At 42.2% G+C, this 115,343-nt stretch carries 85 protein-coding genes, 1 tRNA gene and 1 riboswitch (2 of these 87 running past the window's edge); of the genes, 59 read left to right on the plus strand and 27 right to left on the minus strand.

The features are described 5' to 3' along the window. The 21 genes from ACP26M_RS06020 to ACP26M_RS06120 form a co-directional block, all read left to right on the plus strand. Nucleotides 1-315, plus strand: the 3' portion of a protein-coding gene (locus ACP26M_RS06020) for an ArsR/SmtB family transcription factor (protein WP_090527244.1). It extends 6 nt beyond the left edge of the window; the window shows 315 of its 321 coding nt (coding positions 7-321); the start codon falls outside the window, past its left edge; the stop codon is at nucleotides 313-315. After that, nucleotides 312-815 (plus strand): SRPBCC family protein, encoded by a 504-nt coding sequence (locus tag ACP26M_RS06025; protein ID WP_426587053.1) that lies wholly within the window; start codon nucleotides 312-314, stop codon nucleotides 813-815. Before ACP26M_RS06020 ends, ACP26M_RS06025 begins: the two co-directional genes overlap by 4 nt. A 3-nt stretch (nucleotides 816-818) precedes the next feature. Beyond that, nucleotides 819-1,232, plus strand: a complete 414-nt coding sequence (locus ACP26M_RS06030; RefSeq protein ID WP_426587055.1) for an SRPBCC family protein — start codon at nucleotides 819-821, stop codon at nucleotides 1,230-1,232. Nucleotides 1,233-1,376: 144 nt separating this feature from the next. Continuing rightward, entirely contained in the window at nucleotides 1,377-2,435 is a 1,059-nt protein-coding gene (locus ACP26M_RS06035; RefSeq protein WP_426587057.1) for an alpha/beta hydrolase family protein, read from the plus strand. 402 nt (nucleotides 2,436-2,837) lie between these two features. Then, nucleotides 2,838-5,177: a GH92 family glycosyl hydrolase gene (locus ACP26M_RS06040; protein ID WP_426587059.1), complete on the plus strand. Its 2,340-nt coding sequence runs from the start codon at nucleotides 2,838-2,840 to the stop codon at nucleotides 5,175-5,177. A 130-nt stretch (nucleotides 5,178-5,307) separates the two neighbouring features. After that, on the plus strand, nucleotides 5,308-7,002 hold the full coding sequence (locus tag ACP26M_RS06045; protein WP_426587061.1) for an RICIN domain-containing protein: 1,695 nt from the start codon (nucleotides 5,308-5,310) through the stop codon (nucleotides 7,000-7,002). A gap of 42 nt (nucleotides 7,003-7,044) precedes the next feature. Next, complete coding sequence (locus ACP26M_RS06050; protein WP_426587063.1) at nucleotides 7,045-8,430, plus strand: SGNH/GDSL hydrolase family protein; 1,386 nt, start codon at nucleotides 7,045-7,047, stop codon at nucleotides 8,428-8,430. Nucleotides 8,431-8,445: 15 nt separating this feature from the next. Next, on the plus strand, nucleotides 8,446-9,276 hold the full coding sequence (locus tag ACP26M_RS06055; RefSeq protein WP_426587065.1) for an alpha/beta hydrolase: 831 nt from the start codon (nucleotides 8,446-8,448) through the stop codon (nucleotides 9,274-9,276). A gap of 286 nt (nucleotides 9,277-9,562) precedes the next feature. Next, on the plus strand, nucleotides 9,563-11,314 hold the full coding sequence (locus tag ACP26M_RS06060) for a RagB/SusD family nutrient uptake outer membrane protein (protein WP_426587067.1): 1,752 nt from the start codon (nucleotides 9,563-9,565) through the stop codon (nucleotides 11,312-11,314). A gap of 25 nt (nucleotides 11,315-11,339) precedes the next feature. Next, entirely contained in the window at nucleotides 11,340-11,780 is a 441-nt protein-coding gene (locus ACP26M_RS06065; RefSeq protein ID WP_354483650.1) for a DUF5004 domain-containing protein, read from the plus strand. 24 nt (nucleotides 11,781-11,804) lie between these two features. Further along, the gene (locus ACP26M_RS06070) at nucleotides 11,805-12,809 is read left to right on the plus strand and encodes a DUF4961 domain-containing protein (protein ID WP_426587070.1); all 1,005 of its coding nucleotides are present in this window, start codon (nucleotides 11,805-11,807) and stop codon (nucleotides 12,807-12,809) included. A gap of 96 nt (nucleotides 12,810-12,905) precedes the next feature. Beyond that, a complete protein-coding gene (locus ACP26M_RS06075) occupies nucleotides 12,906-16,004 on the plus strand; it encodes a SusC/RagA family TonB-linked outer membrane protein (protein ID WP_426587072.1) in 3,099 nt (1,032 codons plus the stop codon). A 28-nt stretch (nucleotides 16,005-16,032) separates the two neighbouring features. Then, nucleotides 16,033-17,739, plus strand: a complete 1,707-nt coding sequence (locus ACP26M_RS06080; protein WP_426587074.1) for a RagB/SusD family nutrient uptake outer membrane protein — start codon at nucleotides 16,033-16,035, stop codon at nucleotides 17,737-17,739. A 41-nt stretch (nucleotides 17,740-17,780) separates the two neighbouring features. Continuing rightward, nucleotides 17,781-20,873 carry a SusC/RagA family TonB-linked outer membrane protein gene (locus tag ACP26M_RS06085; RefSeq protein ID WP_426587076.1) on the plus strand — a complete coding sequence of 1,031 codons (3,093 nt, stop codon included), beginning with the start codon at nucleotides 17,781-17,783 and terminating at the stop codon, nucleotides 20,871-20,873. An 83-nt stretch (nucleotides 20,874-20,956) separates the two neighbouring features. Continuing rightward, complete coding sequence (locus tag ACP26M_RS06090) at nucleotides 20,957-22,129, plus strand: prolipoprotein diacylglyceryl transferase (protein WP_426587078.1); 1,173 nt, start codon at nucleotides 20,957-20,959, stop codon at nucleotides 22,127-22,129. Nucleotides 22,130-22,139: 10 nt separating this feature from the next. Continuing rightward, nucleotides 22,140-23,339 carry a DUF4185 domain-containing protein gene (locus tag ACP26M_RS06095; RefSeq protein WP_426587080.1) on the plus strand — a complete coding sequence of 400 codons (1,200 nt, stop codon included), beginning with the start codon at nucleotides 22,140-22,142 and terminating at the stop codon, nucleotides 23,337-23,339. Between the two features lie 46 nt (nucleotides 23,340-23,385). After that, nucleotides 23,386-25,662 (plus strand): GH92 family glycosyl hydrolase, encoded by a 2,277-nt coding sequence (locus ACP26M_RS06100; protein ID WP_426587081.1) that lies wholly within the window; start codon nucleotides 23,386-23,388, stop codon nucleotides 25,660-25,662. A 310-nt stretch (nucleotides 25,663-25,972) separates the two neighbouring features. Beyond that, nucleotides 25,973-28,939 carry a discoidin domain-containing protein gene (locus tag ACP26M_RS06105; RefSeq protein ID WP_426587083.1) on the plus strand — a complete coding sequence of 989 codons (2,967 nt, stop codon included), beginning with the start codon at nucleotides 25,973-25,975 and terminating at the stop codon, nucleotides 28,937-28,939. Nucleotides 28,940-29,007: 68 nt separating this feature from the next. Next, complete coding sequence (fucP, locus tag ACP26M_RS06110; protein ID WP_426587085.1) at nucleotides 29,008-30,252, plus strand: L-fucose:H+ symporter permease; 1,245 nt, start codon at nucleotides 29,008-29,010, stop codon at nucleotides 30,250-30,252. A 100-nt stretch (nucleotides 30,253-30,352) separates the two neighbouring features. Beyond that, nucleotides 30,353-31,375 (plus strand): LacI family DNA-binding transcriptional regulator, encoded by a 1,023-nt coding sequence (locus tag ACP26M_RS06115; protein ID WP_176627381.1) that lies wholly within the window; start codon nucleotides 30,353-30,355, stop codon nucleotides 31,373-31,375. A gap of 108 nt (nucleotides 31,376-31,483) precedes the next feature. Further along, entirely contained in the window at nucleotides 31,484-32,092 is a 609-nt protein-coding gene (locus ACP26M_RS06120; protein ID WP_426587088.1) for an MCP four helix bundle domain-containing protein, read from the plus strand. 64 nt (nucleotides 32,093-32,156) lie between these two features. Here the strand turns inward: ACP26M_RS06120 and ACP26M_RS06125 are convergent, their stop codons facing one another. Beyond that, complete coding sequence (locus tag ACP26M_RS06125; RefSeq protein ID WP_426587090.1) at nucleotides 32,157-34,523, minus strand: alpha-L-rhamnosidase C-terminal domain-containing protein; 2,367 nt, start codon at nucleotides 34,521-34,523, stop codon at nucleotides 32,157-32,159. Nucleotides 34,524-34,802: 279 nt separating this feature from the next. Between ACP26M_RS06125 and ACP26M_RS06130 the strand changes: the two genes are divergently transcribed. Next, entirely contained in the window at nucleotides 34,803-36,248 is a 1,446-nt protein-coding gene (locus ACP26M_RS06130; protein WP_426587092.1) for a TlpA family protein disulfide reductase, read from the plus strand. Nucleotides 36,249-36,253: 5 nt separating this feature from the next. On the opposite strand, the gene ACP26M_RS06135 is transcribed toward ACP26M_RS06130, so the two are convergent. Further along, the gene (locus tag ACP26M_RS06135) at nucleotides 36,254-36,850 is read right to left on the minus strand and encodes a TetR/AcrR family transcriptional regulator (RefSeq protein WP_426587094.1); all 597 of its coding nucleotides are present in this window, start codon (nucleotides 36,848-36,850) and stop codon (nucleotides 36,254-36,256) included. Nucleotides 36,851-37,199: 349 nt separating this feature from the next. Here ACP26M_RS06135 and ACP26M_RS06140 point away from each other — a divergent pair, with 349 nt between their 5' ends. Next, entirely contained in the window at nucleotides 37,200-38,441 is a 1,242-nt protein-coding gene (locus ACP26M_RS06140) for an MFS transporter (RefSeq protein ID WP_426587096.1), read from the plus strand. Between the two features lie 97 nt (nucleotides 38,442-38,538). Here the strand turns inward: ACP26M_RS06140 and ACP26M_RS06145 are convergent, their stop codons facing one another. Next, on the minus strand, nucleotides 38,539-39,903 hold the full coding sequence (locus ACP26M_RS06145; RefSeq protein WP_426587098.1) for an MFS transporter: 1,365 nt from the start codon (nucleotides 39,901-39,903) through the stop codon (nucleotides 38,539-38,541). A 168-nt stretch (nucleotides 39,904-40,071) separates the two neighbouring features. Next, a riboswitch (cobalamin riboswitch) is annotated at nucleotides 40,072-40,263 on the plus strand. A 173-nt stretch (nucleotides 40,264-40,436) separates the two neighbouring features. On the opposite strand from ACP26M_RS06145, the gene metE reads away from it, so the two are divergent. After that, complete coding sequence (metE, locus tag ACP26M_RS06150; protein WP_426587100.1) at nucleotides 40,437-42,734, plus strand: 5-methyltetrahydropteroyltriglutamate--homocysteine S-methyltransferase; 2,298 nt, start codon at nucleotides 40,437-40,439, stop codon at nucleotides 42,732-42,734. Nucleotides 42,735-42,952: 218 nt separating this feature from the next. Continuing rightward, a complete protein-coding gene (locus tag ACP26M_RS06155; protein WP_426587102.1) occupies nucleotides 42,953-43,198 on the plus strand; it encodes a cysteine-rich CWC family protein in 246 nt (81 codons plus the stop codon). Between the two features lie 61 nt (nucleotides 43,199-43,259). Here ACP26M_RS06155 and ACP26M_RS06160 read toward each other — a convergent pair whose 3' ends face one another. The 4 genes from ACP26M_RS06160 to ACP26M_RS06175 all read right to left on the minus strand — a co-directional run bounded on the left by ACP26M_RS06160 (nucleotide 43,260) and on the right by ACP26M_RS06175 (nucleotide 45,153). After that, nucleotides 43,260-43,760, minus strand: a complete 501-nt coding sequence (locus ACP26M_RS06160) for an SRPBCC family protein (RefSeq protein WP_426587104.1) — start codon at nucleotides 43,758-43,760, stop codon at nucleotides 43,260-43,262. A 23-nt stretch (nucleotides 43,761-43,783) separates the two neighbouring features. Continuing rightward, nucleotides 43,784-44,272: a VOC family protein gene (locus ACP26M_RS06165; RefSeq protein WP_090527310.1), complete on the minus strand. Its 489-nt coding sequence runs from the start codon at nucleotides 44,270-44,272 to the stop codon at nucleotides 43,784-43,786. Between the two features lie 125 nt (nucleotides 44,273-44,397). Then, on the minus strand, nucleotides 44,398-44,817 hold the full coding sequence (locus tag ACP26M_RS06170) for a VOC family protein (RefSeq protein ID WP_426587107.1): 420 nt from the start codon (nucleotides 44,815-44,817) through the stop codon (nucleotides 44,398-44,400). A gap of 6 nt (nucleotides 44,818-44,823) precedes the next feature. After that, a complete protein-coding gene (locus ACP26M_RS06175; protein ID WP_321559459.1) occupies nucleotides 44,824-45,153 on the minus strand; it encodes an ArsR/SmtB family transcription factor in 330 nt (109 codons plus the stop codon). A 336-nt stretch (nucleotides 45,154-45,489) separates the two neighbouring features. Here ACP26M_RS06175 and kdsA point away from each other — a divergent pair, with 336 nt between their 5' ends. From kdsA to ACP26M_RS06215, 8 genes are all read left to right on the plus strand, one after another. After that, the gene (gene kdsA, locus ACP26M_RS06180) at nucleotides 45,490-46,266 is read left to right on the plus strand and encodes a 3-deoxy-8-phosphooctulonate synthase (protein ID WP_090527319.1); all 777 of its coding nucleotides are present in this window, start codon (nucleotides 45,490-45,492) and stop codon (nucleotides 46,264-46,266) included. Nucleotides 46,267-46,292: 26 nt separating this feature from the next. Beyond that, nucleotides 46,293-47,228 carry a KpsF/GutQ family sugar-phosphate isomerase gene (locus ACP26M_RS06185; RefSeq protein ID WP_426587110.1) on the plus strand — a complete coding sequence of 312 codons (936 nt, stop codon included), beginning with the start codon at nucleotides 46,293-46,295 and terminating at the stop codon, nucleotides 47,226-47,228. Nucleotides 47,229-47,857: 629 nt separating this feature from the next. Beyond that, complete coding sequence (locus ACP26M_RS06190; protein ID WP_426587112.1) at nucleotides 47,858-49,189, plus strand: nucleotide sugar dehydrogenase; 1,332 nt, start codon at nucleotides 47,858-47,860, stop codon at nucleotides 49,187-49,189. Nucleotides 49,190-49,400: 211 nt separating this feature from the next. Next, the gene (locus ACP26M_RS06195) at nucleotides 49,401-50,804 is read left to right on the plus strand and encodes an undecaprenyl-phosphate glucose phosphotransferase (RefSeq protein WP_426587114.1); all 1,404 of its coding nucleotides are present in this window, start codon (nucleotides 49,401-49,403) and stop codon (nucleotides 50,802-50,804) included. Nucleotide 50,805: 1 nt separating this feature from the next. Then, entirely contained in the window at nucleotides 50,806-51,594 is a 789-nt protein-coding gene (locus ACP26M_RS06200; RefSeq protein ID WP_426587116.1) for a helical backbone metal receptor, read from the plus strand. Nucleotides 51,595-51,687: 93 nt separating this feature from the next. Then, a tRNA-Leu gene (locus ACP26M_RS06205) sits at nucleotides 51,688-51,769 on the plus strand. A 299-nt stretch (nucleotides 51,770-52,068) separates the two neighbouring features. Next, nucleotides 52,069-53,106, plus strand: a complete 1,038-nt coding sequence (locus tag ACP26M_RS06210) for an SDR family NAD(P)-dependent oxidoreductase (protein ID WP_426587118.1) — start codon at nucleotides 52,069-52,071, stop codon at nucleotides 53,104-53,106. Nucleotides 53,107-53,158: 52 nt separating this feature from the next. After that, nucleotides 53,159-53,974 (plus strand): helix-turn-helix domain-containing protein, encoded by an 816-nt coding sequence (locus ACP26M_RS06215; RefSeq protein WP_426587120.1) that lies wholly within the window; start codon nucleotides 53,159-53,161, stop codon nucleotides 53,972-53,974. Between the two features lie 229 nt (nucleotides 53,975-54,203). On the opposite strand, the gene ACP26M_RS06220 is transcribed toward ACP26M_RS06215, so the two are convergent. The 15 genes from ACP26M_RS06220 to ACP26M_RS06290 all read right to left on the minus strand — a co-directional run bounded on the left by ACP26M_RS06220 (nucleotide 54,204) and on the right by ACP26M_RS06290 (nucleotide 75,581). Beyond that, nucleotides 54,204-54,842 (minus strand): MgtC/SapB family protein, encoded by a 639-nt coding sequence (locus ACP26M_RS06220; protein ID WP_426587122.1) that lies wholly within the window; start codon nucleotides 54,840-54,842, stop codon nucleotides 54,204-54,206. Between the two features lie 112 nt (nucleotides 54,843-54,954). Continuing rightward, the gene (locus ACP26M_RS06225) at nucleotides 54,955-57,609 is read right to left on the minus strand and encodes a family 78 glycoside hydrolase catalytic domain (RefSeq protein ID WP_426587124.1); all 2,655 of its coding nucleotides are present in this window, start codon (nucleotides 57,607-57,609) and stop codon (nucleotides 54,955-54,957) included. Between the two features lie 134 nt (nucleotides 57,610-57,743). Further along, a complete protein-coding gene (locus ACP26M_RS06230; protein WP_426587126.1) occupies nucleotides 57,744-59,087 on the minus strand; it encodes a sugar transferase in 1,344 nt (447 codons plus the stop codon). A gap of 121 nt (nucleotides 59,088-59,208) precedes the next feature. Continuing rightward, on the minus strand, nucleotides 59,209-60,327 hold the full coding sequence (locus ACP26M_RS06235; protein ID WP_426587128.1) for a glycosyltransferase family 4 protein: 1,119 nt from the start codon (nucleotides 60,325-60,327) through the stop codon (nucleotides 59,209-59,211). Continuing rightward, nucleotides 60,324-61,382 (minus strand): glycosyltransferase family 4 protein, encoded by a 1,059-nt coding sequence (locus tag ACP26M_RS06240; protein ID WP_426587130.1) that lies wholly within the window; start codon nucleotides 61,380-61,382, stop codon nucleotides 60,324-60,326. The genes ACP26M_RS06235 and ACP26M_RS06240 overlap by 4 nt, the downstream gene beginning before the upstream one ends. A 78-nt stretch (nucleotides 61,383-61,460) precedes the next feature. After that, nucleotides 61,461-62,540, minus strand: coding sequence for an acyltransferase family protein (locus tag ACP26M_RS06245; RefSeq protein ID WP_426587132.1), 1,080 nt, complete (start codon nucleotides 62,538-62,540; stop codon nucleotides 61,461-61,463). Nucleotides 62,541-62,751: 211 nt separating this feature from the next. Beyond that, nucleotides 62,752-64,002 (minus strand): hypothetical protein, encoded by a 1,251-nt coding sequence (locus ACP26M_RS06250; RefSeq protein ID WP_426587134.1) that lies wholly within the window; start codon nucleotides 64,000-64,002, stop codon nucleotides 62,752-62,754. Further along, on the minus strand, nucleotides 63,996-65,102 hold the full coding sequence (locus ACP26M_RS06255) for a glycosyltransferase family 4 protein (protein WP_426587136.1): 1,107 nt from the start codon (nucleotides 65,100-65,102) through the stop codon (nucleotides 63,996-63,998). Before ACP26M_RS06255 ends, ACP26M_RS06250 begins: the two co-directional genes overlap by 7 nt. Nucleotides 65,103-65,104: 2 nt before the next feature. After that, nucleotides 65,105-66,400: a glycosyltransferase gene (locus tag ACP26M_RS06260; protein WP_426587138.1), complete on the minus strand. Its 1,296-nt coding sequence runs from the start codon at nucleotides 66,398-66,400 to the stop codon at nucleotides 65,105-65,107. Then, complete coding sequence (locus ACP26M_RS06265; RefSeq protein WP_426587140.1) at nucleotides 66,400-67,212, minus strand: glycosyltransferase; 813 nt, start codon at nucleotides 67,210-67,212, stop codon at nucleotides 66,400-66,402. The genes ACP26M_RS06260 and ACP26M_RS06265 overlap by 1 nt, the downstream gene beginning before the upstream one ends. Nucleotides 67,213-67,244: 32 nt before the next feature. After that, the gene (locus ACP26M_RS06270) at nucleotides 67,245-68,693 is read right to left on the minus strand and encodes a flippase (RefSeq protein ID WP_426587142.1); all 1,449 of its coding nucleotides are present in this window, start codon (nucleotides 68,691-68,693) and stop codon (nucleotides 67,245-67,247) included. A 12-nt stretch (nucleotides 68,694-68,705) separates the two neighbouring features. Beyond that, the gene (locus ACP26M_RS06275) at nucleotides 68,706-69,773 is read right to left on the minus strand and encodes a Wzz/FepE/Etk N-terminal domain-containing protein (RefSeq protein ID WP_426587144.1); all 1,068 of its coding nucleotides are present in this window, start codon (nucleotides 69,771-69,773) and stop codon (nucleotides 68,706-68,708) included. Between the two features lie 36 nt (nucleotides 69,774-69,809). After that, the gene (locus tag ACP26M_RS06280; RefSeq protein WP_426587146.1) at nucleotides 69,810-72,293 is read right to left on the minus strand and encodes an SLBB domain-containing protein; all 2,484 of its coding nucleotides are present in this window, start codon (nucleotides 72,291-72,293) and stop codon (nucleotides 69,810-69,812) included. Nucleotides 72,294-72,454: 161 nt separating this feature from the next. Next, the gene (locus ACP26M_RS06285) at nucleotides 72,455-74,128 is read right to left on the minus strand and encodes a capsule assembly Wzi family protein (protein WP_426587148.1); all 1,674 of its coding nucleotides are present in this window, start codon (nucleotides 74,126-74,128) and stop codon (nucleotides 72,455-72,457) included. A 376-nt stretch (nucleotides 74,129-74,504) separates the two neighbouring features. Next, entirely contained in the window at nucleotides 74,505-75,581 is a 1,077-nt protein-coding gene (locus ACP26M_RS06290; RefSeq protein ID WP_426587150.1) for a tellurite resistance/C4-dicarboxylate transporter family protein, read from the minus strand. A gap of 269 nt (nucleotides 75,582-75,850) precedes the next feature. Here ACP26M_RS06290 and ACP26M_RS06295 point away from each other — a divergent pair, with 269 nt between their 5' ends. From ACP26M_RS06295 to ACP26M_RS06390, 20 genes are all read left to right on the plus strand, one after another. After that, nucleotides 75,851-76,912 (plus strand): MFS transporter, encoded by a 1,062-nt coding sequence (locus tag ACP26M_RS06295; RefSeq protein ID WP_229701554.1) that lies wholly within the window; start codon nucleotides 75,851-75,853, stop codon nucleotides 76,910-76,912. A gap of 36 nt (nucleotides 76,913-76,948) precedes the next feature. Continuing rightward, complete coding sequence (locus tag ACP26M_RS06300) at nucleotides 76,949-79,165, plus strand: molybdopterin oxidoreductase family protein (protein ID WP_426587153.1); 2,217 nt, start codon at nucleotides 76,949-76,951, stop codon at nucleotides 79,163-79,165. A gap of 104 nt (nucleotides 79,166-79,269) precedes the next feature. Continuing rightward, nucleotides 79,270-79,761 (plus strand): 4Fe-4S dicluster domain-containing protein, encoded by a 492-nt coding sequence (locus ACP26M_RS06305; RefSeq protein WP_354437211.1) that lies wholly within the window; start codon nucleotides 79,270-79,272, stop codon nucleotides 79,759-79,761. 8 nt (nucleotides 79,762-79,769) lie between these two features. After that, nucleotides 79,770-80,306: a Rieske (2Fe-2S) protein gene (locus ACP26M_RS06310; RefSeq protein WP_426587155.1), complete on the plus strand. Its 537-nt coding sequence runs from the start codon at nucleotides 79,770-79,772 to the stop codon at nucleotides 80,304-80,306. 34 nt (nucleotides 80,307-80,340) lie between these two features. Then, complete coding sequence (locus ACP26M_RS06315) at nucleotides 80,341-80,592, plus strand: DUF6755 family protein (RefSeq protein ID WP_426587157.1); 252 nt, start codon at nucleotides 80,341-80,343, stop codon at nucleotides 80,590-80,592. 1,043 nt (nucleotides 80,593-81,635) lie between these two features. After that, complete coding sequence (locus ACP26M_RS06320) at nucleotides 81,636-84,644, plus strand: SusC/RagA family TonB-linked outer membrane protein (RefSeq protein ID WP_426587159.1); 3,009 nt, start codon at nucleotides 81,636-81,638, stop codon at nucleotides 84,642-84,644. A gap of 34 nt (nucleotides 84,645-84,678) precedes the next feature. Continuing rightward, nucleotides 84,679-86,187 (plus strand): RagB/SusD family nutrient uptake outer membrane protein, encoded by a 1,509-nt coding sequence (locus tag ACP26M_RS06325; RefSeq protein ID WP_426587161.1) that lies wholly within the window; start codon nucleotides 84,679-84,681, stop codon nucleotides 86,185-86,187. A gap of 11 nt (nucleotides 86,188-86,198) precedes the next feature. Next, nucleotides 86,199-87,308, plus strand: a complete 1,110-nt coding sequence (locus ACP26M_RS06330) for a discoidin domain-containing protein (RefSeq protein WP_426587163.1) — start codon at nucleotides 86,199-86,201, stop codon at nucleotides 87,306-87,308. Between the two features lie 45 nt (nucleotides 87,309-87,353). Then, on the plus strand, nucleotides 87,354-88,442 hold the full coding sequence (locus ACP26M_RS06335) for a DUF5007 domain-containing protein (RefSeq protein ID WP_426587165.1): 1,089 nt from the start codon (nucleotides 87,354-87,356) through the stop codon (nucleotides 88,440-88,442). 20 nt (nucleotides 88,443-88,462) lie between these two features. Further along, the gene (locus ACP26M_RS06340; protein WP_426587167.1) at nucleotides 88,463-91,609 is read left to right on the plus strand and encodes a SusC/RagA family TonB-linked outer membrane protein; all 3,147 of its coding nucleotides are present in this window, start codon (nucleotides 88,463-88,465) and stop codon (nucleotides 91,607-91,609) included. A gap of 11 nt (nucleotides 91,610-91,620) precedes the next feature. Then, nucleotides 91,621-93,144 (plus strand): RagB/SusD family nutrient uptake outer membrane protein, encoded by a 1,524-nt coding sequence (locus ACP26M_RS06345; RefSeq protein WP_426587169.1) that lies wholly within the window; start codon nucleotides 91,621-91,623, stop codon nucleotides 93,142-93,144. Between the two features lie 29 nt (nucleotides 93,145-93,173). After that, a complete protein-coding gene (locus ACP26M_RS06350) occupies nucleotides 93,174-93,896 on the plus strand; it encodes a hypothetical protein (protein WP_426587171.1) in 723 nt (240 codons plus the stop codon). 41 nt (nucleotides 93,897-93,937) lie between these two features. Then, a complete protein-coding gene (locus ACP26M_RS06355; protein WP_426587173.1) occupies nucleotides 93,938-95,548 on the plus strand; it encodes a DUF5008 domain-containing protein in 1,611 nt (536 codons plus the stop codon). A gap of 31 nt (nucleotides 95,549-95,579) precedes the next feature. After that, nucleotides 95,580-97,280, plus strand: coding sequence for an alkaline phosphatase family protein (locus tag ACP26M_RS06360; RefSeq protein WP_426587175.1), 1,701 nt, complete (start codon nucleotides 95,580-95,582; stop codon nucleotides 97,278-97,280). Between the two features lie 31 nt (nucleotides 97,281-97,311). Then, nucleotides 97,312-98,745 carry a PA14 domain-containing protein gene (locus ACP26M_RS06365; RefSeq protein WP_426587177.1) on the plus strand — a complete coding sequence of 478 codons (1,434 nt, stop codon included), beginning with the start codon at nucleotides 97,312-97,314 and terminating at the stop codon, nucleotides 98,743-98,745. A gap of 36 nt (nucleotides 98,746-98,781) precedes the next feature. Continuing rightward, the gene (locus tag ACP26M_RS06370) at nucleotides 98,782-99,594 is read left to right on the plus strand and encodes a PKD domain-containing protein (RefSeq protein ID WP_426587179.1); all 813 of its coding nucleotides are present in this window, start codon (nucleotides 98,782-98,784) and stop codon (nucleotides 99,592-99,594) included. A gap of 341 nt (nucleotides 99,595-99,935) precedes the next feature. Next, nucleotides 99,936-100,754 (plus strand): CPBP family intramembrane glutamic endopeptidase, encoded by an 819-nt coding sequence (locus tag ACP26M_RS06375; protein ID WP_426587181.1) that lies wholly within the window; start codon nucleotides 99,936-99,938, stop codon nucleotides 100,752-100,754. Between the two features lie 4 nt (nucleotides 100,755-100,758). Continuing rightward, a complete protein-coding gene (locus ACP26M_RS06380; RefSeq protein ID WP_426587183.1) occupies nucleotides 100,759-101,526 on the plus strand; it encodes a CPBP family intramembrane glutamic endopeptidase in 768 nt (255 codons plus the stop codon). Between the two features lie 110 nt (nucleotides 101,527-101,636). Further along, the gene (locus tag ACP26M_RS06385) at nucleotides 101,637-102,740 is read left to right on the plus strand and encodes a sensor histidine kinase (protein ID WP_426587185.1); all 1,104 of its coding nucleotides are present in this window, start codon (nucleotides 101,637-101,639) and stop codon (nucleotides 102,738-102,740) included. Continuing rightward, nucleotides 102,737-103,435: a LytR/AlgR family response regulator transcription factor gene (locus ACP26M_RS06390; RefSeq protein ID WP_426587187.1), complete on the plus strand. Its 699-nt coding sequence runs from the start codon at nucleotides 102,737-102,739 to the stop codon at nucleotides 103,433-103,435. The genes ACP26M_RS06385 and ACP26M_RS06390 overlap by 4 nt, the downstream gene beginning before the upstream one ends. Nucleotides 103,436-103,522: 87 nt before the next feature. Here ACP26M_RS06390 and ACP26M_RS06395 read toward each other — a convergent pair whose 3' ends face one another. Together ACP26M_RS06395 and ACP26M_RS06400 are read right to left on the minus strand one after the other, a co-directional pair. Further along, nucleotides 103,523-103,927, minus strand: coding sequence for a VOC family protein (locus tag ACP26M_RS06395; protein WP_426587189.1), 405 nt, complete (start codon nucleotides 103,925-103,927; stop codon nucleotides 103,523-103,525). Between the two features lie 92 nt (nucleotides 103,928-104,019). Beyond that, nucleotides 104,020-104,598, minus strand: coding sequence for a Crp/Fnr family transcriptional regulator (locus tag ACP26M_RS06400; protein ID WP_426587191.1), 579 nt, complete (start codon nucleotides 104,596-104,598; stop codon nucleotides 104,020-104,022). Nucleotides 104,599-105,057: 459 nt separating this feature from the next. Between ACP26M_RS06400 and ACP26M_RS06405 the strand changes: the two genes are divergently transcribed. Beyond that, entirely contained in the window at nucleotides 105,058-105,261 is a 204-nt protein-coding gene (locus ACP26M_RS06405; RefSeq protein ID WP_426587193.1) for a KTSC domain-containing protein, read from the plus strand. Here the strand turns inward: ACP26M_RS06405 and ACP26M_RS06410 are convergent. Together ACP26M_RS06410 and ACP26M_RS06415 are read right to left on the minus strand one after the other, a co-directional pair. Beyond that, nucleotides 105,258-105,845, minus strand: a complete 588-nt coding sequence (locus ACP26M_RS06410; protein ID WP_426587195.1) for an alpha-ketoglutarate-dependent dioxygenase AlkB family protein — start codon at nucleotides 105,843-105,845, stop codon at nucleotides 105,258-105,260. The genes ACP26M_RS06405 and ACP26M_RS06410 overlap by 4 nt on opposite strands. 2 nt (nucleotides 105,846-105,847) lie before the next feature. Further along, nucleotides 105,848-106,129 (minus strand): hypothetical protein, encoded by a 282-nt coding sequence (locus ACP26M_RS06415; RefSeq protein WP_426587197.1) that lies wholly within the window; start codon nucleotides 106,127-106,129, stop codon nucleotides 105,848-105,850. A gap of 79 nt (nucleotides 106,130-106,208) precedes the next feature. Here ACP26M_RS06415 and ACP26M_RS06420 point away from each other — a divergent pair, with 79 nt between their 5' ends. From ACP26M_RS06420 to ACP26M_RS06430, 3 genes are read left to right on the plus strand one after another with little or no spacing between them, the layout of a single operon-like run. Further along, nucleotides 106,209-106,943, plus strand: coding sequence for an ImuA family protein (locus ACP26M_RS06420; protein WP_426587199.1), 735 nt, complete (start codon nucleotides 106,209-106,211; stop codon nucleotides 106,941-106,943). Between the two features lie 3 nt (nucleotides 106,944-106,946). Beyond that, on the plus strand, nucleotides 106,947-108,446 hold the full coding sequence (locus ACP26M_RS06425) for a Y-family DNA polymerase (RefSeq protein WP_426587201.1): 1,500 nt from the start codon (nucleotides 106,947-106,949) through the stop codon (nucleotides 108,444-108,446). Next, a complete protein-coding gene (locus tag ACP26M_RS06430; protein ID WP_426587203.1) occupies nucleotides 108,446-111,637 on the plus strand; it encodes an error-prone DNA polymerase in 3,192 nt (1,063 codons plus the stop codon). The genes ACP26M_RS06425 and ACP26M_RS06430 overlap by 1 nt, the downstream gene beginning before the upstream one ends. A gap of 103 nt (nucleotides 111,638-111,740) precedes the next feature. Here the strand turns inward: ACP26M_RS06430 and ACP26M_RS06435 are convergent, their stop codons facing one another. Then, complete coding sequence (locus ACP26M_RS06435) at nucleotides 111,741-112,028, minus strand: hypothetical protein (RefSeq protein ID WP_413318709.1); 288 nt, start codon at nucleotides 112,026-112,028, stop codon at nucleotides 111,741-111,743. A gap of 298 nt (nucleotides 112,029-112,326) precedes the next feature. On the opposite strand from ACP26M_RS06435, the gene ACP26M_RS06440 reads away from it, so the two are divergent. Beyond that, nucleotides 112,327-114,693, plus strand: a complete 2,367-nt coding sequence (locus tag ACP26M_RS06440) for an ABC transporter permease (RefSeq protein WP_426587205.1) — start codon at nucleotides 112,327-112,329, stop codon at nucleotides 114,691-114,693. Between the two features lie 489 nt (nucleotides 114,694-115,182). Continuing rightward, on the plus strand, nucleotides 115,183-115,343 hold the 5' portion of the coding sequence (locus ACP26M_RS06445) for a TonB-dependent receptor domain-containing protein (protein WP_426587207.1). The gene runs 2,278 nt beyond the window's last position; 161 of the gene's 2,439 nt are visible here — the first part of the coding sequence; it begins with the start codon at nucleotides 115,183-115,185; the stop codon falls past the right edge of the window.

A 115,343-nucleotide genomic window follows, 5' to 3' on the forward strand; every position in this document is an offset into this window, starting at 1 on the left:
AGAGATATTTTTCAGGCTGTTGCCGACCCTACACGGCGGGCTATCATCGCCTTAATCGCCTTACAGGCAATGACACCTAATGCCATCGCCGAGCATTTTGACACTACGCGGCAGGCAATTTCAAAACACCTGAAGGTTTTGACCGAATGCGAACTGGTGAAACAGGAACACCAGGGGCGTGAGATCTACTATCAACTGGAAATTGACAAAATGAAAGAAATAGACAAATGGCTGGAGCAATTCCGTAAGATTTGGGAAACTCGGTTCCTGCAACTCGATAACCTTTTAGCTACCTTAAAAAAACAACAAAAATGAAAAACAACATGCACTTTGATTTTATTGCAGATAAGGAAAAAAATACGCTGACCATCAGGCGTGAATTTTTAGCCGACAGGCAACTGGTTTGGGATTGTTACACCCGGCAGGAATTGCTCGACCAATGGTTTGCGCCGGCACCCTTAACCACCAAAACCAAGTCAATGGATTTTAGCGAAGGTGGCCACTGGCACTATGCCATGGTAGAGCCCAACGGTACAGAATACTGGGGCTGGACAGATTATCTGAAAATAAAACCTATTGATTACTATACATCATTGGATGCTTTCTGTAATGCAGAAGGTGAAATAAATAAGGATCTTCCCCGCGCGGAGTGGCTTGTGAATTTTACCGACAAAGGAGAAAACGCTTTGGTAGAAACCATTGTAACTTACAAATCGCTTTCAGATTTGGAAACCGTTATCCAGATGGGTATGGAACAGGGAATGATGGCAACCCTCGAAAAGCTCGACCAATTATTATTAACCTTAAAAAAGTAAAAAATGAGCAACAAGATCACAGTTACCGCTACGGTAAATGCAGATGCTAAAAAAGCTTGGGATTATTACACCAATCCCGAACACATTACAAAATGGAACTTTGCAGATCCTTCATGGCAATGTCCTTCTGCATCAAATGATATGCGGGTAGGCGGAAAATACTCGGCAAGAATGGAAGCGAAAGACGGAAGCTTCGGTTTTGACTTTGAAGCTACTTATGACGAAATTGTTGATGGCGAAAAGTTTACCTATACTATGCCAAACGGCAGGCAGGCCTCTGTTGCTTTCAAAGCCAATGGCGATCAAACCGAAGTTGAGGTAGCTTTCGATCCTGAAGATCAAAATCCCCTTGAAATGCAAAAAAACGGCTGGCAGGCCATACTTAACAACTTTAAGAAATATACCGAAGAAAATTAACGTGCTCAGGAAAGTTGTCGTTAATGATAGTTTTACAAAAGCTGGATGGAAACATTCAGCTTTTGTGCTTTTTATTACATGTTAGTATTGTTACACTCATTAAGCTGTATATTTTATACATTGTACAGGTAAATCAATCATGTTATGTTGTTTAAGATCAAAGTGCTTTGTGTCGGCATTACATTATCGTTATGCTCTTTGCTTTCATTTGCGCAGCAAATAAATTATCCTCCTGTTGATAAGGTTGTTGCTGATTTTAAAAAACTGCTGGAAAGGCCTCGTGTTCCGTTAAGTCCATCTTTTACTATCACTCGTACAGATTCAGTTATTATAGAACACGGTTTTATCTATAGCGAAAAGAATGAGCGGGTACCTATCCTGATTTACAAACCTGTTGCCGGCACGAAATTATACCCCGCTGTAATTTTTTTGCACGGTACAGGCGGTAAAAAGGAGGACAACAAAAAGATGTTGTACCAATTGGTTAAAAGAGGGATCATGGGCGTAGCCATTGATGCCCGCTTTCATGGCGAACGCATTGCCGGAGGCGCACATGGCTCAAAAGAATACGTTGCTGCTGCCACCGCTGCCTGGGAAAATAAGGATAAAGCACATCAAGCCCATCCATTTTTGTTTGATACTGCTTTTGACCTTTGGCGGGTAACCGATTACCTGGCAAGCAGGCCTGATGTAGATACTAACCGCATCGGTATGGGCGGCATATCCATGGGAGGGATGGAAACGTGGCTTGCGGCATCAGTAGATAAGCGGATAAAAGTAATTGTGCTGGATATTGCAGTGCAGAGTTTCAAATGGTCGTTAGATAATGATAAATGGCAGGGGCGTGCAGGTACTATCCGGGAGGCGCATTTGCAGGCAGCTAAAGAACTTGGCGATTCGGTCTTAAACAGGCGTAATGTACAGGCTGTATGGGATAAACTGCTCCCTGATATCACCGGCGAGTTTGATTGCCCTTCGATGCTGCGATTGATAGCGCCCCGTGCGATGTTGATTGTAGGCACAGAAAACGATCCCAATTGCCCGCTTCCCGGAGCAAACATAGCTTACGCTTCGGCCATGCAAGTATATAGATCGAAAGGGGCAACCGATAAGATTATGCGCGATGTAACGCCAAAGCTATTCCATACATCTACGCCTGAACATTTTAAAATGACGTTGGATTGGTTTAGCAAATGGTTGTAATACAGCATTGTAATATTAAGGGAAGCCATTAAGTATTTCTAAGAAGCTGTTTAAAGAGTGATTTATTCATTGCCGTTGGCTTCAGCCAACGGTAAAATAGCCAATGAGGAGAGGGCTTTAGCCAAATTCAGATGGTATTTTGGCTAAAGCCCCTTAAATTTACGGCATTATTCCGTTGGCTGAAGCCAACGGCAATGAATTTTATTGAATAATTAATAAGTCGCTAATTTAAACGCAGCTAAGTCTTAAAAATAAAATTAACAAAAATTTGCTAAATCGATTTTATTATATAATTTGGTCGTGCAATAACCAATTAATAAATACCGGTCAATTTTAGTTCTGAAGGTTTATCTGTCATAAAAAACTTACGGTAAACGAAGCTTTCTATCCGGTACCACTATTATGAACATAACTACACTACCAGCCTTAAAAAAATGTTTAATAACCGTATTTGCCGCGGGTATGTTGTTTATTCCGGCAACAATGCTGAAAGCGCAAAATGCGGCTTCCTATGTTAATCCTTTTATAGGGGCCAGCACCAGTGCCGATGGAGCAGGGGTTTACCATGGCTTAGGTAAAACGTTTCCGGGCGCTGCCTCACCTTACGGGCTTGTACAGTTAAGCCCAAACACCATAACCGGAGGCGACAATGGCTCGGGCTATAGCTATGAACATACAAGTATTGAAGGCTTTGCCTTTACTCAAATGAGTGGCATTGGCTGGTATGGCGATCTGGGGAATTTTTTGGTAATGCCTACAGCGGGGCCAATTAAAACCAGTGCCGGTAAACCAGGCACTACAGGGGTTGGATATCGTTCTGCTTACGATAAAAGCACTGAAAAAGCATCAGCGGGCTATTACAGTGTTCTGCTAACTGATAATCATATCAAGGCCGAAGCCACTGCCGCCCCTCATAGCGGCATGTTGCGCTTTACCTTTTCACAAAATAAACAATCGCGTATCCAGATTGATCTGGCCCGGAGGGTAGGGGGAACCTCAACGCTGCAATATGTAAAAGTAGTTGATGACCACACTATTGAGGGCTTTATGAAATGCAGCCCAGACGGTGGCGGCTGGGGCAATGGTGATGGACATGCAGATTATACAGTGTATTTTTATGCACAATTCAGCAAGCCGCTTAAAAACTATGGCATCTGGAGTGCCAATATTCCAAGCGATTGGAGCCGTAAGCTGGACGACGTTACCGGCGATAAATACCAGGAACGCGTAGCTAATGCTGAGATCCTTAAAGGATTGAAGGAAAAGCAGGGAAAGCACCTTGGTTTTTATAGCGAATTTGCTACCAAAGCCGGTGAACAGGTATTGCTTAAATCAGGTATCTCATTTGTAAGCATAGCCGGTGCCAAAGCCAATTTACAAGCCGAAATAAAAGACTGGAATTTCGATGCTGTTCATCAGCATACCGTTAACCTGTGGAATAACGCCTTATCAAAAGTAAGTATCCAGGGTGGCACCACAGAGCAAAAAACGGTGTTTTATACAGCATTGTACCATACCATGATCGATCCCCGCATTGTAAGCGATGTTACAGGGCAATATATGGGCGGCGATGGCAAGGTGCATCATACTACAACATTTAAAAAACGCACCATATTTAGCGGGTGGGATGTTTTCAGGAGCCAGATGCCTTTACAAACTATTATTAATCCGTCGCTGGTTAATGACCTGGTTAATTCGCTGGTTACCCTTGCCAATGAAAAGAAGAAAGATTACCTGGAACGCTGGGAACTGTTGAATGCCTATAGCGGTTGTATGCTTGGCAACCCGGCTGTAGCTGTAATGGCCGATGCTTATGCCAAAGGCATCCGTAATTATAATATACCAGATGCCTATAAATTAGCGGTGAGCACTGTTGAAAAATTTGGCAATGGCGATAAGGGTTTTACTCCGGGTGGTGGCGGCATAAGCTATACGCTTGAATACGCCTATAACGATTGGTGCGTTGCACAGCTTGCAAAAGCGCTTAACAAAACACAAGACCTAAAAAAATACGACGAAAGGGGAGAAGCCTTTAAAAACATCTTTGACGCGGATAAAGGTTGGTTCCGGCCTAAGGATAGTACCGGCAACTGGCTTCCGTGGCCTGCAGAGGGACGCATTAAACAATGGTATGGCTGTATTGAGAGTAACCCTTATCAGCAGGGATGGTTTGTACCGCAGGATGTAAATGGTATGGCAAAACTAATGGGCGGCCGCGAAAGAGTGATAGCTGATTTGAACAATCTTTTTGAAAAAACGCCCGATAACATGATGTGGAACGATTACTACAATCATTCCAATGAGCCTGTACACCATGTTCCATTTTTATATAACAGGTTGGGCGCTCCATGGCTTACCCAGAAATGGACCCGTGAGATCTGCCGCCGGGCTTATAAAAACTCCGTAGAGGGTTTGGTGGGCAACGAAGATGTCGGGCAGATGTCGGCCTGGTATGTATTGGCAGCGAGTGGCTTGCATCCCGTTTGTCCCGGCGATACCAGGCAGGAGATCACCAGTCCGGTATTTAATAAAGTAACGTTAAAGCTTGATCCTAAATACGCAAAGGGTAAAACCTTTACCATCATCGCCAATAATAATTCGGCAAAAAATATTTATATACAGGGGGCAAAGCTTAACGGCAAAACCTATAATAAATGCTATATCGATTATAAGGATATTGCGGCAGGCGGCGCCCTTGAACTAAGTATGGGCGCAACACCAAATAAAAACTGGGGGATCTGATAATTTAGGATATACGGGAAGGAAAGATGAAAGGTGATTTTTTATATAGAATTGCTAAATCGATTTTATAAATTGAATGATTTTACAGCGCCGACCAAACATCAAACCAAATTATAAACCAAACCAAATTATGAAAACAAACCTGTTTACCTGTACCATAACGGCTATGGCCTTGCTGGCCTCGTGCAATAAACAAGCTGCCGTTAAGTACCCCAAACCTTTTGTACGCACAGATTCTGTACAACTAACCAGCGGATCGCCGGTAAGCTCATACGGAACCTTTTTCATCACCAACGTGTTAAGCGGTAAAGCTATTGAAATTAATAGCAGCGGTATGCTTAATGATGGCACTGGTGCGCAGCAAAACCAATACTCGGGCAGTGGTACGGCCACGGCTCCCAACCAAAAATGGATAATTGTACAACAGGGTAGCGGCGCTATAACCAGCACTACCAAATTTAAGATCATGAACGTAGCCAGCGGTAAATATCTAGAAGTACCCTTGGCCACCACGAATCCCGGTACAGGCCTATGGCAGGATAAAGCCAACACTAACAATGCCCAGCAATGGTATATTCAGGCAGTAAGTACCGGCGTTTATAAAATTATTAATGTGGGTAATGGGCTTGCGGTCACCAATCATGGATCATCTGCCACTAATGGTACGCCTATTACCCAGGAAGTATTTGTTGCCGGGAATACGGCGCAAACCTGGCTGCTTAACGGGCTTACAGCCGAGGCTTACCGCGACGATGATGTCGTGAACTTTTTTCACCGTACCAATGGCACCGTGGCTTTTGATGAGGGAAAAAGTATCCCGCTTACCTATGGGGCCAACAACGGAAAAGTGCTTTGGATAACCGAAGATGCCTATGAATCGTCACAGCTTCAAAGTAACGGACAGTTATATTGCCAGTTTTTTAAATATCATAATTCGGCCCTGCTGCAGCCGGCCAGTCACAGCTGGGATCAATCACTTACGCCAAATATCACTACCAATAATTCGCCGGTAAACAGCATGGAGATCATTGAAAGCCCGGGCGATCATAACTCAACCTATCGCTGGCCCGGCGCAGGAATTGAGGCCGGTAGCCACGTTTATCTTTACACATTTGAATCGGCCAACGGATCTACACCCGAAAATCAGGTGCTTTATGACTTAACTCAAAACACATCCGGACTTAACTGGGGCACAGCCGCGCGGTTAACACCTGCCGGTATGTCGGGCCAAACAGAAACCGGGTTTTCAAACGGGATGGTTAAAAACGCTACTAACGACTCGGTATATGTATATGGAAGCAAAAGCGTTTTCTTTAATACGTCCAATGTATTCCTGGCCCGCTTCCCGGTTAGTAATCCATCTAACTGGTCGTTCTGGACAGGCTCTTCATGGTCATCAACCCGTACAACCGCTGCGGCGGCAGCTATATCTGTAGGTGCGGGCAATACCACGCAGCAAAATGTGACCATATCAAAAGTGAATAATAAATATGTAATGATGCAAATGGACCTGGGCTATTTTTGTGATCCGGCGAGCCATAACATTTATATTTCAACGGCCGACAGTCCTAAGGGGCCTTTCACTGCGCCTAAAATGGTTTTCACCATCAATGATGTTTACCAGGGCCATTTGGCAAAGTACTATACCCCGGCCATTCACGCTGAGTTTATAAACGGGCATAACGAACTGCTTGTTACCTATTGCCTTAATTATAATGGTGATGGCGGCAGCTGCAGCACAACCACCTGCGTAAATAATAACCAGGATCCTAACTTTTACCAGGTAAAAGCAGTAAGGGTCCCGTACAGCCTGGTGGGTTTATAGTTTGAATTTATTTTTTGCTGAACATATTATAATTAACAGTTAATGAAAAAGTTGATTTTATTATTAGTACTGATAGCAGCCCGGGGAGCAGTAACTGCCCAAAACATAGCGCCATTTCGCGCGGGCGACCGGGTGGCTTTTGTTGGCAACAGCATTACAGATGGGGGCCATTACCACTCGTACATCTGGCTATATTATATGACCCGTTTCCCTAACATGCGGATAACCTGCTATAACGCCGGCATTGGCGGCGATGTTGTAGGGCAGATCAACGACCGTTTCGAAGATGATGTGTTCAGCAAAAAACCAAATGTGTTAACCCTTACCTGGGGCATGAACGACACCGGTTATTTTGAATGGTACCGTCCCGATGCACAGGATGTTATGGATAAAAGGATCCAGGGCTCATACGATAACTATGCACTGCTGGAAAACAAACTAAAGCAACACCCCGAGATCCGTAAAATTTTTATTCTTGGTTCGCCTTATGACGAAACCAGCAAGTTTACTACCAAAAACATCTATCCTAAAAAAAGTGCGGCTTTTTCAAAAGTGATCGATTTTCAGCAAGCAGCAGCGAAAAGAAATAACTGGGGTTATGTTGATTTCTACCATCCCATGACAGAGATCAATCTGCGTGAGCAAGCCAAAGATTCCACCTTCAGCTTAACGCCCAATGACAGGGTACATCCTGACAATGACGGTCACCTGGTGATGGCCTACCTTTTTCTAAAGGCACAGGGCTTCAGCAATAAAGTAGTGGCTGATGTGGCTGTTGACGCTAAAAGTAAAAAGACCATTAAGGCGGTGAATTGTAAAGTAACTAACGTGGTTTCTTCGGTAGATTCCGTATCGTTCAATTACCTCGCAAATTCATTGCCGTATCCCATTGATACTATTCCGCGTGGTTGGGGAAACCGAAAAAAACAAGCCGATGCGCTTAAGGTTGTGCCGTTTACCAAAGAAATGAACCGGGAGTTGCTTGCCGTTAAAGGGTTAAAAACAGCCAATTATGATGTCTTTATCGATGGAGAAAAAATGGGTAGCTGGTCGGCTGAGCAATTGGGCGCTGGTATCAACCTCGCCGAGATCACTATAACACCGCAATATCAGCAGGCCATCCAGATCAGGGAGCTGAACGAAGAGCGCTGGGACATTGAAAGGCGTATCCGCATGTATACTTGGATGCAGTTTGACTTTTTAAAAGGAAAAGGCTTGTTATTCCATGATACCAACGCCGCTATGGATACCATAAGCAAGTATGCCAAAAAAGACATTTTTGTTAACGGAAATAAAGATAATTATACCCGTGCCCGCTACAAAAGCCTGCGCGATGCCTGGCAAAAAGAAATGGATGTACTTACCGACCAGATCTATGCTATCAATAAACCGCAAAACCATCACATCACCATCATCGCCTCAAAATAAAATCACTATATACTGATGAATATTAAAAAGTTACTATCTATTCCATTGTTTATTGGCCTTGCGGTTTACAGTTTGAAAGCTGCCGCCGCAACGGTTGATACGGTGCTGACCCACAGTGCCATAATGAACAAAGACATTAAGGCGGTAGTGATCAAGCCGACCGATTACGCAAACACCAAAAAGTACCCGGTATTATACCTGCTGCATGGCTTTAGCGGCAATTACAGCGATTGGATTAAAAAAGTCCCTGCTGTTGCCGGTTTGGCCGATACTTATCATTTTATTATAGTTTGTGCCGACGGCGATTTTGCGGGCTGGTATTTTGATAGCCCAACCATTAAGGATTCGCAATACGAAACCTATGTAGGTACCGAACTGGTGAACTGGGTTGATAAGCATTATTCAACCATAACCGACCGAAAGGGGAGGGCCATAACCGGTTTGAGTATGGGCGGGCATGGCGCGTTGTATATAGCGTTTAAGCATTTAGATAAATTTGGTGCTGCCGGGAGCATGAGTGGCGCGGTTGATATCAGGCCTTTTCCGGATAGTTTCGGCATCGAACGCGTATTGGGTAAATACAGCGAACACCCCGACAGGTGGGAACAAAACAGCGTGGTAAACCTCATTTACCTGTTAAAACCCAACTCACTTGCTATTACTTTTGATGTTGGTTATGATGATTTCCTTTACCAGGCTAACCAGGAACTGCACGAAAAGTTGCTTGAACGTAAAGTCCCCCATGATTATACTGTAAGGCCGGGAGGCCATACCTGGGAATTTTGGGGCAATTCCATCAACTACCAGGCACTGTTTTTTAGTCGTTTTTTTGAAGGAATAAAATAGATAGCGCTTTTATAATAATAATTACAACATTTTCAACCGATTGCAAATGTTGTAATTGTTAAAATTATGGTGTAGAAATTGTGATTTTAAAAATTATAAAAAAATAGTATGAAAAATTTGCTAAATCGTTTTTATAAACTATATTAGTATCAGATTTTAACATCTGAATTATAAACCAATTAACAAACAGCTTTTAAAACGTTTGCTCCGCGGGTTAAAAATGTGAAATTGCTAAAACGATTTTATGTTTTCTCTGGGGAAGCATGATGTTAACTAACCCTATAGTATGAAAAAACTTTACTTCAAGGTTCTTGCTTATTCGGTTTTCGGGGGCTTCCTTGTTTTTACTTCATGTAAAAAGGAAGGTTTCCTGGGGCAAACACAAACATCAAACCTAACCGGGGAGACAGTGTTTACCGATAGTGCCAATACCGTATCGTTTTTAGCCGGCATTTACAGCAATGTTGGTTTTAGTGCGGCGGCAGGAAGGTTTACCTACGGGCCAATACTTTCGCCTACGCCTAACGGCGGTATCGACGCTGCCTCCGACGAAGCGGAAGTATCGGCATCTGCCGGATCAACAGCCCTGGCATTTGAAACAGGCACCATCAATGCCGCCGTGGTTACCGATGATGCATATAAAACCTGTTATACCAATATCCGGTCGGTAAACCAGTTGCTTAAAAATTTGCCTAAGGCACCCATCAATAATTTCGTCAAAACACAAATGAAAGCCGAGGCGCGGTTTTTACGGGCCTGGTATTATGCGATATTACTGAAACATTACGGCGGTGTGCATTTACTTGGCGATAGTGTTTACACGTATACGGATAAGATCCCAGCTGCCCGAAATACCTATGCCGATTGCGTGAATTATATCCTTGCCGAGTGTGACGCGGCAGCGCAGGACCTGCCGACTGCGCAATCGGGGGTAAATTATGGAAGGGCATCAAAAGGGGCTTGCCTCGCTTTAAAATCGAGGGTGCTGCTTTATGCCGCAAGCCCTTTGTTCAATGGGCAATCTATTGGTGAGGGTAAAACGCTTGAATTGGTGGGATACCCGGCTTACGATAAAGAGCGCTGGAGACTTGCCGAACAAGCGGCTGCTGCCGTTATCTCAACTGGCGTTTATAGCCTCAACGTTGACAATGCCACCGCCCCGGGTTTTGGCTTTCAAAAGCTGTTTACCAAGCGTGTAAATACCGAATATATTTTTCAGTTGATGCGCCCGACCGGCAACGTGGATTTAGAGAATTTATGGCAACCACCAACCCGTACGGGCAAAAACGGTGCTTTCCCCCTACAGGGATTGGTTGATGCTTTCCCGATGAGCAACGGTAAAAGTATAACAGACCCTACATCAAACTATAATCCGAATAATCCATATGCTAACCGCGATCCGCGTTTGGATTATAGCATCATCCATGACCAAACGCCATTGCAAATCAGGCTTTCGTCGGGTACCTCACCCATAAATATTTTTGTTGGCAAATACAACGGAAATACAACAGGGCCTGATGCCGTACATGTTGGCACTACCACCGGATACTATACCAATAAAATGCTTGACCCGGCTGCCGTGGCCAACGATTTTATGCACCGGACAGATCGTTGCCTGCCATTGATCCGCTATGCCGAAATCTTGCTGAACTATGCCGAAGCTGCTAATGAATATGAAGGGCCAACCGCATTAGTTTATTCGGCAGTTGAGGCTATCCGTCAAAGGGCGGGCTTAAACCCATACCAGTTGCCCGCGGGTTTGAGCCAGGCTGATATGCGTACAGCCATTCAAAATGAACGCCGTATTGAGCTGGCTTTTGAAGAGCACCGCTTTTGGGATGTGCGCCGCTGGAAAATTGCCGACCAAACTGACAACATCACTACCAAAGGCATGGAAGTTGACCGCGATGGTGCTGCGGTGGCTTACAAACAATTTGATGTGCGCAAACGCAATTTCCGTAAAGCGATGTACCTGTGGCCTTTCCCGCAAAGCGAGGTAGCCAAATCGCCCGAACTGATCCAGAACCCGGGCTATTAATCACCGACAGTATAATAGTATTGATATGAAATATAATTACAAAGCAAAATGGTTTTACATGCTGATAGTTGTCTTCATGATGGCGGCATCATCATGTAAAACCGAAAAGATAGTTCCCGGAAGCGAGGCCCCCAAAGATATCGCCGGCAACTGGCGGGTGATCAAAGCTACCCGTAATGGCACCGATTTAACCTCCATTATTGATTTTAGCCAGTTCAGGATCAGCTTTACCGATAAGGGATACACACTGGTAAATAAGCTGCCCTTCCTGGTAAGCAAGGATGGTGCTTTTGCACTTGATGATCCGCAGTATCCGTTTAAGATCACCTTTACTGCTACAGGCGATAAGCCGGTTTCAACAGCTTTTACTTATCCTATAGTAAACGGCAAAAGGCAGCTTAGCATAACATTCAGTCCGGGCTGTACCAATAATACTTATGTGTACGTGCTTGAAAAAGCCAATTGATAAACTAAAAGCAACCAATAAATTATGAGATCATATTTACATATAAAAGGTAAAAATTTATGGAAGCTGTGTGCTTTGGTGGTGCTGGGTATTGCTTTAGCCTGCTGCGGCGAACAAATTACCAGCGTCGATCAGCCGGCAACAGCTACCGTAGGCTCAGTTGTTCCGATAACGGTACACTGTGATATTCCTACCGTGGGAGATGGAGGCCCCGACTACCTCATTTTTGGTTTTTTGGTGCCTAAAGGCTGGAAGGCGGCGCAGAATACCACTATAACTTACACCAGCAAACAAGGTAATGGAACCATGTCCCTGATACCCGACGGTACTTTACCTAAAAAGGGCGACGGCCTTACCTGGTCGGCATACATGAAAAAAACTTTCGGTAACGGTGGTAACCTTATTGATGATATGGAATGGGTGGCTTACCAAACTGATAAAGCCTACAGCCATACCGGTGGGGTAGAGTTTATTGTCGACCTGAATATCAAAACAAAAGTAGGCACCGATAATAATAACATGTTGGTTAAACTGGGCTATACCATAACCGACAGCGGTAACGGTTTTACCAGCGATGGCAATGGTACTTATTACAGTGTGCTGCTTGGTAATACCTGTTTTGAAGTAACCGGCGGCAGCGGTGACCTGGTTGACTTTTGTAACCCGCAACTTACCACTATCGATCCGCCAAAATCATTGGATAACGATTTTGTAACCCTGACTTTTGATGGTACAGTTACCGATACACAGTTAAGCGGCGCAAGTGAAGTTTACCTGTGCGCAAAGGCCTACACCAGCGATGGCAAAACCATAAACGTTTGTGAGCAAACCTCTAAAACATTATTGAAACAAACTACTGCCACCAGTAAAAAGTACCAGCTTACGTTTTGGCCGAGATCATTCTTTAATGCAGGGGATACGCAAACCATCACAAGAATGGAGTACTTCCTTACCGATAAAACGGGCAAGGTAAAGGTAGGCTATGGTAATACTGATGCCCCGTTCACCTATACATTTAAATGCGGTTGATCTGTAGATGAAATAAACGAGCAGATGCACCTAATTGTACAGGATCTGCTAAAACGATATTTAAACCTTTTGCCAACAATTTTAAACCTGAAAAATATGGCTTATTGCTACATAAATAAATGTTTAACAGGCATCACGCTGTTGATGCTGCTACTGGTTAAAACCAGCTATGCAGCCATGCAGCAGGATACAGCTTCCGTGGCGCCTGCACGGCCCGGTCAGGTAAGCGGTATTGTACTTGATGAGTATGGTAACCCACTACAGGGTGTTAAAGTAATTAATAAAGGAAAAAATAGTACCCTAACTACCGGTAAAGACGGCATGTTCGCCATCAACGCCATAAAGGGAGATGCGCTGGTATTTACCGCCGCGAATTATAACGCCCGGCAAGTTACTGTTAAAAACACTGCTAAATTAACGGTGAGGCTCATAGATACCTATATTCAGGCACCTAAAACCATTAATGTGCTTTATGATACCATCAGCACATCAAAAAATGTGGGTGCCATATCAACTATCTATACCAATCAGCTTACCAGCACACCAGCAACTTTGTATACCTATGCTTTACCCGGGCAACTCCCCGGTTTATATACCCAGCAGTATAGCGGTTTCGCCGCACCTCAAACCGGTGTGCAGACTGTAAATGATTTTATCGGGGCGGTAGTGCAGCACAATAATTATTCGGCCAATGACAATACCGAGTTCGGCCTTTCATTAAGAGGGCAGGGGCCGATAACGATTATCGATGGTGTTCAGCGTGAGATAGCGTCGCTTGATCCGGAAAGTATCGAATCGGTTTCGGTATTAAAGGATGCGCTTTCAAATATGATGCTGGGCATCAACAGTTCGCGCGGTACTTTACTTATTACTACCAAACGCGGTCAGGTGGGTACGCCGCATATTTCATTCACTGCACAAACAGGCACCCAGCAGCCTTTAGGCTTGCCAAACCCGCTGCCTGCTTATCAATATGCGTATTTATATAATGAAGCGTTACAAAACGATGGTAAGCCGGCCCTTTACAGCAGTGCCGATTTTAACGCCTACCGCAACCACACCGACCCTTTAAGACATCCGGATGTTAACTGGTTTAAAACCATATTGCGCGATAATTCGCCGATGACCAGCTACAAGCTTAATGTTAACGGCGGTACCCAGGTAGCGCGGTACAGCGTGTCATTAAACTACCTTGACCAGGCCGGGATGTTCCGCACCACATCAGCTGTACCCTACAATACCAATAATGATCTTAACCGCTATATCATTAACTCCGATCTCGCAGTTAACGTAACCAAAAAATTTACTGTCGATCTTCAGTTATTCGGCCGTATCCAGCAAAGCACGCAGCCAGGGGCAGGGTATGGAAACATATTGGGCGCTCTTTACAGCACGCCAAACAATGCATATCCGCTTTATAATCCAAATAACACATTTGGCGGTACAACAACATATACCAACAACCTGCTTTCGCAAACCGAGTTTTCAGGTTATCAGCGCACCAGCAGCAATGATGTACTGGCCAACCTCGATCTGAATTATAACCTCAGCAGCATAACACCAGGCTTGTCGGCAAAGGCAAAAGGCAACCTTGCTTTTTCATCGCAAAGTTTTTTAAATCGCTCATTGCAAAATAATGCCTATTCTTTTAACGCCGACAGTTCTTATTCGGCAGTGGGCTCATCAGTTGCGCAAAACAATTCGTTCAGTACGGTTTCAAGCGCCCGCTACTCGTTTGCCCAGGCATCAGTTAATTACGACAGGACTTTTGGTAAAAGCAATATAACCGGTATGGCACTGTATGATGTACGCTCGGTTGTATTAAACTATGACCTTTCGCAGGTAACAACAAACCGTGCATTAAAAGCGGGTTATAATTATGACGGTAAATACTTTATTGAAGCGGCTGTCAACAGTAGCGGTTATAACCGTTATCCTCCGGGCAATCAATATGGCTTGTTTTACGCCGGCGGTATTGGCTGGCAAATGGGTAAAGAGGATTTTATTAAAGATAATTTCAGCTGGATAAACTTATGGAAGTGGCGCGCCACCTATGGTAAAACCGGAAACAACAACGTAGATAATTACGGGTACTATAACTTTTTACAAACCTACGGCCCTTCGCAGGGCTATTCATACAGCACAGGTACCAGCAAAAGCCCGGTACAGGGTTATTTTGAAAACACATTGGCCAATCCATACATCCGTTGGGAAAAAGCCCGCAAGCTGGATATAGGGGCCGATATCTCCCTGTTTAATAATCATTTCAATATTACTGCCGATTATTACCACGACAGGTATTACGATCTGTTGCAGGTTAGAGGAAACAGTATTGCTTTGTTGGGTACCTCATATCCTTATGAAAATTTAGGTATTAATCTTTACAAAGGCGCTGAACTTACTTTAACTTATCAAAATCACATCCAAAATTTCAATTACTTCATTTCGGGTAATGCCTCTATCCAATCGTCTAAAATTATTTTTAGCGACGAAGAGCCATATCCTTACCCATGGCTCAGGCACACCGGTCGCTCCACCAACGCTATTTATGGTTACACGGCTATCGGTTATTTCAAGGATGCCCAGGATGCTGCCACCAGTGCAACAACTACCGGTTACACCGCGCAGGCAGGAGATGTAAAATACAAAGACCTTAACGGCGATCATATTATCAACCAGTTTGATGTTTCGGCTATAGGCGGTAACCGGCCGCTGGTTTATTATGGCTTTTCAGCGGGTTTCAATTACAAAGGTTTTAGCCTGAGTTTCCTGTTACAGGGCGTAGCGAACCGAGAGCTGATGTTCAATAACTCGCAGGTGAACGGCTTTGCAGGTGTGGGGTTCCTCGGGCTTACCTACAGCGGGCAGGCGTACGAAACCATTTTAGGCCGGTGGACACCCGAAACCGCTGCTACGGCTACTGCGCCAAGGTTATCAATAGGTAACGCCAATAATACCGCCAACTCAACCTTGTACCTGCGCAAAGGCAATTATGTAAGGCTAAAAAATGCCGAAGTAGGTTACAATCTGCCTTATGAGTGGGCACATAAGCTCAGGCTATCGGGCTTGCGACTGTTTGTGAACGGCGAAAACCTGTATACACTGTATGGCTACAAAGATTTTGATCCGGAGGTATACGGTACTGCTTACCCCATTCAAAGGGTAATAAATGCCGGCGTTAACATTAAGCTTTGATTTTGGCCATCATAAAAATATTACGATCATGAAGAGTTTCAACAAAATAATTTTAGCGGCCGCCGGCATCTTAACCATAATGGCCGGCTGTAAAAAATATGAGCAGTTCCCGGTTGATAAGGTGACTATCAATTACGTGTTTGACAAAAAGGACTCCTTAGGCACCAATGCCCAAATGTTCCTGTATGGGATTTATGCAACGCTCCAAAACGGGCACAACAGGGTAGGGAACGACTACCTTGACGCGGCCAGTGATGATGCCATGTCATCGGCTTCGGTATCATCAAATGTAGTAACCATACTTTCAACAGCATCTTATAATTCATATACTATCCCCGCAGGTGAAAACCTTTGGGCTTATTATTACGCAGGCATCCGCAAGGCAAATGAGTTTGTGAACAATATTGATGTAGTGCCGGTACTTGCACAATACCATGGTTACTCCATGAAATATGTATGGAAAAGCGAGGCACGTTTTTTAAGGGCGCTATATTACTTTGAACTGGTTAAACGTTACGGTGGCGTTCCCTTATTGGGCAACAAGGTGTTTACTATAACAGATAATGTAGCCTTGCCCCGTAATTCCTTTGCCGATTGTATCAAGTATATTGTAAGCGAATGCGATGCCATTAAGGATACCCTGATGAGCGCGCCGCTAAGCAACCCTAATGCTGATTACCACCGCCCTACCAAAGGCGCCGCCATGGCTTTAAAGGCCAAAGTACTGCTATATGCGGCAAGCCCATTATTTAACGGGCAGAATATCGATGCCTCAAATCCACTAACCGGTTATACCGATTTTAGCGCCGACAGGTGGGCACAGGCCGCTGCTGCAGAAAAAGCGGTAATGGACCTGAATGTTTATTCGTTATTGCCCAGCTTTAAAGATGTATTTCTGACTCAAAACAGCTCTGAAAATATATTTATCCGCCAAACAGATAATTCATCCTCGATAGAAACCACTAATGGTCCGATAGGCTTTACCGGGGCGGTAGGCAAGGGGCAAACCAGTCCGACACAACAATTGGTTGATGCCTTCCCTATGAAAAACGGTTTGGCTATTACTGATCCGGCATCAGGTTATAATCCGGATAACCCTTACCAGACCCGCGACCCGCGCTTAACCTATACCGTGCTCTGTAATGGGGCAAGATGGCTTAACTCAGATCTGCAATTGTACGAAGGCGGGGCCAGCAAACCCAACGGCTCATTACAACAAACCAAAACAGGCTATTACATGCGCAAGTTCATGGGCAATTTTGAAAACACCAATGCCTACGCTGCTCATGTCATAGACTGGCAGATCCTGCGCTATGCTGATGTGGTTTTAGGCTATGCCGAATCACTCAATGAATCGGCCGGAGCAACTCCCGAGGTTTATAATGCTGTTATCAGCATCAGGAGAAGGGCAGGGATAGATGCGGGCACCGGCAATTACGGACTTAAAGCCGGTATGAGCAAAGCGGAGATGCGCGCCATCATCCAAAATGAGCGGCGCCTGGAAATGGCTTTTGAAGAGAACCGCTACTGGGACATCCGCCGCTGGAAAATTGCTGAAACGGTAATGAACCAGCCGCAAAAAGGGATCAGCATTGTGAAGATAGGCTCCAGCCTTACCTATAACGTGGTGAATGCGCTCACTACCAAATTCGAAGCGCCTAAGATGTACCTGTACCCGATACCTTATGACGAGGTTTTGAAGAACCCGAATATGAAACAAAATCCAGGATGGTAATCTCAAAACTTCAGCCAGTTAAACCAAAAAAATTAAGCTTTATGAGAAAAATAATACTTCTCTTCCAGATATTAATGATCCTGCTCCCGGCGGTGTCATTTGCGCAAAGCAGGACCGTAACAGGTACTGTACGCGATATTACCGGGGTATTGCCAGGGGTATCGGTAATTGAAAAAGGTGTTCCTAATAACGGTGCTATTACAGATCAGGGTGGTAAGTTCAGGCTTGTTCTTAAAGGGCAGTCAAATACCATCATTGTGCGTTTCATCGGTTATATCCCGCGTGAGCTCCGTGTATCTGAATCGGGCAGGATGGATATTATCCTGCAAACCAATACCAACGGCTTGGATGAAGTAGCCGTAGTAGCTTACGGAACCAAAAAAAGGATCACTAATACCGGTGCTGTGAGTTCCATTTCGGCCAGTGAGATCCGCACCGTGCCAACGGCCAACGTGCAAAATGCTTTAACCGGTAAATTGCCGGGCTTTTTTTCGCAGCAGGGTTCGGGTCAGCCGGGTAAGGATGCTTCAGATTTTTATATCCGCGGGGTAAGCTCGTTAAACCCATCGGGTAACCAGCCGCTCATTATTGTAGATGACATCGAGTACAGCTATGATCAGCTGCAGCAGATCAATGTGAATGAGATAGAGAGCATCTCGATTCTGAAGGATGCATCAACTACCGCCATTTACGGTATTAAAGGCGCTAATGGCGTATTAGTGGTAACAACCCGTCGTGGCAAAGCCGGCACACCTAAAGTGAACCTGCGTGTTGAAAGCGGAATCCAGCAGCCTACTAAAACGCCGCAGTTTTTAGATTCATATAATACAGCGATATTGATTAATGAGGCCCAGCATAATGACGGCATCCCGCTTAGCTTTACCCAGCAGGACCTTGATCTGTTTAAAAATGGATCCGATCCATACGGTCACCCCAATGTTGATTGGTATAACAAGATCTTCAAGAAATACACCTATCAAACCAATGCCAACCTGGATATTTCGGGTGGTACAACCGGGGTGAAATATTTCATCTCGGGTGGCGCGCTAAACCAGAATGGCCTGGTACGTGATTTTGCCGATCCGCAAAGTTTGGTGAATACTAACTATTACTTTAAGCGTTACAACTTTCGTTCAAACCTCGATCTGAAAGCCAATAAAACGCTTGATCTGCGATTGGATATTACCACCCGTTTCTCTGATTTGAACCAACCTTATAACCAGAACGCCGTGAGCGAGGTATATAATTTTACCAAGGAAACGCCTTTTACGGCGCCATATCTTAATCCTAACGGAAGTTATTCATACGCCTATTCGTCGTTTAATCCCGATCACCTGCCAACGCTTAACGCGAGGCTGGCAACAGGAGGCTATCAACACTCCCGCCGTACCGATTTTAACGTACTTTTTGGTGCTACGCAAAGGCTCGATGCTTTAACCAATGGCCTTTCGGTAACGGGCAGGGTGGCTTATTCAAGCATTGAACAATTTACCAAGCAAATTTTTAACGGTGGTATCCCTGCCTATCATTATGATCCGGCTACTAATCAATATTCTTTAAGGCCGGGTGCTACTTATGTGTACCAAACTTATGCGTTAACGGGCAGCACCGATATCAATACCAATAACTACAACCTGCAGCTTTATGCCAACTACGACAGGACATTCCGTGGTTCGCACCATTTTTCGGGATTGTTGTTGTTCAATCAAACTTCGCAAACGTATTTCACCTACCCGCTGCTTGACGGCGCGCAAGTTGGTGTACCGCAGAAGTTCCGCGGTATATCGGGCAAGGTGGGATATGACTTTAAACAGAAATTTCTGTTCGACTTTAACGTAGCCTATAACGGCACCGACCGCTTTGCCGCTAATCATCGCTTTGGGATTTTTCCGGCTGTGAGCTTTGGTTATAACATCGCTAAAGAGTCGTTCTTTGAAAAGGCTCTCCCTATGTTCAGTCTTTTGAAAATAAGGGGCAGTTATGGTTTGGTTGGTTCGGATGCAGCACCGGGTAACCGTTATGTATATAACCAGGTTTACAATCAGGGCGGTGGTTACAATTTTGGCGAAACAGCTCAAAATTACAACACTATATATGAAGGTTCTTTGGGCAATCCGAACGTAGTTTGGGAACGTGCCAAAAAGATCGACATAGGCCTGGATGCCAACTTGTTTAATGATAAAATATCCATCACAGCCGATTATTTCCACGATATCCGTTACAATCAGCTGATTACACCGGGGAGTATACCGGAGATTTTGGGTGTTGGTTTGCCTGCCGTAAACATCGGTAAAACCCGTAACCAGGGCCTTGACGGGCAGATCAGCTATCATAGCACGCTTGGCAAAGTACAATACAACGTTGGTTTCGTGTTCTCGTACGCTAAAAACAAGATCCTATATGAAGATGAGGCTACCCCGGCATATCCATGGCTGGCGCAAACCGGTCATTCAATCGGGCAGCAATATGGTTTTCACTTTTTGGGATACTATACTGCTGCCGATATTGCCGCCATCAATTCGGGAAGTAAATCGGTACCCGTACCTGATAACGGTATCCCACTACAGCCCGGCGATCTGAAATACCAGGACCTGAACGGTGACGGCATTATTAACGTTTTTGACAAAAGGCCGATAGGAAACCCAAATCTGCCAAATACCATACTCGGCCTTTCATTGCAGGCAGTTTACAAAGGTTTTAGTGTAAGTGTGCTTTTGCAGGGATCGTTTAACTACAGTTTCGCGGTGATTGGTACCGGTATCGAACCATTTCAAAGCCAGTTTCAACCTATACACCAGGAACGCTGGACACCCGAAAACCCGGTTAATGCCGCCTTCCCAAGGTTAACTACCAATCCAACTTCGGTAAACAGCCCTACGGCTTATTTTTCTGATTACTGGTTATTAAACGCGCATTACGTGCGGTTAAAAACGGTTGATATCGGTTATCAATTGCCAACCAAGCTGTTACCATTTAAGATTAACAACGCCCGCATTTATATGAGCGCATATAACCTGCTCACTTTTGATAACTACAAAAAATATCAGCAGGACCCGGAAATTGCTACCAATACCGCGGGTGATGCGTACATTAACCAGCGGGTGATTAACCTGGGCATCCAGGCCGGGTTTTAAAAACCAATAGATAAACCAAAAGGAGCTGGCACTGCGGTGCCGGCTTCCTTTTTTGATTTGGCAGATAAACTTTAAATTAGGATATGTTTCCAACCATCGGCGATCTGATATATTATCTCTTCCATATTAGGATTGGATTTCCTATCCAAACGCTTGGTTTTTTTATAGCACTTGCCTTTCTATTTGCCTACATAGTGTTTACTTCAGAATTTAAAAGATATGAAGCCATTGGAAAGATCAGTGCATTTAAGCGGAAGGTAATCATCGGAAAACCCGCTTCGGCAGCTGAAATGATCATTAATTTTTTGCCCGGTTTTTTATTTGGCTTTAAATTTTTTGGAGCCGTTTTTAACTACCAGGTTTTTGCTGCAAACCCGCGGGCGTATATCCTTTCATTGCAGGGAAATTTAACAGCCGGCGTACTTATTGGAGGTGCATTTGCCTTCTGGATTTACCGCGATCGAAAGAAATTTGCATTGCCTAAACCGCAAACAACTGAATATACTGTACACCCTTATCTATTAATGGGGCTGATTGTTTTCAGTGTTGGATTTTTTGGTTTCATTGGCGCCAAGCTTTTTGATATCGTTGAGCATTTTGGCAGGTTGAGATATGATCCGCTGGGTACTATATTTTCGGCCAATGGGTTTGCTTATTACGGCGGCCTGATCTTTGGCGCATTGACTTATTTGTATATCGGCCACCGGCATAACATGAAACTGGTGCACCTTGCCGATATCGGTTCGCCGGGCATGATGCTGGCGTATGGCATTGGCCGTATTGGTTGCCAACTGGCGGGTGATGGTGATTGGGGTAAGGTTAACCCACATCTAAAACCCGGTTTTTTAAGCTGGCTGCCCGATTGGATGTGGGCGTTCAATTATCCGCATAATGCTATCAATGCCGGTACACTGCTACCCGGTTGCCTGGGTAACTATTGCAATCAACTGGCTAACCCGGTATACCCCACGCCGTTTTATGAGGCCGCACTTTGCATTGGTATGTTTTTGCTGATGTGGGTTTTTCGTAAACGGATAGTTACACCCGGTTTTATGTTTTTCCTGTACCTTGTGTTAAACGGTACCGAGCGTTTTTTGATAGAGAAGATCCGAATAAACACGGTTTATCATTTTTTAGGTTTACCATTTACCCAGGCCGGCTTCATCGGTTTTTTAATGCTGATGGGAGGATTAACCGGCTTTATTGCGCTGTTTGTTAAACACAAAAGCCATCATCATAAACATTTACCAGTATAAATATTATTTAATGAAGAAAATTACCCTTGTTTGTTTAGCTTGTTTGGGCCTGGTTTTAACCAATAGAGCCTTTGCGCAAAAAGCTGACACTGTTAATCTTACCGATATTAAATTTAAGGCAGAGGCCGCACCGGAATGGTCGGCCCTGTTAAAGCGTGATTCGGGCTGGTTCGGGGGCGATGGTATTTATACTATCCCTTTGAATGGGAAGGAGACCGGCCAGGCAAAACATAACGATAAAGTGCTTTTTATTTTCAGCGATAGCATGATAGGCGCGGTGCGTGATAACACTATGGCTCCGGGGGCCACCATGATCCACAATGCCGTAGCTGAACTAAAAGGCAATGAGCCTTTGGATAAACAGATGAAGTTTTACTGGGATAAAAATGCTAAAGGAAAACCGGAGTCGATTTTTATCCCCCATACACCTAAAACAGGAGCTACAGATTACTACTGGCTTGGCGATGGCTTTGTAAATCAGGCATTGAATAACAACATCTATATTTTTGGGTACAGGGTGCATAACGTAAGCAACGAAGCATTTGGTTTCAGGGAAGTTGGCAATACGCTCATCAAGATCCCGGCAAACAGTAAACCTCCTTATAAAGACCTTAAACAAATGGATACGCCGTTTTACCTGGTAGATCAGAAAGGGGAAAGCGGATCGTTTGGTGCCGGGATCTACGTAAACACTAAAGAAGCCGGTGCGCCAAAGCCCGATGGTTATATTTACGTTTATGGGGTACGTGGCATGGCCAAGAACCTGATGGTTGCCCGTGTACTGCCCGGGGATTTTGAAAATTATAGTAAGTGGACTTTCTATAATGGCAAAGCCTGGGTAAGCGATATGGAACAGGTTGCCAATATAACCAGCAGCGTATCAAATGAGTTAAGTTTTAGCCCGCTGCCGGATGGGCGTTACGCGCTGATATTCCAGGTAGGCGGGATGACCACATCCGTAGGGATGCGGATAGGTGCAAGCCCGGTAGGTCCGTTTGGTCCGATCATTAAATTATGGGATTGCAAGCCTGATCTTATTGCCAAAACGTTTGTGGTTTATAATGCCAAGGCGCATCCAAGCTTATCAAAGCCCGGTGAACTGCTGATCAGTTATAACATTAACTCGGTTGATTTTTTAAACGATCTGAAGAAATACCCTAATCTGTACAGGCCAAGATTTATCAGGGTAAAGTTTAATGAACACGAATAGGCTCGAATTGAGGAGCACGAATGGAATTAGTGTTTAATATAACCCAATGAAAATACGTTCGCTTATTTGCGCAGTTGCGCTTATGTATGCCGGAAACCTGTTTGCGCAGGAGGCTAACCTTGTTAAGTATGTGAATACCCGACAGGGCACCAATACCAAATATGAGTTCTCGTACGGTAACACCTATCCGGCTACTTCGCTGCCTTTCGGCATGAACACCTGGACACCGCAAACCGGCAAAAACGGCGATGGATGGAAATACCAGTACTTTGAACATACTATCCGCGGCTTTCAGCAATCGCACCAGTGCAGTTCGTGGGTTAACGATTATGCGGTGTTTTCGCTGATGCCGGTTACCGGTAAACTGGTTGTTAATGAAGATGAACGGGCGGCATCATTTAGCCACGATAACGAGATCGCTCAACCAGGTTACTATAAAGTAAAACTTGATAATAATATTACAACCGAAATGTCGCCGACCGAACGGGGAGCGCACTTGCGGTTTTCGTTCCCGGAAGGTAAAGCTTCCTATCTTGTTTTAGATGGCTACACTAAAATGAGCGGGGTAAAAATCATCCCGGCCGAGCGGAAAATAACAGGCTATGTGAACAACAGCCGCTGGGCCCCTAAAGATTTCCGGAACTACTTTGTCATTATTTTTGATAAACCCTTTACCGATTATGGAACCTGGGAAAATAAAAAGAATATCCTTTCTGAAAAGAACGGATCGGCAGAGGGCGAAGGTATCGGGGCCTATATCAAATTTAAAGATGGCGAAACGGTACAAGTCAAAGTAGCTTCGTCCTATATCAGTCCGGAGCAGGCCGAACTTACTTTGACAACTGAACTGGGTAAATACAAATCATTTGATGACACCCGTAAAGCTGCTGATAAAGTATGGAACGAGTTGCTTGGCCGTATGGCCATTGAGGGGGCTACGGAAGATCAGAAGGCGACTTTTTATTCGTGCATGTATCACGCCAATCTATTCTCACACCAGTTTTTTGAATATAATAAAGACGGAAAGCCATACTATTATAGCTCTTACGATGGCAAGGTGCATGATGGTTATATGTATACCGATAATGGTTTTTGGGACACTTTCCGTGCCCAATTCCCGCTGAATACGGTGTTGCACCCCAAAATGGAAGGCAGGCTTGTAAATGCGCTGCTTGATGCGCAGCAGCAATGCGGTTGGTTGCCGGCCTGGTCGTTCCCGGGTGAAACGGGAGGAATGCTGGGTAACCATGCCATATCCCTATTAACCGATGCATGGGTAAAAGGGATCCGCACCTTCGACCCCAAAAAGGCACTGGAGGCTTACTATCATGAAGCTACCAATAAAGGCCCGTGGGGCAGTGCCAATGGTCGCCCGGGCTGGAAGGAATATTATGCCAACGGTTATGTGCCTTTTACGCCGCAAACCCTTGGTTCAACTGCCTGGACGCTGGAGTTTGCATACGATGATTTCTGCGGATATCAACTGGCTAAACTCACCGGCAATAAATTTTATGAAGATGTTTTTGCCCGGCAGATGTACAATTATAAAAACCTGTTTGATACCAAAACCCGTTTCATGCGCGCGAAAGATGCGCAAGGTAATTGGATTGAACCTTTTGACCCCATGGATTGGGGTGGCCCCTATACCGAAGGTAATGCCTGGCACTGGACCTGGTCTGTTTTTCAGGACACGCAGGGTTTGATCAACCTGATGGGCGGAGAGAAGAATTTTACTGCTAAGATTGATTCGGTATTTACTGAGCCTGGAACTATCAAAGTAGGAGGGTACGGACAGGTGATCCACGAAATGACGGAGATGGCCGAATTTAAAATGGGGCAGTACGCGCAGGGCAACGAGCCTATCCATCACTTGCTTTATATGTACAACTATGCCGGCCAGCCATGGAAGGCGCAGCAACATTTGCGCAGTGTGATGGATAAGATGTATAACGCCGGCGAAAACGGTTACCCCGGCGATGAGGATGAAGGCCAGATGTCATCTTGGTTTGTACTGAGCGCTGCCGGTTTTTACAGTGTATGTCCCGGTACTGATCAGTATGTAATTGGCAGTCCGCTATTTAAAAAGATGACCATCGCCTTGGAAAATGGCAAAAAGTTCGTGATAGAAGCTAACAATAACAACAAGGAGAACGTGTATATCCAGTCGGCGACGCTTAATGGCCGACCTTATACCCATAACTGGATCACCCAGGCCGATATTATGAACGGCGGTGTACTGCATTTTGAAATGGGCGACAAACCGGCTGTGACCCGAGGCGTAGCGCTTGAAGACAGACCGTTCTCGCTTTCAAAAGCTCAATAACAAAATTAAGAAGAATATGGAAAACGTCATTGCGAATGTTTAAATCCGGAGGCCTCTGAAGGTGAAATGACATTTACACTACCCGTCATCCCGAATTTATTTCGGGATCCCACGCGCTGAGCGGCTATGCAAGCGGCCTTGCATGTGGGGTGCTGAAACAAGTTCAGCATGACTGTATTTTTTATTATGTCATTGTGAGGAACGAAGCAATCCCAAACTATACAGAGCCGATCTGCAAATCAGGGATTGCGTCGTTCCTCACAATGACGGTTACTTTAAGAATTATTAGAATATCCGCTAAAACGATTTTATGATCAATATTTACAAAATAAAAAAGTCAATTCTATTACTTACTTCGGTGATACTGCTGTTCAACCCGGCATCAGCACAGGAAATCTTTTACCTCAACAACACCAATAAACAAATCACATGGAAAGTAAAAGCCCAGACCGACCTGGGAGCCGATAGTCTTGACATCCACAAAAGCGGTTACGCCGCTACTGATTGGGTAAAGGCTATTGTACCTGGTACTGTATTTTCATCATACGTAGCGGCCGGTTTGGAAAAGGATCCCAATTTTGGCGATAATATTTATAAGGTTGATAAAAAGAAGTACGACCGCAATTTCTGGTACCGTACGCAGTTCAGCGTACCTGCAGGTTTCACCAAACAAAAAATCTGGCTTAATTTCAAAGGCATTAACCGCAAAGCTGAGATCTACCTGAACGGGAAGAAGATAGGCAGCCTGGATGGTTTTATGCAGCGGGGAGTGTATGACGTAACGAAACTCGTAAATAAAACAGAGGCAAACACACTGGCTGTTTTGGTTTATTGTCCGCTGAACCCATTGGTAAATTATGCCAGTCCAACATATATACCCAGCGCCAGTTGGGATTGGATGCCTTATGTACCGGGTCTCAACAGCGGCATTACTGATGATGTTTACCTGAGCAACACAGGTAGCCTTACCATTAATGATCCCTGGATTCGTACAGATGTGCCTACTACCGCCCGGGCTGAAGTATCGGTTTCGGTTGGGGTGAAAAACAGCACAGATACTTTTCAAACAGGGACCTTAACCGGTGTTATTAATCCTGGAAATATCCGGTTTACCCAAAAAGTATTTGTGGGTGCTAACGGCAATGCAGAGGTAAAAATCGACCCAAAACATTTTTCGCAGCTGGTGATCAACGGCCCAAAACTGTGGTGGCCCAATGGCTATGGCGATGCCAACCTGTACACCTGTAACTTAAGCCTGAAGCTGGGCGATGAAGTATCTGACAGCAAACAGATCCGGTTCGGCATTAAAAAATACAGCTATGATACCGTAGGCCACGTATTGCATTTGTATGTAAATGGCACCAAAGTATTTTTAAAGGGCGGCAACTGGGGGATGGCCGAGTATATGTTACGTTGCCGGGGAGACGAGTATGATACCAAAGTGCGTTTGCACAAAGAGATGAATTTTAATATCATCCGTAACTGGATAGGCTCAACCACGGATGAAGAATTTTATGATGCCTGCGATAAATACGGCATCATGATCTGGGATGATTTCTGGCTTAATTCTATCCCTAATCTGCCTAATGACGTAAATACTTTCAATGCCAACGCCATCGAAAAAATAAAACGGTTCAGGAACCATCCTTCCGTTGCCATTTGGTGCGGTGATAATGAGGGGGAGCCTTTACCCCCGCTCAACAATTGGCTTCGTGAGGATATCAGCGCCTATGACGGTAACGACAGGTATTATCAGCCCAACTCACACGCCGGTAACCTAACAGGCAGCGGTCCGTGGACTAACTTTGATCCGCGTTGGTACTTCAGCCGTTTTCCTAATGGCTTTGGCGGTAACCAGGGCTGGGGGCTTCGCAGCGAGATAGGAACGGCGGTATTTACCAATTTTGACAGCTTTAAGAAATTTATGCCGAAGGATAAATGGTGGCCCCGCAATGAGATGTGGAACCTGCATTTCTTTGGTCCGTCCGCAGGCAATGCCGGGCCCGACAGGTACGACGATGGTATAAAAAACCGGTACGGTGCGCCTTCGGGTATCGAGGATTATTGCCGCAAAGCTCAGTTGCTAAACATCGAAACCAATAAAGCCATGTATGAGGGCTGGGAAGATAACATTTGGGAAGATGCCTCGGGTATTATGACCTGGATGAGCCAGTCGGCCTATCCTTCATTGGTGTGGCAAACCTATGATTACTATTATGACTTCACCGGTGCCTACTGGGGAGCTAAAAAAGCCTGCGAACCGGTGCATATTCAATGGAACCCGGTAAATAATGCTATTAAAGTGATCAACACCACCCGTACTGACGAAAACAGCCTCACCGCTTATGCCGATGTTTATAACAGTGATGGACAAATAGTAAAACAATACAGCCTGTCAAAAACTATTGATGCCCCATCAAATACAGCTTTGAATTGCTTTGCCATGGCTTTTGCCGATAACCGCGAAAACCTGGCACTAAACAAACCTGCATTTGCATCATCAACCACCATGGGTGAGGCCGGTTCTGTAACGGATGGTAATCCGGGAAGCAGGTGGGCCAGTAATTCCAGCGATGCTGAATGGATCTACGTTGATCTTGGCAGGGAGCAAGAGATAAACGGTGTTAAATTAAACTGGGAGGAGGCATATGGTAAAGCTTTCAAGATCCAGGTATCTGACGATGCTAAAAGCTGGAAAGATGTTTATGAAAGCGGCGATGGGCATGTCGGCGTGCAACAAATCACTTTTGATGAGGTAAAAGGCCGCTACGTGCGTATGTACGGGTTACAGCGTGGTTCGGGCTGGGGCTACTCGCTTTGGGATTTTGAGGTGTACGGCGGCGTGCCGAAAAGCAGCGGTCTTACGGATGTTCATTTCATCAAACTAAGATTGATTGATAAAAACGGAAAACTGGTATCAGATAATTTTTACTGGCGGGGTAATAAACGCACAGATTTTACCGCCCTTAATCAACTGCCAAAGGTTAACCTGAAGGTATCATCAGCCATAAAACAAATTAACGGCAAGTATTATGTGGATGCAAAGATCAGCAACCCGTCCTCATCAAAGGCGGCTGCATTCGCCATTCGTGTACAGGCAACGAAAGCCGCCACGGGTGAACAGATACTGCCGGCAATAATGAATGATAACTATTTTTCGCTGATGAAGGGTGAATCAAAAGATATCAGGATTGAATTTGATGCAGCGTTGCTGGGCAAGGATAAGATGAAGCTATTGGTACAGCCTTCTAACGATCCGGTAATAACGGAAAAGTAATAATAAGCCTTTGGTACCTTGAAGTTTTAAACTAATTTACCGGTCCAATTAACAAACAAACCTGCACAATGGATACCAAACCCAAATTCACCGAACGCAAGTTCCTTGTCGTACTCATTTTTGTAACCTCATTATTTATGCTCTGGGGCATAGCCATGACCCTCGGCGATACATTAAACAAGCATTTTCAAAATGTTTTGCATGTTTCAAAGTCGCGTTCGGCTTATGTACAGTTATCATTATTTGGCGCTTACGCGGTGATGGGCATCCCGGCAGGTATGTTCATGAAAAAATTTGGTTATAAAAACGGTGTGCTTTTAGGCCTGGGGCTGTATGCTGCGGGTGCATTCCTGTTTGTTCCGGCGGCTGATGCTAAATCGTTTGACTTCTTCAGGATAGCCTTGTTTATCCTGGCTTGCGGCCTGGCTACGCTCGAAACTGTTGCTCATCCATTTGTTGCCTCTCTCGGCGATCAGCGTACCAGCGACCAGCGCATTAACTTTTCGCAGGCCTTTAACGGTGTCGGCGGCGTTATTGGTCCGCTGTTGGGCGGCTATTTTGTTTTAAAAGGGGGGCAGGAGCATTCTAACGACCTGATATCTGTTAAACACCTATATATTGTTATAGGAGCGGTGATAGCATTGGTTGGCGTAGCATTTTCATTTTTAAAAGTGCCGTCATTGCAGGATCCGCATGTTGTAGCAACAGATTCATATGCGGTTGCCGGTGAAGGACATATTCCGGAAAGCCTGTTCAAAAAAAAGCATTTCGTTTTTGCAGCCATAGCTCAACTGTTTAACGTGGCAGCACAAGGCGGCACCTGGGCGTTTTTCATTAACTACGGACACGAAATTATGCACCTGACTGATGAACACGCGGGCTATTATTTTTCATTAAGCATGGTGATGATGATGGCCGGGCGTTTTATTGGCACCTTCCTGATGCGTTACATAGCGCCAAACAAACTGCTGGCGATATTTGCCCTGGGCAATATCCTGATGTGTGTTATTGTAGCACAGGGCTTTGGCGTGGTGTCCTTTGTGGCATTGCTGTTCATCAACTTCTTCTTCAGTATTATGTTCCCAACCATATTTAGCCTGGGGTTGAAAAATTTAGGTTCACAAACGCAAAACGCGTCATCATTTATAGTAATGGGAGTTGTAGGCGGGGGATTGTTTCCGCCGGTTATGGGCCTCATTGCTAATCACAATGTTGCTACAGCTTATTACCTGCCTATCATTTGTTATATGGTGATATTTTTATTTGGGATCAGTTATCCTAAACTGAATAAAAAAGGAATAAGATCAAATTAGCTTAATCGATTTATTTTTATATTTTGGCCAATAATCGCTTAATAAATCATGGTTATTAAGCGATTATATTTTATATTTGATTTTAGCCAATTATAAGCCATTGAAAAAACTATCGATTGTTGATATCGCCAATGAATTAAAGGTTTCTAAAACCACCGTTTCGTTTATACTGAACGGGCGTGCAAAGGAAAAACGGATAGGTGAGGACCTGGTAGAGCGCGTTACTAAATACGTGGAAGAAGTGGGCTATAAACCCAATTCCCTGGCTAAAAGCCTGCGTACCGGTAAATCAAATACCATTGGTTTAATGGTTGAAGATATTTCAAACCCCTTTTTTGCCAGCATAGCCCGGCTTATTGAGGATAGAGCTTATAAAAATGGCTACAAAATAATTTATTGCAGTACCGATAATGATACCCAAAAAACCAGGGAACTGATTAGTATGTTTCGTGACAGGCATGTGGATGGCTATATTATTGCTCCGCCCGAAGGTATTGAAGACGATGTAGAGCAACTGCTTAAGGATGGCTTGCCGGTGGTAATGTTCGACAGGCATTTACCCAAAGTAAATACCGATTATGTAGAGGTTGATAATCTTTTCAGCACCTATAATGCTACCAGGCACTTAATACAACAGGGTTACAAAAATATAGGCTTCGTTACTTTCGCTTCGTCACAAACACAAATGCTGGCCCGGATGCAGGGCTATAAGGATGCGCTGAAGGAAAGCCGTTTTGCTCCAGTGGTTAAAGAGATTGTTTTTAACCAGGACGAAGAAATGATCATTAAACCTATGACTGCGTTTTTTAAAAAGCATCAGGATCTCGACGCGGTAGTTTTTGGCACCAACCACGTAGGTACCTGCGGGTTAAAAGTATTTAACACATTGGGTATTAAAGTGCCCGGGGATATGGCCGTTATATCGTTTGATGATTATGACGTTTTTAAATTGTACTCGCCTCCGGTAACCGCCATAGCTCAGCCGGTTGAAGAAATTGCGGATAATGTGATCACCGTGTTACTTAAAAAATTGAACTCTAAAGGGCTTAGTACAGCCTCACATTCTATTATTCTTAAAACCAACCTCCAGATCAGGGGTTCATCGTCCGGATTAAAAGGGTGATTTAATTTAGAAGGGCCTTATATTAGCAGGTAAAAGTGAAGTATTTATAAAGATGGATATTTCGTAAATATTCAGTTTGTATCTTACCTTTAATAAAAATTTACTGTTATGACACGGGCTTTTATCATAAAAAATAAAGCGAGAATGGTTTTGGCTTTAGCTGTGCTTACCGCTATGCTTTTATTAGCCAACTGGAATGGCCGGGACAATGTTAAAGAATTGGATAAAACGCTGACATCCATTATGAAGGACCGCTTATTGCCAGCTACTTTTGTGCATGAAATAAGCAGTCGGCTTTATGAAAATAAACTGGCAGCTGTTTCTGGTGCAGATGTCCAGGTAAAAATTAATGGTAATTATGCAGCTATAGAAGCCTTAGCAAAGAAATATGAGGCCACTCAATTAACACGCGAAGAATCAGCAAAATGGAAGACCTTTCGTGTGCAATTGCGTGATCTGCAGCAGCAGGAAGCTGGCCTGAATAATGCAGAGTATGTTTTTAATCAGGCCCTTAAATCGCTTGATCAACTGATAGCGATACAGGTTGGCGAGAGCAACCGCCTGCTGCAAAGCGGACAAAGAAATGTAAGTTCAAGTATACTTACAGCCAATTTTGGTGTGGTTGTTTGTATTTTACTTGGATTATTTATTATGGTGCTGCTAAGCGGCAGGGAACAAATGATTTTAAGGCAGGACGAAAGGCATTTGCTTAATTAAAGTAGTTTTAATAATGAAATCCAGACTTACGAAGTTTTTAAAACTTCGTAAGTCTTAGGGCTCTTTAAACAATCATCACATTTTCGCCGCTCTTAAGTAAGTAAGTTTTTGCCCTCCATACCAATATGCCGGATGTGTGCTGCGGTAAACTGACCTTTATTTTCCACCTGTTATTTTCTAAAACATAAGCTACTGCAACCTTACCGTTAGGGTGTGGGATCTCGCCGCTCACATTGGTCATTGTTCCCAAATGAGGTTCGATCTTGATCTTGCTGAATCCGGGCGAATAGCTGTCAATACCCAAAACTGTCCTGAAGAATTCAATATTGGGGCTGCTTCCCCAGGCATGGCAATCTGAACGGCTATATTTAAGGTCGGAATATTCGGCCCAGGTGGTTAAGCCCATTTTAATATTCTCGCGCCAGATACCCAGCCAGTTCATATAATCGTTACCTAAACCACCTTTTACCAATGCCTGGTGCAGGTAATATTTAAAATAAATGGTGCATTGGGTCAATGAGGTATCGCTTAATAATCGTTTGGATAACATAGGCAGATCTGTGTTTTTCACCATGCCTGTAAGTATGGCTAATGAATTGGCATGCTGCGAAAATTGTTTCTTGTCCCATGTATCGGCATACAGCATTTTTGCCTGGTCCCAATATTTGCGTTGAATAGTTTGCTTAAGCTTAGCAGCTTCTTTGTGGTATAAAGTGGCATAACCGGGCATGCCAATTTTTGTTTCCATAGCGGCAGCCCACTCATAAGCCCAAAGTAATTGCAAATCAATAATGGCCGAACTGCCGTCGGTGCCTTTTGGCGGCGAGCCTATATCCCAGTTTTTGCCGCTGGCCCAATCCACAAAAGTCCAGTAAGGGGTGTTTTTTAATGAGCCATCAGCTTGTTGGTATTGGCTGAAAAACTTTAATACTGCCCGTTCGCCATCCAGCTTATCCTTAATAAAATTACTGTCATTGCGGTACATCCAGTAATCATACAGCATGCCTATGTACCATAATGAAAAAGTTGAAATAATTTGGGTATCATGCGTAGGGTAACGGCTTTGGGTAACGCCCTCTGTTAAACGGGAATGGTCCATCAGGTTAATGGCATTGCGGGCCAGCCGGTCATCGCCGCTATAGTAATAGGATATCATGGCCTGGATACGGGTATCGCCGATGTATTGCAGTTGCTCATAATAAGGGCAATCTGTATAGGTTTCAAATGCATTAAGACGGGCCGTACGCCAGCCAATATCGAGCATCTGTTTTATTTCCTTATTATCGGTATTGAAAACGGCACGTTGCTTAAATGGATAACCGGTAAAGGTGCCATACAGGTCATCAATAACCAAAGGCTCGTTTTGTGTATGCACAATTAAGCGGATGTACCTAAAAGTACGGAAGTTGAGCGTAGTATATGATTGTCCTTTGCTGCCATTGGAGATCAAACTATCATTTCTGCCCGAAAAATCCTTGCCCTCCACATCGTTACGGTTGCCTTTGCGCATTCCATATTTGCTTAAATTATCAAAAAGCGATTCGGCATAACTTAAGGAGATCCCGGCATCTTTCCCACCGCTGAAATTAATGGTAGGATAGGCGTTGGTGAGATGCGTTTGATCAAGCAGCATGGTAACTGTAGTATTTGCAGGAATAGTAAGCGGTGTTTTAGTGCCCGGAAAAGCCGGGGGAACATCTATCCCGGAGGCTTTACGTACAACGGGGATCCGCTCATAAATTAATTCCTGGTGCGGAATTGAGGATGGTACCAATTGCCATCCGAACCCATCCCACCGGCCCTTTAATTGCCCGCCGAAGAGGTTAGCTGCCTTTGGCCAGCTGCTATCATCAAAGTTAGGCGAGTACCAGTTCATAATGCTTTTATTCAGATCCACCATTTCGCCGGTGCTGGCTGCAAAATAGCCCCAGATGGGCTGATAGCCTTTGTCCTGAATGCTTTTCCAGGTGTTATTGGTATTAAGGATCTCTTCGGCTACTGAATTGCCTTGTATAATAAAGGCTGTGCGGACACTGATCTGCGCTTCAGGGCGGTATTGAGCCTCGTTCCACACTAAAGCAGCTACGGTATTTTTACCGGCTACGAGATAGGGCGCAAGGTCGACGGTTTCATAGTTCCAGTAAAAAGTATCGCCCCTTGCAGGGCCTAAAGATACCAATGTGCCGTTTACGTACAATTTGTAACGGTTATCGGCCGATACATGAATAACAAAGCTGGCCGGTTTGTTGGTCAGCTCAATGCTTTTACGGAAATAATAAATACCGTATTCATTTCCCGTGATGTTAGGCACGGAGATCCATTGTGCATTCCATGTCTTTTCCTCTGCGGCTTTATGAACAGGCTGGGCATTACTGTTTTGTGATGAGAGAATGATAGTTAGAGATAAAGTTAGAATCAGAAGGTGTTTCATGAAGATTTCATTGATTAATTGGTGAGGGGCAGGTTGGTTTTTCCTGGTTGCATTAAGTAGATAAATTGGTTCGACTAATATAATTAAATCGATTTAGCATTTTATCAAATTTTTTTGTTTTTTTATGATTGGCAAAGCTGATGGGACTATGTTTTTCATTTTTGAACCATCGTTAGTTCGGCCTGCCTCAGGGTTGGGATAACATGCAAACTAAATCCAAAAGTTATATTGAAATCGGTCGCTGAACTTTATATTTGTTTAAACCTACCAGTTACATCTATGAAAAAAATGATCCTGTTCCTGCTTTCATTTTATTTTATCGGCAGGGGAGTAGCTCAAAACCCGGTTCAACCACTTGTTATCCAGGGAAAGCTCAGCAATTCGGCCGAAAAAATGTTGAAGGTCTTTTTTGAAGATGCCAACGGTAAACTTCTTATGGATACCATCAGGCTTAATGATTCGGGTGAGTTTTATTTAAAAACGTACAAGATAGTAAAGCCTCAACGCACCAGCATCCAACAAAACAATACCCAAATCAACCGGATCTATGTAGCACCAGGCTATGATCTCCATATAACCGGTGATGCCATTAATTACGTCAACCTGTCGAAAACTAAAAAGATAAACGGTATAGGTGCCCAAACCAATCAATACCGTGTAAAATTAGATTCAATCCTGGTAGCCCGGAACGACAAAACAGCGTGGTATGAACTAAAGACCGATGAGTTAATCCAATTCCTTAAAAAAAGTAAAACGTTGGAAGATTCGTTACTAAATGTTGTGTTCAACAAGCCGGCAAAGCAGGATCAATATTTCAATACGTTTAAGGAAATGATTGATTTAGATAATCAAAGCTTAAATTTTTACATGCTGCTTCAGCACCTTGATTTGAGTAAATACAATGCAGCGCGGATGCGGGAGCTGGTATCAAAAAACACCCCCTCAGCATTTTCAAAAGGTATATCGCATGACGAATATTTAGTATCAGAAGATTATAAATCATGGGTTTTGCCACTTTATTATGCCTATGAACAGCGGCTGGATCTGCTGCGCGATTCGGCATCGGTGAAGCAGCCCGGGTACACACTTGGCAAAATCAAACAGCTTTTTACCGGTAAGGTTAGGGACTATTATCTGAACCGACACGTTGAAAAAAGAATTGGTAGTGCTAACTCTCTTGAAAAATTGAATATAGCCCAAAAGGAGATGCGTGTATTCATTGACGCAATAAGTAACCCGGCTTTAAAAAATAACATCGCCGGTAATTTTACCGAAAAAAAGTTACAGCTGATGCACGTGCAAATTGGGAAGCCGGCCCCGGCTTTTACTTTGCCCAGCGACCGTGGCAAGGTTTTTAACCTGGCCGATTTTAAAGGAAAAGTTATTTATATTGACCTTTGGGCCAGCTGGTGCGGGCCATGCCGCCAGGAGATGCCTGCATATAAAAAACTAAGGGACAAGTTCAAAGCTAATCCGCAGGTTGCTTTTGTTAGTATCGCCGTACATGATGGAGAAAAGGAGTGGCGAAATGCACTCAAAGAAGAAAAGCCGGACTGGCTGCAGCTTTATGACAAAGACGGTACAGTTGCACAATCATACATAGCTTATGCAATTCCAAAATATATACTGATTGATAAAGAAGGCAAGATGCTCAGCTTTGATGCTCCGGGCCCGGGGAGTGTGCAGGCCGAACAATTGATCAATGAAGCTATCGCGAAGCCTTAGTGTGTTTATGCTTTTTCCAGGGCATATGATGCCAGTTCAGTTTTCAGGCTTTTGATCATGATCTGCATTGGTTTTGTGCTGTTTAATACCCTGCAGATCGCGTTGCCGCCTTCTATCGAAAGCATCATCCGGGTTGCAAATTCAACGGGGTTTATGGCATTTGAGAGTTCTCCATTATCAATTCCGTCCTGAATAATATTGGCGTAGGTTGTTATAGCGGTATCAACCATGTCTTTTAATTTTTTTTTGATGGCCGGGTTAGTATCATCCGTCTCTGTCGAAAAATTAACTATCGGGCAGCCGCCTTCAATATAACTTTTCAGTGGATTTTTGCTGTTGTCTAAAGCGGCATTGATCTTGGCAATGGCAGTTTTATGCTTGCTTACAGTGTTGTTCCTCCTGTCGTTTAGTTTTCCTAAAAGGTAGTCAACAGCGGCTTGTGCCAGCTCGTCTTTGCTTTCAAAATGACCATAAAAACATCCCTTACTGGTATTGGCAACTTCAAGTACCTCATCAACAGAAGTGCCGGCAATTCCCCTCTCATTAAATAAAATCGCTGCCTGCTCAATAATGAATTGCCTTTTTTGCTCGCCTTTGTTCATCTTCAGTTATTTACTATGCAAATATAGACTAAATGGTTTAAAAAAATAAAATCGGTTGATTGCTGTTGAAATTAATTGTGTGTTTTGTTATTTGTAAATGTCTGTTAATTAGTATTTTATTTTCATATCCGTTTTGTAATTGTATAACTTTAAGGTGATTTTTTTTACACTGATCTTATGAATACGTGTATTTATAAAGCCGATTAAACAGCGATTGACACAGTAATGTAAATATGGCTAAAATCAGACTGAATGGTTTTATTTAATAAACCAATTAGTCTACTTTTGTTTTAATAAAAAACGGATCACAATACTGTTTTTACGATCTGTTAAATTTTAACATTAAGCTATGAAACTTATAAAAGAACACCACAGGGGCATCAGCACAGTTTTAGCGTTCGCGCTGATCCCGCTTTCGGGTTTTGCAACTGATATTTATATACCTTCCCTGCCCTCCATGGCCAGGGAATTAGCTGTTAATAATTCGGCTGTTCAGCTTTCGCTCATCGCGTTTATGATCAGTTCGGGCGTTAGTCAATTGTTTGTTGGCAGCTTGCTCGATAGCTTTGGCCGGTACCGTATCGGTACTGTCTCTTTACTGGTGTTTGCATTTGCAAGTTTTGTCATAGCTATCTGTCATAATATCGAGCTTATTTATGCAATGCGTATTTTGCAGGGCATCACGGTAGCGCTTATTGTAGTAGGGAAGAGGGCATACTTTGTAGATATGTACTCGGGCGAGCAACTTAAACATTATACCAGCCTTTTTTCTATCATTTGGGCAACCGCGCCTATTGTAGCACCCTTTATTGGAGGTTACCTTGAAGCTGCCTTTGGCTGGGAATCCAACTTCCTTTTCCTGGGGATAGCCACTCTTTCACTACTTGTTTTAGAGCTGGTATACGGTGGCGAATCATTAAAAAATTATCACCCATTCAAAGCCAAAAGTATTCTGCAGGTTTACCTGGCTACAATTAAAACCCGTGATTTTTCCCTGGGCCTCATCCTGATCTCCCTGAGCTATGCCATGCTGGTGGTGTATGGTATGAGCAGCCCTTTTATAATTGAGCATGTATTTCATTTGTCGCCTGTGGTAACCGGTTATTGTTCGCTGCTTTCGGGGGTATCATTGATGGCGGGCGGTATTATTTCAAAAACCCTCATCAGGAAGCCGCTTATCAAAAAAGTATCTATAGCGCTTGCACTGCAATTAGGCTTTGCCGCTTTAATGGTGTTCACAGCAGGGATTAAAACAAATTTATTTACGCTGATGGCATTTACAGCATTGGTTCACCTGTTATCTGGCTTTATATTCAATAATATATTTGCTTACTGTTTAGGCCGGTTTTCAAAAAATGCGGGTATTGCAAGCGGCGTGACCGGCGGCTCACTTTATATTATCACTTCATTTTTTAGCTATGGAATTGTAAATATTATGGCTATCAAAAATCAGCAGTTATTAGGAACCGCTTATTTATCGTTCGCGATACTGGCGGTTGTTACACTGGTGCTTTTCATCAAAGCGAGGGCTTCGCACCAAAAACAAGAAGAAGCGGCTGTTATTTTAGCTGCTGAGGTAGCTGTTGTATAAGGAATAAGATTCCCTGGTTTCATATAACTTTATGATGGAATAATGGAGGCCGGTAAGGAATTATCGGCTTCCATTTTGTTATGCGATATCAGCAGTTTTATCTTTTTAGTCCTTTTACAATTAATAACATGGCGAAAGCGGTTAAGCCGATGGATATGGCTGCGCTTTTGGATACGGCGCCTAAAATGGCCAGTGTGCCTCCTGCAGCCATTGCACCAAAAACGGCTACACCTATGGCACCCGCTGTTTGCCTTGCCGTGTTTAATATAGCCGAGGCAGTTCCTGATAATGTTTTATCTACACTTGATAAAATACCATTGGTCATGGCTGGTACAGCAAGGCCCATACCCATCGGGATGACCAGGAAAGGCGGGAATAGTTCAAGATATGGGGTATGCTCGTGAGCTATGAATAAACCCGCAAAGCCGGCGGCAAACATGATGAGGCCAACAATGATAGGTTTACGGATGCCGTAGCGGTTAATGATGCGGCCGCTAATCACATTGGAGATCACAAAGCCTACAGTAAGCGGAAGAAATGCCAGCCCGGCCATAATGGATGGATAGTTTAGTACTTTTTGCAGATAAAGGCTTAAAATAAAAACGCTGCCATAGTAAGATCCGTTTAAAACCGCTCCGAGTATTAAAAGTGCATTAAACCTCGCTGACTTGAACAGATGGAATGGCAGCATTGGATGTGCTGTTTTGCCTTCAATCCATAAAAAAAGACCGAAAATCAATAAACTCAAAATAAGCCCTCCCCAGATTAGTACATGGCTTAATCCAAGCCGGGGTATTTCAATAATTACACTAATGAGCGTGGTGACTGATAGCATCCAGGTGAGTTGTCCGGGCAAATCAAAACTCCTCTTGCTTGTTTTTGTCATTTGCGCCATTTTAAAACTCAGGATATAACCAATTATGCAGATTGGGATGTTAACAATAAAAATGAAACGCCAACTGCTGAATGCTATCAGGAAGCCACCAATAGTGGGGCCTGCAGCCATGGCAGCGCTTCCGGCAGCTGTCCACAAGCCTACGGCCCGCGTGCGTGTTTGTGGTGTATGTGCAAACTGGTGATTGAGCAATGCAAGCGAGCTTGGGATCATCATAGCAGCCCCAATTCCCTGGGCCACACGGCAAATGATAAGCGTAATTGCATCAGGGGCCAAACCGCATCCTGCTGATGCAATACCGAAAATGATCATGCCAATCTGGAAGATCTTTTTTGATCCTAATAGGTCGCCGAGGCTACCTGCCGACAGCATGAGTACTGCAAATGCAAGCGTGTATGCGTCAATTACCCATTGCAGGGTGCTGATACCCGCATGATATGCTTTTGCAATTTCAGGTAGTGCAATATTAACGATAGAAACATCAAGTTGTGCTACTACAAAGGCCAAACTGGTAGTTAATACCGCCCAGCCAAAGCCCGGAAGGTTTGAATGTGTTTTCTGATCCATATAGAAGCTGCCAAAGGTAAGGATCAGTTTGCATCTGGCATGGTACAATTCAACGCTTTATAGGTTTACGCGTTTATTGGCCATGGTATAACCTACAATTTAACCAAGAAATAACCTGAATATTCAGCCGGCAGATCATTATATTTGCCCCGATAAGTTCTTTACTTTACTTCATCAACCGGTATAGGTTTTACTTAATTGTAGATTAATAGGGAATCGTGTGTAAATCACGAACTGTCGCGCAACTGTAAGTAACACAAAGGTTTTTGCCAGTAATGTCCACTGTCCTGATAAACAGGGATGGGAAGGACGGCAAAAATGTTACAAGTCAGGAGACCTGCCTAATACTGAATTGACAATGCTTTCGCGGTATGAAGCTTGGTCTGGGTTATGATTACTTGCCTGTTTGGGTCCATGGCCCGTTATGACAGACTGTGACCATATATTCTCTCCATATTTTACATATCACAAAACATTACGAAGCTTAGCTGAAAGGGCTTTTAACCGATTTATTCATTTAATCAATTAAAAGAATGCTAACGCAAAATTTAGGTTACCCGCGTATTGGTAGCCGGCGCGAATTAAAAAAAGTCTGCGAAAATTACTGGGCAGGCAAAACGGGCTTAAAAAATGTGCTTACCGTGGGTAAATACATCAGGGAAGAAAACTGGCTGCTGCAAAAAGAAGCCGGAATTGACATGATCCCATCAAATGATTTTTCATTTTATGACCAGGTGCTTGATCATTCACTGATGTTTGGTGCTATTCCTAAACGCTATCACGAGGTGATCCAACAAAAGGGCAATACTGAGCTCGATCTGTATTTTGCTATGGCGCGCGGCTATCAAAAAGATGGATTGGATGTGGTAGCGATGGAAATGACCAAATGGTTTGATACCAATTACCATTACATCGTACCCGAGTTTTATAAAGATCAGCAGTTTAAACTTTTCTCCACCAAGGTTATCGACGAGTTTTATGAGGCTAAACAATTGGGCATCGTTAGCAAGCCGGTATTGCTTGGCCCTGTATCGTACCTGTTGTTGGGCAAGGAGAAAGAGGCTGGTTTCGATAAGACAGACCTGATCAAAAATCTGCTGCCTGTTTATTTTGACATCCTGAATAAGCTTAAAGCTTTAGGTGCCGAATGGGTTCAGTTTGATGAGCCGTTTTTAGCGCTTGATTTAAGCGAAAAACAACAGGAGGTATTTAAAGATACCTATAAGCAATTGAGGAAGGAGTTTCCTTTCCTGAAGATAGTTTTGGCAACTTATTTTGAACGCCTGGGTGATAACACTCAATTAGCGGCAACTTTACCCGTTGATGTTTTACATGTCGATTTGGTGCGGGCGCCTCAGCAATTAAACGAAGTAATGGAGCATCTGCCCCAAAAAACTATCCTTTCTTTAGGTGTTGTTGACGGGCGCAATATCTGGAAAAATGATTTTGTTAACTCGCTGGTCATTATAAAGAATGCGAAGGATAAATTAGGTGCCGACCGCGTTTGGATAGCTCCTTCATGCTCATTGATCCATTCGCCATGCGATCTGCAAAATGAAACCAACGATGAAGTGCTTACTCCCGAAATTAAGCAGTGGCTGGCTTTTGCGCGGCAGAAAATAAACGAAGTGGTATTGCTCAGCAAATTATCGGAAGATGTGGTGAGCGATAGCAGCCTGCATCAGCTGGCAAAAAACCGGCAGGCAAACGAGGCCCGCCGAACATCTGCACTGATCCATAACCCAGCGGTTAAACAACGGGTAAGCGCCATCACCGAAAATGACGCAAAGCGTATAAGCGCTTTTCCTGCACGGAAAGAACAGCAGCAGCAACTGCTTGACCTGCCACTTTTTGCTACCACAACTATTGGTTCGTTCCCGCAAACAACCGAAGTACGAAGCTGGCGTGCCCAATTAAAAAAAGGCGCGATAACCCTGGGGGAGTATAATAAACTGATAGCTACCGAAACTGAAAAGGCTATAAAATGGCAGGAAGAAATAGGGTTGGATGTGCTGGTACATGGCGAGTTTGAACGTAATGATATGGTTGAGTACTTTGGCGAACAACTGGCCGGTTTTACCTTTACACAAAATGGCTGGGTGCAAAGCTATGGCAGCCGCTGTGTTAAGCCACCGGTTATTTATGGCGATGTATCAAGGCCACAGCCTATGACGGTAAAATGGTCGGCTTATGCGCAATCACTAACCTCAAAATGGATGAAGGGTATGTTAACCGGCCCGGTAACTATTTTGCAATGGTCGTTTGTGCGCAATGACCAGCCCCGTTCCGAAACCTGTACGCAGATAGCATTGGCCATTCGTGATGAAGTTTGTGACCTGGAAAGCGCCGGTATCAAGATCATCCAGATAGATGAACCGGCCATTCGCGAAGGATTACCGCTTCGCAGGGATGATAGGGCAAATTACCTTGACTGGGCAGTTAAAGCATTCAGGATTTCGGCAAGCGGCGTTCAGGACAGTACACAGATCCACACGCACATGTGCTATTCGGAGTTTAATGATATCATTAAAAGCATAGCCGATATGGATGCCGATGTGATCACGATAGAAACATCGCGCTCACAAATGGAGCTGCTGGATGTTTTTGCTGATTTTAAGTATCCTAATGAAATTGGCCCCGGTGTATATGATATCCATTCGCCCCGCGTGCCCAACAGGGAGGAAATGATCCGTTTGCTTAAACGCGCCCAGGCCGTAATACCCGATGCCCAGCTTTGGGTAAATCCCGATTGTGGTTTAAAAACGCGGGGATGGGATGAAACCCAAAAAGCCTTAACAGAGATGGTTGAAGCCGCGAAAGCTGTCCGCTAAAATGTTATCAGCAATGTAACTGCTTAAATAAAAAAAACTACTGTGTATCCTTACGGGTACACAATAGTTTTATAGGTATAATTAAAAAAAGGGTGTCATGTTGAGCCTATCGAAGCATGGTGGGAAGGGCCTCTGCGCGCGAGTCTTCGACGGGCTCAGACTGACAGGCCCTCTTTTGTCATTTCACCTTCAGAGGCCTCCGGATTTAAATACTTAATATGACAAAGCATGAAAATAAATACTGCCCCCGGTGTAAAGAGCCGTTTGAATGCAAAGTAGGCAGCATCCTGTTGTGTCAGTGCCAGGGCATCAGCTTCACCGATCAGGAGCGTGATTATATCCGCTTAACCTACCCGGATTGCCTTTGCCGTAAATGCCTGATGGTTATGAAGCATGAGATCAGCTTAACCGCAGCTCAGGAAAAAATGAAAACGATACTTGAAGCAATCAAGAAAGGTAAGTAATAGTACAAGCCCGGTGCTGATAATCAAAAGCTTTTGGCTTTCTGCGTTCAGCCTTTTGCATCTATTTTATTTCTCCTGCTTCAAAAAGCTCATCCAAACGCCAGTGTGAATCATTTACCCCGCGTTCCATGCCCGATTGCAGCATGCCGTCACGATCGGCTGCCGATTGGAAAACAGATTGTACAGTCACTTTTGTACGGTTGCCTGGTAGTGCTTCAAACCTGGTGGTTTCAAGCGTTACATGACCACTTTCGGGCAATCCTTCAAACTCAAATGTTTGGATGATACGTTCAGGCGCGGTTACATCATGGATCACACCATGAAAGCCATAATCATTACCGGCAGGGTCGGTATGGATATAACGGTAAGCGCCTCCGCTACGGCAGTCAAATTGATCTATGCGCATTTTAAGTTCGCGCGGGCCCAGCCATCTAACAATCAGTTCGGGATCGGTAAAAGCTCTGAAAACAAGCTCACGCGGTGCTTCAAATTCGCGGGTTATAAAAAGCTCCTGTTTGCCGGGTTCGGCCTTAATTTCTGTTTGATTTTTTGTGGTGATCATGGTGTTTTTATTTAGGTGATTGATTAATCGTTATCGTTAGCTTCCTGCAAAAGCTTGATATCCATTTTGGTCATCTTCATCATGGCAGCCATAACTTTTTTGGCTTTTTCAGGATTTTCGTTGTTATAAAGTAATTCGCTCATAACTTCAGGAACAATTTGCCAGGTAACACCGAATTTATCATCAAGCCAGCCGCACTGACTGGTTTTGCCGCCGCCTGCAGGTAGTGCTTCCCACAGGTAATCAATTTCCTCCTGGGTTTTGCAGTTTATATAAAAGGAAGTAGCCGGCGAAAAATTAAACATTGGTCCTCCATCCAGCGCTAAAAACTGCTGGTCTTCGATACGAAATGTTCCAACTAACATTTTGCGGCCATTGCCGGGATCGGTAAGTGAGCTTACTTCGCTTTCGGAGTTTTTAAATACCGAAGTATAAAATTTCAACGCTTCTTCAAGGTTGCCGTTAAACCATAAAAAAGGGGTTACTTTCTGGGTTGCTTTAAATGTTGCCATTGGTTTCTGTTTTTTTTAATGTTTAAAATTTGTTGCTTTTGATATCTCAAAGTTACCTGCCCTGGCAAGGGCTAATAGTGTCCAAAAACGACGAGATAAGGGGGCATTAGCGACAAAATGATTTTTTATCTCCCTGGCATTTTGCTCATATCCATGTGCAGCACATTCCAGCTATGGCCATCAGGATCGGTAAACAGGCAGCCGTACATCCAGCCATCCATTTCCCGGAGCTTGTGATTGCTTTTTCCACCGGCTTCGATAGCTTTTTGAGCCAGTTCATCAACTTCTTCCTTGCTTTCCGCGTCGATAGACAGCAGAACTTCAACTCCCTTGGCCGTATCCGCAAGACCGCAGTTTTCAACAAAGCCTTTAAAGGTGCTTTCGTCAAAAAGCATTACGGTAACATCCTTTTCGCCAACCTGCATGGCTGCAGAATTTGGGCCGTTACCAAATTGCGAATTAAACCGGAAGCCGAGTTTGCTGAAAAACTCCTTTGATACATTTACATTTTTTACAGGCAGATTGATCCAGAATTGCTTCGTCATAATTGATTATTTTAAAGGTTTATCATTGTTTTTTAATTCTTCGAGCAGATTGTCGAGCGCGTCAAATTTTTCTTCCCAAACCTTGCGGTAGCGCTCAACCCATTGAGCTACCTCATCAAGCTGTTTCAGCCGGGGTTCGCAATACCGTTCCCGGCCCTGTTTCTTAATGGCTATAAGGCCGCATTCGGTTAAAATTTTTATATGCTGGGATATAGCGGGGCGGCTCACATCAAAGTTATCCGCTATGGCATTCAGGTTCATGGGTTTAAAGGCTATCAGGTTAATGATATCCCTGCGGGTTGGATCGGCAATGGCCTGGAAAACATCTCGTCTCATCTAAATCAAATATAACATGTAAGTGATTGCTTACAAATATAATATGTAAGCAGTCGCTTACGCAAATTTTTTAATATTTTTATTTTAAAAAAAAAGGGGAGAAGTACAGGGCCAACATTTAAATATTCGGACTTGCCTAAGCACTCAAAAACATTAGCGTAGTGTAACCCCTTAAAAAATAAATATTTGATTATGAATATCTTGTAAGTAATATTTTAAAAAAGTGTTAACCCTGTTAACCCTATTTATGTGCGTTTGCCCGGGAGTGAAATGGCCCTTCTGTACGATTCTCAAAAAAATCATCATCTTTGTGGCTGATAAATATATCCTAACAATATGCTGTTTGAACAAATAAGCCAAAAGCCGTTCTTTATTCTTGGCCCCTGTGTAATGGAAAGCCAGGAGTTATTATATACTGTTGCCGAAAAAGTAGCCGAAGCCGGGCAGAAATACAACGTGCCGGTAATCTTTAAATCGTCATTTGATAAAGCCAACCGCACATCTATTCATTCATACCGCGGCCCTGGATTAGAGAAAGGCATGGAAATGCTGATGAATGTTAAGCAGCGTTTTGGTTTACCGGTTACTACTGATATTCATGAGCCATTCCAGGCAGCTATTGTAGCCGAGGTTGCCGATATATTGCAGATCCCTGCGTTTTTATGCCGGCAAACAGATCTGCTGGTTGCGGCTGCTCAAACCGGTAAAATTGTCAACGTAAAAAAAGCCCAGTTCCTTTCGGGGCATGATATGTTTTATCCGGCTCAAAAAGTTATTGAAGCCGGCAATAACCAGGTAATATTAACCGAGCGGGGCAATATGTATGGTTATAATAATTTAGCTGTCGATTTCAGGAATATTTACGACATGAAAGCTTTTGGCCACCCGGTTTGTATGGATTGTACCCATTCGGTTCAGCGCCCGGGCGGCGCAGGAGGAAAAACCGGCGGCGACCGTACTTTTGTGCCCATGATGGCGCTGGCAGCAAAGGCTTTTGGAGCCGATGGCTATTTTTTAGAAACGCATCCCGACCCTGATAATGCCCTGAGCGATGGCCCTAACATGGTTAAGCTGCACGAACTGGATAAGGTTTTAGCGCCATTAGTAGGATAAGTTTTTTGTTCTGAATGTCCGGATCCATGAAAGATATTGCAAAAAGGGTTTTTGATATTGAAATAGAGTCGCTGCAGCAAGTAGCCGGCTCAATTGATGATGAGTTTGCAAGGGTTGTTGATGCCATATTAAAATCAACAGGAAAGCTGGTTGTTATTGGTATTGGCAAATCGGGGCTTATCGGTAAAAAGATAGCTGCCACATTGGCGAGTACGGGTACACCGAGCTTTTTTTTACATCCGGGAGAGGCTTTTCACGGCGATTTAGGCATGGTAGGCCCTAATGATATTGTTTTATTGATATCCTATTCGGGCGAAACCGACGAGGTGCTGAAACTTATTCCTTATTTAAAATGGAATAAAAATGTGATGATTGGTATAACAGGTAATCCTATATCAACCGTTGCCAAAAACTGCAGTTATCACCTTAATATAAAAGTTGAAAGGGAGGCTTGCCCGCTCGAGCTGGCGCCTACATCATCAACTACCGCGGCGCTGGTTATGGGCGATGCCCTGGCGATAGCGTTAATGGAGTCGCGAAACTTTCAGCAGCATGATTTTGCACGTTTTCATCCGGGCGGTAGCCTTGGGCGCAAACTGCTGGTAAAGGTTAAAGACCTGATGCGGACTGATAAGCTTCCTTTTATTAATGAGGAAGCTTCATTTATGGACCTGTTACTGCGCATGTCCGAAGGTAGGTTAGGTATGGTTATAGTAGGTGACGCGTCCCGGATTAAGGGGGTGGTTACAGATGGCGACCTTCGCCGGGCCTTGCTTAAACACCCTGATACATCAACCTTAACCATCGCCGAAATCATGACCGTTAACCCGGTTATTATTGATGAGCATGAATTTGTGGGCTATGCCGAGCAGTTAATGCTTGAAAAAAAAATCACCACCTTACTGGTAGGTTCTGCACAAAGCCGATCAATAACAGGTGTTTACCAGATATATACGGCCTGAAAATAGCCTTCAAGAATTTGAATTGCTTATTTTTAGATTGTTAAATATTGTTACTATAAGTTACTTTCACGATTGATAAACCGACAAGATCTATTTTAATGGTCGTTCTCTTGGTTATATATAAATCGTTAAAGTAAACATACGAGAAAATGGATATAAACTTTGGGCCGGTTTTGAATAGGGCGAAACTCAATTGTTCATTTTTAAAATCACCTGTATCCCAAAAACCCGCCCATTTGTAATTAACCAAAGTATAGCCTTTACTATTTAAATATGGCTCAACGCATCGTTTTACTGCTATTCGAATAAATAAGTAGAAAAACAAAATATTCAAGATTATCAATAAAAGAATGACTACTGGTATTACAACAAGAAAAAACTGGACTCTCATTTTATTGGAAATCGTTATTAAAAAGCCTTACATAGGCCGTAATTTACTTATTCTACCTGTATTTAGGTCAATTTCGTTTCTTCCAAGACATTTTTTTATTTTCCGGATTTATAAATGATGAACATTTTAGTGATCCTTTAGGCAGTGAATTCAGTAATGCTATGGTTTTGAATTGCCTATTTCGGTAATATTTGATTATCTTTACCGGTATCTATCATATTCTACCGTGTTAAATTAAATGTCTGATCAATCAAATTCGATCACTAATAAATTTCAGGCTCCTGCAAATATTCATATTGCAATAATAGGTCTTGGCTATGTGGGATTGCCCCTTGCTGTGGAATTCGCCAAAAAATGTCCTGTAAAAGGTTTCGATATTAAACAAAGCCGGGTTGACGAGCTAAATAACGCGTTTGACCGTACCCTTGAAACCAGTAGCGACGAACTATCCGCAGTTTTAAATTTAAAGGATGAAAGCAAGGGACTTACTTTCACATCGCAGATAACAGACATTGCTTCCTGTAATGTTTATATTGTTTCCGTACCAACACCTACCGACCAGCACAACCGGCCCGATCTAAGCCTGCTTATCAAAGCAAGTAAATCAATAGCAGGTGTATTGAAGAGGGGGGATGTGGTTATTTATGAATCAACAGTTTATCCCGGTGTAACTGAGGATGTTTGTGTGCCTGTTTTACAAAGAGAATCAGGTTTGCAGTATAACAGTGATTTTTTTGCAGGATACTCACCCGAGCGTATAAATCCGGGGGATAAAGTTCATACGTTGACCAATATTTTAAAAGTAACATCGGGCTCAACGCCTGAGGCTGCGGATTTTATTGACAGCCTATACCAGTCAATAGTAAAAGCAGGAACACATAAAGCCCCCGCCATTAAAGTTGCAGAAGCTTGTAAGGTGATCGAAAATTCGCAGCGCGATATCAATATCGCTTTTGTAAACGAACTCGCCAAAATATTCAACATTATGGATATTGATACCTATGCGGTTTTGGCGGCGGCAGGTACCAAGTGGAATTTCCTGAATTTTAAACCAGGCCTTGTAGGCGGGCACTGCACAGGAGTCGATCCGTATTATCTTGCAGCAAAAGCCCAGCAAATAGGTTATCATCCCGAAATTATCCTGGCTGGGCGAAGGCTTAATGATGGTATGGGTTCGTACGTTGCCCTTGAAGTTATTAAACTGATGGTAAAGAATGATATTTCGGTAAAAAACTCAAAGATCCTTGTGCTCGGTTTTACGTTCAAGGAAAATTGCCCGGATGTTCGTAACACCAGGGTAATTGATATTATTAAGGGATTTGATGGTTTTGACGCAACCTGTGAAATATATGATCCATGGGCTGACCCGGATGAGGTAAAAAGAGAATATGGCATCTCTACATTGAAAAATTACCGACAGCTAAGCGGCGCTTACGATGCCATTGTTATGGCTGTGGCACATCGCGAGTTTTATGATTTAGACTATGCAAGCTTAAAACATAAACCATCATCGGTAATTTATGATATAAAAGGCATTTTAAACAAGGATGTTGTAAGCGGACGGTTGTAAGTGTTGTTTTTACAGTTGTTTTTTCACATAGAAAATCATTTTTTTCTTACTGTTAACAGAGAATTCATTTTGAATAAATTTCTTAATTTCTAATTTTGTGGCTGTGGAAATAATACATTCGTAACCGTGTCTTCATTTAATTATGACATTGTTATTAGTAAATAATTTATAGTAATTTTAGCAGGGTTGCATACTACATAAGCACATATACATGATTCACAGATACGCTACTTTTATTAAAGCAGTGAACCTTACCATTGATTATATTATACTTAATATGAGCATGGTAATTTCTTACTTCATCGAAGACCGCTCATATATTTTTTGGATTAACAACAGGCAGTACCTGCCTATTGTGTTAGTTTTTAATTTAATTTGGCTGCTATCAGCTAATATCACCGGGCTTTATGAACATGTTCTGAATAAAGATTCAATTAAAACTTATCGCGGCGTAATTAAAACTTACCTGCTGTTTGTAAGCTTTATTTGCTTTACTATCATTATATTGATAGGCACCAAAGCGTATTTTATAACACGTGAATACCTTTTTTATTCGTTGGCATTATTCGGCTTCCTGCTTGGTTTATGGAAGTTAATATTCCTGAGTATCCGTAAAAGCGATCGCGCAACGCTTATTGATACACGTACTGTGATCATTATAGGCGGGGGCCGCATCGGGTCAGACCTGCATAGCTTTTTTAAACAAAACCCCGAACGTGGATATAGGCTTATTGGCTTTTTTGATGATGCATCAGAGAGCGTACTTGATCAAAGCCTTTATTTAGGCGGCACTAATGATTGTATAAGCTATGTACTCAATAATAAAGTTGATGAAATATTTTGTACCCTACCGAACTCTGAAGCCGAGAAAATAGAGCAGTTGATGCTGGATGCGGATAAAAACCTGATCAGGTTTAAATTTGTGCCGGAATATTACGACTACGCTAAAAAGCCAACTTTTATACAAAGCTTCGGTCATATTCCGGTTATATCCGTAAGGCCCGAACCTTTGGAAAACATGCTGAACCGCTCCATCAAACGCTTGTTTGATATCTGTTTTTCAATATTTGTGATCCTGTTTATTTTTAGCTGGTTATTCCCCATTTTAGCCATCATTATAAAGCTTGAGTCAAAAGGGCCGATATTCTTTGTACAGGAGCGCTCGGGCAGGGACAATAAGCCATTTAAATGCTATAAATTCCGTAGCATGCGGGTAAATCACGATTCGGATAAAAAACAAGCTACACGCGGTGATTCACGTATAACCAAATCCGGGGCATTTATCCGTAAAACAAGTATCGACGAATTGCCACAGTTCTTTAACGTAATATTAGGCAATATGTCTGTAGTAGGCCCAAGGCCGCACATGATTAGCCATACGCAGCAATATTCGCAGCTTATTGATACTTTCATGGTAAGGCATTTTCTTAAACCCGGTATTACAGGTTGGGCGCAGGTGTCAGGCCTGAGGGGCGAAACTCAAACCACACAGGCTATGCTTGAACGTGTGGAGGCCGACGTTTGGTATCTTGAAAATTGGTCGTTCCTGCTGGACATGAAGATTATCTTCCTGACCGTATGGAACGTGTTTAAAGGCGAAAAGAACGCGTTTTAACATGCCGGTATTCCGGGACCAGCTAAGCCGAAAGATTGAACTTTCCGGAATCCCTAAGCGGATCATATCCGTTGTCCCTTCACAAACAGAATTGCTTTTTTACCTTGGCTTAAACGCTGAGGTGATAGGCATTACTAAATTTTGTATCCATCCGGCTGATAGGTTTAATTCAACAACGAAAGTAGGAGGGACTAAACAGCTTGATGTCGAAAAAATCCGATTGCTGAACCCGGATTTAATTATCGCCAATAAAGAGGAGAACGACCGTCTCCAGGTAGAAGAGTTAATGAATATATGCCCGGTTTGGATCAGTGATATTTTTGATCTGGATTCGGCTTTGCAAATGATTGTTTGCATTGGTGATATGATAGGCAAGCCCGAGCAGGCAAACGTGCTTTGCACGGAAATCAATGGTCGTTTTAACGGTATAAAGCTTCCGGTAACAGGGCTGAGAGTTGCCTATCTCATCTGGCGTAAACCCTATATGCTTGCCGGCAGGAGAACTTTCATTGATAGTATGCTGCAAATATGTGGGTTAAACAATGTAACAGAGATGGAGCGTTACCCGGAGAGTGATGCAGATGCTTTAGTCGCGGCTAATCCTGCTGTTGTTTTTTTATCATCAGAGCCATACCCATTCGCTCAAAAACATATAGAGGAGTTTAGGATGCTTTTACCAAATGCTAAAGTTGTTTTGGTAGACGGTGAAATGTTTTCATGGTATGGCAGCAGGCTTTTATATGCACCGGTATACTTCAAACAACTGGTAAATGGGCTTGTGAAAAATTAATTCCTACTAAATGAGCATGATAGCAAAAAAATGAAAATTATGTTTTTAAGTATAATTTAAAACGCTATCTTTGCAGCCTGTTAAATCAGAAACGCGGAAGTGGCGTAATTGGTAGCCGCACCAGACTTAGGATCTGGCGCTTCACGGCGTGGGGGTTCGAGTCCCTTCTTCCGCACTAAAAGTGTAAAGCCTTCAAAGTCATTGATTTTGAAGGCTTTTTTGGTTCGATAAATAGGCTATTAATGTACTTCCTCTTTTAAGTATTTGTATTTTAGTGATTTAGCAGTTCGAGTCCAGGCATCAATCCAACTGCTGAAAGTTCAAAAAATCTTTGTTATACATGCTAATTCATTGCCTGGCTGACCTAAAAATCGCATTAGATTCTATGGCCTTATAAATAAAGTTTTTCGGCCTTTAAAACAAAACATCTGAATAGGCTACCTTCTAATTTTGCTTTCATAAATTTCAAATAAAATGGAACAAAATAATCTTAATGGAGCTTTGCAAAAACCGGTAGGTTCAGGCTTCAACGCAGCATCCACAACATCTGATGTTATAAAGGGAGTGGATCTTAATGGAAAAATTGCTATTGTAACAGGCGGCGACGGAGGTCTTGGCCTGGAAGTCACCAAAACGTTGTCTAAGGCAGGTGCAACAGTAATTGTACCTGCCAGGGATATTGAAAAAGCAAAATTAAATCTTCAAGGAATTGCCAATGTAGAAGTGGAACCGATGAACCTAACGGAACCTGCCTCTATTACTTTGTTTGCTGAAAAATTCCTGGCATCAGGTAGGCCATTGCATATGTTAATCAATAATGCAGGCATCATGTGGACGCCTTTACAACGTGACAGCCGGGGTTATGAGGCACAGTTTTCTACTAACCACTTAGGACATTTTCAACTGACAGCAAAACTTTGGGAAGCGCTTAAGAAGACAGAAGGGGCAAGGGTGGTGACGGTTTCCTCTTCGGCACACCATTATTCTTCTGTACTTTTTGATGATGTTAATTATCATACGAGAGAATACAACAAATTTGAGGCGTACGGCCAGTCTAAAACAGCTAACGTGTTATTTACTGTAGAACTCGATAAAAAGGCACGTCCGTTAGGTGTCCGCGCTTATTCACTGCATCCAGGTCTAATATTGGATACCAATTTGGGCAGGCACCTAACCTTTGAAGATTTTATTACTTTGGGTGCTGTAAATGCTGACGGTACACCCAATGAAGAAGCCCAGGCAGCGATGCAGAAAATGTCTAAGACTAAAGAGCAAGGTGCCGCCACAACAGTATGGGCCGCTACAAGTCCGCAATTGCAAAATATAGGCGGTGTTTATCTGCAAGATGTCGAAGTTGCCAGTTACAATCCCGATGCCTACGATAGTAACGCAGGAAAGAGCAACCCTGGCGGGACATTCGGTGTGGCACCATTTGCCCTGGAGCCGAATGCGGCACAAAGGCTTTGGGTTTTGAGCGAGGAACTTACTGATACAAAATTTGATGTTCAATAAGCAAAACAAATAGGGCCCAAGCTGTTGGGCTTTATTTGCTTATTTTTGTATTATGGCAATACGGCAAATAAATAATTATGCAGAGATTGTATTTACCTGCAGTGAAGCGGTTCACCAAAATAGTGAACTGGTTGCTGAGGAGCATTCTGTAGTCCGGGTATTGTCAGGCAAATTGAAAGTTATTGAATCTAATAAAGCTTATTTTTTTGAGGCTGGGGAAACTTTTTTATTTCCTAAGAACCGGTTAGCCCGGCTCATAAAAACGGGAAAAGACGATTTGCCCTACAGAGCGATTATTGTAAAGCTAACCCAAGATGTGCTGAAAGCATTTTACGAGCATAAAAAAAATGAAGTCTTTACGGTATTTAAAACTGATGCCATAATTCCTTTATCTAAAGGGCCGTTACTGGACAGTTTTTTTGCTTCAATGCTTCCTTATTTCGATCTGGAATACAAATTACCGCGCGAACTTTCGGAGTTGAAAATACAGGAAGCGATAGCCATATTGCGATCTATAAATGACAGTATGGACCATATTTTATCCGATTTTTCAGAGCCGCATAAAATTAACCTTGTCGAGTTTATGGAGCGTAACTATATGTTTAACATGCCCATAGAAAAATTCGGTTATCTGACAGGCCGAAGTTTAACAACCTTTAAGCGTGATTTTAAGAAAGTGTATGGTACAACGCCTCAGAAATGGCTCACGAAAAAAAGGCTTGAACTCGCCCGATACCAATTGGCTGAAAAGAATCGCAAACCTTCTGAAATTTATTTGGAAACGGGTTTTGAAAATCTCTCGCACTTTTCATATGCCTTTAAAAAACAATTTGGTTTTACGCCGAGTGAATTGTCAAAAGCTAAATAAATTGAAACAACTGTTCTTAGGATACTTTGTGTTATTAAAAGTTCTTAAATGGCAGATAACTCGCATAGGATAGCTAAATCCTTTAAAAAATGGTTCGAATTCTGTACCGTTAGGTGCACCATACAAGAACTTTGTCTAAGTTGTGAAAGGGGTCACTTTAAAAGGGTGGCCCTTTTTAATTCTAAAACCCGCTATTTTTTTCCAAACTGAACGACAGCTTCAATTGGTATCATGAAAACTCAAAATGTTCGATAACTGAAATATCGCTAATTGAGTTGATGAACAGATCCATTTTAATGGAAGGCCCATGGAGCTGCCATGTTAAAAGCATATAGTCACCATCTTTCACTCTCTTAATCATCCTGAATTTCAGTTTATGAGCTTTCATCATATCTTCGCACAAAATGATACCATTTACCGAGACCGGACATTTAATATAAAATGTTTTGGATTGGTTATAATAATCTATTTTCTTTTGAAAGAAAGGAAGTACAGAAAGTATAAACAGGATCATTATACTGGCGAACCCGGCAGCTAAGTAGTAACCGGCTCCAATACCCATGCCTACTGCCGCCACGGCCCAGATGGTAGCTGCGGTAGTGACGCCATTAACCCGGTTTTCGCCTCTGAAAATAACGCCGGCACCAAGGAACCCAATCCCCGTAACCACGTTCGAAGCGATCCTGTCTGCATTACCGGGCGCTCCAATAGCTGTTGACATAAGGGTAAAAAAACAGGCTCCAAAAGATATCATGATGGTGGTACGGAAGCCAGCCGCCTTACCATGATATTCTCTTTCGGCACCCACAAGTCCGCCCCACAAAAGGGCCAGTAAAAACCTGATCAGGATTTCTATATCGAAAGCCATAAATTCAATTTATTTGATTGTAATCGAATATATGATTTTTATAGATACCTGAACCTGCCGGGTTTCATCATTTATGTAGCGGGAGTACCCGGTTTTCAGAGACAGATCGCTGTCATCTGCTGTAATGATAATTACCGGGGCCCACAGTGAATTTTTTGTAATTATTTCCTGAAAAATCAGGAACAAAAATATCAGCTGTTGTATTTTGCGGAACAGTTACCATCATATCTAATTTCTTATCTGTGATTTGCCATTTACTATAGATGGTTCCGTACGGGCAGTCGTATTTTCCTTCGGCCCATGATAGCCCGCCGCCAATTACCGGTTTGATTGTTATTTTTTTATAGGCTGGTGCGGCAGGCGTAATACCTGCAATATACCGATACATCCAATCGCCGATAGCCCCGTAAGCGTAATGATTATAAGAATTCATAGATGACTCTTCAAAACTGCCGTCGGTCCTGATACCATCCCATCTTTCCCAAATAGTAGTAGCCCCCTGTTTAATTGGGTATAGCCAGGAAGGATAAGTATCCTGCAATAATAACTTGTACGCCATGTCGGCGTAGCCGAACCTGGTGAGGGCATCACAAAGATAAGGAGTGCCTAAAAAACCCGTTGTTAGGTGATCCCGGTATAGCCGAATGTTGTTAACAAGCCGGGCCGCAGCCTGCTCTCTCAAGTTTACCGGCAGCATATCAAATTCCAAAGCTAATACATATGCTGTTTGGGTATCTGATGAGATCAGGCCATTAGCGGTGACATATTCGTTCACAAATGCCCGTTTTATTTTGAGCAACAGCTTTGAATAATATTGCTCGTCCGTTGTTTTGTTTAAAACTTTGGCGCTGTTGATCAGTATTTGGGTTGAATATGCATAGAAGCATTGTGCGATAAGATATTTATTGGTTATCGCAGATGTACCATCCCTGTCGTTATTCACACTATAAAACAACCAATCGCCAAAATGATTACCTGTCACCCATAAATTGTTCCTGGTTTGCTTTTGGATATAATTAACCCAGGCTTTCATGCTCTGAAACTGGTTTTCTAAAATCTTTTTGTCTCCATATGCAAAATACATATTCCATGGGATGATGGTTGACACATCTCCCCATCCTGAACTGCCGCCAACCTCATTTGTGCCATTTGTAAACACATCAGGGACCACAAAGGGGATACTACCGCCTGGATACTGGTCGGCAGCTACATCCTTGAGCCATTTGGTAAAGAAATTGTGAACATCCATATTAAATGCCGCTGTACGTGAAAATACCTGCGCGTCGCCTGTCCAGCCTAAGCGCTCATCGCGTTGCGGGCAATCTGTTGGTACATCAAGAAAGTTACCTTTCTGTCCCCATTGGATATTGTGTTGCAATTGATTAAGCAAGGGGTTGGAGCATAAAAAGCTCCCGGTAGCTTTCATATCCGAATAGACAGCTACAGCGGTAAAGTCATCTGGATTTAATGCGCCTTTTATACCGCTAACCTTAATGTACCTGAAACCCTGCCAGCTAAATTGTGGCTCAAATGTACGTTTTAAGGTATCTTTTATTATATAAGTGTTTTCGGCCTTTGCCGCCCGTAAGTTCTCTGTATAAAATTCGCCTGCTTTATCCAGCACTTCTGCGTGAGCAATTTTAATTGAGTCTCCCGGATGGCCTTTCAGTGTAACTTTTACCCAACCCACCAGATTTTGACCAAAATCAATCACCTTTACACCGCGTGGCGTAGTTATGACCTTTATTGGCTTAAATGTTTCATGTTGCTTAACGGGTTCGTTATAAGTAGCAATAAGGGTGTTTTTAGCGTATGGCATTATGATTACAGGATGCCAGTCATGGTCATCAAAGGCGGGCTTTGCCCATCCTGATTTTTCTAACCTCGTATCAATAATACAGCCGTTGTAGATCTCAGCAAATTGTAAAGCTCCTGGAGATGATCTCCAGCTTTGATCTGACGATATGATTTTCTCTGAGCCATCGGTAAAGATGATCCTCATCTCCATTAAAACCGCTGTTTTATCGCCATAAAAATTAGCCCTGGGTGTATACGGGCCCAGCGGGCTGCGATACCAACCGCTGCCAAGTGTAATACCCATGGCATTTTCTCCCTGGGCTAACAGAGCTGTAACATCATAGGCCTGATATTGTAACCTTTTATTATAACTTGTCCATCCTGGTGTAAGGAAGCTGTCGCCTACTTTATGCCCGTTTAGTTGTGCTTCATAAAAGCCATGCGAAGTTATATAAGCTGTGGCCTCCCGTATTTTTTTGTTTAATGAAAAATTAGTTCTCAGCAAATGAGCGGGAGCATTAACTGTATCATTTAAGGCTGGCCTAATCCATTGGGCATGCCAATCAGAAGCCGATAGCAGGCCCATTCTCCAAAATGCCTGATCACTCCAACCTGAACGTATCCCGTTATTATCCCAAATCCTTACCCGCCAAAAATATTTATGGCATGATAGCAGCGTTTTGCCGCGATAAGGTATGTACAACGATTGATTTGATGTTATTTTTCCGCTCGACCATAACGGAGTTGCATTATTTTCGCTGAACGAGGCTGAGTCTACTTGTATTTCATAAGCTTGTTGGCCGACGGGTCTGTTATCTTTTTCTGCAAGTTGCCAGCTAAAGCGCGGATTGTGTGCATCAATACAAATTGGGTTTTTCAGGTTTTCGGTTAAAAGATTTTTTACAACCACTTGTGCCGAGGTAGTGAGCCATGAAAATAAAAAACATCCAATAAGAAATGGTGTTCTCATAATTTAATGTGTAGGGTAATCGGTAAATTGGTTTATAAAAATAAAGCAGGATGGTTTCATTACCATCCTGCTCTGTCTTTTGAATACTTATTATATTTTTGAGAAGATCGTTATTCCGGGTTTTTGAATAATGTTTACTTTCCCTTAAGTTGAACCATCACTTTTATAGTTTGGAAAATTATGCTTAAGTCGTTATTAAAGTTGATGTTTTTTAAATATATAAGATCATAACGAACCCGGTGACGCATTTCCTGAACATTTTCGGCATAGCCATAATTTACTTGTCCTATAGAGGTGAGACCTGGCTTGAGTTTAAATAACTTTTTGTAGTTAGGTGATTCTTCTATGAGTTGTTCAATAAAATACTGCCGCTCTGGTCTGGGACCAACGATAGACATGTCGCCCTTTAAAACGTTCCAAAACTGAGGTAATTCATCCAGTCTGGATTTGCGTAAAAATACACCCCATTTCGTAATTCGGGGATCTTTATCTTTTGATAGCATCGGCACGGCTTGCTCTGAATTTACGTACATGCTCCTGAACTTGTACATCCTGAAAGGTTTATGATTTCTGCCAATTCTTTCCTGACGATAAAAAACCGGGCCTTTTGAAGTTAATTTAGTTATTATGGCTAATGCAATAAACACAGGGAGCCCCGGGATCATTACAAAAAGGGAAAACATAATATCGAAACAGCGCTTGAAAAAAATAATCTTCAGGCTGAGCTCAATAGAAGAAGAGAGCTGTATTACAGGAAGATTTTCATAATTAACGATACTGGCATAGCTGTTATCAAGCACAAGGTCAGAAACCAGTTTAATTTTAATGGAATGCTGATCGCCCAGGTCAACCAGCTTATTCAATAAAAGCTGATCCATAAATTTGTAGCATATAAATGCTTCATCTGGCCTGGCTTCAAGGATTTTGTCAAATAGTATTTCATGGGGCAGGCTTTCAATCATTTCTTCGGGTATGGTGGTAATAAAATTATACCCGTACTCCGGATGCCTTGAAAATGATTTTTTTACCCGGTTAACGATATCCGCATTGCCAATTATGATAACATGTTTAATATTATAGCCTTTTTTACGAATGTAATCAAGTGTGAAAAAGATTAGGGAGCGCTGAACAACTATGAAGATGAAAAACAAAAAATATGTGCAAAACATCACCATTCTGCTTACCTCGTAAAGCTTAAAGAAATATACTATCCCCAGAACCATTACCAGGTGGTATATGATAGAGGACATGAATTTGCTTAAATTGTCACTTAATATCAGGGGCCTCTTTATTATATAGTTTTTAGTTACCGAAGCGATAGTAATCCAGGTTAAGTTAACTAATAATAAAAAATCAGTTGACTGTATTTCTGACGAATAGAATGTAAATATAAACAGGTGGGCACACTGCAATGCAATATTTAATAAGATTAAATCACTAAAAAATGTGAATGGTTGAAGTAATTTAGAGTAGCGCATTTGCGATCAGGGTTAAGTTGTGCAAATATAATAATTTTACTAAAACGAATCGTTTTTAAATAAAATCAATGTTTGTTAAACTTAATTACGGGGTATTCGTAGGGAACGCTACAATTAAAAACTAATTATTCTTTATTTTATTTTGTGTTTTATTATTAATTTGGATAAATAGCTCATTTTTAAATATATCTGTTGAAAAAGAAGAAGCGTGCCGGGTAATTTCTTTATAATTAAATAACGATTCGTTAACCTCGAAACGCTCCACTGCCTCTTTAATGGCTTCAACAGACTGTTCATAGAAGAATAAGCCTGTTTTATTTTCCACAACACTTTCCAACGCGCCCCCTTTACCAAAGGCAATCACAGGAGTGCCACAGGCCTGGGCTTCAACGGGTAAAATACCAAAGTCCTCTTCGGCTGCAAACACAAAGGCCTTAGCTTCGGCCAGGTATTTTTTGAGTACATCAAATGATTGATATCCAAGTAAGGATGTATTTGAGGTAGCTAATTTGCTTATCTTTTTAAAATCAGGCCCCTCACCAATAACAAATAATTTTTTATCAGGCATTTGGGCAAAGGCCTGCACAATCAGATCAATTTTTTTATAAGGAACAAACCGGGAACAGGTAACATAGTAATCCTTTTTTTCATAAACAGGTAAAAAATCTTCTGTCGCTACGTTGGGGTATATAACCGTACTTTCACGGCCGTAGATCTTTTTAATTCGTTTGGCTATGTAATTTGAATTAGCTATAAAATGATCGACCCGGTTGGTGCTTATAATATCCCACTGCCGGATGCGGTGTAGCAAATATTTTGCTATGAAACCTTTCAAGCCCTTGTCCAACCCAGATTCTTTTAAATATTGATGATGCAAGTCCCAGGCATAGCGTATTGGCGAATGACAATAACAAATATGCATTTGGTTTGAATTGGTTAAAGCTCCCTTTGCAACAGCATGTGAGGATGATATAACCAGATCATAGCTTGATAAATCAAACTGCTCAATGGCCAAAGGAAATAAAGGCAGGTAGGCCCGGTATTTAGTTTTTGCAAATGGCAGTTTTTGAATAAATGAAGTGTTTATCTTATGCCCGGAAAGGTCAAGCTTAACAATGGTTTCCTCGCGGGCTACAAGCGTATAAATATCCGCATCTGGATATAATGCGGCAATTTCTTTAAAAACATTTTCAGAGCCCCCAATTACGGTAAGCCATTCGTGTACTAATGCGACTTTCAAGGTTGTGTAATTAAATCAGTAATGGAATTGACAATTTGCCTGGCGGAAGTTTCCCAGCTAAACCGCTTTATATTTTGTTTTCCGTTTTCAACAAGACGCCTGCATAATGCCACATCTTCAATAAGTAAATCGATACTTTTCGAAATCTCCGCAACATCGAGCGGATTTACATAAACACTGGCATCACCGCAAACTTCACGTAAGCTGTCTATGTCAGATACTAATGTTGGGCAGCCTTGAGCCATTGCCTCAAGCGGCGGAATTCCGAAACCTTCGTATAAACTTGGATAGACAAATAAACTTGCTTTGCTATATAAACCTGCAAGTTCGTGGTCGTTAACACGCCCGGTGAATATAATATCAGGATGTGCATCAAGATGCGCATTATCTTCGTTATTGAAAATCGGGTTGCTGTCTCCGACTATTATAAGTCTAATACCTCTGTGTTTTATTGATCCGAAGGCCTGCACAAGGTTCTGTATGTTTTTCCTTTTATCTATTGATCCTACAGCCAATATATACTTGCCGTGATCTGCTTTAACAGGTGTAGGAGAGGGGAGTTCAGATATGCCATTATATATCACTTTTATTTTTGCGGTTTCGACATGGAGGTACTTTACAATTTCAGTTTTTGAAAAATCACTTACGGTGAATATGAGCTTAGCTTTCCTGCTTATCTTTGGTATCAGGAATTTGTAAAACCTTACAAAGTTTTTGCTAAACCACTGTGGATTAACTAAAAAGGCAACATCATGTATGGTTATTACCTGATTGTTGTAAAATAGCGGCGCAACATTGCACATGTTGATAAGTAAGGAGCTGCTGTTCTTTTTTAAATATAATGGTAAATCAATCTGCTCCCATATAACCCCTTTATTTTTTCCTATGACGATTACACCAAGCTGCTGAGCCAGATCCTGGTGAATGATGTTAGACGGAGCCACAAATATAATCCCCGGAATCATCACTTTTAATTGTTTTGCTATCTCAATAGCAAAACGCTGTACTCCTGTGAGCTTTTGGGTGAGAAATCTGGAATTAATAATTATATCCATTTTAACTCTATAATTGACATGTACAAATAATTATCACATTCATCCTTTAGCATCCATGTAAATTATTTTCAGAATAAACTATATTGTAGAAACTACCTTTTCTGTAATATTTAACCCGGATAATCTTTTGCCTAATCGAATACATGGCTTTTCAATTAAATAATAACAAATAGAAGATGCCGTTAAAGAAAATATCCAGAATAAAGCAACAAATAAAAACTTATGAGAATTGCAATATTGTTGTGTAAATAGTTTAACAGGTAAATCTATTCCAACTATTGGATGAAGCAAATACATAGAGTAACTTATACTCCCCAGATACGTTAAAAATCTGCTTGGCGATTTATAATGTGAAAATAGTTTAAATAATAAAAGAGCTGTTAAATAAGAAATTAAGTATCTATACCAAACTTCATTATTACCAAAGTTTTTGGAATAAGCTAACAAGGTTAAAGGAATCAATACTATAATAAGTATAATTATTAGTTGCCTAAAAACTTTGGCGTTTACATACAGACTTTTTTCCAGCGTACTTTTGCGCCATAACATACCCAAAAACATTATAGCTAATCCGAGCAATAACGCTACAGGTAATTTCAGTTCCAATTTATATCTGAATGTAGCCATAATTAAGCCTGAAAAAAGAAGTCCATAAAATAATTTCACTATAAACTTATCATTATTTAACAGATTAAATCGATGTAAAATCAGACAACTTATGTAAAATATTAATTCTATTTGCAGCGTCCAATAAACTCCGACCAAATCTTCAATCCCAACAAATTTTTGAAACATTGTGGCGTTTATAAGTAAGCTTTTAATAGCAGGAATACCAGAAACCAAACAAAAGCAAAGTATCGATATCCAATAGGCTGGGTATAATCTGAAAAACCTGCTAATTAAAAATTTTTTGTTACTGGCCTTATAAAGACTATAAGGGATAACGTACCCGCTTATTAAGAAAAATACAACTACTCCTATTTTTCCGAAATCAAAGAAACCTGAAATAAAAACAGAAAGGACTTCTGAGGTTTTCGTGTGAGTATCGATCATCTCTTGTTTCATAAACAACCACAAATGTAATATAGCAACCATTATAGCTGCAATACCACGTAACGCATCTATCCATTGCAGTCTTGATTTGTATTTTACTACCATTATGTTATTAATTGAGTTAAAGTTTATAATATTATTATTTAATATAGGATTATCGGTATAAGGATTTAATAGTTTATTTACTATCGGATATTACGGTGTTTTACAAAACACGTTCTGCTAAAACTAAGTTGTAGCTGCGGCGCAAGCCACTGAACTGCAAGATATAAGGAAAGAAATAAACCCTTCTTTGAAAATTTAACCCCGTTAACTATCATTTCAACTTAAATCGGTACATGTAAAAAGCCATGAAAGCAAATACAGGTATTGAATACATGCTTAAAGCATAAAATGTAACGAACTGCGTATAGACGTTTACATAAAGTAATATTACAACGGTTATTACTATTATACTTTGCGTTTCCTTTATCATTTTTTTTATCGCTTTTATCAAGTAACCGTTAATTAAGCCCGAAAAAAAGCTCAATAAAACAACTCCTGTCCATGAAAATGAAACGTAGCCCCAAAGTGGTAATGGTAAACGTAAGCCGCCAGACGTAATCTCATTTAAATCACCATCTGGATTACTTACCATTAACGACCAAACTGCTGGATTCCATTTGTAGTGTCCCGGAATTAACCCACCGTAAAAAGTACGTCCATAGGTATAAAGAGGGGTATTATTAAATGATTTTAAAAAAGTAAGATGATCTAGCACATCGGGTGCTCCTAATGCGATGGTTTCAAATATATTATCCTTTTCGTACATAGCTAGTAACATGTCACTATGAAATATTAAACCAATAAGGTAAAAGGATATGCTTCCGATCGAAAAAATCAGAATTATCGATAAAATATAATATTTAAATAACTTCTTTTTATATGCACAAATAACACCTATAGCCAATAGTAAACCATAAAAGATATTTCCCCTTGTCAATGTCGACGCTATCAATAAAATCACTATTAATAGATAAAATAAATTAATAGTCTTTCTGAAATGATACCATATAACTAATAATAGAGGAGGTAAACTGTACATAACAAAATTAGCTGCTCTAAAAAGTACTGCAATCCGCATGTATGGAGCCTGATACTCCCCGCGGAAAAATTTGGCATTCAATGGGTTACTTGCAAACATGGGTATAAAACCCATTATCATGTAACTAATTATAAAGCCTATTACAGCAAAATAAAAGAAATATCGTGTTACTAATTCAACTCGCTCACTATATTCTTCCTCGCTAATTACCTGCCACGAAAATTTCTTTACTTTAATTAAGGGAATAAGATTCCCAAGAATCATACCTAACAAATAAAATACCGCGCCAATGATGAGTATGTTTTTATAAAGCTGTAGAATTTCATCATCGAAATTTGATATTTCATTTACCAAAAATATAGGAACCAAATATCTCGTAAAAATAAAAGCCAATTCAAGATGGGCTGGAATATTATATCTGCTAAACCAGATAAAATAACTTCCTATTGATAATATACATAACGAAATAAAAATTATCAACATTTTAGTAACACATTAGATAATTGTAGTACTAAGTTTTTAAATTCAATATCAAAATTGTTCCTCAATTTACTATAAACAGCGGGATCTATTACTTCGTGATTATTTATAGCTTTTAATATTTCGGTAGTGTATTGTTCAGCATTTTCAGGATCGATAAATGAAGCATATCCATTTGATGCTTCATGCAATTCTTCAATGTTGCTCACTATTGGTTTTTTGCCACATAATATAGCCTCCGTCACCGGCATTCCATATCCTTCATATTTGGAGGGAAATACAAACACTGCTGCTCCATTATAGAGGTAGGGCAAATATTTTTCCTCTGTGTAACCCATTTGTATAATACTATCTTTATTCTCATTTATTAATTGTTGTAGTTCTTGATTTTTCCAACCTCGGCCGCCAACAAGCAATAATTTATATCCATTGAGTAGTTTCTTCTTTTTTAGATTCAAAAAAACATTTATTGTTTTATCAAGATTTTTACGAGGTTCTTGAGTTGCGACTGTAAGAATGTAGGGATAATCAATATCTAAACTTTTAAGTACAGATTTAACTTCGTCATTGTTAATAACCCTATAATGATTTCCAATAGGGGGATGCAAAATAAAATCAGGGATTATGTTATAAACCCGCTTAAGATTACCGGCAGTGCCATTTGAGTTGGCTATACAAAAGTTGGCTTTTTGTATATCTTTTTTAAAGAAAAGAAAATGAGTAAGATAATGAAGGCGACTCATCGTTTCTTTGGCAAGAATATGATTCAAATCGTGAACAATTGAGATCTTTTTGCCGGGCAGTTTTTGCATTGTGCAAAAACTGCCACCAAACAAAGAAAAGTCGCAACCGTCTTTTTTTATTAGTCGTGCTAATAAAAACTTACTCCAAATGAGTGGCTTAACGCGCTTAAAGCGACTATCAATAACAATAGTTATATTGCGAAATGAAGCAAAATCAAAAGATATTGCTGTGTTAGAATAGATATAGATTGAACACTCTGATAGCTGCCTAGAAAGGGATAGTACCATTTCTAGCAAATATTTACCAACTCCACTTAATTCTCCTTGTAGGGGTCTGCCGTCAACTGCTATCTTTATCATTATTATAAAGTTTTGCTTACATCCTTTTTATCTAATAAAAAATATTGGTTTTCTGGTCTGAAATATTTTATAAAAAACTTAGATAGCATATAATATTTTTTAAACCCAACCAATTGTTTTACTAATAAGAAAAATTTATTGATGTAATATACTTTTTTGTAATAATCACCATAATCATCTTTCCGCATCTTATCCATATTGTTTTTTACATATTCTATATCAACTAACTTTCTTTTGCGTAGCTGATTATAAAATGATAAATCTTGATTAACAGCAAATGGATTAATGGTATTAGATCTATTTGCTAACAACATGCGACGAAAAAGTCGTCTATGTAGATGTAAGATTTCAACTCCATTATCAAAAAAATTATAGGTGTAGTTAAGATTTAAAAAATCCGCGGTTCTACTCTTAGAAATTTTTTCTTCATAAAGTTTTAATAATATTTGGATATCAGGATACTTATCAAAATTAACTCCGGGCAAATTACTATTAGTATCTGCAAGACTCTTATAATTAAAACCAGAATAATGGACGAATATTAGATTGGAAGCATCTATAGATTTGTCAAGCCTATTATTTACGTATAACTCGTTGTTAATTGTCAAAACACTTCTCTCAAAAAAATTCCAAGGTGCCAAATTGAACCCCAAATTACGTGACACATGAATTCCATTATCAAAGAATGAAAAAATATAATCCATCCATTTTTGATCGGTGAATAAGCTATCCGCCCTATCAACAAAACATTGATCCCACAAACGATTTTGCCACCAGTTTAGCACTTTTGTGGCCTCGTCGCAATTTTTTAGAGCCAGAAACCCTAAGTTGTATATACCTGACGCTAATATATCTTGTTGAGATGCATCACCCGTGTACTCGGTTTGAATTGTTGTAATATGGGGGGTTAAAAAAATAAAATTATTATTGAGTTCATTGAAAATGCTTTCAGTATTGTTAAATACATAAATATCAGGATCAAAGTATATTACCTTATCATATCCCTTATTAAAAAGGAAATTGAAATTATAAGGCTTCAAAAATGTGCAAAATTCAGTTACACTATACTTAAAGGCTATATTGTACCAGTCAGCATCACTTATTCCCAGGTTGTTTTTACAAATCCAAGTTTGAAATTTACTTTCTTTTACTTTTTGCAAAATCTTTGGTTCATTAACTTCATCTGAAATAAAAATGTGAAAATCAACATCCTTACTATTATTAATTACGCTTTCTCCAAGAACCTCCGCTAAACCGAAATAATTTTTAGCGACTATAGTAAATATTGCTTTTCTCATCAGATATTCTTATTATTTTGTTCAAAGGGGCCATAACGGCCTTTTGCAAAGTCACCGGCTCCTTTGCCTACATTTTTCAAATACTCGCTTTTTTGGGGATAAAAAAGAACTATTTTAATAAGATTTTTACTTAAATGTCTCACCCTATTAAAAACAAAGCCTATATCCTCAAAAAAATATTTCTTAACTATATAAAGAGTATTGCGCGTTATATAATAATACCGCACGGGTGAATGGCCATCAAAAGTTTTACCATCATAATTTTCTATTTGCTTTCCAACACTATGCTGCAGGTATAACTTAGTTGTTGTTAAAATACGATAATCGTTTTTTCTTAGCTTCATACAATAATCATGATCTACCTCATCGATAAATAACTTTTCTTCAAAGCCGTGAACCTTATGCCATGCTTTTAAATTTATTAAATTACCGGATGTAATTACAAAATGTATCTCATTGAAATCTTTGTTATAAGGTTTAATCCAGCGGTCATAATCGTCGGTATATGATGCAGCATAAATCCCTACTTTTGACTCAGCATTATCAATAATGTTAAAAAAAGAAGATGGCTTTAAAAAAAATGAATCCTGATCCATGGTTAAAAACCATTGATAACCGCTTTCAAACGCCTTCATAGCACCGATATTGAGCGCCTTTGCAATGCCTTTATTACCACCATTATTAATATAGGTAACGTTGGGCAATTTTATTATCTTTTCAACAATTTCGTTATTTACTAAGGTTGAATTATCTATAACAAATAATTCTGTTAACTCTTTTACGTATGAAAGTATATTATCATAACTCTCCATTTCTGGATTAAATAGTATAACGCATCCCGCTATCATGAAAATATATTTTTTTTGTAGCTTATAAACATATTGTAAACCACTTGCGATACTTCATTTTTAAATAGATAAAATTGAATAGCCAAATAAAATAAGGCGCAAATTATCACATCAGCAAGCAACTGTACTATCATTTGATGAATAAATAGCTTGCTAATGAATATAACAGGTATAAATGTTAGCGACGAAATAACGGCCTGAAAAATACCGCTAATCTTTATTTTAAATTCAAATGCCTTATTAACGTAAAAAATGTAAGCAAATGTTACAAACACTTCCGATATGATATTTGCATAGGCAGCGCCTTCTTCTTTGAAAGCCGGAATCAACAAAAAGTTAAGTGCCAAACTTACTATCATTCCGACACAGACGGAAATAAACATCTGCTTGTCTTTTCCTGATGCAATTAGTATTTGAATTCCAAAAAAATACCCCATGCCAATAACAAAAGGCAGAAAAGACAATATTTGCATAACGCCCTCTGCCGGTAAAAACTTGTTTCCCGAAAATAGTATTATCGCTTCTTTGGATAATAAAAGCAGACCAAAACTTATTGGTACAGAAATGAAAGTTATAAACTGAAATGATTGATTTAAAAGACTGTAAAATCCCTCGAGATTTTTCTCATTTAAATTAAAGCTGATACGTGGCATTACCACTGCGCCTAACGATGTAACAAAGGGTATAGTTATTTTTGCAAGTTTTACACCTGCCGAATAATATCCCACTGATTTGTCATTAGCCAAAAACCCCAAAATCACTACATCAAGTAAGGTATACATACTTGATGCTATGGTGGTACTGAAAATGAAAAATAATGGTCTGTAGTGTCTCTTAAAATTAAGTCCTTTTGTAACAAGATTAACTTTTTTACCTACTAAAAATATGTTTATGAAATTATTACCAACAAGGGCAAAAACATTAATAAGTAGGTAGATAAAAATATCATGCGGTGTTTTTACTAAAAGATATAACAATATTAGCGATATGGCTTTAATTGACACTGATCTTAGAGCTATGATCTTAAATTGCTCAATACCTGAATAAAACCAATCAATTGAACAAAAGCCAAATAAGATAATTGTAGTAGCTGCAAAATAAAAGTTTATGTCTCGCTGAAAGCGGGTTAACGTTGCTATAACTATTAAATAAATGATACTTAATAAAGCACTTGTAAGTATTGATATAAATGTCAATTCAGAAAAAGTTTGGTCAAGCTTCTTAGATTGATTTTTAACCTTAGCAATTTCTCTTATCCCATAAACGGGAATACCTAAGGCCGCGATCAGCGCAAAATATTGAGTAAAGGATGTTATAAATTGCACTTTACCTATACCAGCGGGCCCTAATATTCGAGCAGCATAAGGAAAACTTAATATTGGAAATATTAAATTAACAACTGTTAATAACAGGTTAAAAAGATAATTCTTTTTTATATAACTCACGTGTTTTAATTATTAGCTATCCATAATTTTGCGATAGACACGCTTTAAAACAAGGAACAGCACGGTAAAAAAGAAGAATAAGAAAAAGCTAATAAAAAAACCGAAGGGCTTAGATGATTGCGTAACAGGTAATGGTAACACCGGATTATCAATTAATTGGATTAATGGTGTTTCTTGTCTTAATGTCATTTTGGATAGTTCAAGGTTTTTTACGATCTCGCTATAAATCGCTGTACTCGCCTGTACATCTACTTGTTTTCTTTGTGATGGAGCTTTCAGTATTTGCATTGCCGGATTAGCATTTGGTGAGGCATCAATAGCTGACGCCACTCCATTAATTGAAGTGTTCAAAATCGCTTTTATACTGTCGGACTGGTGTTGGAGCAATCTTATATTTTGGTCGCTTTTTTTAGTTTTGGTTTGTGAGTAAAAGTCATTAACCATGTTAACGAGTATAATATTGAATTCTCTAGCAAATAATTCATCGTTACAAACAACATCAACTCTTATAATACTTGTTTTTTTATCAGGCTTGGTAACAGTAAGCACATGTTTGTTAAATATTTTAACAATAGCAGAAATTATACTGTCTTGTGTACGATTAAAACCGTCTGGATCAGGAACAAATGAAACGTTGTCTATATGGTCTTTTTCTCGCCACCGTTTCCTTAAATTATTAAATTCAATATACCTCTCAATTAATAATTGTTTCTTGCCCCTAAAAACGCTTTGGCTTAGTAACGTCTTTTCGATCATTTTCCTGGATTTGTATAGCTCCAAAATATTGTCACTCTGAAATAGCCCCCCGTTACTACTACCGCCAAGATCAATACCGGCCATTGACGCCAAACCGGCATATTGACTTAATGCTCCGCCGCCTTTGTTACCTTCATCTAAAACGAATGTAGAAGAAGCAGTATACAAAGGTTCTTTAACCACAGCATAAATTAAGCCTATAACACCACCTAAAATACTAACGATCATTATCAATAACCAGCGGGTCTTAATATAACTTAAACTTGAGTTTATTCTTTTCAAGAAGTCTTTAACTGATATTTCATCAGGTTTTTTATCGTTCATATAAATCTTAAATACAAATGAAAAGCGCCGCTCTAACTATTTATTCAAACTTAGTATCCCTAAAATAATTGCTCCCAACGAAGCTAACCCGGTAGTAAATCCTAAAATAGTTTGAGCCGTATTGCCCTTACCCTCCGATTTTTTAGGCACATAAATTTCGCTACCCGGTTTCACCGAAGGATGGTTATTAAAGAAAAGGAACTTACGTGTCCCTTTTACCGTTCCGTTAGGGTAAACCACATACGCACCGCGTCTCAGAGCATCCGGCCCGTAGCCGCCTGCATTGGAAACAAAATCATTAAATGATTTTGATTTGTCAAATACCACGGCGCTTGGGTAAAGTACCTGGCCGTTAACACGAACAATCTGCTGTTGCTTTGGCACCCTGATAACATCGCCATTTTCCAAAAGCAAATCTGTTTTTGATCCGGGAGACTTTAAAATTTTATCCAACTCAATACCAACATAATTATTTCTTTGTTGCACGGTATCGGTGGTGGTTTTCGTCGAATCTTTGTATGATTGTTTTAACCTGTTGATCCGGGCCGAGCGTTCAGCATTTACTGATGCAGTATCTGCTTTGTTTTTATCTATACCCAGTATTGCAAAATTATCGCGTTTTAGCGAACCGCCCGCTGCATCGGCCGAGGCGGTAAGCCCGCCAGCCCTGACAATCAGGTCGGATATTTTTTCGTTTTTACTTTTGATTGTGTATGAGCCGGGGTATAAAACTTCGCCCTCAACCTTTACTGTTTTTTGCTTTTCATATCCGGGCAGGCTATATACCGAAACAATATCAAAGGGGGTAAGCACGAAGTTAGCGTCTGCCGGTTTTAGTTTACCGTCAATATTAACGCTAAAAACCTGCGATACTGAACTGTTTTTGGATGAAGGATCGGCATCGGTTATCCTCCGGGCTACTTCAATACGATTCGTGCTTGCACCTTCGGCAAAACCGCCTGCTTTTAAAATCAGGTCTTCTACTTTCATATTTTCTGAAAAAGCAAACTTTCCTGGTTTCCTTACATTGCCATTAATAGTAACGGTGTATTTATCCCTTAAATCAAATATCGATGAGATGTTAACGATATCTTCACGCTGCAAGGGGATATTTACAGATTTATTGACAACGTCCTTAACATTAAATCCTATTATTTCTGTACTGTTATCCGGCTTTAAGCGGGTAATTGTACCGCGTTCGGTAAAAGCGTCTTCTTTTAATCCCGCGGCTTTGTCAATTAACTGCAGTAGTGTTAACCCGCTTTGCAGTTCATAATCACCAGGCCGGAAAACCGCTCCTTTTATTGCTACCCGGTTTTCAAACCGGTATATAATAGATTCAATAGTATACTTATCGCCCCTTAACGGAATGTAGTTTTTATAATCGGCCTCCAATACATCCGTTATTTTGCGCTGCTGATCACTTACCTGCGATACTTTAATCCTCGCTGTATATGCGCTATCGGTAAATCCACCGGCATAAGTTATGATGTTATCCAGGCTTTCTCCCGGTAAAACTTCAAACAAGGCAGGTATTTTAATCTCACCAACAAGCTGCACCCTGGTCCGGTACGTTGGTACGCGTACAATGTCCTGGTCCTGCAGGGTAATGTTGTTTTTCTGGTCGCCTTTTAACAAAAAATCATAAACATCCAGGTGCCTGATAATGCGGTTATTCCTGATAACCTCTATTTGCCTTAAACTACCATTATCGTTAGGGCCGCCTGCCATATATAATGCATTAAAAACGGTAGCCAGAGAGGGCAGGGTATAAGTGCCTGGTTTAGCTACCTGTCCTATGATAATTACCTGGATACTCCGGATATTACCGAGGGTAACCTGTACGTTTGTACCGCGGCCAACCGCATAGTTGTTAGCTGCAAGCCTGCTTTTTATCAAGGCCGTAGCTTGTTCAATGGTTTTACTGCCAACATTTAAAATGCCAACCCCCGGAATGTTTATATTTCCTTCGGGGGATACTTCCAGTTTCCAGTTCACCAAAGAGCTGCCGTAAACATTTATGTTAAGCTGGTCATTAGGCCCAACAATATAATTTAACGGAGTAGCCAGTTTAAGATTGGGTTCAAATGAGCTGTTTTTGTTTTTAAAGATATCGGCACCAAAAATTTTTGGCTTTAAACTTTCAAATAAATTTTTATTGGTGTAAAGGGTATCAGTAGTATCTGGTTTATAATTAAGTTGCCTGCCTTGCTGTGTAAGTGTAGAATCGGGTTGGGTATTGGATGATTCATTGTTTTTGGCCCTTAATTTTTTTATACGAAGTTCTAACTTTTGAACCTGCGCGGCTGACATTCCCCGATTTTGGGCTTGCTGTAGTAATTCAGTGTCAGTTAAACCTGATTTTTGAGCTTGCTGTAACAGCTGAATCAGTTGCTGGTCTGAAATATCGTCGACATTAATTGAGGAAATGTTTTGTAAGTTGGTTTGGGCGGTAATATTAGTAACTGCTCCGAAACTGAGCACAGCAATTAAAAATATAAGTAAGCGAAGTCTGTTCATATGTGAAAGTCATCAGAGTATAAAATAGCACTCCAATAAATGATAATATTTTCTGCAAAAGTAAACCAATTTCCCATTTTAGGGGGTAAAGTAATTTTTTTAATTCGTAGGATAAGTGCTGTTTTGATCGATAAACTAAAAATTGGGGCTAAAATTGTTCATTAATTAAAAAAATAAGTAAAGTTAATTCTGGCATGTAAATTAAAACTCGAGCCATTTCTGTATTCATAATTCAACGTGTAGACAGGGGTAGCCTCGGCTGAGAGCAGGTAGTTTTTAAATTTATGATTAGCATAAAATGTACCTGCAAGATCTACCCAATGAAGATTGCTTATTCTGGCTTCAGTAAAAGCCTGGTAATACAGATCATTGTTATGTAACTGCCTTTCCAGCATAAGACCGTATGAGTTGTAATTTCTGAGGTAACTTATATCAAAAATAAAACTGTTGCCGCCTGGCCCGATTCCCGCACCTATGTATCTGCCATAATTGGTATAACCGTCTCTCGGGCTTTGCGAATGGATATACCATGAAGGTTCGTCACGCAGCAGGTAGGTTGGCGCTCTTTGTAACTGTGTTATTTCCGATTTAATTTGTATAAAGCCTCCCCGGCTAAGTTCAAACAATTTGCGTCCGCCAAGGGTATATGCTGACGAATGTTCGGGTTCCTGTAAAAAGTCAGAAATGTTTCCGGTGCGGTCATTGCGAGCCCATTCAAAGTAAATTTCAGCTTTGTATAAAGGTAGCAGCTGCCTGATGTTGAGTGCGTAAGCAAAATCCTGTTGGTCGCCGTTTTGCCCGTTGTTGACATCATTAGCCTTGAGTGAAGAGCCGGTAATAACGGGAATTATTTTGCGGATAATATTTTTATTGTGATAAACAGAGTCTTTGTCAAGATAGTCATAAGCGGAAAGGCCAAGATATAAACCCTTTAACCATTTAGGCTGCCAGTTGACACTGTAGGCCGAAATATACCTTGTAACTTTAGGTTTGGGGCTATATAAATTGCTGCCGTATACAAGTTTGCTTACATCGTCCGGTGCAAAGCCCGATTGTTTTAGGTTGCCTCCTATGACCTGCCACTCAAATGAGCCAACCAGTGTTTTAACCGGTTTGGTTGAGTTGAAAGTCCAATGAAAAAAACCGGGGGCCGAGTTGCTCATCATGATGGAGTTTCTTATTCCGGGTCCCCACCACAAGTTTTCTGTAGATACGCCGGCTTCCATGCTTTTATACGCCAAAGTAATTTTTGATTGCCCGGGATAAAGGTGTTTTAAAGAAGATGTACCGAATCGTTCAGGTGCATCAATCCCATTTATGTGGCCAAAATAAGCGCTCATGAGTGCAGGCGAATTGTTTCGGGCTTGTACATCGGCAAAAGTTGAAAAGTTTTTATTTTGCGCGTAAACCAGCTCAGGTTTTACCTGTACATTGAGAATTCCGGCTTTTAACAAAAAGCCGCCGCTAAGCATGCTTTGATAACCTGCATTTGGATACAAAGAAGAAGTATTGTAGCCAAAGGGACGGTTTACGTTATATTCGTTTAACCAGTTAAACGGAAGGATGCGTAAACCCGATGGCATGCCCATGAAATTGAATTTTATATACTCACGGCTCGAAATTAATGGCTGAAGCGCAGGATCAGCAATAGTTGAAGCTAATGGCCTGATAACAAGTGATGATGTACTGTTTGTATTTCCTGCTACCTGATCCCTGCGTAATAGTTCCTCAGCATAACTTCCAACGGGTATGGTTTGACTATAGCCTTTTAACGCAGCAGTGAAGGATACTAAAATTAAAATATATAAGGATCGGATAGTTATACGGATGCTCATCAAAAAGAAAGGTTTAGGAAACTAATAAATTAACCAAATGGTAATATTAAAATATCTTTCTGTTAATATTGACGGGCGCATCGTATTCGGATACGAATCTTTAATCAATAGCTCGAGTTTTCTGATATTTCGATGGCAATTATCGGCTTTTTTTTGAAATTTCAAAACCTTTTTTAAAGTTTAATAAAAAAAATACAATTTGATTACCAATACGGTTAATTCTGTTAAAACATTACAATGACCTTTAATTAATAAAGTCCGGACAATCTTAGCCGCTTTTTCCAAAACAGATTTTAACTATGATTGATTGTTTTCCTTTCTGTTGCTTTTGAGTTTCGAATGAAGCAATGCTTTGATACTTAAGTCTTCGAAATATTTAAAAGTTCTTTTCTGAATACAAAAAACGGATGAACTCTCTTAACATTCCTGCAAAAACAATCACCCATGCTGTAATTGAAAAATAAATAAAAATATTGGAAATGGGCAGGATAAACGGGAGATCAAGCGCTTTGGAAAAATTAAAGGTAGCAACGGCGTACATACCAGCCGGAAAAACGAGCGACCAATATTGCGGATCATATTTCACCGGCACCTTCTGTATGATATGCCGCCATATAGGTAGTAAAAACAGGATCGGGATCCACCAGGTGGCAAACGCCCAGAAAAAAACCGTGAACCCGGGTAAAAAATAGCTAATGCCGCTTATCCATTCATGATTGTGTGAATACATTAATAAACGAGAACCCGCCAGCGTGGTAATGGCTACGGCACCCATATTTATCCAATAAGGAGGGGTTAGCAATTCCGCTTTCATGCTTATAAAAAGCCAGCGGTATATAATTAACGATATAAATACCATATAGTGCATTGCACCGATGAGGAAAGCGCAAAACGATATAAAAATAATAACATCCTTATGAACCATTTCACCGGCAATAATAGCCCCCAGCACAGCTACAGATTCGGTGGCTACGACAATAAGCAGCCAGGCACCGCTTAAACTCGCTTCCACTCCTTGTTTAGGTTCTTTGGCGGTGATCACAATAAAAAAAGTGTAAGTAACCATAACCCAGAGTACGATGCCAAGTTCCCATAAAAAAATGGCTACATCTTTATAGGAGGTCATTAAGCCAAACTGGTTCCCTAAAACGTTATTCGCGGCAACAATGGTTAAAAAAGTAACTCCACGCGACGAACTGCTTATATCTTTCCATACATCTGTAGGGTATTTAATTGCCCTGAATATGAGCACAGCCCAAAGCACAATATAAAAAATAACGTTAGCACATAACAAGATGTTGGCAACCTGTTTCATATTATATAAAAAAGCACCAACCGAAACTATCCCGGTTGCCATTACCAAAGCAAAGTAACCCGGAAAAAAAGTTTGGAGTGAGTGGCCTGTAATCGGTTCGCCCGGTTTAGGTGGTAGTGCTGTGTGCTGAGCTTCCATATTTCGTAATAAGTTTATAATAACGGGAGGTAAAAAGGCATTAATAAAAGGTAATTATTGAAGAATATAGTCTAATGTAATTAAAACCGATACAAGAAACTGTTTTTTTTGTATTTTTAAATGTTTTATAATAGCCACGGCATATTATAATAACAAACAGAAACCAGGAAAACCCGCATCAGAAATAGCTGTATATTTTTGGTGAAAATCTAATCCGGCTTAGTGAAACCGGCAATTGTCAAACTTCGTTATACAATTAGCAGATGGATATGTCTCTTAATAAAAAGGCCCTATTTATAGCTACAGGAGTTTCCTTATTGTTAATCTCGTTCGTTTTTTATGGCTCACGGAAGCTTCAAAATTTCGACCCCGCATTAATTATTTATTTATTCGGAACCGTGTTCGCTTTTTTCGGAATAGTTTACCGCTATACCGTATGGTTGCAACGGCCACCTACCTGGATGTATTTTAAGCGCACCTTTCAGTTTTTTTTTACCGGGAAGATATTTTTGCATGTTATTTCATTTGCAAAAGAGTTTATACAAAATATTGGCTTCCAAAAGTTTATTTATCCCCGCGGACGGAGCCGGTGGATAGGCCATTTTTTAATGGCGACGGGTTGTACAATGGCTTTCTGTGTTACTTTTCCTTTAACCTTTGGCTGGATAAATTTTACCATGAACCCCGCCACGAGTATAAACCCCTCAAGTGTGCACATGTATGAAGCCCATTTCTTCGGATTCAAAATGTTTGAATTTGCACTTGGTTCATTTGTGGCTTTTGTGATTTTTAAGGCCCTTTACTGGTGCTCGTGGTTAGTTATTGCCGGCGTATTGATATTTATGCGTCGTCGCCTCACTAATGCCGGTTTAGTTGCCACGCAAACTTTTGAGGGTGATTTGCTGCCGTTAATACTGCTTTTAGCTATCGCTGTTACCGGCCTGGGCTTGAGCTATGGTTATGAATATATGAAAGGCATTGCATATGATTATATGGCCGTAACCCATGCTATAACAGTTATTATGTTTCTTATCTGGATTCCTTTTGGTAAGTTTTTTCATATTATACAACGGCCGGCCCAAATAGGCGCTCATATTTACAAAAAGGAAGGCATAAAAAGGGGTATGGCGATATGCCCTCATACCCACAAGGAATTTGCTACTCAGTTGCATATAAACGACTTGAAAATTGTAACCAAAGAATTAGGCTTTGACTTTACACTTGAGGATGGAACATCGCACCTTGATCTGAGCCCCGAGGGGAAGCGCTCAAGGTTGGCAATGGCTCATCTTAAGGCCAGGCAGCAAAATGGAGGTAACCTTTTCGGTTAATTGACGCAGTAGTAATTTAACATAGAATACAAATTTATGGCCCATTTACCAGTTTCGCCCGAAAAGCTTATAGAACAGTTTGGCCCGCATTTAAATTATCCTCCCCGCGAAGGTTTTGCCGGCCGTGATGAGCCGGATAAAGCGGTAAAAACACACTGCTGTTTCTGCGGAATGCAGTGTGGTATAAAGCTATTGGTTAAAAATGATAAAGTGGTTGGTTTTGATCCCTGGGAGGAGTTCCCTTTTAACCAGGGACGTTTATGCCCAAAAGGCGTACAACGATATATGCAGAACAATCATCCAGACAGGATTTTACAGCCCTTGCAACGCAATGAAGGCGTAGGCTTTACTCCGGTTTCGTGGGATGAAGCGATGGATAAAACCGTGGCCGAAATAAAACGGATACAGGAAAAATACGGGAAGAACGCTTTTTCTGTGCTGTCGGGAGTTTCGCTTACCAATGAAAAAAGCTACCTGATGGGCAAGTTTGCGCGGGTAGCATTGAAAACCGCCAATTTAGATTATAATGGTCGTTTATGTATGGTTAGCGCGGGAGCCGGAAATAAAAAAGCTTTCGGACTCGACCGTACCTCAAATACGTATGCCGACCTGGAGAAGGCAGAAGTGATTATTGTAGCGGGCGCTAACATCAGCGAAACCTTTCCGACTTTAACACACTGGGTTTGGCGTGCGCGGGACCATGGGGCAAAATTAATCGTGGTTGACCCCAGGGTAATTCCACTGGCCAGGACCGCCGACCTGCATTTACCGGTCAGGCCCGGAACCGACTCCGCTTTGTACGGCGCAATACTTAAATACCTGGCCGATCATGATATGCTCGATCATGATTTTATTGACAACCATACCACAGATTTTGATAAGTCATTGGCAGCTGTTAAGGATTACACGCTGGAATGGGCCGAAGAAATTACCGGTATTGAAAAAGCGAAAATTGAACTGGCAGCACAATGGTGGGGGAAAGCCAAAACAAGCTTTTTGTTACACGCCAGGGGTATTGAACATCATTCAAAGGGGGTAGATAATGTACTTGGCTGTATCAATATTGTCCTGGCAACCGGCCGTATCGGTAAGCCATATTGCGGCTATGGTACTATTACAGGCCAGGGAAACGGACAGGGGGGGAGAGAGCATGGCCACAAATGTGATCAGCTACCGGGAAATCGTGATATTACCAACCCCGAACACCGAAAGTATATAGCCGGGGTTTGGGGGATTGATGAAAAAGATATGCCCGGCAAAGGTTACACCGCCTATGAACTTATTGAGGCCATTCACCGGGGCGAAGTAAAAGGGCTGCTATCTATTTGTTTTAATCCGTTGGTTTCTCTGCCTAATAATAATTATGTGCGCGAAGCGCTGGAGAAACTGGAGTTTTATGTTTGCATTGATTTTTTTATGAATGAAACCGCCCGTCATGCTGATATTATTCTGGCCGGGTCATTACAGGAAGAAGAGGAAGGAACGGTCACTACCGCCGAGGGACGTGTAGTTAGGATCCGCAAAGCTGTGAACCCGCCGGGACATGCACGCAGCGATACATCCATTATATTGGAATTGGCAAAAAGACTTGGTGCCGAAGATAAATTCACTTATCGTAACAGCGAAGAGTTATTCAATGAGTTAAGGGTTGCTTCAAAAGGCGGCACCGCTGATTATTATGGTATTACTTACCAAAAAATTGAAGATACGATGGGCGTTTTCTGGCCTTGCCCTACTTTAGATCATCCGGGTACGCCGCGCTTATGGGAAGATAAAAAATTTGCGACTCCTGACGGTAAAGCCCACTTTAACCCGGTGACTTACCGGGAACCCGGTGAAATTACAGATGAAGAATACCCGGTAATATTAACAACCGGCAGGGTTGTATCACAATACCTGAGCGGAACGCAAACCCGCAGGATAGGTAAACTGGTTGATTTGTATCCTGAACCTAAATTAGAAATACACCCGGAACTTGCCTTGAAATATGGAATTAAACAAAATGAACTGGTGCAGGTATCTACCCGCCGAGGTACAGATGAGTTTCCTGCCAATATTGTAGAGACTATCCGCACCGACACCGTTTTTTTGCCTTACCATTGGCCTGGCAAAAAGTCGGCAAATCAGTTTACCCCGGCAACACTTGATCCGGTATCAAAAATCCCGGAGTTTAAAGTTTGCGCGTGCAACCTGAAGCCTTTGGGCGTTATATCGGCGCCGTCAACGGCGTCAGGCGCGTATGCGAGTATTTAATAAATTGTAACCCGAAATTATAAAATATGCCCGTAACCAATTACAGAACAGAACAGGAATTCTTTGTAGATATGCAAAGATGTATTGGATGCAAAGCCTGTGAAATGGCTTGTTCAGAGTGTGAAACAAACGGTCATGAATCTATGATCCATGTCAATTATATTGATCGCGCCGTTACCGTACAAACCACCGTACAGGTTTGTATGCATTGTGACGATCCTGTTTGCGCTAACGTTTGTCCGGCAGATGCTATAACGAAAGATGAGTTTGGCGTAGTGCACACCGCCAATACAGCACGGTGTATAGGCTGTTCAAACTGCGTAATGGCATGTCCTTTCGGCGTCCCTAAAAAAGATGAGGCTTATGACCTGATGATGAAATGTAATATGTGTTACGACAGAACCAGCGCGGGCAAAAAACCGATGTGTGCCACCGTTTGCCCAACACAGGCACTGTATTATGGTACAAGGGAAGAAATTGCAAAAATGCGCCCGAACAGTACGCCTGTTAACAATTTTATTTTCGGAAAAGAAAGTGTGAGCACCAAAGTAAATATCATGATGCCCAAAGGAAGTACTTCATTAATTATAGACTGACATTATTTATGGCCACAGATAAAAAGGATAATCACTGGAAAGAAGATTTTCCGGTCTATCAGCTTGAATCTACCCAGGTAAGCCGACGTGATTTTGCAAAATTTTTATGCCTCGTATCTGGTGGGTTGGCCGTTGGAAGCGGGTATGTTGCCATAAAAGCTAATTTTTTTCCACCGGATAAAATCGTGGGTGAACACTTTGTTTGTAAGAAGCACGAACTTCCGGTAGGGGGGACGCGCTCGTTCGTAATCAATGGCAGTACTATTCCATATATTCTTATTCGCATGGAGAATGATGAATTTAGGGCTTACGAACAAAAATGTACCCATTTATCCTGCGCGGTTTTTTATAAACCCGGTAGCGGAAAAATTGAATGCCCTTGTCATAATGGCTTGTTCGACGCTTTTACCGGCGAAGTGCTTGCCGGCCCTCCGCCCCGGCCGTTACCCCGTTTAGCCGTAGTGATTAAAGGGGAAGAAGTATACGTCAAAGATTTCAAACCTGATAATGACAATCCGGAAACGAATCGTCAATTCAGATCATAAGGTCATTAGCCTTTACAAACAGTATAATTAAGTTATGAGTAATTTCCGCGAAGCCCAAAATCAGGCACATCCTAATAAAACCAACACACTCATGCTGGCATTGATCATGATCCTGATATTAAATGTGAGTATCCAGGTATGGCTATTATACACCGCGCTAAATAACGCATTGGAAAAAAATACAGATATAGCCTTCCCCTCTTTTATCGCCTCATCAATTCTTTTCTTAATCGGTTTTGGCTGGTTGTACTTTTTGCCTTCGGGCCCAGCAAGAGTAACAAAATAAGATGATATAAGCCCATTACAATAATTTAACTTTTGCCCGGTTTTTATTTAATTTTCCGGCATGCTATCCCTGCAGCTATAAATTTTTTAATCTAATCAATATATACAGGTTTTGACTCGTTTACCGGTGGATGTCCGTCTGTCTGGCCTAATCTCCCCCGCGTTTTAATATTTCAAGGTGAATGATGGCGAAGCCGGGAAGCGGTGTGCAGCTTATATCCTGATGTACTTGATTCGCAGAAAGTGAACAACAATATGGAAAACAAAGAAAGAAAAAGACCGATTGCAGGGGTAAGAACATGAAGTGCGGGTTGCAGTACCTAACTAAAAATGTAATTCTTACATTTTATGGCTGATTTTAAATTGGTTAGAGCATGATTTTTAACATTTTATCCGGATTTTACCGGCTGCATTATTGATGTATTGTAAAAAAACTTAAAATTTTTGTCGCTTTTTTTGTCATTTTTTCAATAGGTATCGATTGTTGCTATTTGAAATAATAAAAGTTTATTATTTTTTTGATATTACTTGGTAAAACGTTTTTCTTAATTATATTTGTTAAAACCAATTGTGAAAAATACTTTATTACTTAATCGTTTAAGCTACCTGAACTGCTTGTTTTGAGATTTTTGTAATCATTAAATTAACCAATATCACTGACATGAAAAACATGATTTACCTGTACCACATCTTTCAGAAGCCTATTCTCTGACAGGGTTGATCCTTCGGAAAAATCTCTTATTGAGATTTTAGGTATCAAGAATTTTATTAATTAACCTAATCACCAAAAGTGAAAAGAACGCTTGGGTATGGTCATTTTTAATGGCAAACCTGGGGGTGTATAATTATGCACCGCTGTCAAAAATATTCCTGCCGGTTATTTTTGATTTCTGTTCTTTTCGCTTGTAAATCAGCGCTATGGAAAAAGAATTACATTCTACTTAATCTAAAGGTGCATGTCATCTGCATAACTCGTTTGCAGGCATAGAAGCACATGGCCCGTTAAATCAAAAATTATTTTACAATCTAAAAGATCCATTCATTATGCGATACTTATGGCTGTGCTTTGTGGTTTTCGCAGCAATAACCACAAATGCACTTACAGGCTTAGCTAAGGGGAATGAGGGTAAAAAAAGCAAAGTAAAACGTTCTGTTTTTTATAAAACCTATATCCGTAAGGATACGACGGCAAAAGATTCATTATTAAAAGACAGCATGAATATTATTATAAAGCATACCCTTTATAATAAGCTGGCAGATAGTGTTACCAAAAAGCCTTATGATCTATCCAAATTCCCGGCGGTGTCCCTGCAGCAACTCTTAAAAGGGCAATTTGCAGGGCTGTATGTGCAGGAACCTTCGGGCGAACCCGGCGCCGTTCAAAATATGTTTATGAGAGGAGCGCCCATGCCGCTTCTTTCTCCAAGGGATGTTTACCAATCGCAGCCACTGGTTGTACTGGATGGTATTCCACTTGTAACGGAGCACCCGTTTGCATATGATATACAGCTGTATGATTATAACAGGATGGGAACAGCCACCAACCCATTTGCTGATATCGACATGAATAATATAGCCTCGGTTGAGGTATTAAAAGATCTGTCGGCCACGGCCATTTATGGGCCGCGCGCAGTTAATGGCGTTATAGTCTTAACCTCTAAAACCCCTTTAGCAGCCAAAAGCATCACTTTTGATTCGTATATAGGTTTGGCACAGCGCCCGCGTGTTACTACCATAAACGGCAAATATGAAAATGCTTTCCGGCAGCGCTTTTATGACCTTTATACTACCAATGGCAGGTATTCGGACGATGAGAACTACCCGATTTATCTAAGCGATTCCTTAAATAATGTATATAGCGGAAAATCTGACTGGAGCGACCTTTATTACCGCAATGCAGCTGTTTATGGAATAAACTTCGGAATTTCCGGCGGTACGGATCGTGCAAACTTCCGTTTCTCGTTGGGTGATCTGAAGAATAATGGCATTGCTGATGGAACAGTGCTAAACCGTTATAGCGCAATGTTCAACATCAACATGAAGCCCCTTAAATGGCTTCTCTTTTCGGCCATGGTAAATGCCAACCGGCTCGACAGGCAACGAAACAAATACCTCCGCGACAGATTTGCCCAGATCAATTATTTCCCCGATCTGAGCGCCCCGCTACCACCAAACAAAGAGTATTATGCCGATTACCTGGCGCAATACAAAAAAGGCTTTGATAACAACAAAACAAATATTGTTGATGGCTATGCCAAAATAGGCATCAATCTCGGGAAATTTAAATTCGTAACCACCTTCAATTTAGATTATAATGAAGGCTACCGCGATGTATTTTATGCGCGTACCCTTTTGCAGGGCAACAGCTATGCTTCCAATTACTTTGGTTTTAGCCAAAGGATAATGGCAGATAACAGGGCAACCTATGATCTGACAGTAAATAAAGTAAACGATTTCCATTTTGAGCTTGGTCAATCAACCCAATGGGACATTTATAAATATAGCAACGCCTATGCCTACAAAGGTGTAAATGACTATATTAAGATAGATCTGCTGGATTCGAACCCAAAAAACCCAGACGGATCTGACAACGGTAATTATCTCAACCCAACAGCCTTTCCGCGCGAGTTAACATTCCGTTTTCTGGATAAGATCAAGCATAACCTGGTTTCGTTTTATGCCAAGACCGATTATTCATTCAAAGAAAAATACTTCCTCTCGGCAACAGTACGCGCAGATGGATCATCAAACGCTCAACCTACCAGCCGTTGGTTCTATTCGCCGGTATTATCTGCGGCCTGGAATATCAAAAAAGAGGTGCTGAGCAATAGTACTATTATAAACGATCTTATTTTACGTGCAAGCGCGGGTAGGATCGGTCGCCTCAATGCTTTTGATAATTATGCACAGGGTCCTCAATATACAGCATCGGTAGGGTATACCGGTAACTTAACCGTGCCTGGCTATAATGCGTTTGGTGTGCTTACCAGGCCTTATTCTACCGGTTGGATCGGTTACGGAATACCCTGGTCATACTCCAATCAACTTAATATTGGCACAGATGCCGGTTTCCTTAATAACCGCCTGCACCTTTCGGTTGATTGGTACCTGAAACAGGAAAAGAATTTGCTGATAGGCATCCCTGCTTTTGCCGAGTACGGCTATAAACAGTCTATCGAGAGCGGTATGGCTGTAAATAATACCGGTATTGATGTATCTGTATCAGCCAACATCATCCGTAACAGCAAATTTGGATGGACATCCTCCTTAAATCTAAATCATAATGTCAATAAGCTAAAAGCGTTGCCAAGGGGCTTAAACCAGATTATTGTTAATAACAGGCTTTTAAAGGTAGGAAGCCCGGTTGATCAGTATTGGTTACTGGTAAATGATGGTATTTATAAAGCAGAAAGCGAAATACCCGTTGTAAATGGGCAGCCACTTAAGTACAATGGCATCGCCCTGCATGCCGGCGATCCCAAATGGCGCGATATCAATGGCGACAACGTAATTGATAATAACGATAAGGTATTAAAGGGACATTCTTTACCAAAAATTTCAGGTGGTTATGATAATAATTTCAGATACGGCAACTGGAATTTAAATGTCAATCTCTATTTCAACCTAGGGCGCGACCTTATACACCAGGAAATGGCCAACCGGTTTGATTTTATTAACCGGGAAGGTAACAGTGATGTAAACTCTGTTAAAGAGATCACATTTTGGGAAAAACGCGGAGACTACGGCAAATACCCACTGTATAATCCATGGAGTACCGTTATCCCATATCGTGTTGATCAGGACCTTTTTCTTGAAAATGCTTCATTCCTGAAATTAAGAACCGTTTCCATTGGATATGACCTAACCAAAGCAATGCGCTTAAAGAAAATCAAGCTAACCAGGTTTTATGTATATGCCACGGCAAATAATGTGTTCACCATAACCCCGTATACCGGTCAGGACCCTGAATTAGTGAATTATGATGGCTATGATACCGGTTATGGCCTGCCTATACCACGAACATATACCCTGGGTGTAAAAATGGAATTATGATATGAAAAACGATCACAAAAATCATGTTGTAAAAATGAAAAAGACATTATGTATCGTCCTGATCCTGTTTACTGCGGCAATAACAAGCTGCAATAAAACACTGGATATTGATTCAACAAGGGTTGTGGGCGAAAAAAACATGTGGAATAAGCTTGAAGATGCACGTGCCAGCTTATTAGGAGTGTATGCACTTACCCGTGCAGCCTTATCTGACAACGATGGTCACTGGCTTTATGGCGATGTACGTACAGGCGAATTTATTAGCCCGAACCGGCAGGACCTGAAAGCAATTGCAAGTAATCAGCTCAATGCCTCATATCCAACTGTTGAGGCCTTGAGCGACTGGACGAGATTTTACGCCATAATTAATGCTGCGAATATTTTCCTTGAACGTATTGGCGATGTAAAAGCCGCCGACAAGCGCTACACAGAAAATTATTTGATAGTTGATGTTGCCCAGGTGCGTTTTTTAAGGGCCTTTACCTACTTCTATATGGTAAGGATTTGGGGAGATGTACCATTCATTACCTCATCCCACGATGGCAAGTTTGAAAATCAGCCCCGCGAAAGCGGCAGCAAAATATTAGTATGGGCGCAGCAGGAAATGCTTAAAGCTGCAGCTGATCTGCCATTTGTATACAGTAACAACGATGTGCAGCAGCCCGGCAATTATTATAATGAAGATGCTACCCGCTGGGGAGGTGCTTTAGCTACAAAGAACTCAGCTTATGCGGTCCTGGCTCATTTGGCGGCCTGGCAAGGTAATTATACCGATGTAGCTACCTATACCAAGTTTGTTGAAGATAATTATGGTAAAAGCGGCATCAATTTTCAAAGCACTGAAGATCTGACCAAATCAAATGGGTTCTTTTTCAATAAAAACACCAGCCAGATGTTTGGTTTTAACTCTGACTGGGGGCATATTGACGGGTCGGTAACAGGCCATCTGGAAGAGTTAACCCTGGCCGAACCCGTGGTGAATAAAAAAGTGCCGGATATCTACATGCCTAAAGATACTATCCTGAAAATATTTGACTTGCCAAAGGATGAGCGCTTTAGTATAGATACGCTTGGCCAGCCCCGTACCGAAAGGTATTTCACCAATATCAATGGCAAGTACCCCATTTTTAGTAAAATAAAAGTGATACTGGGAGGCGTTTCTGATCCTAACTTCCGATACTTCACCAGTGCTTTGATCTTTACAAGGATAGAGGATATCGTATTACTCCGGGCCGAGGCATTGGCTGTTTTAGGGGATGTGAATGGGGCTGAAAATGAAGTTTTTAATATCATGACCCGCCGGGGGATGGGAGATCTTACGATAGACAGCGACCAGGACATTATTGATTTGATATTTAAGGAGCGCCATCGCGAATTGATGGGAGAGGGACATCGCTGGTATGACCTGGTACGCTATAATAAAATCAAGCAAAACAACCCGGCATTCATGAAACTCATCAATTCGCAGGGGATCTACTGGCCTGTTTCGCGTAAGCTCATCGCTCAAAATAACCTGTTAACCCAAAACCCTTTCTGGAAATAAACTGACCATATATGAAAAAGTTAAAAAAATATATGAGTGCCTTAGCGCCGGTGTTGATTGCAGCCCTGTTGCAAACTGCCTGCAAAAAGGATGGCGGTTACCATGACGCTACAGGCACCAACTCAAAATTTGCGGGTAATACTTATGAGTATTTGAAAAGCAAGCCTGGTGTGTATGATTCATTGCTGGCGGTAGTCAACAGGATGGGACTTCAGCAAACGCTCATGGACAGCAATGTTACCCTTTTTGCGGTTACCAATCCAAGTTTTCAGCTGGCAATTAATAACCTGAATACATTAAGAAGGCAAAGCGATAAAGATCCACTGTTTTTGGCAAAAATTGATGGCGTGCAGTTGGACACCATGGTTTCATATTATATTATCAGGGGTAAACGTACAACTGATTCACTGCTGCTGCAGGACGGACTCGATCTTTCCAGCGTACGTTTTGGATATCCTATGCATGGCAAGGTTTCCAAAATATCAGCTTCCGGACTTACCGGTGGCGGCCCCGACATCATTGAATTTAGCAATACCAAGCGCAGCAAGTTTATCAGAAACTGGTCAACTACTACTACCGGCTCCAATAATATCAGTACCAAAAATGGTATTGTCCATGTTGTAAGTCCCGATCACATTTTCGGTTTTGATGAATTTGTATCCCGATTAACCTTTGTTCCGCCACCGCCAAACCTGATGACCCTGATAGGCGGCAAGCTTACCGTTTTGAGAGATAACGGTGGCGGTCCGGATAATGGCGAAGGCTCTAAAAAAGTAATTGACGGCGATGACCATACCAAGTTCCTGACTGAACTTCAGGGACGCCTGTGGATGCAGTTTGAGCTAAATGAGCCTGCCGTATCAGGGGTTTACACGCTTACATCTGCCAATGATGCCCAGGAACGCGACCCCAGAGCATGGACCTACGAGGGCTCAAATGATGGCAAAACCTGGACTGAGTTAGACCGTAGAAGCAACTTCTTTTTCGAAGAACGATACCAGACAAAAGTTTTCAGATGCCCCAACACCACGGCTTATAAATTTTACCGGGTAGATATTACCGAGCTGCGCGACGGAGGTCTTTTCCAACTGGCCGAGTGGACTATCAATAAAGTGAAGTAAGCTATGGAAGATCAAAACCTCAATGCAATAAAAAAACGAAGAGAAATGCAAACATTCATAAAAATGGGATCTGTAGCTCTGCTGTTTGCTGCAGCCGTGCTGAGTAGCTGTAAAAAGATGTATGGAGTTCCGGATGAAAAAGATTATCTGAGTTCGAATATTAACTACAGCAACAAAATTTTCGAACCGATTTTAGGGCGTACTACTTTAATGGGCGGGTTTAACGGAGATAATTCAACCCAGCCCCTAAAGTTCGAGATCATTAACGCACGTTTTGGTGACGGTAAACCGGTAACCGACCTTTTTCAAAAAAGGCCAACCTATGTATGGACAGCCCCATACAACGGCCTTGAAAAGAGCCTGGCCGAGATAGAGGCAAAACGCAAGGTGGAGGAACACCCTTTATTTGAAGTGCGCTCATCGGGCGAGTTCATTATGTGGGCATCTTCTAATAATGACCTGATCAAGCCCAGACCGTCTGATAGTACCAATTTTCCGCAGGATACGCGTTATTTCGATGTTAAGATAACCAACACGGGTGGTAGTACCATAATTCGCGACCTGCAGGTACGCCCATTCCGCGAGCGCCCTTATGAGCCTTCTGATGATTTTAACATTTACTCCGGCCTGCCTGCGCCTCATCCTAAAACGCCTTATAATCCGACCAGCCGAAACTACATCAGGCCATTTTTAAACGGAGTAATAGGCCAGGTAACCGATATTCCGCTGCAGAGTAATGACGATAAAAAGGATGTGGTGGTTTATATCCGCCCGTTTACCGGCGGTACGGGAAATTCGTTAAGGTTCAAGTTTTTGAACAAAGACTCAGTAGAGATGAATCCGGCCCTGTTTAACGAAACTACCTGGGATAAAATAGTGCACGGGTTTAACATGCAAAAAACTGCAACATATGTACAATACGATGTTGCATATCCTATTCCTTTAGTGGAAATACCAACTGTATATGCCCCAGGAGGAACCAGGGACCATGCCGAATTTAAATATTCGCGAATTGGTTTTGGCGGCAGCAGGGTAGTGGCAAGTTTGGGGATAGATTTCGCTATATACAAAAAAGGCGACTGGGAGATAGTGTTCCATTTTTTGAAGGATAATCCAAAGTTTGAAGACGAATAACCGAATTAAAACTTATCACCATGAGAAAACACATACTATTTTATATAGTGCTTGCTGTTTGCACGATCTTATTCTGTGCAGATGTTTATGCACAAGCACAAAATATAACGGTTACCGGTACGGTGGTTGAAAAAGCTACCAATAAAATTTTACCCGGTGTAAATATATATATGGGCAGTAAAGGCCTGATACAAACTGATTATAAGGGAAGGTTTACGGTTTCTGTGCCAGCTAACAGCACACTTACTTTTACGTTTGTAGGTTTTGTTACGGAAAAAGTAAAACTTGAACCCGGGCAAAAAAACATAACTGTAACGCTGACTGAAGATAAAAAGGGCCTTAATGAAGTAATTATTGTGGCTTACCAGAACAGGAATAAAGAGTCATCACCAGGCGCTGCGGTTACCCTAACCCAAAAGGACATCCAGGATGTGCCGGCATCAAACGTTGAAAACCTGCTGCAGGGAAAAGTAGCCGGTTTAAACGTTCAGAACAATACGGGTGCACCAGGTTTCAGGGGCTCGGTTCAGGTGCGTGGTTTATCAACCCTGAGTGTATCGGGCAGTGGCAGTGAATCGTTCCTGCAACCTACATCTCCCCTGTATATTATTGACGGGGTGCCATTAGACGCAGATAAGGCGGCTGAGTTCGGTTTTCAAACCCAGGGGCCGGGCGTTAGCCCTTTATCATTGATACCCGTAGAGGATATCCAGAGTATACAGGTCATGAAGGATGCACAGGCAACGTCCATGTATGGATCAAGAGGAGCCTATGGCGTAATCATTATAACCACTAAGCGTGGAAACTCTAAAGTACCCAGGGTAAGGTACACCGGCAATTTCTTCGTTAATGCCACCCCACAGCTGCGTGCAACACTGGGTGGTAATTCCGAACGCCGGGCAAAAATCCAGCAAATATTATCCAATGCAACAATTATTGACGAGCTGAGGAGATTGGGGCAAACTGGTTTCCTGGCTGATAGCTTAAATGCGTATTGGAATAACTCAACCAACTGGCAGTCCATTTTTTATGGCACAACACATAACCAAAGCCATAACGTAGCCTTAGACGGAGGCAACGACCGCTTTAACTACAAAGTGAACATGGGGCTTTATTCGGAAAAAGGCGTAATCAAAAACACCGGTTTTGATAGGTATAACCTGAATATGAACATGGAGTTTAAGCCGAACGATAAATTTAGGTTCTTTGGCTCATTATTCGGTTCATTGGGAAGCCAGGCTAAGGGCAACGGAGTTGGTTTGCTGCAACAAGGTGTGGCCCAAAATGGGCAGGCTTCTACACTGTTGCCGCCTCCTTCATTTTATCTTTCACCTGATGGCGTTACATCGGCCCTGCAAACTCAAAACAGTAACAGCACCAGAAATATCCGTACCAATGTAGATGGTCGTTACGAGTTTATTCCAGGGTTGGCCCTATCCTCAAGTATTAGTTACGATTATACCTCAGATGCCGAATCAACGTTTACACCGGCAGCTGCAAATGCCCAGTTTGCTCAGGTGTACGATTATGAAGGGCGTAATTTCACACTATACAACCGTAACGCGCTTACTTACGCCAAAACATTTGGTGCCGACCATACAATATTCATTAATACTTTTAATGAAATATATAAACAAGGCGGCCAAAGCGGTATCATCAGGCAAAGCCGTATACCTAATGATCAATTGCAGGGGCCGGTAGGGTCAGACCCATATAATTCAAGAGGCGGAGGCGTATTGTCAAACTTTAAAAATGCCACCATCGCCTCATTTGCAGGCTCCTTTAACTACGATTATAAAAAGAAGTATGTACTGGAGTTATCATACCGGTTAGATGGTACATCCTCAAACGGCTTAGAGAATCCGTATTCCAAAAACCCCGCAGCCGGTTTCAGGTGGAATTACTACAAGGAAAACTGGTTTAAAAACTGGGATTGGCTCACTTCAGGAGGTTTAAGGTTAACCTGGGGACAAAATATCGTACCCACAGGCAGTTTGCAAAGTATTTACGGCTTATATAACCTGAATGGCAATTTCAACAATAATCCAACCATCGGTATTAATTATGAATTTGTGCCTAACCCGGCATTAAAGCCTACTACAACTACGCAGTACAACCTTGGATTTGATATGACGATTTTGCAGGGTAAAGTTGACCTGACTTTTGACACTTATTACAAAAAGGTTGATAATTTACTTTTTGACAGGTTTTTACCCAATAGTACAGGTTTCCAGAAAAAGTCAAGTAATGATGTATCCATTGCCGACTATGGATATGAGCTAATGGTAACATTCAGGCCTTTAACCGCTAAGGATTTTAACTGGACAGTGTCATTTAACGGCGCTATTAACCGCGATTACCTGTTGAGGCTACCTGCCGAATACAACGGACAATACATCAAATTTGATTATAATAACTATCAGCACATTGTTTTCAGGGTAGGTAAAAATACATTGTCAAACTACCTGCTGATTAACCAGGGTGTTTATTCAACGGATGCTGATGTACCGGTAGACCCTGTAACCGGTAAAAAATATCAAACCAGTGGCCTCGCTTTCAAGGGCGGCGACCCGAGGTTTAAAGATGTTAACGGCGATTATATACTTGATGACCGGGATTATGAAATAACCGGTAACTCACAACCTTTAATTACCGGTGGTATATCGACAAATATTATCTATAAAAATTTTGGATTAAATATTTATGCTTCCTACACCGCCAAGAGAACAATATTAAATAACGCGTTATCAGACAGGTTGTCGATCATGAAAGACCCTTATGCCCTGCTGGCAGCAGTTCCATTGGACGATTTGGATATATGGCGAAAACCGGGAGATCAATCCAAGTATCCTAACCCTTATTCGTTTTCGAGGTTCAACCAGATAAGGCCACTTCGTTCCGATCAAAATTTGTGGCAGGAAGAAGGATCATACCTGAAGATCAACACGGTTACACTATCCTACATGTTCGACCGAAAGTTTGTACGAAGGTTTGGGTTCAATAACGTTAGGGTTTATTTCTCAACCAACAACCTGATCACATTTTCGGGATATAATGGCCCTAACCCCGAAAACGTAACATCGCTGGGGAGGGACATATCAAGCGGCTACCCGGTACCGCGCACTTACAACTTAGGTTTAAATATTGAACTCAATACAAGTAAATAAAACTCAAGATCATGAAAAGAAGTGTTATATACATTTTAGCAGCGGCAGCAAGCTTGTGTTTACCAGCCTGTAAAAAGTTTCTGAACGTACAACCCATTGATAAATTAACAGGGAATAACTTTTATCAATCGAAAGATGACGTTGTGGCCAATATTTATGATATGTCAAGAACATTTTTTGGCAAGATCAACGAAACGCATTTTATTGGCGCTACGGGCGAATATCGTTCGGGAGAGGTTTTGTCTGAACCTCAGGCAGATAACGGGCCGGCACGTGCATATGTAGAGGTGTTAGGCCGGAATGACCTGCTTGGACTTATCAACGGCAACCCGCCCTGGAATTTTTACAATTTTTATCGCATTACTGACTGGACAGGTTATTACCAGGTAATACAAAGTGCCAGCATCCTCATTTCGAAATTGGAAGCAGGTATACCCGGCGTATCAGACAGCGAAAAAAAGCAGTTTGAGGGCGAAGCTGCTTTTATACGCGGGCTTGCATACTTCTTTATGGTAAGGCTGTATGGCGACGTACCTTATTATACCGATGCTTATCATTCAACAGCTTTACCGCGCGAAAACATGGTGTCTGTTTTAAACAAGAGCATTGCCGACCTTAAAAAATATAAGGACGGCCTGCCTTGGACTTATTCTGATCCTGCTTTAAAAGGGGTACGTGCAAGCCGGGGCAGCGTTATCGCGCTTATCATGAACATGAACATGTGGAATGCCGGTTTCGACAAACCCAATGCAACCAAGTACTACCAGGAAACTGCAGACCTTGGGCAGGAATTAATTAAGAGCAATGCTTACAGGCTGCTGCCCATCAATGAATGGGCTACGGTTATCAAAGGCCGGTCGGACGAGAGTTTGTTTGAGTTTTATCGCAGTATAAACTATGGCGATCAGAACACCAATGTTGCCCCTATTGGCGATATGTTTCTGCATTATCCATATAAAAGGCCCGAATATACGCACCGTATAAGCTTCGCCTATTTCAGGGCCGAGTATATGCAAAAACTATACTCAGGTACGTCTGACAAGCGCGCTACAATCTGGTTTAACTCAGACATCTACGCCGATAACGGAAAGTTCATGATGCTGAAATTTGCTCAAAACTCATTTGCAACCGGCGAGGAGGACGCCAATCCTGACAACACCTTTATGATATTCAGATATGCAGGTGAAATACTACTCTGCGCAGAAGCCCTGGCCGAACTGGGCCAGGATGATCAGGCTATTGCCCTGCTGAATAAGGTGAGGGACAGGGCCGAAGCTTCGCGTTATGTCGGTGGCGGCGGGCAGGATCTTAAAGATTTTATTTTCCTGGAAAGATCGCGGGAACTGATGGGCGAGGGGCACCATTACTTTGACCTGGTGCGCACCCGCAGGATTATGAACAGCGAGTGGTCATATAACGTATTGACGCTGGACAAATTTAACCGCGGTGCCTGGACATGGCCAATCAGCAGTAGCGCGTTGGCCAATAACCCATTTATGTCATTAAACATGTACTGGGTTAACGGAGGTAATTAACCTATTTCTAAAAAGTAATGATAAGAAATATGAAAAATATAATTATTGTTTTAATCGGGTTTTTATTGGTGCTTACCGGCTGTAAACGCGATGAGTATTATAAAGACGGAGGTAAAGCTCAAGCTGATTACCCTGCCGATATGCTTCAATACCTGCAGGATAAAGCAATACCATTTGATACCATTGCCCAGATTGTAAAACTGGCCGGTATGGAAGAAACATTCCGCAAAAGTGACTTTACCTTTTTTGCGCCCGACGATGACGTTATTAAAAGAACTATAGGTAACAATAAAATTAGGGGCTCTTTAAATAAATTTTTGTTTGATGCCGGTCGTGATACTGTGAAAAAACTATCGGATATCGATTCTGCCATATGGAAAAAATATCTGCAACGGTATATGTTCAAGGGAATCAACCGGCTTAAAGATTATCCGCAAATAGATATCAATCTGCAAAATCAGTATCCGGGAGCGCTTTACTATTCCTACAGCGGTGACGTGGTGAACATAGGTGTAGTATATGGCGACGCCAATAATATCAAATATATTGGTCCGCGCACACTGGTAATCAGTTACATATATGACATTAATAATGCGCAAAACGTGGTTTTTCGCAATAATGTCTCCTCATCGGATATTAAACCCAAGAACGGGATAGTACATACGCTACAGTATAACGGAGCCTATTTTGGGTTTAACCAGTATGATTTTTATGAGGAAATATATTTCGCAGGTCTTCATCCTTCGGAGTAAAACATAAGTAACCCTATTATTTCAATGGTAATAAATTGAATATGAGAAGATTTAAATACATTATCACCTTTATCCTGCTGGTGCTCATAACAGAAGCTTGCAAAAAGGATAAAACAATTTATTCCGATCCCTATGGGGATGGAAAGCCGCCATTGGGCGTCACCCTTAGCCGCGATGCAATACCTGCACCGGCAAATGGAGCGGTGGGTACCGAGGTGACATTTAAAGCCACCGGACTAATCCCTTATAAGGATAAAATAAAGTTCATGTTCAACGGCGAACCAGGCCAGGTTACCGAAGTAACAGAATCAACTATTAAGGTGAAGGTGCCCCCTTTTGGAAGCACGGGTATTACGTCAATAGCTATTGACGATCAGTTAGTGCTCGGGCCGGTATTTAAGGTGTCAGGACTAATCAGCATCGATCCTTCATTCAGGGCCACAGCCGGAGCAAATAATTTTGTAAACCAGGTTTATCCACTTGCTGATGGCCGAAATCTGGTATTGGGCTGGTTTACCAATTATGATAATAAAGGGATTATCACCCCGCTTAACCGTATTGTAAGAACATCGGCTGATGGCGAGTTTGACCGAACTTTCCGGACAGGTAAGGCAGCAAACGGATCATTATCGAGAGTAATAGAACTCGGCGGAAAATATGTCATAGCCGGAGGTTTTAGCGGCTACAATCAGCGCACAGAAAACATCAGTAATATTACCACTTTAAATGTTGATGGCAGTATTGATACCATTGGCGTTAAAACCTACAGGCGCCTATCCCAAACAGATACAACCAAATACTTTCCCCGGTTTAATGGCGGTACTAACGACTATATATCTAAAATATACAAGCATCAGAACAAAATACTGGCAACCGGGAGCTTCAGATATTATGTAAGACGGGTTTATACCGAACATAATCATGATTTCACCCGCGACACTGTGATTCTTGACAGTACGGAGATACGGCAAATAGCCCGTTTTAACCCTGATGGGACACTGGACAAAACCTATCGTTTTAACATAGCGACAAACAAAGGCCTGCCTTCGGCAAATGGTCCTGTTGACTCGTACATGCATACCGACGCTGATCAGCTGGAAAAACTGGTGCTGTTTGGAAGTTTTACCACGTTTGATCAAAAACCTGCAGGCCGTTTAATTCGCTTAAGTGCCAATGGAAGCATCGACGACTCATTTAAAACCGGTACAGGTACTGATAATAGTATCTCGTCCTTAACATACAACCCTGTAACCAAAAAATATCTGATAACAGGAATATTCAGAACATATGATGGCAAGCCTGCTATCAGTATAGCGTTAGTTAATCTTGATGGTTCTCTTGATCAAACGTTTGTAGCTAAAACATTTGAAGGTGGCTACCCTGGTTTTGCCCGTCAGCTTAATGATGGGTTGATAGTGGTTAGCGGCAGTTTTAAAAAATATGCTAACGTTACCCGCAATGGTTTCATGGTATTGAATACCAAAGGTGAACTTGCCGGAAACTACAATACCACCGGACCATTTTCAGGTACATTGTCTGATATCATTGAAACCAAATCGACTGATGGCAAGCGGGCGCTATTGCTGATTGGTGGTTTTGACCGTTTTGATAATACTCAGGTTAGCAATATCATACGCGTAACCATTGAATAAAATTTTAATAGAACTTATAATCTATAAAGAAATGCAGAGCAGGAAAAAATACAAACAGATCATTTTTTCAATTATTTGTGCATTGGCTGTTGCTACAATATCATGTAATAAAGATTTTGTGCGCACGCTGCCTGATAAAAATTATACTGATACAGCCAAAGCAACATCCGGCGAACGTAAGGTTTTGTATCTGATTGTTGACGGGGCACGGGGCTCATCAGTAAATAGCGCCAATGTGCCTAATATTAAAGCATTACTGCCCAGTTCAATTTACAGCTGGGTTGCATTGAGCGATCCGGATTCGACCCGAGATGTAAGCAACTGGGCCAATATGCTAACTGGTGTAAAAAAAGAAAAGCACAAGATCTTATCGGATGATTTTGCCGGCAACAACCTGGCAACTTATCCTGTGTTTTTTGAAAGGATAAAAGAAGAAAAGCCAAATGCCAAAATCGTTTCTTTTTCTTCTTCGGCTATTTTTAAAAATAAGCTAACGCAGGGTGCAGCGGTGAGCGAGTTGTATAATACTGATGAGCAAATTAAAACGGCTGTAGTTAATGACCTGAACACCGACACGGCGCAATTGATACTCGGCCATTTTAATGATATCAAAGAGGCTGGCGCCAAATATGGGTTCGATAATTCGAAGCCGCAGTATAAAGCTTCTATCGAAAAATTTGACGGATATGTAGGTGAGATTGTTGATGCCCTGAAAAAAAGGAAAAATTATGCCAATGAAGATTGGCTGGTAGTGATTGCTTCAAGTGGTGGCGGAAAGTTTAATATCCCGGCTAACGAGAACGATAATACAGTTTTCAGCAACACCGCCGCCAATACCTTTACTATCTATTACAATCCAAAATATAAACAAAGGGTGATAGGCAAACCATTTACCGGCAACAGGTATTTGGGGCGCACAGTACGTTTGAGGGATACTGGTATCAGAGCAGAAATTGATACAGCTGATATCTTTAACATCGATGATACTACCAAGTTCACCATAGAGCTAAAGGTTAAAAAAAACGAGGATAAATTCTTTTGGCCAAGTATCCTGGGTAAAAGACCGGAGTGGTCAGCAGGTCACCCGGGAGTTGGCTGGGTAATTTACCTCGAAGACGCCTACTGGTATTTCGAATACCGGGGCACTAAGGATGGTGATTATCATCAATGCCGTGGCGGCGACCTTCAAAAAGGCAGATGGCAAAACCTTTCTGTTAAATGTGAGATACGCGCAGGCAAGCGATACATCAGAACCTATACCGACGGAGTTTTCAATAATGAACTGGAGATAACTGCATCCGGAAGTTTAAGCAACCACAGCCCGTTGAAATTGGGCTATTTAAACGGTAACGGGCATGGTACCCCTGATGTGTATGTAACCGACATCAGGTTTTTTAAAGTCGATGTACCGGACGCCGCGATTGGAAATTACGCCTGTGAAACATCGATTGACGAAGGACACCCTTATTACACCTTTTTGGCCGCCTACTGGCCGGCTACGGATGGTCAGGGCGATAAGATCCGGGATGTTGGCCCGCAGGCCCGCGACTTCCAGTTAAAAGGTAACTACCAATGGGAAGATTTCAATGATCTGATCTGTCCGCCGCCGGCTGGAGCACTTGCCATATTTGTTCCGCAAACGGCAGATATCCCTGCACAAATAATAAACTGGTTCAGAATACCTAACAGGCAGGCCTGGGGGCTTGATGGCCGCGTGTGGCTTGATCAGTAAATTTAACCATTACAAACTAAAATATTTGATGATGAAAAAATACAGATATATCTTGTTTATCGGGTTAATTGCCCTGATAGCGGTAGCCTGCAAGCAAAATGATCTTGATGATTTGAAGCCAATTCAAAATACCGACAGAAATGTTTCCGGTGCGGGAGCCAATACAGGTGATGCAATTACCGGTAACGAGATAGTTAAAGTGCCATTTAAAATATCCTTATCGGGCCCGGCTACTAAAGCATTTCAGGTAGGTATAGCATTTAATAATGATACGGTAACCAAACTGATAGCAAATGGCACACTTAAAAACACGGTAGTATTACCTGCGGGTGCAATTGATTATCCCGGCGTAATCAACGTAGCATTCGGGTCAGATACCGCAACTGCCGTTGCCAGCGTCAGGTTATCGGCCATAGAAGCTAACTATGGCAAAAATATAGCTTTTGCATTTAAGCTTACGAATCCGGGTAAAGGCAACCAGATCAAAGGATCGCAATCAAATATCCTGGTGGTGCTTGATACCAAAAAGCTTATTAAAGAAAGTGATATTCATTATGTGTCGCTTTTAAATGGCGGTGGCATTATGGATGTCGACTATCAAAAAAACTACACTACGTCGCCTGCAGGTATCACTATTCCGTTAACCGTAAACCTGGCAGGTGTACCGGCCGGTGCGTTTAATGTTCATGTGAAATTGAATATGGACACTATTGCCGATTTGGTAAGCAAGAAAATATTACCTGATAACACCATCGCGCTTAACCCCGATCAATTTTCTATTGATACCCTGATTAGGGTAAAATCCAACGCAAGTACAGGGGTGGTACGTTTATCAATAGGCTGGCCTGTTTTTGATGCCAATATAGTTGCCAATAAACGTTTTGGCTTTGTGGTGAGTTTGGTTAATCCGTCAAAACATATACTGCATCCAACAAAAAGCAAGTTGATCGTTTTGGTACAGCCAGAGGTTAATCTTGATAATAACTCTTACATAACCGGAAACGGAACGGGCTTAAAAGCGGAATACTTTTCAAACAACCAATTGCTTGATTTTGACGGCAGGAAGCCCGATCTGGTACAAATAGAACCAACTATTGATTGGCCTAAAGACGAGGTTTGGCAGGCTGCAATACCAGGTATAAGTCATGATAATTTCTCTACCAGGTGGACTGGCGAGTTCCTTGCACCTGTTCGGGGTGAGTACGTGTTCTGGCAGAACGAATGGGACGACGGATCAAGATTATATATAGATGGCAAAGCCATTATTAATGATTTTACTACCAAGTGGGATCAGGATAGTCGTACTGCTAAAATCTTCTTAGAACGCGGTAAACGCTACAAAATAGAAGCCGACCATCGCGAAAACGTGGGTGGCCAGCGCGCCCGTTTAACTTTTGAAGTTCCGTCGGCCGGCATCAACGGTAGAAGAATAGTACCACAAAGCCAATTATTCCCCGCTCCTTAAGCCAGATACGCTAATTAATCAATGAAAATTAAGGACATGAAAAAAACATTGCATATTATATCGGTATTTTCAACAGTAGCCCTGTTGTTTGCCGGGTGTAAAAAAGATAAGCCCGTGCCCCAACCCGAACCGGATGAGCCCAAACCCATCGCAGGTTTCACAGTAGCCCGAACAGATAGTGTTGATTTTTTAAGCTATCAGTTCACCAGTACATCCATCAATTATAAAGATATTCTGTGGCAATTCGGCGACGATAGCACGTCGGCAGAAAAAGCACCGAAGCACAGGTATGCCTTTGATGGCTTATATCACGTAACATTAACGGCCAGAAATTCACAGGGATATTCAGCTGCGCGGGAAATAATATTGAACGTTGCCGACCCTAATTTTGACCGCACCAAGGTTGGTGAAAGTTACTTTGCTACCATAGGCGGTACATTGACTGTATCGCGTGACAATGGCGGCGGCCCAACTTCAAAAGAAGGTTCATTAAAAGTGGTTGACGGCGATCCGAATACCAAGTTTTTCCAATCGGGGTTCTCCGGCGACCTGGTGATGAAATATGAGCTTAAAACACCTGCCGTTGCAGGAGCATATACCATGACATCGGCAAATGACTCACCCGATCGTGACCCGAAAGGATGGATCCTTCAGGGTTCTGAGGACGGCATACGCTGGATAAACCTGCACAGCAAGAACAACGAAGTTTTTGCCAACCGCTTTCAGCGCATCCTATATCACTTTAATAACAATGTGGCTTATAAATTTTATAGGATAAGCATTAAGACCAATAATGGCAGTCGTGACTTCCAGATGGCTGAGTGGACGGTTAATAAAAAGCAGCCATAAAATTGTTATTTGTAAGAACGATCTATGGAATGTTCGATCTGATGTTATGTAAGTTTATTCGTCTGCAACAGTTTTTAAGGAATAAGGCCCGGGAATGTAGTCTCCGGGCTTATTCCTTAGGTATTTCGGTCATATAAAGTGTAACAGCTACAACTGATCCGGCAGTTATCAGCACTTACGCTAAATTGCTTAACTAAACTATATAACCAGCCGGTAAATCAATTCAGAAAAAATCAAGGTGTCGTTGATTGCCAGGAATATAGTATTTGCCGAAAAAAAGAACCACTTGGTCGATATTTTTTCTGTATAGATGACTTTTCATGCTATTTGCCTAAAAAAACATGAAAACCATCATTTGTAATCTCCCGGCATGGCTAAAAGTATTTCTTTATTTTGTTTTGCTTACCGCCGCCAGGTTCGTCGCAGACACTGTTCCAGCATTAAATGATCTGTCCTTTTATATGGCCGTCTCATTGCTAATAAGCTGGCTGTTGCTATGGGCAGAAGGGAAAACACTAAAGACGCTAAATTTTATTCCGGTGTGCAGCAGTAATTGGGTTCAGTTACTATGCGGAACCCTGGGCGGTATTTTGATGTTAATCATCACGACGGTTATAACTGTTTATCTCACCGGCGACCAATGGCATTTCAACTCGTCGCCTGACATCATGTTCCTGCTGATGTGCTTTCTGGCAAACCTGTGGTCGGTGTTTGTGCAGGAATTTGCTTTTCGCGGATATCCTTTCCAGGCGCTGAACAGTCACTACGGATCCTGGAAAGCACAGCTCATCATAGCGATACCTTTTGGTTTGATGCACGTAAACAGTACAATGGACATGCAAACTATTTTGATGGTTATGTTGACGACAGGGTTGGGATCGGTTTTGTTTGGGATGGCTTATCTATATACCCGCAATTTAGCTTTGCCAATAGGTTTGCACGTGGGATGGAACTATGCTCAGGCGTTGATCCCCCGTACAGCAGGCGCTGCTGGGAGGACGATCATCACAGTGGTTGGTGATCCTAAACATTATAGTTCGCTATACATAATCGGCCCATATTTGGGTGTTGTCTTATGTACAATGGCAGTTTTGTGGTTACTTAAACAAAGAATGAGGATAAGCACGGTACCCTTAACTTCATCTCCTCAATCCATTTAACACCATGAAGGTTATCTTGCAAACTTTACTGTTCTACGTTTTGACAGTATTCGTATTTATCTTATCCGATCTTTGGGCTAAAGGTTTGGGAGAGAAATATGCCTCACATATCGCAATGGCAACCGCCGCGCTTTTTACCTTTTTATTGGTGATCATATTTTGCAGGCTGCGGGCCATACCGCTAACCGAAGCAGGTACTGTTCCTGACAACGGAAGCCCGGGCCGTATAATTACCGGATTTCTCGCCGGGCTGCTGATGTCATGCCTGCAACCGGGCGTACTGATGATCATGGGTTATGTGAAGCTTCAATTTAATGCCTTTGATCCGCATGTTATCGGTCTGCATATGCTGCTTTTTACGTTGATCTCCTGCCGCGAAGAACTCGTGTTCCGGTCTTATGCTTTACGTAGTCTTGCCGACCGCTTTGGAGCAGGCTCTGCACAATTGTTCATTGCCGCCTTGTTTGTTTTTGAGCACATCTGGGGAGGAATGAACTGGTGGATGGCGTTGATCGGTTCAGGAACCGGGGCCTTACTATTTGGCTATGCAGCTCTTAAAAGTAAGGGAATTGGAATTCCGCTTGGCTTGCATACAGCGTGGAATATGGGACAGTGGTGCTGGGGAGGCAAAGGTGATGCTGGTATCTTTACCCAGGTGATTACGGCGGGCCGGGAAACGTTATCTGAAGTTATAGGCTTGTCCGTTTTTGTCGGTGCCGCGTTATTTGCCGGTTTGGCCATCGATTATTATTACAAACGACCGGTTCAATGACGATGGCAAATTGATCTTTTGTTACCCCACAACCCTGCTCGTTGCCTTAAAATACCTCTCTGTCGATTTATGTTGTGTAATTGACAAAGATAAGCCAACTTTAAATAACAATGTTTCAAAGCTTTGCTCTATACACCTCCCGGCCCGGGTACCGCAAAATGGTGCACCTTTTATTCTGGCTTGTATTGCTTATAGTTAGGCTATACCTCACGCTGATTACCTTCAACGTTTATAGCGGCTTATCTTTTAGTATTGTTTTCCTGCTGAACCTAAGCAGTACCTTGCTTATCGCGGCTGTATTTTATCTGATGACAGGTCCGCTATGGAAGCTATTGCAGCGGAGGCAATATTTTCACTTTACTTTCTCCTTTTTGGGTTTGTTATGCGGATACACCTTGATCGAGGCGGTAGCGGAGCAGGCCTTGCTCAGGTCCTGTTCCGGCTGCTTGCTCAGTTTGCAGAAAGATCAGCCACAATATTTTGCCCTGGTACAATCCGGTCTCATTAACATTGTGCTGAAGCGCCTGCTTAGCCTGGGTACACCATTCGGCCTTTTGCTGACCCTGAGTATTCCGTTATGCCTGAAGCTGGCGGTTAACGCCTGGCGATCGCAGCTAAAAGCTTTACAGCTTGCAAAAGACAACCTGGAACTGGAATTTAACTTTCTTAAAGCGCAGCTTAATCCCCACTTCTTATTCAATTCGATGAATAACATTTACGGCTTGATACTGCAAGGTAACCAGGAACGGTCTGCCGGGTTGGTCGCTCGCTTGTCTGAGATGCTGCGCTATATGCTTTATGAATCCAATGAAGCATTTATGCCTTTGCAAAGCGAGATCAAGCTGATACAAAATTACATAGAACTGGAAAAAGTACGCCTGAATGACACCGGGGTCATAGTGGATATTGCTGTGGATTCCAAGACATATGAAATACCGCCGCTGCTACTCATGCCACTGGTTGAAAACGCGTTCAAGTTTTCTCCTGATGAACCGGGAGCCCGTATTCATTTCTTTCTGGATGTCACTGACGGTCGTTTGCGTTTTACATCTGACAATATAGTAGACCGCCGGGAACGGATGCAGCAAAACGGAGGGATAGGGTTGGGCAACCTTAAAAAGCGTTTAGAAATGTATTACCCCGGCAAGTATTGGTATGAAGATAATTTTGCTGACGGTGTTTATAACGCCATCTTATCTATTGATCTGATATGAAAAAACTGAGTTGCCTCATCGTTGACGATGAACCCATTGCAAGAAGTATATTGGAAACGTATATCGAACGCCTGCCGGAAATTGCTTTGATAAAAAGCTGCCGCAATGCGAGTGAAGCTTACGAGGCGCTTTATCAACATGCTGTCGACCTGATTTTCCTGGACATCAAAATGCCCGTAATTACCGGAATAGAATTTTTTCGTTCATTACCTAATCCGCCGCTGGTTATTTTTACCACTGCTTATTCCAGTTATGCTGTTGAGGGTTTTGAACTGAATTCTGTGGACTATCTGATGAAGCCCATCACTTTTGAACGGTTTAACCAGGCCGTGCGGCGGGCGCAGGAGCGGTTAGTCTCGCATCAACCTGAATTGGATCCGCCGCCGTATATCTTTCTCAGGCAGGATACCCGCCTTGTAAAAGTGAATTTTGATGAGATTAGTTATGTGCAGGCGGAACGTGACTTTTGCTCTGTTTATTTGTGTAGCGGTAAACGGCTACTTGCAGGTATGCATCTGAAAATCCTGGAAGAAAGATTGCCGGCTAAACGATTTATGCGGGTACATCGTTCGTATATCATTAATATGGACAAGATCGCCGGTATTAAAGGCAATGTAATAGAATTCGGAACTACGGAAGTTCCGATAGGGAATAGTTATCGGGAGCTGTTCTTCAAAGCGTTGAGGTTATCATAAAGCATTTTGGCCATATAAGTTATTTGAAGCTAAATTCAAAATCCCCTCGGTGGCAAAATTAACCACAGAGGGGATTCGGTCTCAACCTCAATTGGGCATATTCGCTGCGTCCATATAAACAATTTCCCATTGGTGTCCATCCGGATCTGCAAAGCTGTGCTGGTACATCCATCCGTAATCTTGAGGTTCGGCATAAATGGAGCCTCCAAGTTCGGTTGCTTTTGTTATGGTTTGCTGCACTTCCTCGCGCGAGGCTGCATCAAGCGCCAGCAATACTTCAGTTGCCAGGTGTGCGTCGCTTACTTCTTTTTTGGTGAAGGTTTTAAAATAGCTTTCTACAAGCATCATTACATAAATGTGCTCGCTTACCATCATGCAGGCCGCCTTGTCGTCGGTAAATTGTGGATTAAAACTGTAACCAAGACCGCTGAAAAATGCCTTTGACCGCTCCAGGTCTTTAACAGGCAGGTTGATGAAAATTTTTGTTGCCATGATTTTAAATTTTTTAATTGTTATTGATGGCACAAAGTTGCGGTAACTGTTTTTTCAAAAAATTTACATATGTTGAGAAAAGCGAAAAATCTTTACTTATTCGCAAAAAATATCCGGCTTAGCTGCGTTGGGGTAATGCCGAGGTAGGCGGCAATGTGCTGTTTCTTTAGCCTTTTCACTAAACCAGGATATTTGCGGAGGAAATTATCGTAATTGGTTTTAGCCGATTCATATCGCAGCGACACTTCATAAGGTTCCTTTTCAATTATCCAATGCTGTTCCATGTAGCGGATATAAAAAGCGGCAATATCGGGATAAATGGTAACGAGTTTCTTAAATTCCATAAAATTGTATTCGAGCACATCGGTATCCTCAAGGGCTTTTATGGTAAAATTACCCGCCGACTGTGTGAGCGTTGCTGTCATGGAACCGGCAATCCGGTTTTCGGGGAAGAAATATTTAACCACCATGTCACCGTTTTCGGCAGCGTAGTATTGATACATTAATCCATTTACAACAAAAGCCACCTTTTTAGGTACCTGGCCCTCGGTAACAAAATAATCGCCCTTGTTGTAAGTATTTTCGCGGAGTAAAGCCGCCCATGCCGCTTCGGCCCGAGGTGAGAGTTCAGCGTAAGTTTTTATTTTTTGGAAGAAAGCATCGTGGCTCATTGGCTAAAGATATGAATCTTATTTGCCGGGCGATGAAGATATGTGAAGATATCAAACTGCTTAAATGCGGTTCTAACTAATCGATCATCTAAATAGAGGATAAAAATTACAGGATCTTTGGAAAGAAAGATGACCGTTATAATCGTCAAATTGAAGCCGGCCTTCTTCATCAATAAAGTACATCGTATGGATTTTTTACAGTCCAGTAAGATGTTGAATAGCTATTGGTTATCATTGCAGTAATTTAAAGGTATGGACTTTTATAAATTCAATATCGGAACATTCGTGTTAATGATTATCAGCAATAATTTCCATCTTTGTTCAAATGGAAAAGAAAAAAGCCGGGCTATGCCTTGGTACCGGTTAACTCTCCGCCATTTTTGTTATTGACTTTAAACGGGCGCTGAATATTCGAAAACCACTCCGAAGAAGAAAGCGCGGATATCAGGATTCAATGTTATGCCTTCAACCGTCATTCAAAACATGGATTATGATCTGGAAACACAGGTTTTAAAAATCTCCTATGTTTCCGGGCAAACTTATCTGTACAAGAACGTTCCGGAAAATGTTTATAAGGAACTGAAGTCCTCACGGGTGAAAGGCCGCTATCTGCGCTTTTTCGTAAAGAATAAATATGAGTTTGAGAAAATATCAGCGGGCTAAATCACCAAACGAAAGGTCAGGTTTACCCTCGCCTTCATTAATTTGTTAGACTTGGCAATCCGGTGTTCCCAATATTCCTGCAATCCTGATTTCATCAGCAGGAATGAACCATGTTCGAGCCTGACGGAGTAATGTTCTTTGTGATTAACTTTATTGCGGATGTCAAAACTGCGCACCTGCCCGAGGCTTACCGAAACAATAATTGGCTGACTGCCCATAATGCTTTCCTTGTCACTATGCCAGGTTACGGAATCATTTCCATTACGATAGTAGTTCAGTAATACGCTGTTGAAACTAATACCTGCTAAAGGTTCTACCATGCCCCGGATAGTTTGCAGTTCCGGTGTCCAGGGGAGTGTTCCTGCGATCCGGTCGGTGTCTCCATACCAGCAGGTGAGCCTTGGTGTCAGGTATTCCTTATCCCAAAGTTTTTGCGTTGTTTGTTTCCAGGGTGTTTCCCTGATCAGTTTTTCTAACAGCCAGTCACCCGTTGCCGGATCAATTAAACCGGGCTGGTATTCCAGTAAGTCCTTAGGCAATCCTTTACTTTGCCCGGTTTCGGCAAATAATGTCAATTGTTCCATCACTAAATCCTTTCCACATAAGTCGTTATAAAATGGGCCAATTGTTCCTGTTCTCCTGGTTGCAGTACATCGCCGTCGTAGATCCAGTAACCCTTCGCGTCAAATAAAATACGGCCCATGTAAACGGGCGGCTGATCATAAGCCGTATAGATCTCATAGCATTGTACAGCGTGCTTTTGCCCTGTATTTGGTACAATTTTCACCACTTCCCGTGAACCATCGCGGTATTTAAGCCAGGCTTTAACCTCGCTTTTTAAATACGTTTTGATCACCAATTCCTGCATTTGAAATTTTTTCTCAAAGATATATAAAATACTAATATTTTTAGCATTAAATTTGTACTCCCTATTTGGTACAAACACGATGGAAACGGCACATGACCGAAAAGCACTGATTAACAGCCTGCAAAAGAATATTTTGCAATGGGAGGGCTATAGGCCGTCGCCTGTCGGTACGCAGGGGCTGGTAGGCCTAGGGGCGGTGGAAACGGCTTTCCCCAACGGCGTTTTTCCTTTAGGTGCAGTGCATGAACTGGTTTGCAGTACCACCGAACAGGCTACTGCTTCCAGCGGATTGATTAGCGGCCTGCTCTCAGTGTTTATGCAAAATGGCGGGGCCTGTTTATGGATCAGCCTCACCGGAAACATCTTCCCACCGGCGTTAAGCGGCTTTGGTATAGAACCCAGCCGTTTGATCTTTATCCGGGTAACCAAAGACCAGGAAGCCTTATGGGTGATGGAAGAAGCGCTGAAATGCGCAGGGCTTGCCGCGGTTGTGGCAGAAGCGCGGGAACTGGATTTTAAACAATCGCGCAGACTTCAGTTGGCTGTTGAGCAAAGTCATGTTACCGGGTTTGTACTGCGTAATGCCGTTAAAAAGATCGGTTCAACGGCTTGCGCTGCCCGGTGGCAGGTGAAACCTTTGCCGAGCGAGCCGGTAGACGATTTGCCCGGTCTTGGTTTTCCGCGCTGGGAGGTAGAACTATTACGTGTCCGTAACGGGCATCCGGGTACCTGGATCATAGAATGGGCAGAAGGTAAATTCAAACAGGTGGAAAAAGAGCAAACGGTTAAACCATTTAAACGGAAAGCGGGGTGAGTTATGCAGCACAGGTATATGGCTATTTGGTTTCGTCACCTGGTGACAGACTGGCTGACACTCCGGCAGCCGGAATTAAAAGATCAGCCCTTTGTGCTGGTTGTGCCCGAGCATAACCGTATGATCGTCAGGGCAGCTAATCCCGAAGCCGAAGCACAAGGTGTTCGTACAGGGATGCCGGCAGCAGATGCCAAGGCGATTACCACCAATTTACAGGTTATTGATTTTCCGTTGGGCCAGGAAAGTAAGCTGCTCCGGCATTTGGGTTTGTGGTGCATCCGCTATACGCCGGTTGTGGCTATTGACCTGCCCGATGGTTTGACCCTTGATATTTCCGGCTGTGCACACCTATGGGGTGGTGAAAAAGGATATTTAAAAACCGTTGTACTTAAATTAAGGGGTATGGGCTACGATGCACGGGCCGCTATTGCCGATACTGTTGGCGCAGCCTGGGCTATTGCCCGGTATGGTAAGATCAGGCCCATTATTGAAAGTGGCGGGCAGGCGGAAGCCATTGCCGGCCTTTCTCCGGCCGCCCTCCGGTTGGAACCGGAAATACTGGACAAACTGTATAAACTCGGCTTCCGGTATGTTAAAAGTTTTATGACCATGCCGCGTACCGTGCTGCGCAGGCGTTTTGGTGAGGGCTTTTTGTTAAGGCTTGCCCAGGCTTTGGGTACTACTGATGAATACCTGGCCCCGATTATCCCGCCTGTGCCTTATGTTGAGCGGCTGCCCTGCCTGGAGCCGGTACGAACGGATAAAGCCATAGAAATTGGCATTGAAAAACTATTGCAAGGCCTATGTAGCCGCTTGCAAGCTGAAGGCAAAGGTGTGCGTAAGGCTGTGCTGAAATGTTTCCGGATTGATGGTAAAATGGTACAAACAGGGATAACAACCACGCGCGGCTCACATAGTGTTTCCCATTTATTCAAGCTCTTTGGTTTACAGATCAGCAAGATTGAACCTGCTTTGGGTATTGAGCTGTTTCTGCTGGAAGCACAAAAAGTGGAAGATATCGACCCCTTGCAGGAAAAGCTATGGATGGGGGAGCCGGGTTTGCAGGATACCGCACTGGCCGAGCTGCTTGACCGGATTGCCGGAAAGATCGGCCCCGAAAGGATTATGCGTTACCTGCCTGCCGAGCATTACTGGCCCGAACGTTCCATCCGGCCCGCTCTTTCACTCAAAGATATCTCGCTGGCCGGCTGGCGGGCTGACAAGCCAAGGCCAATACGCTTGCTCAGCAAACCGGAAGCCATTGAAGTAATGGCTCTGTTACCGGATTATCCGCCAAAAATATTTATCTATAAGGGTAAGCGCCATGTTGTGGATAAAGCAGACGGCCCGGAGCGTATTGAACGGGAATGGTGGCTGGACAAAGGTGAGCACCGCGACTATTATATGGTGGAAGATGAGCATGGGGGCCGTTATTGGCTGTTCCGTTCGGGGCATTATGATGGCGGAGGTGCCCAATGGTATTTACACGGATTTTTTGCCTGATGATGAAATACGCGGAATTATATTGTACCTCCAATTTCAGCTTCCTGCGCGGTGGATCTCACCCGGAGGAACTGGTTGAGCAGGCAGTGGTTCATGGTTATACGGCCATAGCGGTTACCGACCGGAATAGCCTGGCCGGTATTGTCCGGGCGCATATTGCCGCAAAAAAACTACCAGTACAATTTATTCCCGCTTGTCGCCTGGACTTACTGGATGGGCCGGGTCTGCTGGCTTATCCTACTGATCTTGCTGCTTATGGCCGGCTTTCGGCCTTGCTCACCAGGGGTAATCTGCGCGCTGAAAAAGGTGAATGCCATTTATATAAAGCAGATGTGTATGAACACCGGGAAGGCATCCTGTTTATCATCATTCCGCCCGATGAACTCAACGCGCGGTTTGATTTTGCAGATGAGTTTAAAACAGCAGTAGCAGAATATAAACAAGCTTTCGGGAATGCCTTATACATGGCTGCCCTACGTTCTTACAGCGGCGATGATGCCAAACGGCTGCACCGGCTGGCCGGCATGGGTATACCTTTGGTTGCTGCGGGTGATGTGCATTATCATGAACCGAACAGGAGGGAACTACAGGATGTATTGACCTGTATCCGGGAGAAATGCACTATCCATAACGCGGGGTACCGGCTGCATCAGAATGCGGAACGCTACCTGAAACCTATTGAAGAAATACACCGGATCTTCAGGAAATACCCGGAAGCCATTGAAAATGCGCTTGCTATTGCCGAAGCCTGTACTTTTTCGCTGGACGAATTAAAATACATTGAGCCGGAAGAAAAGATCCTTGACGGATTAACACCACAGGAAAGGTTAAAAAAATACACGTGGGAAGGTGCACATGAACGTTATGGTGAGCATATACCGCCTAAGATAGGTAAGCAGATTGATTTTGAACTGGCCTTTATCGAAAAGCGCAGGCTGGCGCCTTATTTTCTCCGTGTATATAAATACACCCGGAAAGCAGAGGAACTTGAAATCTTGCACCAGGGTAGGGGTTCTGCGGCCAACTCAACGGTATGTTATTGTTTGCGCATTACGGCGGTCGACCCGATGAAGTCACGTTTGCTTTTTTCCCGTTTTATGTCAGATGCACGCGAGGAATGGCCTGACATCGATGTGGATTTCGAGCATGAACGCCGCGAGGAAATCATCCAGTATATTTATGAGGATTATGGCCGGGAACACGCGGCTATTGTGGCTACCGTTACGCAGGAGCGGCATAAAGGAGCAATTCGGGATGTGGGCAAAGCGATGGGCTTATCTGAAGATACGATTAAACGTATCGGTGGTACCATATGGGATTTCAGTGAAGAAGGTTTTGACGAAAAGCGCTTGCGGGAACAAGGGCTTAACCCGGGCGATCCATTGATATACAAAGTACTGGAGTTGACGGCACTGCTGATGGGTTTCCCGCGGCAGTTGGGGCAGCATACCGGTGGCTTTGTTATTACCGATAACAAACTATCCGACCTGTGCCCGGTGCTCAATGCCCGCATGGAGAACCGAACCCAACTGGAATGGAACAAAGATGACCTGGAAGCATTGGGCATTTTGAAGGTGGATGTTTTAGGATTGGGTATGCTGACCATGATCCGCAAAGCATTTGACCTGATAAAACAACATTATGGCCGAAAACTTACCTTAGCCAATATCCCGCAGGATGATCCCAAAGTTTATGAAATGATTGGCCATGCGGATACACTTGGAGTATTCCAGATTGAGAGCCGGGCGCAAATGTCTATGCTGCCAAGGCTGAGGCCCCAATGTTTTTATGACCTCGTGATCGAGGTGGCTATCGTGCGGCCCGGTCCAATACAGGGTGATATGGTGCATCCCTACCTGCGCAGGCGTAATGGCGAAGAGCAGGTAGTGTATCCATCAACGGAACTGGAAGATATTTTAGGCCGGACGTTAGGCGTTCCGCTTTTTCAGGAACAAGCGATGGAGATCGCTATTGTTGCCGCAGGCTTTACACCGGCCGAGGCTGATGAGCTGCGCCGGAGCATGGCGACTTTTAAAGCGAATGGCAAGTTATACCTGTACGAAAAGAAACTGGTGGAGGGTATGGTGGCGCGTGGTTATGAGGAAGATTTTTCGAGGCGGGTGTTTAAGCAGTTACAAGGTTTTGAGGGTTATGGTTTCCCCGAAAGTCATGCCGCTTCTTTTGCGCTGCTGGTTTATATATCTTCCTGGCTGAAATATTATTATCCGGATGCTTTTGCCGCCGCTTTGCTCAATAGCCAGCCCATGGGTTTTTATCAGCCCGCTGAGATCGTGGACGATGCGCGCGGTCATGGCGTTTTTGTTCGTGGCGTGGATATTAATTACTCGGCCTGGGATCATTCGCTGGAAGAACAGGCCGGAAAATATAAGATATTACGCTTAGGTTTCCGATTGGTGAAAGGGCTAAAAGAAGAAGAAATGAATATCCTGGTTAAGAATGCACCTTATCAACATATTATCGATTTGTCAAATGTCGGTATTTCGCAGGCAGCTTTGGAGCAACTGGCTGATGCGGATGCATTTCGCTCTATCGGCCTCGACCGCAGGCAGGCGCTTTGGGAAGTTGCCGCGTTAGGTGACCGCCCCGTGGCGTTGCTGGAAAGTTTGCCTTCGGCCAGCGCAGGTGAGCAAATTGAATTACCGCTAATGACCGCGGGTGAGCACGTGGTACAGGATTTCGCTTCCACCGGCTTATCCATTAAAGCGCACCCGGTAAGTTTTGTGCGGGAAGATTTGAACCGGCTACAGGTTATACCGCTCAATCGGATCCAATCGTTGAAGAATGGCGAAAAAATTCGTGTTGCCGGGATGATCACCGTGCGGCAGCGGCCGGGGACGGCCAAAGGCGTGGTATTCGTAACCATCAAAGATGAAACCGGCTTTGCCAATCTTGTGGTTTGGGGTAAGTTTTTTGACAAATACCGCAAAGAGATCGTTCAGTCGCAACTGCTCCTGGTAGATGGGCATTTACAGGTTGAGGGCGAAGTGATCCATGTGGTGGTACGCCGCTGTTATAATCTCAATTCTTTATTGGGCAAACTGACGGCTGTACCTGATGAACAGCCTTCTTTGCTGAGCCTGTCCAGGGGGGATGAAACCTCAATGCCTTCATCTGATCCGCGAAATATCCCCAATAAGAGCGCCTTTCATAAAGGCAGGAATTTTCATTGATGAAGAACGTATCATTAATAAGGCTTTTAATAAACTCAATGGCAACTATTGTTATATAATTGTCTTGCTATGCCTGTAAAGGAATATGGTAAGGTTTATCCGATCAAAGGAATTGCAATACCAATTGCTCCCATTCCTCTTCCAAAGAAAGGTTGGGGCGTACTTGCCGCGCTTTGTTATACCAGTAGTCAGCATTTCCAATATCACCTTCTTTACGGTGCAAATAGGCATGGACCCACGCCGATGCCTGATCTGTCAGATGATCAACCTGTGCATGCGCCTGATGCCAGTCGCCTTTACCATCAAACCAAAGGCTTTTTAGCTGTGCAGAGAGTCCGTTAACAGGTTGTTCTAAATTTAATGATGCTTTAAATTCTGTTAAAGTTGTCATTGGTATTAGTTTTTTACAATAAGCGTAATTGGTACATCGGACTTTTATCAATACATAGTTTGATTTGTTACCGGCATCAATTATTACTGCATTGGTAAATATCCTAAATTAATCGGAAAATTAATGGGGCCATATTATTTAATCAAACATAGGCCGGTTTATAATTTCTGATGTAAACATTATAAACAGTTTATTACCACGTTGTGCAATACCGCAATTTTGTTTTAAGCAGAAAAAATAAAAACAGTGCAACTAAAATCTTAATGCCGGCGTCTTATGGTTATTAAAGCCTGATCATATGTTAAAAAACTACTTAAAGATTACCTGGCGCAACCTCTTACGTCAAAAAACATTCTCCCTGATCAATATCCTCGGATTGACCATAGGCATGGCCAGCGCAGCGCTGATTTTGTTGTGGATCCAGAATGAGGTTAGCTATGATCAGTTCCATGAAAAACGCGAACGTCTTTACTCTGTATATAACCGCTCTAAATTTGACGGTAAATTATGGAGCTGGGAAACCACGCCTAAAATCATGGGTAGGGTGATGAAAGCGGAGTTGCCGCAACTGGAAAAAGTGGCCAGGGTAACTGATGCCAGTTTTTTGTTTAGCATTGGCGACAAACGTTTAACTGCAACAGGCGATTTTACTGATCCGGATTTTCTTTCCATGTTCAGTTTTCCATTAATTAATGGAGACCCCAAAACCGCTTTGAACGACCTTCATAGCATAGTTATCACTGAAAAATTTTCAAAGAAACTTTTCGGAGAGGAAAATGCGCTCGGCAAAACGGTTAAAATAGATAGTAACGCTTATTTTAAAGTGACGGGTGTGATGAAAGACCTCCCGAATAATACCCGGTTTGATTTTGAATACCTTATTCCCTGGTCATATCTAAAAAAGATAGGGCAGGATGATGAATACTGGGGCAATAACTCCATTCAAACGTTTGTTCTTTTAAAACCCGGCGTAACGGAAGCTCATGCTGATGCCGCTGTGCTGAACTTTACCAGGAACCACTCCGATACCAAGGATATTCAGCAGTTTTTGCACCCTGCAGCCAAATGGCACCTGTATTCGCAGTTTAAGGATGGGGTGATAGTTGGTGGGAGAATTGAACGGGTCAGGGTATTTTCACTGATCGCTGTTTTGATCCTCGTCATCGCTTGTATAAATTTCATGAATTTAAGTACGGCCAGGAGCGAGACACGTGCAAGGGAGGTAGGCATCCGTAAAACTGTAGGCGCATTAAGGGGCTCGTTAATCTGGCAGTTTTTAGGTGAATCTGTTTTGATTGCACTCATTGCCGGTATTTTTGCCATCGTCATCGTACAAATCAGTATGTCGGGTTTCAACCAGCTTACCCAAAAGCAATTATATGTACCATATAGTAATCCCTACTTTTGGCTCACCGCAATTGGATTTATACTGGTTACCGGTGTTATTTCGGGAAGCTATCCCGCATTGTACCTTTCTTCATTCAAGCCTGTAGCTGTACTGAAAGGTACTTTTAAGGCAGCAAATGCTTTGGTTACACCCCGTAAATTGCTGGTGGTTATTCAGTTTACTTTTGCTGTGGTACTGATCATTTGTACCATCATTATCCGCCAGCAATTACAATACGCCCAGGACAGGGATACGGGGTATAAGAAAGATAACCTTGTTTACACATTTATGTCCGGCGAAATCTCGAAGCACTATCAATCCATCAGAAATGAATTGCTTTCCAGTGGCGCTGCGACTTCGGTGTCCAGAACAAATTCGCCCATAACTCAGCGATACAGCGATAGCTGGGGTTTTAACTGGCCAGGTTCACAACCCAAGAACAAGGTTGATTTTATTATTTACACTTCGGACGGAAACCTTATTAAAACCATGGGCCTTAAGCTTGTTGCAGGCAGGGATATCGACCCGGTAAACTATCCGACGGATTCAACCGCCATGCTGGTGAATGAGGCTTCGGTGAAGATCATGAACCTGAAAGATCCGGTTGGTAAATTAGTTACCCAGGGCGAGGGTAAAGACATCAAAACATGGCATATTGTTGGAGTTATCAAAGACTTTATCATCAGCTCGCCTTATGAACCTGTACAACATATGCTGATTGAAGGCCCCAGTTCCTGGTTCAATATCATTCACTACAAGCTTAATAACGCTAATTCGACAAAAGAAAACCTGCGCCGAGCTGAAGCTGTATTTAAGAAATACAACCCGGATTACCCGTTTGAATATAGTTTTGTTGACCAGGAATACGCCAAGAAGTTTGGCGATGAGCAGCGCATCGGGACTTTGGCCAGCCTGTTTGCCGGATTGACAATCGTTATATCCTGTCTCGGACTTTTTGGCCTGGCGGCTTACATGGCGCAAAACCGTATCAAAGAAATCGGCATCAGAAAAGTGCTTGGCGCATCAGTTGCCAGTGTGACCACACTGCTTTCCAGGGATTTTCTGAAGTTGGTCGCAATCTCATTTTGCATTGCGGCACCAATAGCCTGGTATTTAATGTTCCAATGGTTGAAAGGATATAGTTACCGGATTTCCATTAATATCTGGGTATTTGTAATCGCCGGGGCGCTAACATTGCTGATCTCTGTTTTGACAGTAAGCTACCAGGCAATCAAGGCTGCATTAACAAATCCGGTAAAAAGTTTGAAAGGGGAATAACACCTTCATTACGGGGTGTTTGCATTCTCATTACCATAAAAGGCAAACTAACAGCCCGGTGAAGGGCCCGTTTTAAATTTACTGCCCCCAAAAAGTTAGACACTATTTGGGGGCATTTTTATGCATAAAACAGAAGTGATCGCTTCTGTTACGCCCAAAACGTTAGTTGGATCCTGAACTTCATAAGCAATCCCAATCAATAACGAGATCTACACGATTAAGCCGGTACGGTGAATAATATGGGCTTAGGTTATTGGTTTGATTTAATAAAATCTGGCTAATGCACCCATTTTAAGGCAGGCGTATATGTACCGGTACGTCAGCCCGACAGCATTATTAAAATTTTTATTTCAAATAGGTGTAACAAATTCATTTGGGGGGTAGTCATATGGTTATAGTACTATGTATTACATGGTATTATAGGATTGTAGCCTGGTTAAGATTGGCTCAAAAAGATTAATGGTCAAACAGTTCACCTATCACATCAACATGAAACTAAAGCTCTTGCTCCTCATCTTATTTTCAATTGTTATGGCCCCGGCCTTTGGGCAGGCGGGGCAGGCGTTATTCGCGGTAAACGGCATCGCAACGGATTCGCTATCAAAACAACCGCTCGCCTATGTAACCGTAAACCTGCGTAACGAAGCAAA

The organism is Mucilaginibacter sp. R-33, from assembly GCF_049949235.1.
GTDB lineage: Bacteria > Bacteroidota > Bacteroidia > Sphingobacteriales > Sphingobacteriaceae > Mucilaginibacter.

Coding starts and splice junctions, on each gene's coding strand:
- ACP26M_RS06385 (WP_426587185.1), top strand. CDS start 101,637: ATGTTTCAAAGCTTTGCTCTATACACCTCCCGGCCCGGGTACCGCAAA.
- ACP26M_RS06440 (WP_426587205.1), top strand. CDS start 112,327: ATGTTAAAAAACTACTTAAAGATTACCTGGCGCAACCTCTTACGTCAA.
- ACP26M_RS06130 (WP_426587092.1), top strand. CDS start 34,803: ATGAAAAAAATGATCCTGTTCCTGCTTTCATTTTATTTTATCGGCAGG.
- ACP26M_RS06085 (WP_426587076.1), top strand. CDS start 17,781: ATGAGAAAAATAATACTTCTCTTCCAGATATTAATGATCCTGCTCCCG.
- ACP26M_RS06405 (WP_426587193.1), top strand. CDS start 105,058: ATGCCTTCAACCGTCATTCAAAACATGGATTATGATCTGGAAACACAG.
- ACP26M_RS06340 (WP_426587167.1), top strand. CDS start 88,463: ATGAGAAAACACATACTATTTTATATAGTGCTTGCTGTTTGCACGATC.
- ACP26M_RS06410 (WP_426587195.1), bottom strand. CDS start 105,845: ATGGAACAATTGACATTATTTGCCGAAACCGGGCAAAGTAAAGGATTG.
- ACP26M_RS06260 (WP_426587138.1), bottom strand. CDS start 66,400: ATGAGAAAAGCAATATTTACTATAGTCGCTAAAAATTATTTCGGTTTA.
- ACP26M_RS06160 (WP_426587104.1), bottom strand. CDS start 43,760: ATGATCACCACAAAAAATCAAACAGAAATTAAGGCCGAACCCGGCAAA.
- ACP26M_RS06315 (WP_426587157.1), top strand. CDS start 80,341: ATGAGTAATTTCCGCGAAGCCCAAAATCAGGCACATCCTAATAAAACC.
- ACP26M_RS06070 (WP_426587070.1), top strand. CDS start 11,805: ATGAGATCATATTTACATATAAAAGGTAAAAATTTATGGAAGCTGTGT.
- ACP26M_RS06100 (WP_426587081.1), top strand. CDS start 23,386: ATGAAAATACGTTCGCTTATTTGCGCAGTTGCGCTTATGTATGCCGGA.
- ACP26M_RS06295 (WP_229701554.1), top strand. CDS start 75,851: ATGTCTCTTAATAAAAAGGCCCTATTTATAGCTACAGGAGTTTCCTTA.
- ACP26M_RS06425 (WP_426587201.1), top strand. CDS start 106,947: ATGCAGCACAGGTATATGGCTATTTGGTTTCGTCACCTGGTGACAGAC.
- ACP26M_RS06040 (WP_426587059.1), top strand. CDS start 2,838: ATGAACATAACTACACTACCAGCCTTAAAAAAATGTTTAATAACCGTA.
- ACP26M_RS06345 (WP_426587169.1), top strand. CDS start 91,621: ATGAAAAGAAGTGTTATATACATTTTAGCAGCGGCAGCAAGCTTGTGT.
- ACP26M_RS06245 (WP_426587132.1), bottom strand. CDS start 62,540: ATGGTAGTAAAATACAAATCAAGACTGCAATGGATAGATGCGTTACGT.
- ACP26M_RS06265 (WP_426587140.1), bottom strand. CDS start 67,212: ATGGAGAGTTATGATAATATACTTTCATACGTAAAAGAGTTAACAGAA.
- ACP26M_RS06025 (WP_426587053.1), top strand. CDS start 312: ATGAAAAACAACATGCACTTTGATTTTATTGCAGATAAGGAAAAAAAT.
- ACP26M_RS06075 (WP_426587072.1), top strand. CDS start 12,906: ATGGCTTATTGCTACATAAATAAATGTTTAACAGGCATCACGCTGTTG.
- ACP26M_RS06320 (WP_426587159.1), top strand. CDS start 81,636: ATGCGATACTTATGGCTGTGCTTTGTGGTTTTCGCAGCAATAACCACA.
- ACP26M_RS06255 (WP_426587136.1), bottom strand. CDS start 65,102: ATGATAAAGATAGCAGTTGACGGCAGACCCCTACAAGGAGAATTAAGT.
- ACP26M_RS06220 (WP_426587122.1), bottom strand. CDS start 54,842: ATGGCTTTCGATATAGAAATCCTGATCAGGTTTTTACTGGCCCTTTTG.
- ACP26M_RS06175 (WP_321559459.1), bottom strand. CDS start 45,153: ATGAGACGAGATGTTTTCCAGGCCATTGCCGATCCAACCCGCAGGGAT.
- ACP26M_RS06105 (WP_426587083.1), top strand. CDS start 25,973: ATGATCAATATTTACAAAATAAAAAAGTCAATTCTATTACTTACTTCG.
- ACP26M_RS06240 (WP_426587130.1), bottom strand. CDS start 61,382: ATGGATATAATTATTAATTCCAGATTTCTCACCCAAAAGCTCACAGGA.
- ACP26M_RS06050 (WP_426587063.1), top strand. CDS start 7,045: ATGAAAAAGTTGATTTTATTATTAGTACTGATAGCAGCCCGGGGAGCA.
- ACP26M_RS06210 (WP_426587118.1), top strand. CDS start 52,069: ATGGAACAAAATAATCTTAATGGAGCTTTGCAAAAACCGGTAGGTTCA.
- ACP26M_RS06420 (WP_426587199.1), top strand. CDS start 106,209: ATGGAAACGGCACATGACCGAAAAGCACTGATTAACAGCCTGCAAAAG.
- ACP26M_RS06145 (WP_426587098.1), bottom strand. CDS start 39,903: ATGGATCAGAAAACACATTCAAACCTTCCGGGCTTTGGCTGGGCGGTA.
- ACP26M_RS06060 (WP_426587067.1), top strand. CDS start 9,563: ATGAAAAAACTTTACTTCAAGGTTCTTGCTTATTCGGTTTTCGGGGGC.
- ACP26M_RS06395 (WP_426587189.1), bottom strand. CDS start 103,927: ATGGCAACAAAAATTTTCATCAACCTGCCTGTTAAAGACCTGGAGCGG.
- ACP26M_RS06030 (WP_426587055.1), top strand. CDS start 819: ATGAGCAACAAGATCACAGTTACCGCTACGGTAAATGCAGATGCTAAA.
- ACP26M_RS06045 (WP_426587061.1), top strand. CDS start 5,308: ATGAAAACAAACCTGTTTACCTGTACCATAACGGCTATGGCCTTGCTG.
- ACP26M_RS06350 (WP_426587171.1), top strand. CDS start 93,174: ATGAAAAATATAATTATTGTTTTAATCGGGTTTTTATTGGTGCTTACC.
- ACP26M_RS06200 (WP_426587116.1), top strand. CDS start 50,806: ATGCCGGTATTCCGGGACCAGCTAAGCCGAAAGATTGAACTTTCCGGA.
- ACP26M_RS06415 (WP_426587197.1), bottom strand. CDS start 106,129: ATGCAGGAATTGGTGATCAAAACGTATTTAAAAAGCGAGGTTAAAGCC.
- ACP26M_RS06305 (WP_354437211.1), top strand. CDS start 79,270: ATGGCTTGTTCAGAGTGTGAAACAAACGGTCATGAATCTATGATCCAT.
- ACP26M_RS06165 (WP_090527310.1), bottom strand. CDS start 44,272: ATGGCAACATTTAAAGCAACCCAGAAAGTAACCCCTTTTTTATGGTTT.
- ACP26M_RS06080 (WP_426587074.1), top strand. CDS start 16,033: ATGAAGAGTTTCAACAAAATAATTTTAGCGGCCGCCGGCATCTTAACC.
- metE (WP_426587100.1), top strand. CDS start 40,437: ATGCTAACGCAAAATTTAGGTTACCCGCGTATTGGTAGCCGGCGCGAA.
- ACP26M_RS06355 (WP_426587173.1), top strand. CDS start 93,938: ATGAGAAGATTTAAATACATTATCACCTTTATCCTGCTGGTGCTCATA.
- ACP26M_RS06250 (WP_426587134.1), bottom strand. CDS start 64,002: ATGTTGATAATTTTTATTTCGTTATGTATATTATCAATAGGAAGTTAT.
- ACP26M_RS06335 (WP_426587165.1), top strand. CDS start 87,354: ATGCAAACATTCATAAAAATGGGATCTGTAGCTCTGCTGTTTGCTGCA.
- ACP26M_RS06155 (WP_426587102.1), top strand. CDS start 42,953: ATGACAAAGCATGAAAATAAATACTGCCCCCGGTGTAAAGAGCCGTTT.
- ACP26M_RS06365 (WP_426587177.1), top strand. CDS start 97,312: ATGAAAAAATACAGATATATCTTGTTTATCGGGTTAATTGCCCTGATA.
- fucP (WP_426587085.1), top strand. CDS start 29,008: ATGGATACCAAACCCAAATTCACCGAACGCAAGTTCCTTGTCGTACTC.
- ACP26M_RS06290 (WP_426587150.1), bottom strand. CDS start 75,581: ATGGAAGCTCAGCACACAGCACTACCACCTAAACCGGGCGAACCGATT.
- ACP26M_RS06125 (WP_426587090.1), bottom strand. CDS start 34,523: ATGAAACACCTTCTGATTCTAACTTTATCTCTAACTATCATTCTCTCA.
- ACP26M_RS06435 (WP_413318709.1), bottom strand. CDS start 112,028: ATGACAACTTTAACAGAATTTAAAGCATCATTAAATTTAGAACAACCT.
- ACP26M_RS06195 (WP_426587114.1), top strand. CDS start 49,401: ATGATTCACAGATACGCTACTTTTATTAAAGCAGTGAACCTTACCATT.
- ACP26M_RS06170 (WP_426587107.1), bottom strand. CDS start 44,817: ATGACGAAGCAATTCTGGATCAATCTGCCTGTAAAAAATGTAAATGTA.
- ACP26M_RS06375 (WP_426587181.1), top strand. CDS start 99,936: ATGAAAACCATCATTTGTAATCTCCCGGCATGGCTAAAAGTATTTCTT.
- ACP26M_RS06225 (WP_426587124.1), bottom strand. CDS start 57,609: ATGAGAACACCATTTCTTATTGGATGTTTTTTATTTTCATGGCTCACT.
- ACP26M_RS06380 (WP_426587183.1), top strand. CDS start 100,759: ATGAAGGTTATCTTGCAAACTTTACTGTTCTACGTTTTGACAGTATTC.
- kdsA (WP_090527319.1), top strand. CDS start 45,490: ATGCTGTTTGAACAAATAAGCCAAAAGCCGTTCTTTATTCTTGGCCCC.
- ACP26M_RS06400 (WP_426587191.1), bottom strand. CDS start 104,598: ATGAGCCACGATGCTTTCTTCCAAAAAATAAAAACTTACGCTGAACTC.
- ACP26M_RS06370 (WP_426587179.1), top strand. CDS start 98,782: ATGAAAAAAACATTGCATATTATATCGGTATTTTCAACAGTAGCCCTG.
- ACP26M_RS06090 (WP_426587078.1), top strand. CDS start 20,957: ATGTTTCCAACCATCGGCGATCTGATATATTATCTCTTCCATATTAGG.
- ACP26M_RS06390 (WP_426587187.1), top strand. CDS start 102,737: ATGAAAAAACTGAGTTGCCTCATCGTTGACGATGAACCCATTGCAAGA.
- ACP26M_RS06135 (WP_426587094.1), bottom strand. CDS start 36,850: ATGAACAAAGGCGAGCAAAAAAGGCAATTCATTATTGAGCAGGCAGCG.
- ACP26M_RS06190 (WP_426587112.1), top strand. CDS start 47,858: ATGTCTGATCAATCAAATTCGATCACTAATAAATTTCAGGCTCCTGCA.
- ACP26M_RS06280 (WP_426587146.1), bottom strand. CDS start 72,293: ATGAACAGACTTCGCTTACTTATATTTTTAATTGCTGTGCTCAGTTTC.
- ACP26M_RS06360 (WP_426587175.1), top strand. CDS start 95,580: ATGCAGAGCAGGAAAAAATACAAACAGATCATTTTTTCAATTATTTGT.
- ACP26M_RS06430 (WP_426587203.1), top strand. CDS start 108,446: ATGATGAAATACGCGGAATTATATTGTACCTCCAATTTCAGCTTCCTG.
- ACP26M_RS06120 (WP_426587088.1), top strand. CDS start 31,484: ATGACACGGGCTTTTATCATAAAAAATAAAGCGAGAATGGTTTTGGCT.
- ACP26M_RS06285 (WP_426587148.1), bottom strand. CDS start 74,128: ATGAGCATCCGTATAACTATCCGATCCTTATATATTTTAATTTTAGTA.
- ACP26M_RS06185 (WP_426587110.1), top strand. CDS start 46,293: ATGAAAGATATTGCAAAAAGGGTTTTTGATATTGAAATAGAGTCGCTG.
- ACP26M_RS06300 (WP_426587153.1), top strand. CDS start 76,949: ATGGCCCATTTACCAGTTTCGCCCGAAAAGCTTATAGAACAGTTTGGC.
- ACP26M_RS06095 (WP_426587080.1), top strand. CDS start 22,140: ATGAAGAAAATTACCCTTGTTTGTTTAGCTTGTTTGGGCCTGGTTTTA.
- ACP26M_RS06325 (WP_426587161.1), top strand. CDS start 84,679: ATGAAAAAGACATTATGTATCGTCCTGATCCTGTTTACTGCGGCAATA.
- ACP26M_RS06035 (WP_426587057.1), top strand. CDS start 1,377: ATGTTGTTTAAGATCAAAGTGCTTTGTGTCGGCATTACATTATCGTTA.
- ACP26M_RS06230 (WP_426587126.1), bottom strand. CDS start 59,087: ATGCGCTACTCTAAATTACTTCAACCATTCACATTTTTTAGTGATTTA.
- ACP26M_RS06065 (WP_354483650.1), top strand. CDS start 11,340: ATGAAATATAATTACAAAGCAAAATGGTTTTACATGCTGATAGTTGTC.
- ACP26M_RS06215 (WP_426587120.1), top strand. CDS start 53,159: ATGGCAATACGGCAAATAAATAATTATGCAGAGATTGTATTTACCTGC.
- ACP26M_RS06330 (WP_426587163.1), top strand. CDS start 86,199: ATGAAAAAGTTAAAAAAATATATGAGTGCCTTAGCGCCGGTGTTGATT.
- ACP26M_RS06055 (WP_426587065.1), top strand. CDS start 8,446: ATGAATATTAAAAAGTTACTATCTATTCCATTGTTTATTGGCCTTGCG.
- ACP26M_RS06275 (WP_426587144.1), bottom strand. CDS start 69,773: ATGAACGATAAAAAACCTGATGAAATATCAGTTAAAGACTTCTTGAAA.
- ACP26M_RS06310 (WP_426587155.1), top strand. CDS start 79,770: ATGGCCACAGATAAAAAGGATAATCACTGGAAAGAAGATTTTCCGGTC.
- ACP26M_RS06140 (WP_426587096.1), top strand. CDS start 37,200: ATGAAACTTATAAAAGAACACCACAGGGGCATCAGCACAGTTTTAGCG.